The organism is Pseudomonas alkylphenolica, assembly GCF_000746525.1.
Taxonomy (GTDB): Bacteria; Pseudomonadota; Gammaproteobacteria; order Pseudomonadales; family Pseudomonadaceae; genus Aquipseudomonas; species Aquipseudomonas alkylphenolica.
In genome coordinates this window covers 4,075,575-4,189,039 of sequence record NZ_CP009048.1, presented here as the reverse complement: position 1 = coordinate 4,189,039, position 113,465 = coordinate 4,075,575, and the positions used below count along the sequence as shown (strand labels likewise).

The following is a 113,465-nucleotide window of genomic DNA, read 5'->3' as shown; positions in this document are numbered from 1 at the left end:
AACGAAACCGCCCCCATCGAGCTGCTCGACGAGTTGCTGCATGGCATCGCCAAGGGCGAGATCAAGCCGCGGGCGCGGATTCTGTTCCTGTTTGGCAACCCCGAGGCGATCCGCAAGGGCGAGCGTTATCTGGAGCAGGACGTCAATCGCCTGTTCAATGGTCGGCATGAGCTTTCCAGTGGTTCGGAAGCGTTGCGCGCTTGTGAGCTGGAGCGGTTGGCCACCACCTTTTTCAGTGTGCCCGGGCGTACCCGGTTGCACTACGATCTGCACACCGCCATTCGTGGTTCGAAGATCGAACAATTTGCCCTGTACCCGTTCAAGGAAGGTCGCCAGCATTCTCGTCGCGAGCTGGCGCGCCTGCGTGCGGCTGGGATGGAGGCTGTGTTGCTGCAAAGCAAGACCTCGGTCACCTTTACCGCCTACACCTACGAAACGCTCGATGCTGAAGCCTTTACCCTGGAGCTGGGCAAGGCGCGGCCCTTTGGGCAGAACGCGCAGGTCAACCTTGAGCGTCTGGAAACCCGCCTCAAGCAGATCATCGAAGGCAACGAGCCTGAGGAGCCTGAAGCGCTGGATGGCTTGCAGCTGTTTAGCGTAGCCCGCGAGATCATCAAGCACAGCGACAGCTTCCACCTGCATCTGCCGGCGGATATCGAGAACTTCTCGGAGTTGTCCAAGGGCTACCTGCTGGCAGAAGACCTGAGCAGCACGCGCTGGATCGTCGAAGAGGAGGGGGCGCGGATCATTTTCCCCAATCCCAAGGTCAAGAATGGCTTGCGTGCAGGGATTCTGATCGTGCCGACCACGCCCGATCAGTTGGTCTGAATCGGGCTGTGGTGGGAGCGGGCTTGCCCCGCGATGCGATGTGACTGGTAAGCCACAATCGCGGGGCAAGCCCGCTCCTACCAGTATCAACCTACGCGTTTCTGCGCCAGGTCGTTGCGGCGCAGGGCGCGCAACTTCTGCAGCGTATCGGCACAGGTCTTCGCCGCCTCGGCACCCTTGACCAGGAAATGCTCGAAGTAGAAGTTCTGATGCTCATCGCCTGCGTGGAAGTGATGCGGGGTCAGGACCACCGAGAACACCGGCACTTCGGTTTCCAGCTGAACCTGCATCAGGCCGCTGATCACTGACTGCGCAACGAACTCGTGGCGGTACAGGCCGCCATCGACGACCAGGCCAGCGGCAACAATGCCGGCATAGCGGCCGCTGCGGGCCAGCAGCTTGGCGTGCAGGGGGATTTCGAAGGCGCCACCGACTTCAAAGAAATCGATATCGCTTGCCTGATAGCCCAAAATGCCCATTTCCTCGACGAAGGCTTTACGTGCCTGATCGACAATATCCTTGTGCCAGCAGGCCTGGATGAAGGCGATACGCTCGTGGGAAGGGTTTTTGCTATCGATTGCGGTAGGTTGCATTGAAACGGACTCCTGTTTGTATGAGAAACAGGGCATCTGGATCGAAGGGGATTTCGCCACGCAGGTGCGCAACGACAGGCACAGGTGTGCCTATCCCGTTCTCTCTTTATCCGGACTATGACCGTCGGCCCCGGAATCACACCGGGTCTGCTGACCTTGCAAGGCAAGCCTGCAAGCGCTCGCGGGCTATGCGCAGGTTGCGCAATTACCGCCGGTGGGGAATTGCACCCCGCCCTGAGAACGTTGCCACCGAGCGTCGGCGGCGGAGAATTATTAGCACATATGTGAAGCAAACGTATAGGCTGCTAACGATTTTTTTGCGGATGAATGGCATTTCATCCGGGAAACCTTGCCAATTCCACCTCGCATCCCCAGTAATACGAGATCAGCTGAAGGTTGCAGAGCGTCCAATTGACGGTTTCTATAGCATAAACACACTGCATCCGAGCCTAAGGCCCGATATAATGCGGCCCTTTGCCGTCGTTTCGTCAATTTGACGCAAGCATTTGCCGTAAGGCCGCCGTTTCCGTGGAAGAACCTATGAAAAGCGCAGAAATCCGTGAAGCCTTCCTTCGCTTCTTCGAAGAGCAGGGACATACCCGAGTTGCCTCCAGCTCCTTGATTCCGGGCAACGACCCGACCCTGCTGTTCACCAACGCGGGGATGAACCAGTTCAAGGACTGCTTCCTTGGCCAGGAAAAGCGCGCCTACACCCGCGCGACCAGCAGCCAGAAGTGCGTGCGCGCCGGTGGCAAGAACAGCGACCTGGAAAACGTCGGCTACACCGCCCGTCACCACACCTTCTTCGAAATGCTGGGTAACTTCAGCTTCGGTGACTACTTCAAGAAAGACGCCATCACCTACGCCTGGACCTTCCTAACCAAGGTGCTGAACCTGCCGGAAGAAAAACTCTGGGTCACCGTCTATGCCAGCGATGACGAGGCATACGACATCTGGACCCGAGAAATCGGCGTCCCGGCCGAGCGCATGGTGCGTATTGGCGACAACAAAGGCGCGCCGTACGCCTCCGACAACTTCTGGACCATGGGCGATACCGGCCCGTGCGGTCCTTGCACCGAGATTTTCTACGATCACGGCCCGGACATCTGGGGTGGCCCACCCGGCTCGCCGGAAGAAGACGGTGACCGTTACATCGAGATCTGGAACAACGTCTTCATGCAGTTCAACCGCACCGCTGACGGCGTACTGCACCCGCTGCCGGCACCGTCGGTGGATACCGGCATGGGCCTGGAGCGCATCAGTGCGGTCATGCAGCACGTGCACTCGAACTATGAGATCGACCTGTTCCGCAGCCTGCTCGAAGCGTCTGCCGCGGCCATCGGCTGCAAGAACGAAGAGCAATCGTCGCTCAAGGTGGTATCCGACCACATCCGTTCGTGCGGCTTCCTGATTGCCGACGGCGTATTGCCGTCCAACGAAGGTCGTGGCTATGTACTGCGGCGGATCATTCGTCGCGCCTGCCGTCACGGCAACAAGCTGGGCGCCACTGGCAGCTTCTTCTACAAGATCGTTGCAGCGCTGGTCGCCGAGATGGGCGAAGCCTTCCCGGAGCTCACCCAGCAGCAAGCCAACATCGAGCGCGTGCTCAAGGCTGAAGAAGAGCAGTTCGCCAAGACCCTGGAGCAGGGCCTGAAGATCCTCGAGCAGGATCTGGCCGAGCTTAAAGGCAGCGTGGTTCCAGGTGACGTGGTGTTCAAACTCTACGACACCTACGGCTTCCCGATGGACCTGACCGCCGACATCGCTCGCGAGCGCGAACTGACTATCGACGAAGAAGGCTTCGAGCGGGAAATGGAAGCGCAGCGTGAGCGCGCGCGTTCCGCCAGCGCCTTTGGCCTGGACTACAACACCCTGGTCAAGGTTGATGTGGCCACCGAATTCACCGGCTATACCGGCACCGAAGGTGAAGCGAGCATCGTTGCTCTTTATAAGGACGGCAAAGTCGTCGAGCAGCTGGCTGAAGGCGAGCAGGGCGTGGTGATCCTCGATCGCACGCCGTTCTACGCCGAATCCGGTGGCCAGGTGGGTGACACCGGTTACCTGCAAGCCGGCAATGTACGCTTTGACGTGCGTGACACCACCAAGACCGGCGGCGCCTTCCTGCACCACGGCGTGGTCGCCAGCGGCACGCTGGTGGTCGGCTCCAAGGTTCAGGCCAAGGTCGACGCCGATGTGCAGCACGCCACCTCGCTGAACCACTCCGCCACTCACCTGTTGCATGCAGCGCTGCGTCAGGTGCTGGGCGATCACGTACAACAGAAAGGCTCGCTGGTCGACAGCCAGCGCCTGCGTTTCGACTTCAGTCACTTCGAAGCGGTCAAACCGGAGCAGCTCAAAGCACTGGAAGACATCGTCAACCGCGAAGTGCGCAAGAACTCCGAGGTGCAAACCGAAGAGACCGATATCGATACCGCCAAGCAGAAGGGCGCCATGGCGCTGTTCGGCGAGAAATACGGCGACAGCGTGCGTGTACTGAGCATGGGCGGCGACTTCTCCGTCGAGCTGTGCGGTGGTATCCACGCCAAGCGTACCGGTGATATCGGCCTGCTCAAGATCATCAGCGAAGGCGGTGTGGCCTCCGGTGTGCGCCGTATCGAAGCGGTCACTGGCGAGGCGGCACTGGCTTACCTCAATGCTGCCGAAGAGCAGCTCAAGGAAGCCGCGCAACTGGTCAAGGGCAGTCGCGACAACCTGATCGACAAGCTTTCGGCTGTGCTCGAGCGCAACCGCCAGCTGGAAAAACAGCTGGAGCAACTGCAGGCCAAGGCCGCCAGTGCCGCTGGTGACGACCTGTCCAACTCGGCCGTTGAGGTCAAGGGCGTCAAAGTCCTGGCTGCACGCCTGGATGGTCAGGACGGCAAGGCGCTGCTGGCGCTGGTCGATCAGCTGAAGAACAAACTCGGCCGCGCAGTGATCCTGCTCGGCAGTGTCCATGAGGAAAAGGTTGTACTGGTTGCCGGTGTGACCAAAGACCTGACTGGCCAACTCAAAGCCGGTGATTTGATGAAGCAAGCCGCTGCCGCAGTGGGCGGCAAGGGTGGCGGTCGTCCGGACATGGCGCAAGGTGGTGGCGTTGATACCGCCGCGCTGGACAACGCGCTGGCCCTGACCGTGCCATTCGTGGAGCAGGGCGTTTAAGGCGCTGTTCGGCCCGTCGTCTAGTGACGGGCCGTGGCGTCGTTTGAATGTTTATTGGGTGCCCTTCATGGGCTGAGGCGGCTTTGAAATGGCGTTGATCGTACAGAAATTTGGCGGCACTTCGGTCGGCACGGTCGAGCGAATCGAGCAGGTTGCCGAAAAGGTCAAGAAATTCCGCGAGGCCGGCGATGACCTGGTGGTTGTGCTATCGGCGATGAGTGGCGAAACCAATCGCCTGATCGACCTGGCCAAGCAGATCAGTGATCAGCCGGTTCCGCGTGAGCTGGATGTGATCGTGTCCACTGGCGAGCAGGTGACCATCGCCTTGCTGGCCATGGCCTTGATGAAGCGGGGGATTCCTGCGGTGTCGTACACCGGCAACCAGGTGCGCATCCTCACTGACAGCGCGCACAACAAGGCGCGCATCCTGCAGATCGACGACCAGAAGATTCGTGCCGATATCAAGGCCGGTCGCGTGGTCGTGGTCGCAGGCTTCCAGGGTGTGGACGAGCACGGCAACATCACCACGCTCGGTCGCGGTGGCTCCGACACTACCGGTGTTGCCCTGGCGGCTGCGCTCAAGGCGGACGAGTGCCAGATCTACACCGACGTCGATGGTGTCTACACCACCGATCCGCGTGTGGTGTCCCAGGCTCAGCGTCTGGACAAGATCACCTTCGAAGAGATGCTGGAAATGGCCAGCCTCGGTTCCAAGGTCCTGCAGATCCGTGCCGTCGAGTTCGCCGGCAAGTACAACGTTCCGCTGCGCGTGCTGCACAGCTTTCAGGAGGGTCCGGGTACCCTCATTACTATTGATGAAGAGGAATCCATGGAACAGCCGATCATTTCCGGCATCGCCTTCAATCGCGATGAAGCCAAGCTGACCATTCGTGGCGTACCGGATACCCCGGGCGTTGCCTTCAAGATCCTCGGCCCGATCAGCGCCGCAAACATTGAAGTCGACATGATCGTGCAGAACGTTTCGCACGATAACACCACCGACTTCACCTTTACCGTGCACCGCAACGACTACGACAAGGCCCACAAGGTCCTGGGTAAAACCGCCGAGGAGCTCAACGCTCGCGAAGTGGTGGGCGACACCAACATCGCCAAGGTCTCGATCGTTGGCGTTGGCATGCGTTCCCACGCCGGTGTGGCCAGCCGCATGTTCGAAGCCCTGGCTAAAGAGAGCATCAACATCCAGATGATCTCCACTTCCGAGATCAAGGTCTCGGTAGTGATTGAAGAGAAGTATCTGGAACTGGCAGTACGCGCCCTGCATACCGCTTTCGAACTGGACGCCCCTACCCGACAGGGTGAGTAAGGCGTTGCCTCAAGGGCGCGGCTATGCCGCGCCCTTCGCATTTCTGGCGGGTGTGAGAAATCTGTCGTTTTACTCGCGCTAGTCAATACTTAGGCGTAGGTCGGTAGCCGTCACAGGCTGCGGGCTGAAGCCCTTTTTTTTGCAGACTGTTGTCCCTGAACTGAATTTCGTGAGGAGAAAGGTATGTTGATTCTGACTCGTCGGTGCGCCGAGAGCTTGATCATTGGCGACGGCGAAATCACTGTGACCGTGCTCGGCGTCAAAGGAAACCAGGTGCGAATCGGTGTAAACGCCCCTAAAGAAGTGGCCGTCCACCGCGAGGAAATCTACCTGCGGATCAAGAAAGAGAAGGACGAAGAACCAAGCCATTAATTTTTATCGAGTTTTTTTAAAAAAAGAGTTTGCAAACGGGGAAGGCTCTGGTTATTATACGCCCCGTGTTGCGGAGAGGTGGCCGAGTGGCCGAAGGCGCTCCCCTGCTAAGGGAGTATACCTCACAAGGGTATCGGGGGTTCGAATCCCCCCTTCTCCGCCATTATTCATGTAGGACGCTGTAATCTGCCTGAATCGCCTAAGTCGTTGAAATTAAACGAAAAAGTGGTTGGCAAAAAGATTTAGCGGCCTATAATGCGCGGTAACAAATGCACTCATAGCTCAGCTGGATAGAGTACTCGGCTACGAACCGAGCGGTCGGAGGTTCGAATCCTCCTGAGTGCACCATACGACGAAGCAGTTTTCTTCTTGAAAGTTGCTTCAGCTTCAACCAGAGGTGATCTGGTCCATCAAGCGCCAAACCTGCACTCATAGCTCAGCTGGATAGAGTACTCGGCTACGAACCGAGCGGTCGGAGGTTCGAATCCTCCTGAGTGCACCATACAACAGAAAGCCCGCCTAACAAGGCGGGCTTTTTGCTTTTCTGCGTTCTGTATTTTTCTTCCTGACATGTGTTTTTTTATCTTGGTCGCCGTCGCACTGATAGCGGCTGAGATTGTCATAGCGATGTCTCGCAAACGATTGTTCTAGCCACGATTTTTTCAGCCCCCTGACAGCTCAAGCGGTGTATGATTGCGCCCGTCAGCCCCGCCGGGGCTTGTGGAAAACCACCATGGACTTACCCAGTAGTTACTCAATAGCAAGTTTTGCCAATCAAGATCTGACTGATTGATTCTCCCGGCGTGCTCCGCTGCTGGGAGTGGAGTTCGCCTATGACTGAAGTCGAAGTAAAAAAGACGCAAGAGAGCTTGCAGGATCGCCTGGCTCAGGTGGTCGAGCTGCTGCAGCGTCAACGCGTGGTCGAAGACCTGACTCACCGCCAGGAAGGTCATCACCATGACCTGGTAGAAAACCTCGTTCACCGCCAGAACCTCGTCGAGCTGCAGCGCAAGCTCGATGATCTGCATTCCGCTGACGTCGCTTACATTCTCGAAGCCTTGCCCCTGGACGATCGCCTGACCGTCTGGCAGCTGGTCAAGGCCGAGCGCGACGGCGACATCCTTCTGGAAGTATCCGACTCGGTTCGTGAAACCCTGATTGCCGACATGGACGATCATGAGTTGCTCGCTGCCGCCAAGGAGATGGACGCCGACGAACTGGCCGACCTGGCGCCAGAGCTGCCCCGCGACGTTGTCCATGAGCTGATGGAAACCCTCGATGCCCAGCAGCGTGAGCGCGTCCGCTCCGCGTTGAGCTATGACGAGGAGCAGGTCGGTGCGTTGATGGACTTCGAGATGGTCACCATCCGTGAGGACGTCAGCCTGGAAGTGGTGTTGCGTTACCTGCGTCGGCTCAAAGAGCTGCCAGGGCATACCGACAAACTCTTCGTGGTCGATTACGACGGCATCCTCAAGGGTGTGCTGCCGATCAAGCGTCTGCTGGTCAACGACCCCGAAAAGCAGGTGGCCGAAGTCATGGCCGATGACCCGGTGGTGTTCCAGCCGGAAGAAGATGCTTACGACGCCGCGCAGGCGTTCGAGCGTTATGACCTGGTATCGGCGCCGGTGGTGGACAAGAACGGTCGCCTGATCGGTCGTCTGACCATTGACGAGATGGTCGACCTGATTCGTGAGGAAAGCGAGACCGAAGTGCTGAACATGGCCGGTTTGCGCGAAGAGGAAGACATCTTTGCCTCGGTCTGGCGTTCGTTGCGCAACCGTTGGGCGTGGCTGGCGATCAACCTGATTACCGCATTCGTGGCCTCGCGGGTGATCGGCCTGTTCGAGGGCTCGATCGAGAAGCTGGTGGCGCTGGCGGCACTGATGCCGATCGTGGCGGGTATCGGCGGCAACTCCGGCAACCAGACCATCACCATGATCGTGCGTGCCATGGCGCTTGACCAGGTCAGTCCTGGCAACACCACGCGACTGATGCGCAAAGAGCTGGCGGTGGCCTTGATCAACGGCCTGGTGTGGGGCGGAGTGATTGGTGTGGTGGCCTATCTGCTGTATGGCAGCTGGTCGCTGGGTGTGGTGATGACCGCGGCAATGACCCTCAATCTGCTGCTTGCAGCACTGATGGGCGTGTTGATTCCAATGACCCTGGCGCGCCTGGGGCGCGACCCGGCCATGGGTGCCAGCGTGATGGTCACTGCCATGACCGACAGTGGCGGGTTCTTTATCTTCCTTGGTCTTGCGACCATCTTCCTATTGTAAGCGCCACACCGCCGGTGGGAGCGGGCTTGCCCCGCGATGCGGTGTGACTGATAGCCCGCAATCGCGGGGCAAGCCCGTTCCCACCGGAACACAAAAAAGCCAGCATTCGCTGGCTTTTTTTATTGCGGCGGGCAGTGAATCAGGAAGCGTCCGCAGCCATCTCGACGTCGTGAGCAATCAAGGCCACCAGCGCGTTTTGCTGGCGATGGGAAAGTTGGCGGAAGCGTTGCAGCAATTCACGTTCGTGCAGCGACAGCTCCGGGCTGTCCAGGCGCATGCTCAGCTCGTCACCCAGGGCTCCTTCCTGGATCAGGCTCTGCTCCAGGCGGGCGATGATTTCCGAGTTCATGCTGCGATGGTGGTGGCGCGCTACTTCGGCAATGCGCTCACGCATTCCGTCGGGGAGGCGGACGACGAATTTGTCAGCGGTGCGGCTAGAGTAAACAGCCTGTTTCATTGGGCGCATATAATTGACCGGTTTTAGTTCAGGGGGAAGCGGTTCTCGAAATTGGCCGCACGATCTCAGTACGACCATCACGGCGACAAAATGTTCAACCTGAATTGTGAATGAGGTGTGAATCATGCCTCATTGTCGCCGGTTCCTTGGCGTCAATTCTGTGACAAATATTGAACCGGGTGGAGGCGTTTTGCCAGTACCAATTATCAGAAATGAGGACTGGTTTGAAAAGTTTTCATTTTTCATTCAGCGGTCCGTCGCTGTCTGTGTGATCACCTGTTGTTAACAGGCGAAAAAGGCCGTTGAAAGCGTCTAGAATGCGCAGGCTTCCTTACCGATGAGCATAGTGGCTATGCAGCATGACGCAAGCGCCGCGCCCCGTACAGCACTCCCTGGGCGTCTGGTTTATTTGATGGGGCCTTCTGGTTCCGGCAAGGACTCATTGATCGATGCTGCCCGGGAAGCATTGGCGGCTCACCACGTGGCAGTTGCTCGGCGGGTGATCACTCGTTCGGCTGAAGCCAAGGGGGAGGATGCCGTTGGCGTTTCGCCCGAACGTTTTGCACACATGCGTGCCGAGGGCGACTTTGCCCTGTGCTGGCGGGCCAATGGTCTGGACTATGGCATCCCGGTGCAGATCGACCACTGGTTGCAGCAGGGGCGGAACGTGCTGGTCAATGGCTCGCGCGCGCACCTGGCTGAGGCGCGGCAACGCTATCCTGATCTTCTGGCGGTACTGCTGACTGTCGAGCCACAGGTATTGCGTCAGCGCCTGCTCGCCCGTGGTCGGGAAAGTCTGGAGGATATCGAGCGTCGCCTGGCGCGCAGCCAGCAACTGCAGCTGCCTGGTGAGGATGTGTACGTGCTGGATAACTCCGCCCGGCTCGATGACACCGTGGAACGATTGCTCGAGTTGCTGCGTCAACAGGGTCTGCTTGCTGGCCGTTGAGGCTTAGAAGGTCAGCCGTTGTTCAGGTGTGGGGTGCAGCCTGGGCGGCTGGATCGAGGCCGGCACCGTTTCTGTGGCAGTGTCGAATTCTGTCAGCTGTGTAGCCATTGCCGGCGCTGTTCCGGCCGGGGAGGTTGCCACTGCGCCTTGCGGTTGCAGAATCAAGGTCAGCAGTACAACCAATGCCAGGGCGTTGAGCAAAAGCAGTGTGCGGTTCATCAGGCATACTCCACAGCAGTGAAGGGCGGTTGCCGGACACTTTGTTATCGAATTGCACGCTGCATGCCAGTCTTTTTCTGGTTTTTAATTCTTTAAAATCAATTACTTATGTTGATTTTTATGCGACTTCTCCGTGCATTCTGCAATAATGGCTCACTGCCTTGTTGCAAAATGCACGATCCTCATCGCTAGCGGGCTAAAAGCTACAGGCAAAAAGCCCCACGGATGACATGACAAATGCCGGTATGCTGGTTAACATGCACGCCGTCCTCCGTCGTGCAGCGCTCGTTGCCGGCCCAGCGTCTCAGTAGCTCAATTGGATAGAGCATCCCCCTCCTAAGGGGAAGGTTGGCAGTTCGAACCTGCCCTGGGACACCATCTTGCTCAAAACTTCTTCGCATTGCTGCCGGTGTCGGCAGACCGCAATGGATCGGCTCTACAGAAAAATGTATTGCCTTTAATATATGGATATCCGTATATTCGATTATCCATATGTATAGAGGTGCGCCGAATGATCACTCCTCCTGAGGTCTTCAAAAGTCTGGCGGATGAGACCCGTGCCCGCGCCACTCTGCTGATCGCCAATCAGGGCGAGCTGTGTGTCTGCGAGCTGATGTGCGCGCTCGACGACAGTCAGCCGAAGATCAGCCGTCACCTCGCTCAATTGCGCAGCAGCGGTCTACTGCTGGATCGTCGCCAGGGGCAATGGGTCTATTACCGCCTCAACCCAGACCTTCCTGGCTGGGTGCACGAAATCCTACAGGTGACATTCCAGGCCAATAGCGACTGGCTGCAAAGCAACGCGTCTCGTCTACAGAGCATGGATGAGCGTCCTGTCCGCGATGCGGCCTGTTGCTGAATCCCCTACTGAGTGAATTTTCCATGCGAATCTTGTTCATGTGCACGGCCAATAGCTGTCGCAGCATTCTTTCAGAAGCCATGTTCAATCACCTGGCGCCTGAAGGATTCGAGGCGGTGAGTTCTGGCAGCTTTCCCAAGGGAGTGGTGCTCCCGCTCAGTCTGGCCACGCTGCAGCAGGCCGGCATTTCCATTGAGGGTTTGAGCAGCAAAGGCAACGATTTTTTCGAGGAAAGCCCTCCGGATATCGTCATTACCGTCTGTGACAAAGCGGCGGGTGAAACCTGCCCGGTGTACTTCGGCCCGGCGCTGAAGTCCCATTGGGGCCTGGAAGATCCGTCCGATGTGAGGGGTGACGACGCTGTGGTTGCAGCTGCGTTCCGCGCGACGCTGAGCCGCATTGAGCAACGCTGCAAAGCCTTCTTCGACCTTCCCTTTAGCAGTCTCGGCCGCGATCAGCTCAAGCGCGAGCTGGATCGAATTGGCGCTCTCTGAGCAGGAGGATACATGTCAGAGCAACTACCCAACCTGGATCTTTCCCTGTTTGATGGCGCATCGGGCGCGAGTCGTCCAAGCGATCACAAGCCGCGCATTCTGTTGTTGTATGGATCAACCCGTGAGCGCTCATTCAGCCGACTGTTGGTGGAGGAGGCTGCACGACTCCTGGAGCATTTCGGTGCAGAAACCCGCCTGTTCAATCCTTGCGGGCTGCCCCTGCCTGACGATGCCCCCGTGGAGCATCCCAAGGTGCAGGAGCTTCGTGACCTGGTGTTGTGGTCAGAGGGCCAGGTCTGGTGTTCGCCGGAACGGCATGGCGCGATGTCGGCAGTGTTCAAGGCGCAGATTGACTGGATTCCGCTGGCGCTAGGCGCTATCCGCCCCAGCCAGGGCAAGACGCTGGCAGTCATGCAGGTCTGTGGCGGTTCACAGTCGTTCAACGTGGTTAATCAGCTTCGGGTGCTGGGTCGCTGGATGCGGATGTTCACCATCCCCAACCAGTCCTCGGTGCCGAAGGCGTTCATGGAGTTCGACGAAGCAGGCCGGATGAAAGCGTCGGCGTACTACGACCGGGTCGTCGATGTGATGGAGGAGTTAGTGAAATTCACCCTGCTGCTGCGCGACCGGCAGGAATATCTGGTGGATCGCTACTCGGAGCGCAAGGAGAGCGCCGAGCAACTCTCGGCCCGTGTAAACCAGCGCTCGATCTGAGGCTGACGTTAACTTCACTACCATTGACTGGCCCGCCTCACCGGCGGGCCTTACAACTGGCTGGCTAATCGCCTTGCGGTTTTCGCTCAAAGCAGGGGATCTTTTTCCCGCGGATCGTCTGCGGTACTGGTCTGTGTCGAGTCCGTCGGTGTCAGCTGCGCCACCAGATTCGCCGACAATTCAGGCTCCTGAATATGCGCATTGAGCGTGGCCAGCGATTGCAGTTCGGTTTCTTTGTTCAGCAGTTCGGCAATTTTCCGTCCGATTATCTCCCGCTGCTCTGGGGGCAGGGCGTCGAACTCTTCCTCAGTGATGCCCAGGTCGTTGAGCAGTTTGAGTTTGATCTTCTCGGCTGGCGAGAGGGCCATGTAGTCGCGAAACTCTTGGGCGGCGCCGGTAGTCGCAGTGTCAGTTGCAGCGGCACTGGCCTGTTCGCGTCGGGTAATATCCGGGTTTTGCAACTGTACCTTGAGCTTGGCGAAGGCTTCTTCGCGGGCATCGTCGGCGTTCTGCTGTGCAGTGTTGCCGCGATTTTGCTGTTGTGCGGCCGCGCCGCTGGTGGCAACCGGGGCGCGAAACTGGGCCGGCAACTCGGTGGTTGCCTCAGGCGTGCTGCGTAGAGGATTAATTACCTGCTGTTGCCAGCCGACTCCATTGACGATGTTCACCAGATCGATCTCCTTGAATGAATGCAGGAACAGGTTCCATCAAGGGCAAAACCTGTGCCAGCTGGTCAACGTCCCGTTAGGCTCTACTATATTAGGGGTTGTGCAGTAGAGCGGCCGACGCACCCTCGGAGCATGTTTGCCTGGAAGGGGAAATTCCTTGCCGTCGACGGCAAATCAATCCGTGAGACCGTGATAAGGCAAGGCTGGAACGACGACGTCCGGACAAGGGAGAAAGTCCATGAGTCAAGCACCTGAATCGGCAGGATCCGGGGTTCCCTCTGTAGCGTTTGAGCGCGCGCAGCTGCAAACCCTGCTGGATCTGATCAGTGACGGTATCTGGGATTGGAACGCCAATACCGGATACGTCTACCGCAATCCAGGCTGGTACCAGATGCTTGGCTATGCCAGCCACTCGCTAAATAACTCGGTGCTCACCTGGGAGAACGTCATCCATCCAGATGACTACCCGCGGGTGATGGAGCATTTTGAGGCCTATATCACCCAGCGCGCTGAACAGTATCGAGTGCAGTACCGCTGCAAATGTCAGGATGGCAGCTACCTGTGGATTGAAGACAGCGGCCATGTCATTGCGCGCAACCCGGATGGCTCTGTGGCGCGGATGCTTGGCGCCCATCGCAACATCGACGCCAGCAAGCGTTTGTTGCAGCAGCTGGAGCAGCAGAATCATTCACTCGAAGCGCTGGTCGCCGAGCGTACGCGTGAGCTGTCGTGGGTCAATCAGCAGTTGCAGCGTCAACTGGACGAGAATCGCGACCTGGCAGAACGTGATGCCCTGACCCTGATTGCCAACCGTTATCGCCTGGAAAAAGTCCTGCAGCAAGAATGCGAGCGCGCCCGGCGTTTTCGTCAGCCGCTGTCGCTGATCGTTATGGATCTGGACGACTTCAAGCCAATCAATGATCGATATGGTCACGCGCGGGGTGACAGTGCCCTGGTCGACCTGGTGGGGCGAATCAGGAGTTGCCTGCGTGAGTCGCAGCTGCTGGCGCGTTGGGGGGCGATGAGTTTGCTGTGGTACTGGTCGAAGCGTCACTTGACGATGCGCGCAGGCTGGCGATAACCATTCGCCAGGCGCTGGAGCAGGCGCCGCGAATCGGCGAGTGCCAATTGACCATGAGCTACGGCGTGGTACAGCGCCTGGACGGCGAGGATCAGGCGCAACTGCTGGCGCGTGCCGATCAAGCGTTGTATCGGGCAAAGGCGGCTGGCAAAGACCGGGTGGGCGAGTGATAAGCCCACTGCGGTGCACGCAGTAGGGTGAGGTATTCCGGTCTGTGATTACCAGTGTTGTGCCAGCGGCCGCGGCCCGTCGTGGGCGGGGAACAATGGCAGGACCTCTTCGCCAAGCTCTTGAATGATGTCTTGCGCAGGGCGTCGTGCCAGGTGGATGCCCAGCGCTGCGTGATTCACCCCGGCAGCGCGCCACTCACCGAGCAGTTCGATCAGGCCCTTGCGACCGGTTTTGAGCACATAGCCGCCATGCAGTGCGGTACGTGGGCAATTCGGGTTCTCGTCCAGGTCGATCCACTCGTTGGTCACATGGGGGCGAAAGCCCTGGTCCGGGATGTGGTTGCGCCAGGTGCGGATTTTATCTGCCAGTTGTCGCGGGCCGATGATGGTTTGTGTTGATTGCGGATAGGTCAGCCAGCCATCGGCATGTTCTCCCAGCCACTGCATTGATTGGCGCGAGGAACCTGTGACCAGTAATGGAATTTTGCCAGCGGCGGGCTTGGGCAGTAGCTGCGCTCCGTTCAGGTGGCCGAGCGGTGAGGCAATCGAATGCTCTCCCTCTTGCAGTAGCCGACGAAAATAGCTCACCGCTTCGGCAAAGCGTTCCCCACGTTCACTGTGTTCCAGGCCATACGCCGGAAACTCCACAGGACGGTCACCGGAGGCGATGCCCATGACCAGGCGTGCGCCAGACAGTTGATCGATGGTCGCAGCCGCTTTGGCCAGGTCGATCGGATGGCGCAGGGAAAAAATCGCACTGCCGGTGGCCAGGCTGATGCGTTGCGTCCTGGCGGCCAGATAGGCCAGGTAGGTGAAGGGGTCGAAGACTTGCCCCGCATCGCCGAAGAACGGATCGAACAACGGTACGTCTCTGACCCAGACAGCAGCGAACCCGAGTCGGTCGATCTCGCTGACAAGCTCGGCCTGTCCGGCCAGGATGCTCATATCACCTTGATAGAAGCGCAGAGGCAGAAAGATGCCCAGCGTCAGTTGATCAGGCGCGAACATCCGGTTGTAGCCAGGGTGCCTGGCAAAGGCGGGTGCGCTGGCGCCTCGGGTGATTGCGTGGTCGGTGCGTATCACAGTCTCGTTCATGCCGATTCTCTTTTGCGGTAGGTGTCAGGGGCCGGTCGCCGGTTGCGGCAGGCTGATGCCGCGTTGCACCGCGGGGCGCTGGCTGACACGGTCAAACCAGGTGCTCAGGTGGCTGAAAGCGTTGAAATCGAAATCGATGATGCGGGCGATGTGCATCCAGCCGAAGGTGGCAATGTCGGCGATGCTGTACTCCGGGCCGGCCAGCCAGTGGTTGTCTTTCAGGTGGCTGTCCAGCGTGGCGAAGGTGTCTTCGGTGAGGCGTCGAAAGCGTTCGATAACAGCTGTGTTTGGTGTGCTTTCGAATAGTTCGTAGTGCACCCGTTGACCCAGGATCGGTCCCATGCTCGATGTGTGAAACATCAACCACTTGATGGCCGACCAACGCATGAGCGGATTGCCTGGCAGCAGGCGGCCGGTTTTTTCCGCCAGGTACAGCAGGATGGCGGCAGACTCGAACAGCGTGATGCCTGTGTCTTCGTCGACCAGGACGGGAATGCGTCCATGGGGATTGAGCTTGAGGAACTGGGCACGACGGTGCTCGCCGTGCTCGATACGGACATGCCTGAGGGTGTAAGGCAGGCCCAGTTCCTCAAGGGCGATGGTGATCTTGAATCCGTTAGGAGAGCTATCGGTGTAGAGGATCAATTCAGGGCCATTCATCTTTCGCGTCCTGCGTGGCTAAAGCTGCTTTGTAGTTGAGGTCATGGCAACTATCCTAGTGGGGTGCGCTAGCCTTGAAAAACGATGATTTCTCTCTAGCGGATTTAGATTTTCTAAACTGAGGTGGGGCCTGTGGGAGCAGTTTTACCGTTGCTGGCGCTGCGTGCCTTTACCGAGACCGGACGCCTGGGCAGTTTGAAGGCGGCGGCCGAACGGCTGGGGGTCACGCCTGGCGCGGTTAGCCAACAGATACGTTTGCTGGAGGAGCGGGTGGGCGTTGCGCTGTTTGTGCGTGGGCATCATGGGGTGTATCTCACTGAAGCCGGTGCGCGGGTGCACGCCAGTTTGCTGCGCGGTTTTGACCTGATCGAAAAATCCTATTCAACGCTGGAAAGCCTGACCCTGGAAAAAAGCCTCACCATCAGCACGGTCCCTTCATTTGCTGCGGCCTGGTTGGTGCCAAGGATCGGTCGTTTCAGTGCCTTGCATCCACAGATCGAGGTACGGGTCGAGGCCTCGGCGGCGCTGGTGGACTTCAAGCGCGATCGAGTCGACGTGGCCCTGCGCCATGGTCTGGGCGCCTATCCGGGGCTGGAGTCGATCCGGCTGATGGCGCCGGTGTTGTTACCGGTAGCCCGCCCGGCGTTACTGGCCCAGGGACCGCTGATTGATGAGCCGGCCGATTGTCTCAAGTACCCCTTGTTGCAAGATTGCGATCGCGCCGACTGGATGCTCTGGTTGCAGGCCCATGGTGTTCAGGTGGGTGACGAGGGACGGCGCGGGATGAGCTTCGAAGATGACCTGCTGCTGCTACGTGCCGCAGCAGCTGGGCAGGGCATTGCCCTGGTCCAGGATACGCATGCGCAGGAGGATATCGACGCTGGAAAGCTGGTCGTGGCCCTGGATAAGCCCTGGCCCTCGCGATTTGCCTACTACCTGGTCAGTCGTCCCGAGACGGTGCAGCGTCCCGAGGTGCAGGCGTTCATTGATTGGATCAAGGCCGAAGCCGCCAACAGCTTGCCGGTACTTTGAGTCCTGCCAGGGGTGTCGGCCCGGGGCAAAAAAAGACCCGCTGCACTTGCGCACAGCGGGTCAAATCGGCCGCAGCCGCTTCAGTGTGTTACAGGTGCAGGGCGTGACCGAGTGCCCGCAAGGCCGCTTCCTGGACTGCCTCGCCGAGGGTCGGGTGGGCATGAATGGTGCCGGCCACATCTTCCAGGCAGGCGCCCATTTCCAGGGACTGGGCGAACGCCGTCGACAATTCCGAGACGCCGACGCCGACGGCTTGCCAACCGAGGATCAGGTGATTGTCGCGACGCGCGACCACGCGCACGAAACCGCTTTTTGATTCCAGGGTCATGGCCCGGCCGTTGGCGGCGAACGGGAACTGCGCAACGATGCAGTCCAGGCCTTCCTGTTCGACATGCTCCGGGGTCTTGCCGACCACCACCAGTTCCGGGTCGGTGAAGCACACTGCGGCAATGGCAGTGGGTTCGAATCGACGGGTTTTGCCGGCGATGATTTCCGCGACCATCTCGCCCTGGGCCATGGCCCGGTGGGCGAGCATCGGTTCACCGCTGAGGTCGCCGATGGCCCAGACATTGCGCATGCTGGTCTGGCAACGTTCGTCGATAGCGATCGCCGCGCCGTTCATCTTCAGCGCCAGGCTTTCCAGGTTGAAGCCTTGGGTGCGCGGTTTGCGACCCACGGCGACCAGGACCTGATCGGTGTCCAGTTGCAGCAATTCGCCGTCCGGGTTACGCACCTGCAGGCGCTGGCTGCCGGCATCAAAGCCTTCGACGCTGTGCTTGAGGTAAAGCTTGATGCCGAGCTTTTTGATCGACTCGGCTACCGGCGCGGTCAGCTCACTGTCATAGGTCGGCAAAATCCGCTCGCGGGCTTCGACCACGCTGACCTCGACGCCGAGTTTGCGGTAGGCAATACCCAGTTCCAGGCCAATGTAGCCACCGCCGACCACTGTCAGGTGCTTGGGCAGGGCTTTCGGCGCCAGGGCTTCGGTGGAAGAGATGACCGCGCCGCCGAGCGGCAGCATCGGCAATTCGACGCTGCTGGAACCGGTGGCCAGCAGCAAGTGCTCGCACTGGATGCGTTGGCCGTCGACTTCGACGCTCTTGCCGTCGAGGATCTTCGCCCAGCCATGGATCACCTTGACCCCGTGCTTTTTCAGCAGGGCGGCGACACCGCTGGTCAACCGGTCAACGATAGCGTCTTTCCAGGCCACGCTCTGGCCGATGTCCAGACTCGGTGCCGAGACCTTGATGCCCAGGTTCGACTGCTGGCTGTGCTGTCGGGTCTGGTGGAACTGCTCGGCGACATGGATCAGCGCCTTGGAGGGAATGCAGCCGATGTTCAGGCAGGTGCCGCCCAGGGCCTGGCCTTCGACCAGGACGGTGGGAATGCCCAGCTGGCCGGCGCGAATCGCCGCGACATAACCGCCAGGGCCGCCACCGATGATCAGCAGGGTGGTGTTGAGGGTCTGTTGCATGGTCACTCCACAAACAGGCTGGCAGGTTGTTCGAGCAGGCCGCGGATGGCCTGGATGAAGAGTGCCGCGTCCATCCCGTCGACCACCCGGTGATCGAACGAGCTGGACAGGTTCATCATCTTGCGAATGACGATCTGGCCGTTGATCACCATCGGCCGTTCGACCATGCGGTTGACGCCGACGATGGCCACTTCCGGGGTGTTGACCACCGGCGTGGAGACGATGCCGCCCAAGGCGCCGAGGCTGGTCAGGGTGATGGTCGAGCCCGACAGTTCTTCACGGCTGGCCTTATTGCCGCGCGCGGCATTGGCCAGGCGTACGATTTCGCCAGCGTTGCTCCACAGGCTGCCGGCTTCGGCATGGCGCAGCACCGGAACCATCAGGCCGTTGTCGCCCTGGGTGGCGATGCCGACATGCACCGCGCCGTGACGGGTGATGACCTGGGCTTCATCGTCGTAGGTGGCGTTGATCTGCGGGAACTCACGCAAGGCCACGACCATGGCGCGCACCAGGAACGGTAACAGGGTCAGCTTGCCGCGGCTGTCGCCCCACTTCTTGTTCAGGTGCAGGCGCAGTTCTTCCAGGGCGGTGACGTCAATCTCTTCGACGTAGCTGAAGTGCGCGACGCGGCGCTTGGCGTCCTGCATGCGCTGGGCGATTTTGCGGCGCAGGCCGATGACCGGGATCTGCTCGCTGTCGCTGCGCTTGGCGTAACCGCCCGGTGCGCTTTGTGTGCTCAGGGTCGGCTGGGTGAGGAAGGCATCCAGGTCTTCATGCAGGATGCGCCCGGCCGGGCCGCTGCCGTGTACGTAACGCAGTTCGATACCGGCATCCAGAGCGCGCTTGCGCACAGCCGGTGAGGCCAGAGGGCGCTCGTTGGCTTCGCGCGGAACGATCGGGGCGGGCTGGTGTGTGGAAGGGGCTGGTGAAGTGGGTTTGTTGGCCTCTTCGCGGGGCAAGCCCGCTCCCACAGCCGGTGCTGCAGCAGGCACTGGAGGTGCGGGTTCAGCTGGTTTGCTGGCGCTTTCCTGGAGGTTGCCCGCACCTTCGACTTCGATGCGGATCAGCTCGCTGCCCACCGCCATGACTTCACCGGGTTGCCCGCCCAGCGCCAGCACTTTGCCACTGACCGGCGAGGGGATTTCCACGGTGGCTTTGTCGGTCATGACATCGGCCACGACCTGGTCTTCGGTGACGGTGTCGCCGACTTTGACGAACCATTCCACCAGTTCAACTTGTGCGATGCCTTCACCGATATCCGGCATCTTGATGACGTGCGTGCCCATTCAGACCTCCATGACCCGTTTCAATGCCGCGCCCACACGTGAAGGGCCGGGGAAATACGCCCATTCCTGCGCGTGCGGGTAGGGGGTGTCCCAACCGGTGACGCGCTCGATCGGGGCTTCGAGGTGATGGAAGCAGTGCTCCTGAACCAGCGCGATCAGCTCGGCGCCGAATCCGCAGGTGCGGGTGGCTTCGTGGACGACCACGCAGCGGCCGGTCTTTTTCACCGAGGCGACGATGGTTTCCAGGTCCAGCGGCCACAGGCTGCGCAGGTCGATGACTTCGGCATCGACACCGGTTTCCTCGGCGGCCACTTGCGACACGTAAACCGTGGTGCCGTAGGTGAGCACGGTGACGTCATTGCCGGGACGGGTGATGGCAGCCTTGTCCAGCGGCACGGTGTAATAGCCGTCGGGTACAGCGCTGGCCGGGTGTTTCGACCACGGCGTTACCGGACGGTCGTGGTGGCCGTCGAACGGGCCGTTGTACAGGCGTTTGGGCTCGAGGAAGATCACCGGGTCGTCGTTTTCGATCGAGGCAATCAGCAGGCCTTTGGCGTCATACGGGTTGGACGGCATCACCGTGCGCAGGCCGCAGACCTGGGTGAACATCGCCTCGGGGCTCTGGCTGTGGGTCTGGCCGCCGTAGATGCCGCCGCCGCAGGGCATGCGCAAGGTCAGCGGGGCGACGAATTCGCCCGCCGAGCGGTAACGCAGTCGGGCCATCTCGGAGACGATCTGGTCGGAGGCCGGGTAGAAGTAGTCGGCGAACTGAATCTCGACCACCGGACGCAGGCCGTACGCGCCCATGCCGACGGCGGTACCGACGATGCCGCTTTCGGAGATCGGCGCATCGAAGACCCGTGATTTGCCGTACTTGGTCTGCAGGCCTTCGGTGCAGCGGAACACGCCGCCGAAGTAGCCAACGTCCTGGCCATAGACGACCACGTTGTCATCGCGCTCAAGCATGATGTCCATGGCCGAGCGCAGGGCCTGGATCATGGTCATGGTGGTAGTCGCCATGGCGGTTTCCAACTGAATAGTGGTGGTGTGATCGTTCATGTCAGATCCCCAGTTCCTGGCGCTGCCGGCGCAGGTGCTCCGGCATCTCCTTGTAGACATCCTCGAACATGGACGCTGGGCTTGGCATCTGGCCGCCGGCCAGGGTGCCGTACTGCTCGGCTTCTTTCTGTGCCTTGATGATCTCGGCCTCAAGCTCGGCGGTAACCGCCTGGTGCTCTTCCTCGGACCAGTGGCCGATGGCGATCAGGTGCTGCTTGAGGCGGGCGATCGGGTCGCCAAGCGGGAAGTGGCTCCAGTCGTCGGCGGGGCGGTACTTGGACGGATCGTCCGAAGTCGAGTGCGGGCCGGCACGGTAGGTGACCCATTCGATCAGGCTCGGGCCCAGACCACGGCGGGCGCGTTCGGCGGCCCAGCGCGAGGCGGCGTAGACGGCGATGAAGTCGTTGCCGTCGACCCGAAGTGAAGCGATGCCGCAACCGACGCCACGACCGGCGAAGGTGGTCGATTCACCCCCGGCGATCGCCTGGAAGGTGGAAATCGCCCACTGGTTGTTGACCACGTTGAGGATCACCGGCGCGCGGTATACGTGGGCGAAGGTCAGGGCGGTGTGGAAGTCGGATTCGGCGGTGGCGCCGTCACCGATCCAGGCCGAGGCGATCTTGGTATCGCCTTTGATCGCCGAGGCCATGGCCCAGCCGACAGCCTGGACGAACTGGGTCGCGAGGTTGCCGCTGATGGTGAAGAAGCCGGCTTCACGTACCGAGTACATGATCGGCAACTGGCGGCCCTTGAGCGGGTCACGCTCGTTGGACAGCAGCTGGCAGATCATCTCCACCAGCGACACGTCGCGGGCCATGAGAATGCTTTGCTGGCGGTAGGTGGGGAAGCACATGTCCGTGCGGTTCAGGGCCATGGCCTGGCCGCTGCCGATGGCTTCCTCGCCCAGGCTCTGCATATAGAAGGACATTTTCTTCTGGCGCTGGGCGACCACCATGCGGCTGTCGAACAACCGGGTTTTGAGCATGGTGCGCATGCCTTGGCGCAGGACATCGGGACCGATGTCCTCGGCCCATGGGCCCAGGGCATTGCCTTTATCGTCCAGTACGCGGATCAGGCTATAGGCGATATCCGCGGTATCGGCGGCTTCTACATCGACGGGAGGTTTACGGACCTTGCCGGCATCGTTCAGACGCAGGTAGGAAAAATCAGTCTGGCAGCCTGGCCGGCCGGTAGGCTCGGGCACATGCAGACGCAGGGGGGCGTACTCGTTCATGCTTTTTTACGCTCGCTCTGTCTTGTGTTTTTGTTGAGCTTTGAAGCGGTCGCTGCTGAAACCCCGGCTTGTGACCAGGGAGTCAGTCTTGTCCTACATGATATTCGGGCGCCTGAAGAATATTTCTCTCAAGTTCATTGCCTTTGTTCGGGCTTGCGGATAAACATTCTTTATAAAGACAAAAAACAGGTGAAATTTTCTCATGCGCAAACTGGATCGCACCGACATCGGTATTCTCAACAGCCTTCAGGAAAACGCCCGGATCACCAACGCCGAGCTGGCGCGCTCGGTCAACCTGTCGCCGACGCCCTGCTTCAACCGGGTTAAAGCCATGGAGGAGCTGGGCGTGATACGCCAGCAGGTGACCTTGCTGGCCCCGGAAGTACTGGGGCTGGACGTCAATGTGTTCATTCATGTCAGCCTCGAAAAGCAGGTGGAGCAATCCCTGCACCGCTTTGAAGAAGAAATCGCCGAGCGCCCGGAGGTCATGGAGTGCTACCTGATGACCGGGGACCCGGATTACCTGTTGCGGGTGTTGCTGCCGAGCATCCAGGCGCTGGAACGTTTTCTTGATTACCTCACGCGTTTGCCCGGCGTGGCCAACATCCGCTCCAGCTTTGCCTTGAAGCAGGTGCGCTACAAGACGGCCCTGCCGTTGCCGGCCAATGGCATGACCTTGCCGGGCTGACCGGTAGAAGCATCGCGGGGCAAGCCCGCTCCCACCGGGACAGTGAACAACCTGTGGGAGCGGGCTTGCCCCGCGATGAGGCCTGTAGAAAATTTCGATCATGCCCAGTCTGGGTGCTTGAAATTCCGAACGCCTGGTGCCTATGTTGTAGCTATCGCCTTTCACGGCATGCGAAAACAATAAGGATAGTGTCATGACGACCAGTGGCCAGTGTGCGCTCGCGGAGCGATTGAGCGGCATTGATGAGATCGAGTGCGTTACGCCGGACCTCAATGGCGTGCCGCGCGGCAAAGTAATGACTGCCGCGGGATTTCTCGAAGGCCGGCGTTTGCAGATGGCCCGTGGGGTGCTGCTGCAATGCATCATGGGTGGCTATCCGCCAGCGCGCTTCTACGGTAGCGACGATGGCGACCTGGCCCTGGTAGCCGATGCTCAGCAGATCCACCGTCTGCCCTGGAGCGACGAGCCGCGTGCCCTGGCGATTTGTGATGCGGTCGAACTGAGCGGTGCAAGCTCAGGCCTTTCCACGCGTGGTTTGCTCAAGGCGGTGATTGCGCGTTACGCAGCCCGCGGCCTGGCACCGGTGGTGGCGACCGAGCTTGAGTTTTTTGTCTTCGCGCCCAACACCGACCCGCACCAGCCGTTCCTGCCGCCACTGGGCAAGGATGGTCGTCGCGAAGAGGGGCATTCGGCGTTCAGCGTCAGCTCCAACAATGGCCTGCGCCCGTTCTTCAGCGAGGTCTATCGCTGCATGGAAGCCTTGGGCTTGCCGCGCGACACCTTCATGCATGAAATGGGTGTCAGCCAGTTCGAGATCAACCTGCTGCACGGCGATCCTTTGTTGTTGGCCGACCAGACCCTGCTGTTCAAGCATTTGCTCAAAGAGGTTGCGCTCAAGCATGGCCTGACCGTGGTGTGCATGGCCAAACCCCTGGCGCACACGCCGGGCAGTTCCATGCATATTCACCAGAGCCTGGTAGAGATCAACGGCGGCCGCAATGTGTTCAGCGACGCCGACGGCAAGCCGACCGCGACCTTCCGTCATTTCATCGGTGGCTTGCAGGCCTGCATGGCGGATTTCACTGCGCTATTTGCGCCGAACGTCAATTCCTATCAGCGCCTGTGCCACCCTTACGCCTCGCCCAACAATGCCTGCTGGTCAGAAGACAATCGCGCTGCCGGCCTGCGTATTCCGGCCAGTTCGCCGGTGGCGCGGCGGGTCGAGAACCGTTTGCCCGGTGCGGACACTAACCCCTATCTGGCTATCGCCGCCAGCCTTGCCGCCGGTCTGTATGGTATCGAGCAGCAGTTGGAACCTGCGCCGGCGATCCAGGGTGAGTTCGAGGTGCCGGAGCATTTGAGCCTGCCATGTACCTTGCATGCGGCGCTTGAGCGTCTGAAGCACAGTGCGCTTGCGCGGGAGTTGTTCGGTACCGAGTTCATCGAAGGCTACCTCGCCACCAAGACCCTGGAGCTGACCAGTTTCTTCGATGAAATCACCCCGTGGGAGCGTCGCGTGCTGGCGGCTCAGGCCTAGTGTTTTTTTAGTCCCCAGACCTGCAGCACGGTTATTTTCACTTATGCTTTCAAGCAGTTTTTCCACCTGCTCAAGGGGCCGTTCGGGACGCTGATGCGACAGATCTGGAAGTCTTTTCGCGCGCTGTATTTTGCTGCGCTGATGATGTTGATTGGTTCCGGCTTGTTGAGTACTTACCTGGCCTTGCGCCTGGCTGCCGATCATGTCGACAGCCTCTGGGTCGGTGCGCTCATGGCGGCCAACTATTTCGGTCTGGCCCTGGGCGGCAAGATCGGTCACCGCCTGATTGCCCGGGTTGGCCATATCCGGGCCTATGCCACCTGTGCCGGGATCGTCGGTGCGGCGGTGCTCGGGCATGGCCTGGTCAGTTGGTTGCCGGCCTGGGTGGTGCTGCGGGTGATCGTCGGTCTGGGGATGATGTGCCAGTACATGGTCATCGAAAGCTGGCTCAACGAGCAGGCCGATGCCAAACAGCGTGGAGCGGTGTTCAGCGGCTATATGATTGCCTCCTACCTGGGCCTGGTGCTGGGGCAGTTGATACTGGTCGCGCATCCGCAGCTGGGGCCGGAACTGTTGATGCTGGTGGCCATGTGTTTTGCCTTGTGCCTGGTGCCGGTGGCAATGACCCGGCGCATTCACCCGGCACCGTTGCATCCGGCGCCGATGGAGCCGCGCTTCTTTATCAAGCGGGTGCCACAGTCTTTGAGCACGGTGCTGGGATCGGGGCTGATCGTCGGCTCCTTCTATGGCCTGGCACCGTTGTATGCGGCCAAGCAAGGGCTGAGCACCGAGTACATCGGTCTGTTCATGGGCTGCTGCATCTTTGCCGGCCTGCTGGTGCAGTGGCCGTTGGGCTGGCTGTCGGATCGCTATGATCGCGCGGTCTTGATCCGTAGCGTAGCCGTGGGCCTGGCGATTGCCGCGTTGCCCCTGGCGATCATGCCGACGGTGCCGCTGGTTGTCTTGTTCGCTGCCGGCTTTGCCGTGTCGTTGCTGCAGTTCTGTCTGTATCCCCTGGCGGTGGCTTTTTCCAACGACCATGTGGAAAGCGAGCGGCGAGTTTCGCTGACTGCCATGCTGTTGGTGACCTACGGTGTCGGCGCCAGTATCGGGCCGCTGGTGGCGGGGGTGCTGATGAAGGTTTTCGGCACGCAGATGCTGTATGCCTTCTTTGTGTTCTTTGCCCTGGTGCTGGTCTGGCGGATTCGGCCGAAGGCGGTCACCGGTCTGCACCAGGTCGACGATGCGCCGCTCAATCACGTGGCCATGCCGGCGGCGGGTTCGCCCTTGTCAGCCGCACTCGATCCGCGGGTTGATGAGCAGAGCGTGCAGGATCAGATGCAGGCGCCGGTGGCGGCTGAGGATACAGAGGGGGAAGAAGGGGGTGATGCTGGTGAGGTGGCTGAGAAGCCGGCGTCGGTGTGAATGTCATCGCGGGGCAAGCCCGCTCCCACAGGGAGTTTGAATATTCTGTGGGAGCGGGCTTGCCCCGCGATGCTGCGAAACTCAGTAATCGTCTTTATCGAACCGTCGCGCTTCACGCTGCAGCTGATAGACAAAGGTTTCGATCTTGCGCTGCATCTGCCCGTTCAGGTTGTGAAAGCGCACACCCGCGAAGGTGGTGTTGACGCGCTCTTCGAAATGCAGATGACGCAGTTCCACCTCGACCTGGGACAAGCCCAGCGGTGCGCCGGAGGCAAATTTTTCGTAGACCTGGCCCAGTTGCAGGCGCTCCTCGACATTGCCTTCAAAGCGCAGCTTGCAGCCCGTGGCCGAGATGTCCAGCAACTTGCCGCGCAATTCACCATTGCCCTTGAGCTTGTCGCCATCGAGCTTGACGTCGACCAGTTGCGACAGCTTCAGTGCGGCACGGAAGGCATTGCGGCGCTGGTGGTAAGCCACTGCAGTCGGCAGTGCACCGCGGTAGCAGCGATGGCCGTCAACTTCGCTGATGCTCAGCGGGGTATTGCACTCCCAAGCGATACGCACACCATCATGAAAGCCCTCTACCCGGAACGGCTCGCCGTTCTCCAGGTAGCGCTCACCGTCACGCGGGACCATTTCATCAAGCGCCAGGCGATTGCTTTCGCGGTCGACCTCGACCACATAGCTCTGGAAGCGCTGGCTGCGTTCGTGGAAGGTGATGATCAGCGGGTCATGGCTCTCTTGCAGCGACCGCAAGTTGGCGGCGATTTCCAAAGGAGTGGTGAGCACCTTTGGTGGCTGCGGAGCTTCTGCTTCATTGAACACGGGTAATCAATCTCCAGGCAAAAACGACACACGCAAGTAACGGCATTTTGCCAGTATGTTCCGTGCCTTGATACAGGGAATCAAGCCTGGCTAAGCGCTCGCGGCTTGGCAAGGGGCGAGGTCGACCCCCGAGCGTCATACAGCGACGGTGATTCGCCGCCCATGAGGATTCTGATCTGATTGGCTGTGGTGCTTTGCTGGAGCTGGATCGAGCGGCCATTGCGCTCGTTGACGGCCTGGCAGTCGGCAAGCAGTTTGCCCAGTACATCCAGTTGTTGCAGCAGCAACTCGCCCAGCGATGACTGGCTGGCCAGTTGTGCGACACCTTCGCGGTCCTGGCTCAGACCAAGGCTGGCAAGCAGTTCACTGCGCCGCCGACCTTGCTGATCAAGAAGGATTACCAGCGATTGCTTGCGCGCCAGAATGTCTTCCAGCAGCGGCATGTCACGGCCGTGCAGGGCGATCGACTCGGTCTGCAGCAATTCAAGCAATTGTTGCGCTGGAGCAAAATCATCTTCGATCAATTGCAGCAAGGTAGTGTCGTGCATGGCTGGCTCTTTGGTTCAAGCGTCCTGAAGTCAGCGCGCCAGGGGCTAGCGCTGAGCTTCGAAATTAAGCAGTTTGCTGGCGACGCGGTTGCTGTCGACCTGGTAGCTGCCGTCGGCGATCGCCTGCTTCAACTCCGCCACCCGGGCGCTGTTGACAATCGGCTGGTCGCGCAGCTTGTCGCTGACCTTTTGCAACTGCTGGGCCTCGTGGCTGAGGTGTACGGCTTCCCCGCTGGCGCTGCCCTGGGCGACGGAATCGGCCTTGGCTGCGGTGTTGCTGGCAGTGCTTTCCTGGCTGTTGCCGGTACGCACGCCGGCAACCGACGGAGAGTTATTCAAACGACTGAAGTCGATGACCATGATCAGAAAACCTCTGGGTATAGGGACGCTTGCCTTGTTTTCGGCCAACCCGAAAGAAACTTTAGGCGCAATTGCAGTGCAGACTGCGCAGCAGGTTCCGGGCACCCAATGGGACACAGTTTAGGAAAAGCGGTTCCTTATCGCCAGAGTTCTTCGTGGTTCTCCCGTTTACATGGATACTTCGACCTGGCCGGGCCCGGTTACCCTGGCCTTGACCACCCGTTTGGAATTGAGATTGCGCACCCGGATCTGTTCGCTCAGACCGCCTTTGCTCAGGGCTTCGCCTGGCATGCGTACACTGAGCGTGCCGCTGCGGGCGGTGATGACCACCTGATCACCCTTGCGGACCACTTCGGCCTGTTCCAGGTGTTGAGGGGTCAGCACCTGATCCATGACCGTCGGTCGGATAACCTTGAGCCCGATCGCCTGTTCCAGATCGCTCAGAAACCCCTGGTTCAGCGTGCCGACATCGCGCTCGCGCAGGCTGACGTCCTGCTCGCCGACAATGCTTTCGCGTTTGAGCGGGCGCACCACAGTGACAACATTGCGAAACAGACGTACCTGGGCGGGCACGAACACCGTCCAAGGTGAGCTGCCGTTACAGCGCACCCTTACGGTTACGCGGCCCAGCGGCTGTGCCGGGCTTTCCAGATTGGCGTCCAGTTGCCGGTCGCACTGCGGCATGCGCAGGCGCGGGTCGAGGGTGTTGACCTGGATTTCGTAGCGGCCTTGGGTCTGGCTGCTGGCCAGGTAGTCTTCAACAGTGAATTCAAGAAACCCCTGGGTGACGCCGATAAGCTGTTCAGGCAAGGTGAAAGCGTCAGCCAGAAGTCGGGTGCCCGGAATCAGCAGGCACAGCGCAGCAAGAAGGCTGGTCAGGTGGCCGGTCAGGCGTCGGAAAAATGTCGTTTTCGTGTTCATACGATTAAAAAAAGCAAAGCGCGTGCCGAGACTGGGTACGAAGTTCGAAGCGTTTGGTGAAGGAGTCTTGCATGGCTGGTGTAATGGATTCAGTGAACCAGCGCACGCAACTGGTGGGGCAGAATCGCCTGGAGCTGTTGTTGTTTCGTCTCAATGGCGAGCAGCTCTACGGGATCAACGTGTTCAAGGTGCGGGAGGTGCTGCAATGTCCACCCCTGACCGTGATGCCCAAGTCCAACCCGGTAGTGCGCGGTGTCGCGAATATTCGTGGGGCAACCATCCCGATCCTCGATCTGGCGATGGCGACCGGTATGCCCGGTCTGAGTGAAGATGTCAGCAAGAGTTTTGTGATCATCACCGAGTACAACACCAAGACTCAGGGCTTTCTGGTGCACTCGGTGGAGCGCATCGTCAACATGAACTGGGAAGAGATCCATCCGCCACCCAAGGGTACCGGGCGTGATCACTACCTGACGGCGGTGACCCGGGTCGACAACAAGATGGTCGAGATCATCGATGTGGAGAAGATCCTCGCCGAAGTTGCGCCGACGTCCGAGTCGATTTCTGCCGGTGTGGTCGATGCCGAGGTGCAGGACAAGGCAGTGCTGCTGCGGGTACTGACGGTCGACGATTCGTCGGTGGCGCGCAAGCAGGTCAGTCGTTGCCTGCAGACGGTCGGGGTCGAAGTGGTGGCGCTCAATGATGGCCGCCAGGCGCTCGAGTATCTGCGCAAGCTGGTGGATGAGGGCAAGCGTCCGGAAGAAGAATTCCTGATGATGATCTCCGATATCGAGATGCCGGAGATGGACGGTTACACCCTGACGGCCGAGATCCGCAGCGACCCGCGCATGCAAAAATTACACATCATCCTGCATACTTCGCTTTCCGGAGTGTTCAACCAGGCGATGGTCAAGAAGGTCGGGGCCGATGATTTCCTGGCCAAGTTCAAGCCGGACGACCTCGCCCAACGCGTCGTCGATCGCATCAAGGCCACGCACTAACGGCCGGGGGCTGTGCCCCTGGCGGTTCACACGATTTAAGAGGCGGCATCTTTGTCTACGGGTAATTTGGATTTCGAACAGTTCCGGGTCTTCCTGGAAAAAGCCTGTGGCATCCTGCTGGGCGAAAATAAGCAGTACCTGGTCTCCAGCCGTCTCAACAAGCTGATGGAGCAGCAGGGCATCAAGTCCCTGACCGAACTGGTACAGCGTATCCAGAGCCAGCCGCGCAGCGGTTTGCGCGAGCAGGTGGTGGATGCCATGACCACCAACGAAACCCTGTGGTTTCGTGACACCTATCCCTTCGAAGTGCTGAAGAACAAGGTATTGCCTGAGCAGATCAAGGCCAATCCCGGGCAGCGCCTGCGTATCTGGTCGGCCGCCTGTTCCTCGGGGCAGGAGCCGTACTCGATCTCGATGGCAATCGATGAGTTCGAGCGCAGCAACATCGGCCAACTGAAGATGGGTGCGCAGATTGTTGCCACTGACCTGTCCGGCGCCATGCTCAATAACTGCAAGACCGGTGAGTACGACAGCCTGGCGATTGCCCGTGGATTGTCCCAGGAACGCCTGCAGCGCTACTTCGATGTCAAGGCGCCCGGGCGCTGGGCGATCAAGGCGCCGATTCGCAGTCGCGTGGAATTTCGCTCGTTCAACTTGCTCGACAGTTACGCAAGCCTGGGCAAGTTCGACATCGTGTTCTGCCGCAACGTGCTGATCTACTTCTCGGCCCAGGTCAAGAAAGACATCCTGTTGCGTATCCACAGCACGCTGAAGCCGGGTGGTTATCTGTTCCTCGGGGCGTCCGAAGCGCTCAATGGCTTGCCGGATCATTACCAGATGGTTCAGTGCAGCCCGGGGATCATCTACCAGGCCAAGTAACAACCCCCCTGTGGGGCTGTGAAAGCAGCCTCTCCGGTGGGAGCGGGCTTGCCCCGCGATAGCGATTTATCTGATAGGTCAGAATCGCGGGGCAAGCCCGCTCCTACCGGGAGAAATTGCCGCTTTGCTGGCGCCGAGCGGAAATCCTTTGCCGCTTTTCTGGCATTGCCGCCAGCGGCAAATCACTCAAAGCCCCGTATTTACGGGGTTTTGTTTTTTGGCATGGCTCTTGCTCTAGCTCAGTCAACGAAAAACCTTCGAAGGTTTCCCTGACATGAGCATCAGCTTCGACAAAGCGCTCGGCATCCACGAAAAGGCATTGGGCTTTCGCGCCCAGCGCGCCGAGGTGCTGGCCAACAACATCGCCAACGCCGACACGCCGAGCTACAAAGCGCGTGACATGGACTTCGCCTCAGTCCTGGCGGCCCAGGCCGAGAAGACCAGCAAGGGTCATTTTGCGCTGGATCGTACCAATACCCGGCACATCGAGGCTGAAGGCCTGAGCGTGGGTGATGAAACCCTGCAGTACCGCACGCCGATGCAGCCGTCGATCGACCAGAACACCGTCGATGCCCAGCTCGAGCAGTCGAGCTACGCGGAAAACGCCGTAGGTTTTCAGGCCAGCTTCACGCTGCTCAACAGTAAATTCAAAGGGCTGGTATCGGCCCTGCGCGGAGAGTAAGTCATGTCCCTCGCCAGTGTTTTCAACATTGCCGGTAGCGGCATGAGTGCGCAGACCACGCGTCTGAACACCGTCGCTTCGAACATTGCCAACGCCGAGACGGTGTCGTCGAGCATCGATCAGACCTATCGCGCCCGTCACCCGGTGTTTGCCACCACCTTCCAGCAAGCCCAGGGCGGTGTCAGCCAGTCGCTGTTCCAGGATCAGGGCGAGGCCGGTCAAGGTGTTCAGGTGCTCGGTGTGGTGGAGGATCAAAGCAACCTTGAGGCGCGCTACGAGCCGAACCATCCGGCGGCGAACAAAGACGGTTATGTCTACTACCCGAACGTCAACGTGGTCGAGGAGATGGCGGACATGATCTCTGCCAGCCGCTCGTTCCAGACCAACGCCGAGCTGATGAACACGGCCAAGACCATGATGCAGAAGGTCCTGACCCTGGGTCAGTGATAAAGGACGAAGCCAATGGCAAGCGTTAACGACACCACCGCCGGTGTAAACCTGAACGACGTGCTCAAGGCGTCGGTCAAGAAGACCTCCGAGACCAACTCCAGTGGCGTTGCTTCGGCAACCAACAGCAAGACCGGCAACCAGACCCTGGGCAAGGATGCGTTCCTGCAGTTGCTGGTTACCCAGATGCGTAACCAGAACCCGCTCGACCCTCAGGACAACAGCGAGTTCGTCGCCCAGCTGGCGCAGTTCAGTAGCCTGGAAGGCATCACTACCCTCAATGAGTCGGTGACTGCGATCTCTGGCAGCTACAAATCGTCCCAGGCGCTGCAGGCGTCGTCGCTGGTCGGTCGCTCGGTGATCGCCCAGACCGACAAGGCCGTGGTCGACACCACCAAGAGCTTCAATGGCTCGGTGGTAGTGCCGCAGTCGCTGAGCAATGCCACCGTCACCATCACCGACAAGGATGGCAAGGTGGTCAAGACCATCGATCTGGGCGAGCAGAAGGCCGGCAATGCCGCCTTCGTCTGGGATGGCACCAATGACGCGGGGGAGAAGGTCGATCCTGGCACCTACACCTTTGCCGCCAAGACCACCATCGATGGCAAGCAGCATGACATGTACACCATGCTGCCGGCCACGGTCAGCAGCGTCACCATCAGTCAGACCGGCGGCGAGATGATGCTCAATCTTGCCGGCCTGGGCAGCATTGCGCTGTCCAAAGTCCAAACCATCGGTATATAGAGCCGGCTAACGCGGCACAAGGAGTGAAAGATGTCATTCAATATCGGCCTTAGCGGTCTCTATGCAGCCAACAAACAACTGGACGTGACCGGCAACAACATTGCCAACGTTGCTACCACCGGCTTCAAATCCTCGCGTGCAGAATTCGCCGACGTCTACTCGGCCAACAAGCTCGGCGTCGGCAGCCAGAGCGTCGGTAACGGCGTGCGTCTGGCCTCGGTCTCGCAGCAGTTCACCAATGGCGATATCACCAACACCGGCAACGTGCTGGACATGGGTATCCAGGGTCAGGGCTTTTTCGTCCTGAGCGACAACGGCTCGCTCAGCTACACCCGTGCCGGTGCCTTCCAGACCAACAAAGACAACTACGTGACCACCGCTGATGGTCTGCGCCTGCGTGGCTACGGTGTGGACGAGAACGGCAAGATCATCAACGGCGTGCTGACCGACCTGAAGATCGACACCTCGGCACTGGCGCCAAAGTCCACTACCTCGATCGATCAGGGCATCAACCTGAACTCGTCGGACAAGGTCATCCCGAGCACCACCACGTTCGATCCAACCGACGACACCACCTGGAACAAGACCTTCGCCACCAAGATCTATGACAGCCAGGGTAACGAGCACGTCATGGATCAGTACTACGTCAAGACCGACACCAATGAGTGGAAGTCCTACACCCTGATTGATGGTCGTAACCCGCTCGATCCTACCCAGGAGCCGCCGCAGCCACTGGAAGGCACCATCACCTTCAATCCTGACGGTAGTGTCGATACCATGACCGCGGGTGCTGCAGGTTCTGGCTACGAAGTGGTGAACAAGGTGTTCAAGCTGACCGGCTGGATTCCTGCCACCGTTACCGATCCGACTGCCAAGCCGCCGGTGTGGGGTTCCAACGGTTCCGAGGCCAGTGCCGGCGGTATCGCCATCGACATGACCGATACCACCTCCTACAACACCCCGACCACGCGTCTGTCGCAGAGCCAGGACGGTTACGCTACCGGTATTCTGTCGAGCCTGAGCATCGACTCCAGTGGTGTGATGTTCGCCAGCTTCAGCAACCAGCAGTCGCGCGCTATCGGTCAGGTTGCCATCGCTTCCTTCGCCAACGAGCAGGGCCTGCAGCCTATGGGCGGTACGCGCTGGACCGAGACTTACTCCTCGGGGATCCCGGGGATCGATGCGCCGAAGACCGGTACTCTGGGCGCTATCGCCTCCAACTCGCTGGAGGCCTCCAACGTCAACCTGACCACTGAGCTGGTCGAGCTGATCAAGGCGCAGAGCAACTACCAGGCGAACGCCAAGACCATCTCTACCCAGAGCACCATCATGCAGACCATCATTCAGATGACCTGATGCTGCTGTGAAGCGCTAGGTGTGGACGGACCCCTTTCTCGGAAGGGGTCTGTCGTTTCAGAGGTATCGATCATGTTGCAACGATTGGCGTTAGCGGTGTTCGCGGTGTTGCTGATGACTCAGGTCAGGGCTGATGCCGCACCTTGGTACCGTTGGGAAAGCCAGGCGGATGGGCGCCTGGTCTGTGCCCAGTTTTCTCCGGGCGATGGCTGGAAGCGCTTCGCCGGTCCCTTCAACAACGCGGCGTGCCGCGACTACTGAGGCTTGCCGCTAGCGGCAAGCTGGCGCCGTAATTTCGACGGCGCTTCTCCCAGCCGCATGCCTGTACGGCGATCAAGTCCTTGTCTGGCGGGGCTTTTGGCCACTTCTGCAAAGTTGGTTTGAAACTTGCTTCAAGCACTGCAAAGCAGCGGCGAGCGGCAAGTGTTCGCCAGCGCAGGGGAGAAATACTGTGGACAAGATGCTGTACGTGGCCATGACCGGTGCCAGCCAGAACGCGCTGGCGCAGAAGGCGCATGCCAACAACCTGGCGAACATTTCCACTACCGGCTTTCAGCGTGACCTGGAACAGGCGCGCTCGATGCCGGTGTTTGGTGACAGCTTTCCGGCGCGCGCCTATGCCATGACCGAGCGCCCGGCGACGGATTTCTCGCCAGGCTCGATGCTGGAAACCGGGCGTGACCTGGACGTGGCTGTTGGTGGTGACGGCTTTATCGCCGTGCAGGCGCCGGATGGCAGCGAAGCCTATGTGCGTACCGCGAGCATGAACATCGATGCCCTGGGCGTGCTGCGTGCTGGCAACGGCATGCCGATCATGGGTAACGGCGGGCCGATTGCCGTGCCGCCAGAGCAGAAGGTCGAAGTCGGTGAAGACGGCACCATCACCATCCGCGCCATGGGTGAGGGGCCGCGGGTAATGGCTGAAGTCGACCGGATCAAGATGGTCAACCCTGACCTCAAGACCATGACCAAAGGCCTGGACGGTTTGATCCATACCAGCAATGGCCAGCCAGCAGTGGCCGATGCCAACGTCAAGCTGGTGTCGGGTTTCCTTGAAAGCAGCAACGTCAACGCCGTCGAGGAAATGACCTCGGTGCTGGCGTTGTCGCGTCAATTCGAACTGCACATCAAGATGATGACCACGGCCAAGGAAGGCGACGAAGCCATGGCTCGGGTTTTGCAAATCGGCTAATTACACAGACGTAGCGCCGTAAAACAGGCGCGCGAGGAGAACAGCATGCTTCCGGCTCTTTGGGTCAGTAAAACCGGTCTGTCCGCCCAGGACATGAACCTGACCACCATTTCCAACAACCTGGCCAACGTCTCGACCACCGGCTTCAAGCGCGATCGTGCCGAGTTCCAGGACCTGCTGTACCAGACCCGTCGCCAGGCCGGCGCCCAGTCGACCCAGGACAGCGAGCTGCCTTCGGGCCTGCAGCTGGGTACCGGTGTGCGCATTGTCGGCACCCAGAAGAGCTTCACCGCCGGTAGCCTGCAGACCACCGAGAACCCGCTGGACATGGCGGTTGATGGTCGCGGTTTCTTCCAGATCCTGCAGCCCGATGGCACCGTCTCCTACACCCGTGACGGTACCTTCCACCTGAACTCCGACGGCCAGATCGTCACCGCCAGCGGTTTCGCCCTAGAGCCGGCGATTGTCGTGCCGCCTGAGGCGCAGACCTTCACCGTCGGCCGTGACGGCACCGTTTCGATCACCACCGCAGGCAACCCGGCGGCGCAGGTGATCGGCAACATCCAGACCGCCGACTTCATCAACCCGGCCGGCCTACAGGCAACCGGTGGCAACCTGTTCCTGGAAACCGCCGCCAGCGGCGCGCCGCAAGTTGGCACTCCAGGCCTGAACGGTTTCGGTGTGGTCCAGCAGCAGACCCTGGAAAACTCCAACGTCAGCACCGTGGAAGAACTGGTCAACATGATCACCACCCAGCGTGCCTACGAGATGAACTCCAAGGTCATTTCCACCGCCGACCAGATGCTCTCGTTCGTTACCCAGAACCTGTAAGTGAAGTCTTCGAGGTCGCTTTAACGGCGCCTGTTACACCGTGAGGTCAGAGTCATGAGTCGTTTGTTTTGCGTACTTGCCCTGAGTGGGATCAGCGTGCTGGCCGGCTGCGTTGCGCCGCCGCCCAAGCCCAATGATCCGTACTACGCGCCGGTATTGCCGCGTACGCCACTGCCGGCAGCGGCCAACAACGGCTCGATCTACCAGGCCGGTTTCGATCAGAACCTGTACAGCGACCGCAAGGCGTTCCGGGTCGGTGACATCATCACCATCACCCTCAACGAGCGGACCCAGGCGAGCAAGAACGCCAACTCGCAGATCGCCAAGAACAGCAAGGCCGATATCGGCCTGACTTCGTTGTTCGGCTCTTCGATGACCACCAACAACCCGTTCAGCGATGGCGATCTGAGCCTGAGCGCCGGGTACAGCGGTGATCGTGCAACCAAAGGCGACAGTAAAGCAGGGCAGGGCAACAGCCTGACCGGCTCGATCACTGTGACCGTTGCCGATGTGCTGCCCAACGGCATCATTGCCGTGCGTGGCGAGAAGTGGCTGACCCTCAACACCGGCGACGAGCTGGTGCGCATCGCCGGCATGATCCGCGCCGACGACATTGCCACCGACAACACCGTGCCTTCGACCCGGGTTGCCGATGCGCGCATCACCTACTCGGGAACCGGTTCGTTTGCCGACGCCAGCCAGCCGGGCTGGCTCGACCGTTTCTTCCTCAGCCCGCTTTGGCCTTTCTAGGTTCGGATGACCATGTTCAACTTCAAGCAGCTGATTACCGCCGCGCTTCTGATGTCCATCGCGTTCGCCGCACAGGCCGAACGCCTGAAAGACATCGCCAGCATTTCCGGCGTGCGTAGCAACCAGCTGATCGGCTACGGCCTGGTGGTGGGGCTCAATGGCACGGGTGACCAGACCACCCAGACGCCGTTCACCCTGCAGACCTTCAACAACATGCTGTCGCAGTTCGGCATCAAGGTGCCGGCAGGTTCGGGTAACGTGCAGCTGAAAAACGTCGCGGCGGTCTCGGTGCATGCCGACCTGCCGGCGTTCGCCAAGCCGGGGCAGGTAGTGGACATCACCGTGTCTTCGATCGGTAACTCCAAGAGCCTGCGCGGCGGCAGCTTGCTGATGACGCCGCTCAAGGGTATCGACGGTAATGTCTATGCGATCGCGCAGGGTAACCTGGTGGTCGGCGGCTTTGACGCCGAAGGCCGTGACGGCTCGAAGATCACCGTCAACGTACCGTCGGCGGGGCGCATTCCCGGCGGTGCTTCGGTAGAGCGTGCCGTGCCCAGCGGATTCAACCAGGGCAACAGCCTGACCCTGAACCTCAATCGTCCGGACTTCACCACCGCCAAGCGCATCGTCGACAAGGTCAACGAACTGCTCGGCCCGGGTGTGGCCCAGGCCCTGGACGGTGGTTCGGTGCGCGTTACCGCGCCGCTCGATCCGAGCCAGCGTGTCGATTACCTGTCGATCCTCGAGAACCTGGAAATCGATCCGGGCCAGGCGGTGGCCAAGGTCATCATCAACTCGCGTACTGGCACCATCGTTATCGGCCAGAACGTCAAAGTGTCGCCTGCGGCGGTCACCCACGGCAGCCTGACCGTGACCATCACCGAAGACCCGATCGTCAGCCAGCCGGGGCCGTTCTCCAATGGCCAGACCGCTGTGGTGCCGCGCTCGCGGGTCAATGCCGAGCAGGAAGCCAAGCCGATGTTCAAGTTCGGCCCGGGCACCACGCTGGATGAAATCGTCCGTGCGGTGAACCAGGTGGGGGCAGCCCCGAGTGACCTGATGGCAATCCTCGAAGCCCTGAAGCAGGCCGGTGCGCTTCAAGCCGACTTGATCGTGATCTGAGGACTGGCCATGGATATGCCGAAAAACCCGATAGCCAACACGGCTGACAGCGGTGCCTACACCGACCTCAATCGACTCAGTTCGTTGAAGGTCGGCGACCGCGACAGCGACGCCAACCTGCGCAAAGTGGCCCAGGAATTCGAATCGCTGTTTCTCAACGAGATGCTCAAGTCGATGCGTTCGGCCAGCGATGTGCTGGCCAAGGACAATCCGCTCAACACCGAAACCACCAAGCAGTACCAGCAGATGTACGACCAGCAGCTGGCGGTGAGTATGTCCCGCGAAGGCGGCGGTATCGGTCTGCAGGAGGTGCTGATGCGTCAGCTGTCCAAGCAGAAAGCTGCGTCGGCGGCGAGCAACAGCAGTCCGTTCCCGCGCTTCGATATCCAGGCGCGGCCACTGGGCGCGACAGCAGTCGGCGTGCCTGAGCGGCCACAGGAAACTGCGGTCACCCGCAACGATGTGGCGGCGCTCAACTCCCGTCGTCTGGCGTTGCCGGGCAAGCTCACCGATCGCTTGCTGGCGGGCCTGGTGCCAGCGGCCGGCGCTGTACCGGCCACCACCAACACGGCGCCGATTCCCGGGCGTTCGACCCTGGCTGGCGACGCCGTGGTCAAGGGTGACTGGCAACCGGCGCAAGCCTTTGCCGCGCCAGGCAACCTGCGCATTTACGGTCGCGCCATGGCCCAGCCGCCGTTGGCGCCGGCCAAGCGCGCTTTCAGTTCTTCGGATGACTTTGTCGCCACCATGCTGCCGATGGCCGAGCAGGCCGCCAAGCGCATCGGTGTCGATCCGCGTTACCTGGTGGCGCAGGCCGCGCTGGAAACCGGTTGGGGCAAGTCGGTCATGCGCCAGGCTGATGGTCGCAGCAGTCATAACCTGTTTGGCATCAAGGCCACCGGCAACTGGCAGGGTGATCAGGCACGGGCGATCACCAGCGAGTTTCGCGATGGTCAGTTCGTCAAGGAGACGGCGGCGTTCCGTTCCTACGATTCCTATCAGGACAGTTTCCATGACCTGGTGAGCCTGTTGCAGAACAACGCTCGCTATAAAGAAGCGGTCAAGGCTGCCGATAAACCGGAACAGTTTGTACGCGAGCTGCAGCGGGCCGGTTATGCAACCGACCCGGATTACGCGAGCAAGATCTCGCAGATCGCCAGGCAAATGAAATCCTACGAAAGCTACGCAGCGATTGGCACCACTACGCAACTATAAGGTTTGAACCATGGCGAGTTTGATCAACATCGGAATGTCGGGGCTCGGCGCTAGTCAGGCAGGCCTGCACACCACGGGTAACAACATTACCAATGCCGATGTCGCTGGTTATTCGCGCCAGCAGAACGTGCAGCGGGCCAACGGTTCGCAGCAGAATGGCAATGTGTTCATCGGCACCGGTACGACCCTGTCCGATGTGCGCCGGGTGTACAACGCCTACCTGGAAAACCAGTTGCGTACCACCACCTCGCTGAACAGCGATGCGGCGGCTTACCTCAATCAGGTCGCGCCGCTCGACAGCATGCTGTCCGATGCCGACACTGGCATTACCGGCGCCTTGAAGAGCTTCTTCACCGCCATGCAGAGCGCGGCGGCCAAGCCCAACGAAGATGCTTCGCGCCAGTTGCTGCTGACCAGTGCGCAATCGCTGAGCAAGCGCTTCAACACCATCGCCAACCAGCTCAACGAGCAGAACAGCAACATCAACGGCAACCTGTCGTCGATGGCCGAGCAGGTCAACAAACTGTCGGCAACCATTGCCCAGTACAACGACCAGATCTCGCAGATGCAGGGCACCCCGAACGACCTGCTCGACCAGCGCAACGAAGCGGTGCGTCAGTTGTCCGAGCTGGTCGGTACCCAGGTGGTCGAACGTGAAGGCAACCTGGATATCTATCTGGAGAACGGCCAGCCGCTGGTGATGGGCAAAACCATCAACACCCTGCAGACCGTGCCGAGCAAGAACGACCCGACCCGGGTCAGCATCCAGCTCAACCGTGGCACCACGGTGATGGACGTCACTTCCAGCCTCAACGGCGGCGAGATCGGTGGCCTGCTGCGTTATCGCAGTGAAGTGCTCGACCCGTCGCTCAATGAACTGGGGCGCGTGGCGCTGGTCATGGCTGACCAGATCAACCGTCAGCTGGCCCAGGGTATCGACAAGAACGGCGAGTTCGGTGCCGCGCTGTTCAACAACATCAACAGCCCTGAACTGATCAGCCAGCGCAGCATTGCCAAAGCCGGCAACACCGGCAACGGCATGCTCGATGTGGTCATCAAGGACACCGGCAAGCTGAGCACCAGCGACTACCAGGTGACCTTCACCAGCGCTACCGGCTACAGCGTCAAGAAGCTGCCGGAAGGTACCGACATGGGCACCTTCGACATTACCGACGACCCGGCGCCGGTGATTGATGGTTTCACCCTCAAGCTCAATAGCGGCGGCATGAGCGCCGGTGACAGCTTCAAGATCACCCCGACCCGCAATGCCGCGAGCAACCTCGACACCGTCCTCACCGATCCCAAGCGCCTGGCGCTGGCCTCGCCATTGACCGCTACCAGCGGCTCGGGCAACAAGGGTACCGGCATCATCGGTCAGCCCAATCTGACCTCGTCGCTGGACATCTACGATCCTGCCCAGCGCCTGGATCTGCAGAACGGCCTGAAGTATTCGACGCCGGTCAAGCTGGTGTTCGGTGATGACAAAACCACGCCGCAGACCTACAAGCTGCTCGACGCCAAGGGTGACCCGCTGGGCTCCGGCACCATCATTCCAGGCCAGGCCAACAAGCTGCAGTTCTCGGTGCCGATGGTCGACTCCACCGGAGCGCCGATCAACGATGCCAACGGTGTCCAGAAGACCTTCACCTTCGAGATGGAAGTGTCCGGAGCGCCCAAGGAAGGTGACAACTACACCGTATCGCTGACCGGTCCTGGCTCGGACAACAACCGTAACGGCCAGGCGGTGATCGACCTGCAAACCAAGGGTACGGTTGAAGTCGGTGCCAACGGCAAGGGCATCAGTCTCACCGACGCCTACGGCAAACTGGTGGAGAACGTCGGCGGCAAGACTGCCCAGGCACAGATGGACGTGGATTCGACCACGGCCCTGCACACCTCGGCCAAGGCTTCGCGCGATTCGCTGTCGGGCGTCCAGCTCGATGAAGAAGCCGGCAACCTGATCAAGTACCAGCAGTACTACACGGCCTCGTCGCAGATCATCAAAGCGGCGCAGGAAATCTTCTCCACGCTGATCAACGCCCTTTAAGGAGTGGTAGACCGTGCGTATTTCTACTTCCCAGTTCTACCAGACCAGTGCTTCGAACTACTCGAACAACTTCTCCAATCTGGTCAAGACCGGTCAGCAGGCCAGTGACAACATTCGTGTGCGCACGGCTGCCGATGATCCGGTAGGGGCAGCGCGCTTGCTGCAACTGCAGCAGCAGAGCAATCTGCTCGATCAGTACAATGGCAACATCACCAGTGTGCGCAACAGCCTGGCGACCTCCGAGTCGACCCTGACCTCCATCACCAACGTGTTGGCGCGGGTCAAGGAGCTGGCGATCAGTTCCGGTAGCGGTGGTTTCACCGATGCCGATCGCAAGGCCAACGCCCAAGAGTTGAGTCAGCTCGAAGAGCAGCTCTACAGCCTGATGAACAGCCGTGACGAGAACGGCAAGTACATTTTCTCCGGCTCGCGTGGCGACACCCCGCCCTACGTGCGCAACGCTGACGGTACTTACAGCTACCAAGGCGATCAAAGCACCCTGAGCCTGCAGGTCGGCGACATGCTCAGCATGGCCACCAACGACAGCGGTTACAGCGTCTTCGAGCAAGCACTCAATACCAGCCGCAGCCAGACCTCGCTCACCGCGCCAACCCCGGACGATGGTCGTGTGCGCCTTTCCGATGGCCAGCTCACCGGCAGTACGGTGTACAACGACCGTTTCCGCAGCGGCGAACCCTATACCATCACGTTCACCAGCAGCACCCAATTCAAGATCACCGATGCCAATAACAACGATGTCACGCTGGAGGCAACGGGGGGCGGTACCCTCGATCCGAATGCCCCGGCTGGCAGTATCGGTTTCCGTGGTGTCGACATGCGCCTGGACATCAACCTCCAGCCCGGCGACAGCGCCGACCCGGACGCAGCCATCGCTGGCCATACCTTCAACCTGGCTTCCAAGCCTGACTCGATCAGTGGCTCGCGCAGCCCGGGCAACCCGTCGTCATCGCAAATGACCGGCGCCAACATCGTCGATCCTGCTGCTTACCACGATGCCTTTCCGGGTAGTGGCGCGATCATCAAGTTCACCAGCGATACCGCCTATGAAGTCTATGCCCAGCCTATGGGGCCGGATGCCCGCCCCGTTGCCACCGGCAGCTTGACGGGTAGCAAAGCCACCATTGCCGGTGTCGAATTTGACTTCACCGCTGCGCCAAATGAGCCAAAGAGCGGCGATCAGTTTTCGGTCAAGGTCGACACCCACCAGACTCAAAACATCCTCGATACCATCTCGCAGTTCCGCAAGGCGCTGGAGATGCCGGTGGATAACGATCTTGCCTCGAAGCAGAAGTACCAGGCAGCGTTGGACTCGGCGATCGGTAACCTGGAAAGTGGTGCCAACAAGGTTTCCGAAGCCATCAGCTCGATCGGTGCCCGAGGCGCAGCGCTGGATGTGCAGGCAGACACAAACGAAAGTCTGAAAATGGCCAATACCCAGACCCAGGGCTCAATCCGCGATGCAGATCCTGCCGAGGTGCTGATGCGTTTGAACCTGCAGCAGACGATGTTGCAAGCCTCGCAGCTGGCGTTCTCCAAGATCTCTTCGCTGAGCCTGTTCAACCGGCTCTGAACCCTTCCTTCGCGTTAATGGTTCGTGCGCCTGCTTTACCCAGTAGGGTGGGCGCATAGATCTTCTTCAAGGTTTCCCTCGGTGAACGAACAGCCCCTTGTCAGCATCGCCATCCCAGCTTTCAATGCCGAATTTTTCCGCAGCACGTTAGCCAGCGCGATTGCCCAGGACTACCCGAATCTGGAGATCGTTGTTTGCGACGACAGCCCGGGTGCAGAGATCGAGGCGATCTGCGAGGAGTTGCGCAAGGACTCAGCGGTGCCCGTGCACTATGTGCGCAACCCCGAACGTCTGGGCTTTGCCCGTAACCTCCAGGCCTGTCTGATGAACGCGTCCGGGGAACTGATCAAGTTCCTCTGCGACGACGATATCCTGTTCAGCAGTTGCATCAGCCAGCAAGCCAGGGTCATGAGCGACTGGGCGCAGGTCAGCATGGTCACCAGCCTGCGCTTGCTATGTGCCGCCGACGACGTTTTGCTGCCTTCGCGTGCGCTCAACTTCATCTTGTCGACGCAGAGTGCTGTGTTCAATGGCACCGATCTGCTGGAGAGCATTGCCGACAATGCGGTCAACCTGTTTGGCGGGATCAGCCACGCCCTGTTTCGGCGGGCGCAAGTGGCGGACTACCTGGCAACCCTGGTTCAGGAAGGGCAGGGTTTTGTCGCGCGCCTGGACATGGCCTTGTACGCCTGTCTGCTGCGCCGTGGTCAGTTGTGCAGCCTCAATCAGGTACTGAGCCTGGAGCGTGTTTACCCCGGCCGGCTGAGTCACCAGAGCGCCATGACCGAAGCGTTCAAAGTCGAGACCGAGTGGCTGCTGCAGATGCTGGAGGCGCGTACCGGTGAGGCCGCTCCGGCCAACGGTTGGGTGCGTTATCTACCGTTGTCGACCTACAACGGCAGTGCGCAACAGGTCTGGAAGGAGCTTGATCTGCGGCTCAGTTTTTCTGCGCAGATGGCCAATTTCAATCAGCAGGTTGGCAGCAATAGTCTCAGTTTTTCCGAGCTCTACGCTGAATGGCTAGAGTGCCGTACGCTGTCGGCGGGACAACTGCGTCTGCTGCCCAAACGTATCGAGCAGTGGGCAAGCCAGCCACGGATTGTTCCGGTGATTATCTGCGACGACGATGAAGCCGCGTTGCGCGTAACCCTCGACAGCCTGGCAATACAGTCCTATGCCGCCCAGCGCATTGTTGTCCTCGGCCCGGCATCGCTCCTGGGGGAGGTCAATACAGAGGTGCAGTACCTGGTCCGCTCGGGTACCGGTTTTGTCCAGCTCAACCAGTGGCTGGACAATGACCACCAGGCTGACTGGTTCTTTCTTCTGCGTGCTGGCGACCGTCTGCATGCGCACGCCCTGGTGATCATGGCCGAGCGTATGGCGCTGCGTACTGACAGCCTGTGCCTGTACACCGATGAAGGCGCCAATGACAACCTTGCGCCTTCGCAGCCGATTTTCAAACCGGACTTCAACCTCGACCTGATGCGTAGCCTGCCCTATGTCGGCCGCATGTTGGCCTTCAAAGGCAATGCGGTGCGTGCGCTGGGCGGCTTCGATGATGGCTTCGACAGCCTGGCTGCACATGACCTGCTCTGGCGCATGGTCGAGGCCCATGGCCTACAAGTGGTGGAGCACATCGCCGAAGTGCTGGTGCAGAGTCAATGCAGTTTTGCCGATTGGTTGAGCGAGCCGAGCGGTCATGCCCAGGCATCACGTGTGGTGCAGGCGCACTTGCAACGCTTGGGGGTAAGCGCGCAAGTGACCGGCATCGACGGCAGCATGATGAGCCGGGTGACCTACCAGCATGAGTGGGCGGCGAGTGTGTCGATACTGATCTATGCCGGGGCAGACCTGTCGGCGTTGATCCGTTGTGTCGAATCGCTGCTTGAGCATACTGCGTATGGCAACTTTGAAGTGCTGTTGGTCGTTGATGATGACGCGCCCGCCGAGATTCGTGAGTGGTTGGCTGCGATGGCCGGGCTGGGCAGTGAGCAACTGCGCGTTATTGCGGTTGCAGCCCAGGGCCAGGCCGCGAGCCTGAACCAGGCCAGCCTCGAGGCCCGTGGCGATTACCTGCTATTGCTCGATTGCGGTTGTCTGCTGTTCGACAGCCAGTGGCTTCACGAGTTGATGCATCAGGCCCAGCGCCCGGAAGTCGGTCTGGTTGGCCCGAAGTTGCTCGACAGCAAGGGTGAGGTGGTTTCGGCTGGTTTGGCGTTGGGCCTGGGAGGCGCTGCTTGTAGTTCATTCCTCGGCTGCGCGGCGAGTACAGGCGGTTACATGAGCCGACTGAGCCTGGTGCAGAACTGGAGCGCGCTGAGCCTCGACTGCCTATTGGTCCGCAGTGAGCTGTTCAAAGAGCTGCAGGGGCTGGATACCGCCACCTTGCAGAGTGCCTTGTTCGATGCCGATCTGTGTCTGCGGGCGCACGAGCTGGGCTACCTGGTGGTCTGGACACCGTTCTCGAGAGTTGCCAGGCAGCCCATTGCCGACAATGGGTTGACGGTGAACGGCGAAGCGGACCAGGCGGCGTTTCTTCAACGCTGGCTGGCCCGAGTCGCCCTGGACCCTGCCTACAATCGCAATCTCAGCCTGAAGCTGGCGAATTTCAATTTTGAACCGGGTCTGCGCAGCGGTTGGGATCCATTTATCGCACGGGCCATGCCATCGGTGCTGGGGTTGCCGGGCAACACCACGGCAGTAGGGCATTACCGGGTTATCCAGCCCTTCACCGAGCTGGAACTGGGTGGCTGGATTCAAGGTCGGCTCGATTACACCTCTCCAGGCCTGATCGAGCTGGAACGGGAAAAGCCCGATGTGGTGATCCTGCAGTGTCGTTACGGCTGGGGGAGCGTCGAGGACATTGCCCAGTACAAGCGCTTTTCCAACGCGCGACGGATTTATGAGCTCGACGACTACGTCATCGAGCCGCCGAAGAAGAACGACCATGCGCGCAATATGCCGAGCAATATGCGCGAACTGGTCGGTCAGGCCATTGCTTTGTGTGACCGCGTAGTGGTTTCCACCGAGCCGTTGGCCGATGCCTTGTCGAGCATGCACAGCGATATCCGTGTGGTGCCCAATATGCTCGCCGCCGAGCTGTGGACCGGCCTTTTCAGCCAGCGCCAGAGCAGCGCGCGGCCACGGGTGGGCTGGGCCGGTGGTACTAGCCACCGGGGTGACCTGGAACTGTTGCTGGATGTGGTCAAGACGCTGGCGGATGAGGTCGACTGGGTGTTCTTTGGTATGTGCCCGGACGTGTTGCGCCCCTATGTGAAGGAGTTCCATCCGGGCATTTCTTTTGCTCAGTATCCTCGCAAACTGGCCAGCCTCAACCTCGACCTGGCCCTGGCACCGCTCGAACAGAACCTGTTCAACGACTGCAAGAGCAACCTGAGGTTGTTGGAGTACGGCGCCTGCGGCTTCCCGGTGATCTGTACCGACACCAAGGCCTATGCCGGCTATCTGCCCTGCACGCGAGTACGCGAGAACACCACCGAGCAGTGGCTGGAGGCAATTCGCATGCATCTTGGCGACCCGCTGGCGAGTTACCGCCAGGGTGATGCCCTGCGCGAGGCCGTGTTGCGCGACTTTGTGCTCAATGAACACCATCTGCAGCATTGGGCGAACGCCTGGCTGGCTGACTGAACCTTGGCGCCCGGCGCGGCCGGATGCTGAAACGATAACTTGAACAGGTGCACTATGATCGAAATCGCAACTGGGTCGCGCAGTGATGTGACCGTTGTCCTGCTGGGACATGAGCAGGCGGATCACCGTGTCCGTGCGCTGCATTACTATGGCCAGGCCGGCGTCCCTTGCCTGCCACTGGAGTCGCTGCTTGCGGCCACGCCGGCCGAGCTGTGCCGCAAGCGTCTGGCGCAGGCGCTGGCGCAAGTCACCACACCTTTCGTGACCCTGGCCCTGGACGCCGATTTCGTCCTGGCGGCGTCATTGGACAGCGCTGCGGCGTGCCTGCATCAGCAGTCCCAGGCAGTGGCGGTACAAGGCTATGCCCTGGCCTATGCCCCGGGTAACGCGCAAGTGGCTTATCACAAGATTGGCTCGCCGTTTGCGCCACTGGCTGAAGAGGGCGCGGCTGCCCGTCTGAAGCAGTATGCTCTGGCGGGTCAGCAGGCCTGGCGCGCGGTGTTGCGTGTCGAGGCCTTGCAGCAGGCGTTGGCTATCGTGCCGGGGGAGCTGGACTTTGCCGGCTTGCGCGTGGCCTTGTCCTGCGCCTTGCTGGCTCAGGGAGAGATCGCTCACCTTGAACAGACCGATGTGATCTGTGAGTACGTGCCTTGCACACTGACGCCGGTGATTCGCGAAGAGCACCTGAATCAGGTGGTGCGCACGCTGCGCCAATGGGACGCTGCTCATCAGGGGCTGTGCGCCGACGAAGCGGGGGCCGTGCTGCTCAATCGATTCGTCCGCGGTACCTATGACCAAGGCGAGGAACCGCTGCTTTTCACGTCCCCGTGGAACAGTGTTGTCGATGATCCTGAGCGTGCTTTCGAGCCGCGCCAGTATGTTGAGCTGCCGTATTACAACAGTGCCTTGTTCAATCAGCTGACAGCATTGGAGTTTCTCTGCCATGCCTGGCCGACTGGCCAGAAACACCAGCAGGCCCTGGAAGGAATCTGGGTACGCCAGCGCGATCTGATGCAGGAACATCCCAATGATGTCGCAGAGAGCTTGAAACAACGCTATTGGCAAGCGCTGGCATTGGGTCTGTTCAACCTGGACGTCTGCCAGCAACTGATGCCGATGTTGAACGACGATGACGATATCGATCACGCCCGTGAACTGGAGAACTGGCTCCAGCGCCTTGAGCAGGTGCCGGGTATCGACATGCAGGCAAGGCTGCGTGCCACTCCTTCCGGCCAGGTGCTCGATGCCATCGCTGCGGCCACGCCGGATCAGGCGGGACGCCAGCGCGTAATGGCGCATCTGGCCAAGCACCCGGCCCCGCAAATCGCCTTTGTGGTTGTGGACCTTGAGGATGACGATCAGGCACTGCAAGCCACGTTTGACAGCCTGTTGGCCAGTGGCGTGCGCAACTTCAAGCTGGTGGTGCTCAAAGGCGGCAATCCGCCGACGATCACCACGGCGCGCGACACCCTGCACTTCATTCGGGTGACTGAAAGCAACTGGGTGACTCACCTGAACCAGGTCGTACGCCAACTGCCAAGCGAATGGTTGCTGCTGCTGCAGGCCGGTGACGTGTTGCTTGCCGGTGGATTGCAGCGCTTGTCGGTGGAGCTTGGCGAGGCACCTGCATGTCAGGCCATCGCTGCCAACGAAGTCCAGCGTGATACCGAGGGGCGCCTGCTCAGCGTGGTGCGTCCAGGGGGCAATCTGGACCTGCTGCGCAGCCAGCCGGGCTTGATGTCCCGGCATTGGCTGGTGCGTCGCCAGGCCGTGCTCGATCTGGGTGGTTACAGCGAGACTCATCGCCAGGCTCTTGAGCTTGACCTGTTGCTGCGTCTGGTGGAGGAGCAGGGGCAGGGCAGCCTGGCCCATATGGACGATTATCTGGTCATCGGCCAGCAGGCCTCGCCAGCGTTGGTCACAGAGGCGCAGGCGATTCTCAACCGGCACCTGACGCAACTGGGTTATCGCAGCCAGATCAGCAATCAGGGAGCGTCCGGCCTGGTTATCGATTTCCGTCATTCGGCCACGCCGCTGGTCAGCATTCTGTTGGCGTTTGAAGGGGACTCGGCGCAGCTCCAGGCTAGCCTGACCGCAGTGCTGCAGCGTACCCGCTATCCACGCTACGAAGTGCTGGTGGCGTGTGCCAGTGATGTGCTTGAAGCCGAGGTCAGCGCATCCCAGGCCTTTGCCGGGCGCATCCGCTGGCTGGGCGCTGAGCCAGGTGCATCGCGTGGCGAGTTGCTGAATCTGGCGGCCAGTCAGGCCCGTGGTGACTATCTGGTGCTGCTGTCAGAGCGCTGCCAGGTGATCACTCCGGCGTGGATCGAGGCCTTGCTCAATGAGGCGCAGCGTCCGGAGGTCGGTGTCGTCGGCGCATGCCTGCACGCGACTGACGGCACACTGGCCCATGCGGGCTATGAGTTGCTCGCCGATCCACAGGTGTATGCGCCATGGCAAGGGCTGCCGCTTGAGGTGGGTGCCAGGCACAGCTGGTCGCTGTCGGTGCGCAGCTGCCCGGCGGTGTCCGGCGATTGCCTGATGGTGCGCAAGGAGCTGTTCGAGCATTTTGGCGGGCTGCAGGCAGCCGCTGGCGCAGATATCGACCTGTGCCTGGCGGTGGCCGAAACGGGGCTGATGGTGGTCTGGACACCTCGTTCGCAATTGCTCGTCAGTGCCGTGGCAACCCCGGACGCCAGCCTCAGCCAGGCGTTGGCAACCCGGTGGCCGACGGCGTTCAACGCTCGAGTGCAGTTCGGTGGCGGCAATGACGTGGATGCCTCGCGTTCACAGCTGCAATGGCTCGCGCAGTTGGGATAGCTGGCGCGGGAATTGCAAAAGCCGGGTCCAGTACCCGGCTTTTTCATGTCTGGTGGCGATTTATTGACAGGCCAGTGACTCGGTTTTGCGTTGCGCACGTGAGGTTCAGGATGCAAAAGAAAGTAGCTGTGGTGCAGTCGAACTACATCCCCTGGAAGGGATACTTCGATCTGATTCGCAGCGTCGATGCGTTCATCTTGTATGACGATGTCCAGTACACCCGGCGGGACTGGCGCAATCGCAACAAGATCAAGACAGCCCAGGGCGAGCATTGGTTGAGTGTCCCGGTGAAGAACCGTGGGCGATACGAGCAGTTGATCAATGAAGTGCAGGTCAGTGAATCGGACTGGGCAGCCAAACACTGGAAGACCATCGAGATGAGCTACCGGCGAGCGGCTTGCTTTACCCAGATGGAGGCACCGATTCGCGCCCTCTACGAGCAGGCTGCCAGCATCGAGAGTCTTTCTCGCATCAATGAGCTGTTCATCAGCGGCCTGTGCGCGTTGCTCGATATTCACACGCCGCTGTATCGCTCCGAGGACCTGGGGCGCAGCGAGGGTAAGAATGAACGGCTGATCCAGCTATGTCAGGCCCTGGATGCCACCGAGTATCTTTCGGGGCCTGCGGCCAGCTGCTACCTGGACGAAGCGGCCTTTGCCACTGCCGGGCTCGAAGTGTCGTACATGAGTTATGCCGGCTATCCCGAGTACCCACAGTTGTTCGGCGAGTTTCAACATGCCGTCAGTGTCATCGACTTGTTGTTCAACACAGGCAGCGATGCGTCAACTTTTCTGGAGCGACGTTCATGAGCACGGACATCATGCAAGATGTGGCGGATTACTACTCATCGCGAATCCGTGCACATGGTGCCACCCCCGAAGGGGTCGACTGGAACGGCAGCGCATCGCAGCAACTGCGGTTTGCCCAGTTGCTAAAACTGGTGCCAGCCAAAGAACAGCAGGAAGGGTTCAGCCTGATCGATGTCGGATGTGGCTACGGTGCGCTGCTGACGTGGTTGCGTGAGCATGGTCTGGCGGTCGATTACCATGGGTACGACCTGTCGGAGCAGATGATCGCGGCAGCCCGCCAACAGCATCCGGCCAACGACGCGGTGCGCTTCGAGGTGGCCGAAAGTGCCCCATGGCAGGCGGATTACGCGGTGGCCAGTGGCATTTTCAATGTCTGCCAGGATACCCCGCGTGCAACCTGGGAGGCATATATCGCCGACGTGCTGCGCACCATGGATGCCTGCAGTCGCAAGGGCTTCGCCTTCAACTGTCTGACCTCTTATTCAGACCCTCCTTTCATGCGTGATTACCTCTATTACGGTGATCCCTGCTTCTACTTTGATCTGTGCAAAAGAAACTACTCCAGAGAGGTGGCACTCTTGCATGATTATGGTTTGTACGAGTTCACCTTGCTTGTGCGCAAGGCTTCTTGACGACCTGTCCGACCACTTTGTCTCTTGGCGAATACTATGCTCAAAAGCGGTTCCACCTCCGTCACACAGTCCAGCGATAGCCAGCTCGAAGCCCGTGAGCAGCTCTGGCAGGCTTTCCACAACGCGCCTCTGGATGATGCCGAAAAAGAGCGCAATCTCGGCTTGTTCATCCGCTCCGCATCGTTAGCGCGGATGCTGGCGGTTTCCGATCTTTATCGTGAGATTGTCCGGTTGCCTGGTTCGGTACTGGACTTCGGTACGTGGCGTGGGCAGAACGCCGTGCTCTGTGAAAATCTTCGCGCGATCTTTGAACCGTTCAACAAACAGCGCCGGATCGCGGCGTTCGATACCTTTGCCGGCTACAAATCCCATACCGGCGACGGGCAGGTTGCCAACGCGCATTTCCAGGACGGTTGCTATGACACTGGCAATGGCTATGCGGATTACCTGCGTCACCTGCTGACCCTCCATGAAGGCATCAATGCTTTGCCTCAAGTATCAGGCGGGCATCAGGTGGTGGAAGGGGATATCAAGGACACCTTGCCGCAGTTCATCGAGCAGCAACGCAACCTGCTGGTGGCCCTCGCTTTCTTCGACATGAATCTGGAGGGGCCGACCCGATTTGCCCTGGAGCAGATTTTGCCACGCTGCGTGCCTGGCGCATTGCTGGTGTTCTTCCAGTTGCAGCGCGACTTCCTGCCGGGCGAGGGCTATGCCTATGTCGCCGAGATTCTGGGGAAGGTGCGTCACGAGATCAAACGCTCGGAAACCTACCCGTCACTGTGCATCGTCAAACTGCTGTAAGGAGCGCCCCATGTTTCTGATTGTTGGCAATGGAATGGTTGCCCTGGCTATCGCCGCAGGCCTGTCGCGTAGTGTTCCAGGTGAGCGCATCCAGGTGGTTGGACCGGCTACACGTCCTTATAGCGCTTCCATGGCCGCTGCGGCCATGCTCAACTCCTTCGCCGAGCTCGAGCCGGGCGCACTCGATCAACCGCGTGACCGTCTGAAGTTCGAGTTGAGCCAGGCATCAGCCCGTCTGTGGGGGAGCTTTGTCGAAGAGTTCGAGATTCCCGCCGAGTACTATCGCCTGGGTACCGTGCTGGTGAATAACAACGCCTCCAACAGCTTCGAGGATGCCGCGTTCGATGCGATCGCCGGATACCTTGACGAATTCGCCGAGCCGTACGAACGTGTCGACCCGCACCTTGAACCCGCCTATGTGCCAGGGGCGAACTATCGCACGCGTCAGGCGCTGTTCCTGCCGCGCGAAGGCGTGCTCAATCCGGATGGTGTGATCCATGCGCTGCAGGCAACGCTGGAAAGACGCGGTGTGCGTTTTGTCGACGGCGTGGTGAAATCGCTGGACAAGGTCAATGGTCGTACCCGTGGCGTGACCCTGGAAGACGGGCGCGTGCTGAGCGGGGAGCGTGTCGTGCTGGCCAATGGCAGTATGGCGACGCGATTGTGGGACGAGGAAGGCTGCATTCGGGTGGTCAATGGTGTCGGCGCGACCGTGGTGTTGAAGAACCCCGGCATCAAGGGGCGCTACGTACTGCGTACTCCCAACCGTGGCGGCGCCTGTGGCATCTACCATGCGCCCTATCAGGACGACCAGTTCGTCGTCGGGGCCACCAACCTGGTGACCACCGCCGACGAACACTTCCCGCGGGCAGAGTCGGTGGCGGCGCTGATCAACGGTGCGATCAATCAGGTCAACCACCTGCACCGCACCAGTGGGTTCATCCGCTACAACTTCGGCTACCGCCCGCTGAGCCTTGATGGCTACCCGGTCATCGGCCAGCTTAACGACAACACCTTCATTGCCTCCGGCACCCGCAGGGATGGCTACCATTTTGCGCCATGGTTGGCTGACAACCTGGCTGCATTGCTGCTGGACAAGTCTGTTTCGGCGCAGGCCAAAGACTATTTCCACTTCACCCGACCGCAGCGCAGTGCATGGCTAGATCAGTCGGTGGAGGCATGCTGTCGCAAGTATGCAGCGGTCAAATGCTCGGCGTTGTCGCAGCATGGCTTTGATGCCGGTCATACCGATGCTGACCAGGCGGTGGAGCATTACTACTACCAGCGTGCACGTGCCTTCTTCGACAAGCATGGGCTCGAGCAGGCCGTTCAGGTGGATTTCCTGGACGCGCTGTTGGGTGGTTACCTTTCCCTCTCGGACTTTGCCTGAAGCCAGAACGCCGGAGTCACGAATGTGAGCAAGCAGATCATTCCTTTCAATAAGCCTTTTGTCGTTGGCAAAGAGCTGTTCTATATCGCGCAGGCGGTGATGAATGGCGGTATCGCTGGCGATGGGCAATTCACGCGCTTATGCCAGGAATGGCTGGAGGTCAACCTGGGATGCCCCAAGGCACTGTTGACGCATTCGTGCACGGCGGCCCTGGAGATGGCGGCGATCCTGGCGGATATCGGGCCGGGCGATGAAGTCATCATGCCGTCTTTCACCTTCGTATCCACGGCAAACGCCTTTGTCCTGCGCGGCGCAGTCCCGGTCTTTGTGGATGTACGCAAGGATACGCTGAACCTGGACGAGCGCCTGGTGGAGGCGGCAATCACCGAGAAGACCAAGGCGATCGTCGCGGTGCATTACGCGGGCCAGCCTTGTGACATGGATGCCCTGCTACGCCTGTGCGACAAGCACGGGCTGATCCTCATCGAGGACGCCGCCCAGGCGATCCTTGCCCGGGAGAAAACCCGTGCACTGGGGACTTTGGGCCATCTGGGTTGCCTGAGTTTTCACGAAACGAAAAACGTGATCAGCGGTGAGGGTGGGGCTCTGCTCATCAACGACCCCAGGTTAATCGAGCGGGCTGAAATCATCTGGCAGAAAGGCACCAACCGCAAAGCTTTTTCCCGCGGAGAAGTGAGCAAGTACACCTGGGTCGACGTGGGTTCCTCGTTCCTGCCCAGCGAGCTGACGGCTGCTTTCCTGTATGCCCAGCTGGAGCAGGGGGAAAGTATCAATACTCATCGCCGCTCATTGTACGAGTCCTATTACCATCAGCTTGCGTCCCTTGAAGCGGACGGCTATTTCACCTTGCCCCGTGCCCAGGGCGGCAAGCCGGCCAATGCGCATATCTTCTATCTGCTGATGCGCAGTAACAAAGAGCGCGGTGAACTGATTGAGTTTCTCCGCGAACGGGGCATTTATGCCGTGTTCCATTACGTCCCCCTGCATGACTCCCCTGCCGGATTGCGCTACTCGCGCAGTGTCGGTGACTTGCCCGTCACGCAGGAGGTTTCTGCATGCCTGGTGCGCCTGCCGCTTTTTTCCGACATGAGTAGCCGCCAGGTCGCTCAGGTGTGCGCAGCCATCTTCCAATTCTTCGCAGGTGCTCGGGAGGCGTGACTGCCTTAGGCGCGGCGATTGTTCAGCTGATTTCTGGAGTTTCACCCCATGTCGAATTCCGTGCAGGTTGGCGCGGGCCTGGAGCAGGCCATGAAGCGTCTCCGATTGATGTATGCCCGGCCGGAGCACCCGTACTACATCATGGCGCCGGATTACCGGGAGACCTCATCGGGGATCGCCTCGCTCCATTACCTCTGCCATCTGCTCAACCTGAATGGACGAGAGGCCTACATCTGCGGCGGCAAGGTGGTGAACCCGGAGCTGAAGACGCCGTTGCTTGACGACGAGGCCAGGCAGCGTCACGAACTTGCAGGTCGGGTGCCGATTGCGGTCTATCCAGAAGTTGCCGCGGGCAATCCGTTCAACTGTTCGGTCGTGGCGCGTTTCCTGCTGAACTTCGAGGGGTTCATCTCTGGCCGGGGCATGGAGGCTGCGCCCAGCGATCTGCTGTTCTACTCGGGCAAATTGATTGCCGAAGATCATGGCCACCCGGACGGTGATTTGCTGTGCCTGCCGACAATCGACGTTGACCTGTTCTGTGCCGGGCAGCCGGACAGTCAGCGTGAAGGCCGTTACCTCTACCAGAATCGCTTTCCTCTCGACACCATTGACTACTCGATACTGCCGGCGGATGTTCGTCTGCTGAGCATGGCCAAAGCCCTGACACTGCCAGAGCTGGCGCAACTGCTCCGACGGGCAGAGGTGATGTACACCCATGAGTGGTCGATGACTTGCGTAATTGCAGTGCTCTGCGGATGCCCGGTCATCTTCATCCCCGGGCACGGCATCGATCAGGCGTTTCTCGATGCCAGCTTCGTCGGCAGTGCTGGTTTTGCCATGCTGGATCGTGAGGATGCGCTGATCCATGCGCGGGCCGGCCTGGATGGCGCGTTGCAACGCTATGTCGAGCGGACGGCGCCGTTCTGGAGCCAGCTGGAAGTTTTCATCACCAAGACCCAGGCATCCGCCCGTCGTGAGGCTGTGGGCAATCAGCTGGGCGTGCGGGACTGGCTGCGGCAACGTTATCCACAGCCGCAGCAGATGCGGTTGATCGAAGACCGGCTGGCGGATGCAACTGATGCGCGCTTTGTTGTGCTGGTGGTCGACCACGGTGACTCCGTGGCGCTGGCGCTCACCCTGGACAGCCTGGATCGTGGCCTGTACCCGGGTGTGCAGGTTTGCGTGTTGGGTCAGGAGAATCCAGGACTGCGCGCCGTCCAATGGGTGCAGTGCGATCCAGCAGGGCCGGTCCTTGCGATCGATGCCTGTCTGCGTGGGCACACCGGCGACTGGTTCATGTTGGTGAACGCCGGCAGCGAATTCACCGCCAGCGGCTTGTTGCTGACGGCACTGGAGTTGACCCGGGTTCCCATGGACTGCCTGGCTGTCTATGCGGATGAAGCCCTGTGCCAAGCGCAGGGAGTGGTCGATACCGCATTGCGCCCCGACCTTAATCTGGACATGTTGCTGGCCTTCCCAGGCTACCTGTCGCGGCATTGGTTGTACCGATGCGATGCCTGGCGCCAGCTTGGTGGCTTCAATCAGGCGGGTGGCCGGGCGTTCGAACTTGATTTCCAACTGCGCTTGATCAGCGAGCGGGGGCTGGGGTGCGTCGGTCACGTTAGCGAGCCGTTGTTGATCGGCAATGCCCTGCAGTTGCAGGCATGTGCCGACGAGTGCGCGGTCATCGAAGCGCATTTGCAAGGCCGTGGATATACCGCTGCTAAAGCGCTGCCGTTGGCGGCAGCGCCGGGTCGTTACCGTATCGACTATGCACACCAGCAGCAGGCTTCGGTCAGCATCGTCATCTTCCTCGAAGGACAGCTGCTGCACTTCCAGCGCTGCCTGGAGAGCTTGATGGCGCAGACAACCTTTGCCGACTATGAGGTGTTGCTGATTGAGCCGGGCAGTAATGATCCCGTGTTGCTGAATTGGCTTGCGATGGTCGGGCGGATGGGGGAAGGGCGCTTCAACATCCTGCGCTTCGAGCCCGGTTACACGCGTGCGGCCATGTGCAACGCGGCAGTGGAGGAGGCCCGGGGTGAATACCTGCTGTGGCTGGATGCCGGCAGCGCCGTGCTCGATGGCGAATGGCTGCAGGCGTTGCTCAACCATGCGCAGCGCCCGGAAGTGGGTGCCGTTGGTTGCAAGCTGGTGACCCGCGACAGTGCTGTTCGCCAGGCGGCCCTGGTATTGGGGCTGGGTGGCGGGGTTGGGCGCGCCTTCGAAGGCCGCTCCGCGCAGGACTCCGGTTACATGGGGCGTCTTGGGCTGGAACAGGATTGTTCGGCTGTCGGTGGCGAATGCCTCATGGTGCGCCGCTCGCTATTCATTGAATCCGGTGGCTTCGACATTGATCCCCTGTTTTCTCGCTGGGTGGCTGTGGACCTGTGCCTCAGGCTGCTTCAGGCCGGTTACCTGAATGTCTGGACGCCCCACGCCCGGCTTTTGCTGGACGCTTCGGAGGACGAGCCGGCCAGCGCCGATCAGGAGGATGCACTGTATGCGCGCTGGTTGCCGCAGCTGGCACGTGACCCCGCGTACAACGTCAACTTCTCGCTGAGTGCGGGCGAGGAGTTTGCCGTCCAGGGAGGCGATATGAGCTGGCGGCCATTGCGGGGGATGGTACCGACCGTGCTTGCCTGCGCGGCCGATCAGGACGGCGCGGTAAGTTCGCGCCTGCTGGGGCCTATGGAGGCCTTGCGCGACGCAGGGCGTATCGAAGGTGCGGTGATCGCCGGGGTGCTGTCGCCGATGGAGATAGAGCGCTACAACCCTTCAAGCATCGTGCTGCAGCGTCCACTGGATGATTCGGGGTTGTTGGCGTTGCGTCGCCTGCGTGCTTTTTCGCAGGCATTCAAGGTCTATGATCTGGATCGTTATCTGCAGGGCATCGGCGATGGTCAGGTGCGTTCTGCCGAGGATCTGGAGCAGCGTATCCGGTCCGGGGTGATGCAGGCTGACAGGGTGTTGGTTGCCACGGCAGCGCTGGCTGAGCTGGTGCGGGACCAGCACGATGATGTACGGCTGCTCGAGAACGTCCTGCCCCCCTCGTGGGGGCGTTTGCAGGGGGCTCGGCGCGCGGGGGAGAAACCGCGTGTGGGATGGTTGGGCTGCCATGATGCGTACTTGCTCGCCGAGGTTGTGCCGATGCTGGCGGGTGAAGTCGACTGGGTGGTTCTGGGCGATTGCCCTGCCGCCTTGCGGCCGTACCTGAGAGAGCATCACGCAGCTGTGGAGCCGCATTGCCTGGGTGTCGATTTGGCGGCCCTGAATCTGGACATTGCCCTGGTACCCATGGCTGAAACCCTGGTCAATGCGTGCTCCGGCGATATGCGCGTGCTTCAGCACGCGGCTTGCGGTCAGGCGGTCATCTGTAGTCGGGTTGCAGGCTTTGCCGGCGGCGATGCCTTGCCGTTGTCGCGGGTGAACAATCAGGCCGCCGACTGGGTCCGGGCGATCCGCCTGCACCTGGAGGACCTTGGTGCTTCTGCGGCCCTGGGCGATTCCCTGCAGGCAATCGTGCGTAGTGAATGGTTGCTGGAAGGGCAAAGGCTGGAGGGCTGGCGCCGCGCCTGGCTGGCTGATTGATCGCCAGTGCATTTTCACCGCGCAAGCTCTGCGGCTCAGCGACAATCGGTCGTTTCTCCATGACTTGATTGATCGAACCCGGCAGGTGGTACAGGTATCCTCGATAGGTGTAGCAGACCTTCATTGAGGTGTCCTGTATCGTTTCAGGGGTAATCCCCTGATCAACCTTGAATACGCAAGATATGCGCCCAAGCCCAGTGGTGCGTCGGCCGGTACATTGAATGATGGCCTCTGGCCGGTTGGCCGGGGTGATTTTTGGGTCCGCAGACATGCGGTGCAAGATTGCGTGACTTGGCAGTCGAAACGTGCATCTCTAATCTGTTGAGTCAGCGGGCAGCCACGTCGACGCGCCGTGCAAGGCATAGGCCTTGGTCGCAAAGCCCGTGAATTTTCGCCTTTTCCATTGGGAAGCCACAATGATTGGCATCAAAAGCATCGCCAGTTACGTACCTGTAGAGGGTGTCGACAACTACGCCCAGGGTGCGAAGTTCGGCAAGGACCAGGATTTCATCTTCGGCAAGATCGGTTCCACCTTCCTGCCGCGCAAGGAAGCTGACCAGGAAACCTCCGACCTGGGCGTCGAGGCCGCCCGGATGTTGTTCGCTGCCAACCCGGCGCTTGATCCGGCGGCTATCGATGTGGTGATCGTCGTCACCCAGAACGGTGATGCCGAAGGCCTGCCGCATACCGCCGCGATCGTCCAGCACAAGCTGGGCCTGCCGACCACGGTTGCCGCCTTTGATATCTCGCTGGGTTGCTCCGGCTATGTCTATGGCATTTATGCCATGAAAGGTTTTATGGAAGCTGCAGGTCTGAAGAACGGCCTGCTGATCACTGCTGATCCGTATTCGAAGATCGTCGACCCTGAAGATCGCAACACGACCATGCTGTTCGGCGATGCCGCAACGGCGACGTGGATGGGGGAGGGCGCCGCCTGGCAGCTCGGCAAGTCACTGTTCGGTAGCGATGGCGGCGGCGCCGAGCACCTGCGCACCACCGATGGCAAGTTCTTCATGAACGGGCGCCAGGTGTATAACTTCGCCTTGGTCAAGGTCCCGGCTCATCTGCAGCAGTTGCTCGAAGCCAGCCAGCTTCAAGCCGAGGATATCGACCTGTATTGCCTGCATCAGGGCAGCGCGGCGATTGTCGATGCCGTGTCCGCGCGCTTCAAGGAAGGCGAGCACAGGGATAAGTTCGTCAAGGACATGAGTGAGACCGGTAACACCGTGTCGTCCAGCATCCCGTTGCTGCTGGAAAAACATGTGCTTGGCTCGCAGCACAAGCGCGTCGCCTTGAGTGGCTTTGGTGTGGGGCTGTCATGGGGCTCTGCGATCATCGAACGACGCGACTGACCGTCGTATGCAATAAAAAACGCCGCCGTTTCCCGGGCGGCGTTTTTATTTGTGGCGCATCTGCGCAAGGCTCCTGCAGTAAAGGGGGTGAGGTCAGAAGCCCCCGATTTCATTGGGGTGGCAGGATGCCAGTAATTTTTTTTGAAAATCCGCTAAAGCAACCCGCCCTGACGACGATAACTACTACGAAGGTTCTCTGTGCCACCCTCGGCGAATTGCCAAGGCCGGAAGCCGTAGTACCCAATCCAACGAGGAATTCGTCATGGCTTTGACCGTTAACACCAACACCACCTCTCTGGGCGTTCAGAAAAACCTGAACCGTGCTTCCGATGCACTGAGCACCTCGATGACCCGCCTGTCTTCCGGCCTGAAAATCAACAGCGCTAAAGACGACGCCGCTGGCCTGCAGATCGCTACCCGTATGACCTCGCAGATCCGTGGTCAGACCATGGCGATCAAAAACGCCAACGACGGTGTTTCCATCGCCCAGACCGCTGAAGGCGCGATGCAAGAGCAGAGCAACATCCTGCAGCGTATGCGTGAACTGGCCGTTCAGTCGCGAAACGACTCGAACAGCCCAACTGACCGTGACGCACTGGACAAAGAGTTCCAGGCGATGCTGCTGGAAATCGACCGTATTGCCGACAGCACCCAGCTCAACGGCAAAAACCTGCTGGACGGCACCGCTGGCGTCATGACCTTCCAGGTTGGTTCCAACACCGGTACGCAAAACCAGATCACCATCTCCCTGAGCGGTGCGATGAAGACCACCGGTGGTACCAACCCGGCTCTGACTGCACTGGCTGGTAAGAACATCAAGGGTGCCACCAGCGCTGCCGCCGAAGCTGCTTTCAGCAGCGCCATGACCGCTATCGACAGCGCTCTGGATGCGATCAACGATAACCGTGCCGCCCTGGGTGCCGCGCAAAACCGTCTGACCAGCACCATCAACAACCTGCAAAACATCAACGAAAACGCCGAAGCGGCCCGTGGCCGCGTACAGGACACCGACTTCGCTGCTGAAACTGCCCAGCTGACCAAGCAGCAGACTCTGCAACAAGCCTCGACTTCGATTCTGTCCCAGGCTAACCAGCTGCCATCGGCTGTACTGAAGCTGCTGGGCTAATCTGCTTAACGGCTGTGAGCGGGGGAGCGCACGTGTGGTGCTTCCCCGCTTTTTGCATTAAGAGGTTGTAGACATGGATATGAGCGTCAAGCTGAACTTGTCTTATCCGGCTGCACGCCCGGCCGAACAGGCCACCGACAAGGCGGCGACCCAGGTGGTCCAGGCAGCTAATGAAGCCCAGGCACCTGCCGGGGACAAAAAGTCTGAAACTGAACAAGTGAAAACCGCGGTCAAGGATATCGAGAAGTTTCTCGCCTCGAACCGCCGCAATCTCGAATTTTCCACGGATGAAGAGTCCGGCAGAATTGTCGTTAAAGTGATCGCCAGCGAAACCGGTGAACTGGTCCGCCAGATTCCATCGGAAGAAGTGCTGCGCATCGCCCACAGCTTGAGCGATGTGAGCAGTCTGCTGTTCGACGCCAAGGTCTGATACCTTAAAGATTCAAATGTTCGCTAGAGTTGTTCGCTAGGGAGCAGTGCAACGGAGAGGGAGTTACTCATGGCAAGCCCAATTACAGCGAGCATCGGCACCGGTTCAGGAATGGACATTGGTGCAATCGTCAAAGTACTGGTTGATTCTGATACTGCGGCGAAGTCGAGTCAGATCAAGCGCCAGACGGCCAATAACTCGGCGATGATCTCTGGCGTTGCCTCGCTCAAGAGTGCGCTGTCGACGTATCAGGCGGCGTTGAAGAAGCTCAATGACAAAGACGCGCCAGCCTTTCTCGCCTTTGCTGCAACCAGCAGCAATGACAAGGCTGTAACGGCGATAGCCGATAACTCGGCGGTGGCCGGCACCTACCAGGTCGAAGTTCTCAAGCTTGCCACCTCTTCGCGAGTAGCCAGTAAGACGTTCGCAGGCTCCGACGCGCCGATTTCCCCGGGCACCCTTGAGATTACTCAGAACGGCAAGGTCTACAAGGTCGAAGTAGGCGCCAATGCGACCCTGCAGACGGTGCGCGACAGCATCAACAGCACGTTGAGCAAAGATGGTATCTCCGCCAACATCATCAATGATGGTGGCAAGTCGCGTCTGGTGTTTGGTTCGACAACTACCGGGGAACTGTCGGATATTTCAGTCGGCGGTATTCCCGAGCTGGCCATCAACAACACTGTTGTAATGGCGGGTGATGCGGCTGGTCGTATCGGTGAGCTGGCAGGCAATGCCGAGGTCATGATCGACGGCATGACGATTACCAGCAAATCCAACAAGCTGGATAAAACTGTCAGTGGTTTGACCCTGGAGCTGAAAGCTCAGGGTGAGAAGTCGACGGTGACAGTCGGCCTCAACAGCGACGGTTTGAAGAAAGATGTACAGTCCTTCGTCGATGCCTACAACGCTTTGGTCCAGACGGTTAACGGTCTGACTGCTGTGAGCAAGGATGCAGAGGGCAATACGGTTCTGGGGTCGCTGACCGGTGATCCAACCTCGCGTTCGTTGTTGGCCGCGATACGCTCCGAGCTGGCAGTTGCGCAAACCGGTGGTGGCCTGACCTCGCTGAGTCAGCTGGGTATCAACACCGCCAAGGATGGTACCCTCGAATTCAACGATACCAAGTTCAAGGCAGCGTTGAACGACAAGAAGCTCGGTGGTGAAGTACAGAAGCTGTTCACCCAGGAAGATGGCGTGATCGCGCGGATGAACAAGGCCATTGAGCCGTTCCTGCAGTCGGGTGGCTCGCTCGACAAGCGTAACGATGCGCTCAACCGTTCGCAGCGTTATCTGGCTTCACAGCAGGAGGCGCTGGATTTTCGAATCGAAAGTCTGACCAACTCGCTAACCAAGAAGTACATCGCGATGGACGTCGCGGTCGGCAAGCTCAAGTCTCAGGCCGCTGGTATTACTTCGCTTTTCGAGGCCATGAACGCTCAAGCCAAGAAGTGATATTGATCGCCAAAAGCCCGGCAGCATCCTTTGGATGCGCCGGGCTTTTTCTTTTCCCCTAAAGTTTTTTGACGCCCAGGCGATATAAGCGGTATACGAAACCTTTTAGTTGTGACGAGGTAGAACATGAATCCGATGTTGGCCCTTCGGCAATACCAGAAAGTCAACGGCGTGGCCCAGACCTCGGTGGCCAGCCCGCATCGACTGGTGCAAATGCTGATGCAGGGTGGTCTTGACCGCATTGCCCAGGCCAAAGGCGCCATGGCGCGTAATGACATCGCCCAGCGCGGCATTCTGATCGGCAAGGCAATTGGTATTGTCGGCGGTCTGCGTGAAGGTCTGGATCTGGAAAATCATGGCGACTCGCTGGCGGAGCTCGATAGCTTGTATTCCTACATGAGCAAGCGCCTGATCGAAGCCAACGTGCAGAACGACCCGGAAATCCTCAATGAGGTAGCCCGTTTGCTGATTACCCTCAAGGAAGGTTGGGATGGAATCGGCGATCAACCTGCCGAACTCTAGGAGGCTGTGATGAGTGTCGTGCTCGAACGTATCGAACAAACCCGCGAAGCATTGCTGGGTGCCCTGGCCAGTCGCGACTGGGAGGCGATCAGCGAGCTCGACGTCAACTGCCGGTTGTGTGTCGATGATGTGCTGGCCGAAGCATCGGTCAACGAAGATGTATTGCGTAGCAGTCTTGAAGAGTTGCTCAGGGTGTACCGGCAACTAATTGAGGTTGCAAGTGACGAGCGTCAAACAATAGTCGATGAGATGACGCAGATCCGGCAAGCCAAAAACGCGGCAAAGGTATACCATTTGTTCAGCTGAAGCTGGGCAAAACCAGAAACAGGGCGCCATAAATTTGACTCTGTGCGGTTTTTTGACTTAACTAGTGGCTGTTTTCAAATTTCAGACGTCCGAACACTGACCGTTCAGTCGGAATGATGTCGAGCTTGCCCACAATAGGGCGCCGAGATGACTAGGGAAGTTGCTATTGCATGTGGCGTGAAACCAAAATTCTGCTGATCGATGACGATAGCGCCCGCCGCCGCGACCTGGCGGTGGTTTTGAATTTTCTTGGCGAAGAAAATCTATCCTGCTCAAGCCAAGACTGGCAGCAGGTGGTTGAGTCGTTGTCATCCAGTCGTGAAGTACTCTGTGTCCTGATCGGGACCGTGAACGCTCCGGCAAGTCTGATGGGCTTGCTTAAGACAGTGGCTGCGTGGGATGAGTTCCTTCCGGTTCTGTTAATTGGTGAAATTTCTTCTGCCGAGTTGCCGGAAGAGCTGCGCCGCCGTGTTCTTTCCAGCCTTGAAATGCCGCCGAGCTATAGCAAACTGCTCGATTCGCTGCACCGTGCCCAGGTCTATCGCGAGATGTACGACCAGGCCCGTGAGCGCGGTCGCCAGCGCGAGCCGAACCTGTTTCGCAGCCTGGTGGGCACCAGCCGCGCCATCCAGCACGTGCGCCAGATGATGCAGCAAGTGGCCGATACCGATGCCAGCGTGCTGATCCTTGGCGAGTCGGGCACCGGCAAGGAAGTGGTTGCACGTAACCTGCACTACCATTCCAAGCGCCGCGAAGCGCCATTCGTGCCGGTCAATTGCGGAGCGATCCCGGCCGAACTGCTGGAAAGCGAGTTGTTCGGTCACGAGAAGGGCGCCTTTACCGGTGCCATCACCAGTCGTGCCGGGCGCTTCGAGCTGGCCAATGGCGGTACCCTGTTCCTTGACGAGATCGGCGACATGCCGCTGCCGATGCAGGTCAAGCTGCTGCGCGTGCTGCAGGAGCGGACTTTCGAGCGGGTTGGCAGCAACAAGACCCAGGGTATCGATGTGCGCATCATCGCCGCGACCCACAAGAACCTGGAGAGCATGATCGAAGCGGGCACCTTCCGCGAAGACCTGTATTACCGCCTCAATGTGTTCCCCATCGAGATGGCCCCGCTGCGTGAGCGTGTCGAGGACATCCCGTTGCTGATGAACGAGCTGATCTCGCGCATGGAGCACGAAAAGCGTGGCTCGATCCGCTTCAACTCGGCGGCGATCATGTCCCTGTGCCGGCATGGCTGGCCGGGCAACGTCCGCGAGCTGGCCAACCTGGTCGAGCGTATGGCGATCATGCACCCCTACGGTGTAATCGGCGTGACGGAGCTGCCAAAGAAATTCCGCTACGTCGATGACGAAGACGAGCATCTGGTCGACAGCTTGCGTTCGGACCTTGAAGAGCGTGTGGCAATCAACGGTGGCTCGCCGAGCTTCGCTACCCACGCCATGCTGCCGCCCGAAGGCCTGGACCTTAAAGACTACCTGGGCGGGCTGGAGCAGGGGCTGATCCAGCAGGCGCTGGATGACGCCAATGGCATCGTTGCGCGCGCCGCCGAGCGTCTGCGCATCCGGCGTACGACCCTGGTGGAAAAAATGCGCAAGTACGGCATGAGCCGCCGTGATGGGGAAGAACAGGCGGAGGATTGACGCCTGTCTTGCCAGGGTGGAGAGCAAGGACGCTCCGCCGTGCACAATATCCCTACCATTCAAAGGGCTGTAGCGCCCGTCTCATCGGCCTTTGCTGCTCTGTCTGGCGGCTCGCGGCACAAAGCCTCAGGTTATCCGGCACGGCTATTGCTATAACGCAGGCAACATACCGTTTTATGACGGTCAGCCACGCGAGAGAGCATGATGCCCCAGGCCGCCCCCATCTCCAGTGTCCCCAAATCGAAGGGGCAGAACGCTGCCGAGCAGGAAAGTCGTCTTGGCCTGGAACAGGCCTTCGCCTTGTTCGACCAGGTCTCCAGTCAGCTGAATCAATCCTATAACCTGCTCGAAGCCCGGGTTACCGAGCTCAAAGGTGAGCTGGCGGTAGTCAGTGCCCAGCGCATGGCCGAGCTCGCTGAGAAGGAGCGCCTGGCCAACCGTCTGCAGAATCTGCTTGATCTGTTGCCGGGCGGGGTCATTGTCATTGATGGCCAGGGCCTTGTGCGTGAAGCCAATCCTGCCGCCTGTGATTTGCTTGGCGAGCCGCTGGTGGGCGAGTTGTGGCGCCAGGTGATCGCCCGCAGTTTCGCCCCGCGTGAAGATGACGGCCACGAAGTGTCGCTGCGTGATGGGCGACGCCTGTCGATTGCCACCCGTTCGCTGGATGCTGAGCCAGGCCAGCTGGTGCTGCTCAACGACCTGACCGAAACCCGTCACCTGCAGGGTGAGCTGGCCCGCCATGAGCGCTTGTCGTCGCTGGGGCGGATGGTCGCCTCGCTGGCGCATCAGATCCGCACACCGTTGTCGGCGGCCTTGCTGTATGCCAGTCACCTGGCCGAGCAGAGCCTGCCGCTAGAGACTCAGCAGCGCTTTGCCGGGAGTCTCAAAGAGCGTCTGCATGAGCTCGAGCATCAGGTGCGCGACATGCTGGTGTTCGCGCGCGGCGAACTGCCGCTGACGGACCGGGTGACCCCAAAGGCGCTGTTCCAGGCCTTGCAGCAGGCCGCCCAGGCCCACGTCCAGGGGCATGCGGTGCGCTGGCAGTGCGACAGTCACCTGGGTGAGTTGCTGTGCAATCGCGACACCTTGGTCGGCGCCTTGCTCAACCTGATTGAAAACGCCCTGCAGGCCAGCAGCGAGCCGGTGCGCCTGAAGGTGCACCTGTATCGCCGTGGCCAGCTGCTGCGCCTGTGTGTCAGCGATGCCGGTGCAGGAATCGACAGTGCTTTGCTGGCGCGTCTGGGCGAGCCGTTCCTCACCACCAAGGCCACCGGTACCGGCCTTGGCCTGGCAGTGGTAAAGGCAGTGGCGCGGGCGCATCAGGGTACTTTGCAGTTACGTTCGCGGCCGGGTCGTGGCACCTGTGCGCTGGTTACGCTGCCGCTGATTGATGCGCTGAAAATGGAGAATGAGCAATGAAGGCAATCAAGGTGCTGCTGGTCGAGGATGATCGGGCACTGCGTCAGGCCTTGGGCGATACCCTGGAACTGGGTGGTTTTGCTTATCGTGCCGTCGGCTCGGCCGAAGAGGCGCTGGAGGCTGTGGCTGAAGAGGCGTTCAGCCTGGTGGTCAGCGACGTCAATATGCCGGGCATGGATGGGCATCAGTTGCTGGCCCGCTTGCGTGCGAACCAGCCGCAATTGCCGGTGTTGTTGATGACGGCTCATGCGGCTGTCGAGCGTGCGGTCGAAGCCATGCGTCAAGGCGCGGTGGACTATCTGGTCAAGCCGTTTGAGCCGCGGGCGTTGCTTGAGTTGGTGGCGCGCCATGCCCTTGGCGTGGTCGCCGGTGTAGCTGATGAGGGCCCGGTTGCTTGTGAGCCGGCCAGTGCGCAATTGCTGGAGCTGGCCACGCGGGTGGCGCGCAGCGATTCCACGGTGTTGATCTCCGGCGAGTCGGGTACCGGCAAGGAAGTGCTGGCGCGGTTCATTCATCAGCAATCAACCCGGGCCAGTCAGCCGTTCGTGGCGATCAACTGCGCGGCGATTCCAGACAACATGCTCGAAGCGACCCTGTTCGGTCACGAGAAGGGCTCTTTCACCGGCGCCATCGCCGCCCAGGCGGGCAAGTTCGAACAGGCCGACGGCGGCACCCTGCTGCTCGATGAAATCTCGGAAATGCCTTTGGGGCTGCAAGCCAAGCTGCTGCGCGTGTTGCAGGAGCGGGAAGTGGAGCGGGTCGGCGGGCGCAAGCCGATTGCTCTGGATATCCGTGTCGTAGCGACCACCAACCGTGATCTGGCGGGCGAGGTGGCGGCTGGGCGTTTCCGTGAAGACCTGTTCTATCGTCTGTCGGTATTCCCCCTGGCGTGGCGACCGCTGCGCGAGCGTAGCGCCGATATTCTGCCGCTGGCCGAGCGCCTGCTGGCGCGTCACGTCAATAAAATGAAGCATGCTCCGGTGCGCCTGTCGCCTGAGGCCAAAGCTTGCCTGCAGAGGTATGCCTGGCCGGGTAACGTGCGCGAGCTGGATAACGCCATTCAACGGGCGTTGATCCTGCAGCAGGGCGGGGTGATCGAAGCGGTGGACTTTTGTCTGGCCGGTGCCATGCCGATGTTTACCGCCGCCCCGCTGAGCGTAACGCCAGCGCAGCCGGCGGTTGAGGCGCCGGGTGGTCTGGGTGATGACATGCGCCGTCACGAGTTCCAGATGATCATCGATACCCTGCGATCCGAGCGCGGACGGCGCAAGGAAGCGGCTGAGCGCCTGGGCATCAGTCCGCGGACCCTGCGCTACAAGCTGGCGCAGATGCGTGATGCCGGGATGGACGTCGAGGCCAGTCTGTACGCCAGTTGAAGGGTAGGAATATTCGTTTTTTTGTTCGGCTTTTACGCATAGCTGGCACTTTTGTGCGGATTCCACGCCATCCGGCCACCCAGTCCGCTCTCATCTGGCCAGGCATTCCAGGGCCATCTGGCCACCTGTTCCACGGCCATCCGGCCGGGCAGTCGGAGCGCAGCGACGCAGGGGTGGCATTGTTAGTCCGGGTTGGCTGGCGTCGTCAATTTCTGCGTCCGTTTGCGCATTGATTCACCCTTCAGATTGATCCGGTAAGCGTTGTGCACCAGGCGGTCGAGGATAGCGTCGGCCAGGGTCGGATCGCCGATCAGTTCGTGCCAGTTGTCCACCGGCATCTGGCTGGTAACGATGGTCGAGCGCTGGCCGTAGCGGTCGTCCAGTAGCTCCAGCATGTCGCGCCGCTGTTCGGCGGTGAACGGGGCCAAGCCCCAGTCATCGAGGATCAGCAGGTCGGTCTTGGCGTAGCTGCTCATCAGCTTGGCGAAGCGCCCGTCGCCATGGGCCAGACCCAGTTCTTCCAGCAAACGCGGCAAGCGCAGGTAACGCACGCTGTAGCCTTCTCGGCAGGCCTGGTGGGCCAGGGCGCAGGCCAGCCAGGTTTTACCGACACCGGTGGGGCCGCCGATGATCAGGTTGAGGCCGTCGCGTAGCCACTGGCCGCCGCTCAGTTGCAGGATCAGCGCCTTATCCAGCCCGCGCGGGCTGCGGTAGTCGATGTCTTCGAGGCAGGCGTTGTGCTTGAGCCGGGCCTGGCGCAGGCGGCTGCTCAGGCGCTTGTCGTCGCGTTCAGTCAGCTCGCGGTCGACCAGCAGGCCGAGGCGTTCCTCGAAGCTCAGGCTGTCGATGTCCGGGGTTTTCAGTTGTTCGTTCAGCGCCTTGAGCATGCCGTGCAGGCGCAGGGTTTGCAGCTTGTCCAGGGTCGGATGGGGCAGCATGGTGGGATTCCTTGTGTTCAGTGGTAGTAGCCGGGGCCGCGCAGGTTGGCGTGGTCGTCCGGCAGCAGGGGCAGGTGCTGCTGGGCCAGCGGCAGGTTCTCCAGCCCCTGGCGCAGGATCGATTCGAGGCTCTTGTAGCTGCACGTGCCGAGGCTGATGGCGCGACGGCAGGCCAACTCCAGGCGCACTTCGCCGTGGGTTTTGCCCAGGCGCAGGATGCCCAGGCAGGCCCGGTAGCCCTGCTGCGGATGGATGCGCCGTTCGAGGATGTGCCGGATCACGCCGGCGGTGTTCGGCCCGGTCTGCTCGGCCCAGCGGATCAGCCGTTGTGGCGTCCACTCGGCATGCTCGCGATGGCTCTTGGGCATGTGCTCGGCCTGCGTGCTGTGCCGGCCCTTGTGCATTGAGCGCAGGTGGCTGGCCACTCGCTGGTTGGCGTGGAAACACTCGACGGTGCGCGCCGTCAGGCGCACCTCCAGCTGCTTCTTCACCAGTTGATACGGCACCGAGTAGTAATGCCCATCGACCTCGACGTGGTAGTCGATGTGCACCCGCGCTTTCTTCCACTCGGCGTAGACGTAGGGTTGCTCCGGCAGGGGGCGCAGCGCCGGACGATCCAGGCTGTCGAAGGCCGTCTGGCGCGAGCCCGGCAGCTTCTTGAACGGGCGTTGGTTGAGCCGCTCCAGCAACACGGAGATGGCGCTGTTGAGTTCGTCCAAGGAGAAGAACTGACGGTTGCGCAGGGCCGCGAGGATCCAACGCTCGACCACCTGCACGCCGACTTCGGCCTTGGCCTTGTCGCGCGGTTTGCGTGCCCGCGCCGGCACCACCGCCACTCCGTAGTGCTCGGCAAGGTCGCGGTAGCTGGGGTTGATGTCCGGCTCGTAACGATGGGCCTTGCTCACCGCGCTGCGCAGGTTGTCCGGCACCACGATCTCCGGCACGCCGCCGAGGAAGGCGAAGCAACGGGTATGCGAGCCTAGCCAGTCCGGCAGCTGCTGCGACCAGGTGGCTTCGGCGAAGGTGTAGCTGGACGCGCCGAGCACCGCGACGAACACCTGCGCCTGGCGGATCTCGCCGCTGTGGCGGTCGATAACCGGCACCGTCTGGCCGGCATAGTCGACGAACAGCTTCTCGCCGACGCGGTGCTCCTGACGCATCACCACGTCCAGCTTGCCCTGCCAGGCCCGGTAGTGCTCACAGAACCAGCTGTACTGAAAGCCCTGCGGCTGGCTCAGGCGGTACTCCTGCCAGAGCAGCGCCAGGGTCACCCCGGGGCGGCGCAGTTCGGCATGCACCCATGCCCAATCGGGTAAAGGCCGCTTCTCGCTGGCAACCGCCGGGGCCGGCGGGAACAGTTGCTGCTCCAACTCGGCATCGGACAACGAACAGGGCCAACTGAGACCACTGGCGGCAAAACGATTGAGGTAGTCGCCGACGGTGACACGACCGACCTGCACGCTGACCGCAATCTGGCGAGCTGATAGTCCGACCTCGAACTTGAGACGTAGTACTTCGCGAATCTTACGCATGGATAAACGCTCCACGACGACCTCTCTGCTTCGAAAAAGAGGTCGATGGTAGTGAAGAAATCCTGCGTAGCTGCCTGCCCGGTTGAGTGGCCGGATGGCCGTGGAATCAGTGGCCGGATGCGCGTGGAATGGGTGGCCGGATCAGCGTGGAATCGGTGGTCAGATGCTCATGGAATGGGTGGCCAGATGACCGTGGAATCCGCACACTTTTGTTGCTAAGTCCTGCGTATCCGCTGCGTGAGTGTCAAAAAAATGCGGGCCGTCGGAGAGAGAAGTTCATGAGCCAAGGTGTTGAGTTTAATCGATTGATGTTGGACATGCGGGCCATGCAAATGGACGCTATGTCGATGCCGAAAGCGGTAGCTGCGCCTGAGCTCGGTTCAAGCAATTTTGCCGACATGCTGGGGCAGGCCATCAATAAGGTCAGCGACACCCAGCAGGCTTCCACGCAACTGGCCAACGCCTTCGAGATCGGCAAGAGCGGGGTCGACCTGACCGACGTGATGATTGCTTCGCAGAAAGCCTCGGTATCCTTTCAAGCCTTGACCCAGGTGCGTAACAAGCTGGTCCAGGCCTATCAAGACATCATGCAGATGCCGGTATAAGGGCGAGATTGAGTCATGGCCGAAGCAGTCGTCGATAACGTGCCCGCCAAAGGCAGCGCATCAGCGCCCAAGCCGCCGTTGTTCGGCATGTCGTTCCTGGAAAACATCTCGCAGATGCCCATGCTGCGGCAGGTTGGCCTGCTGGTCGGTCTGGCCGCGAGTGTGGCCATCGGCTTTGCCGTGGTGCTCTGGTCGCAGCAGCCCGACTACCGTCCGCTGTACGGCAGCCTGGCGGGCATGGACACCAAGCAGGTCATGGAAACCCTGGCCGCTGCCGATATTCCCTACAACGTCGAACCCAATTCAGGCGCCTTGCTGGTCAAGGCCGACGACCTCTCCCGTGCCCGCCTGAAACTGGCCGCCGCCGGTGTGGCGCCGAGCGACGGTAATGTCGGCTTCGAGATTCTCGACAAGGAACAGGGGCTGGGCACCAGTCAGTTCATGGAGGCCACCCGTTATCGCCGTGGTCTTGAAGGTGAACTGGCGCGAACCGTCTCCAGCCTCAACAACGTCAAGGCCGCACGCGTGCACCTGGCGATTCCGAAGAGCTCGGTGTTCGTCCGTGACGAGCGTCGGCCGAGTGCCTCGGTACTGGTCGAACTGTATCCGGGCCGCGCCCTGGAAGCCGGCCAGGTGATGGCGATTGTCAACCTGGTGGCAACCAGTGTGCCGGAGCTGGACAAGTCCCAGGTCACCGTGGTGGATCAGAAGGGCAACCTGCTCTCCGACCAGATCAACAACTCCGAACTGACCATGGCCGGCAAGCAGTTCGACTACAGTCGGCGCATGGAAGGCATGCTTACCCAGCGTGTGCATAACATCCTGCAGCCAGTGCTGGGCAATGATCGCTACAAGGCCGAAGTGTCGGCCGATGTCGATTTCAGTGCCGTCGAATCCACCTCCGAGCAGTTCAACCCGGATCAGCCGGCGCTGCGCAGCGAGCAGTCGGTCAATGAACAACGTTCCAGCAGCATGGGTCCACAAGGTGTGCCGGGTGCGCTGAGCAACCAGCCGCCTGGCCCGGCATCCGCACCGCAAACCACCGGTGGCGCACAAACCGCCGCGGCGGCCATCCAGCCTGGTCAACCGCTGCTCGATGCCAATGGTCAGCAGATCATGGATCCGGCTACCGGCCAGCCGATGCTTGCACCTTATCCTGCGGACAAACGCCTGCAGTCGACGAAGAACTTCGAACTGGATCGCTCCATCAGCCATACCCGTCAGCAACAGGGCCGCCTGAATCGCCTGTCGGTGGCGGTGGTGGTCGATGATCAGGTCAAGATCGACCCGGCCACCGGTGACAGCACCCGTGCCCCCTGGGGTGCCGAAGATCTGGCGCGCTTCACCCGCCTGGTGCAGGACGCGGTGGGCTTCGACGCCAGCCGTGGCGACAGCGTCAGCGTGATCAACGTACCGTTCGCCGCTGACCGTGGCGAGGTGATTGCCGAGATTCCGTTCTACTCGCAGCCGTGGTTCTGGGACATCATCAAGCAGGTCATGGGTGTACTGTTCATCCTCGTGCTGGTGTTCGGTGTGCTGCGTCCGGTCCTCAACAACATCACCGGCAATGGCAAGCAAAACGCCGGTGCCGATGGCGACATGGAACTGGGCGTGCTCGGTCTGGATGGCGATCTGGCCAACGACCGCGTGAGCCTGGGTGGTCCGCAAAGCATTCTGCTGCCGAGCCCGAGCGAGGGCTACGACGCGCAGCTCAACGCAATCAAGAGCCTGGTGGCCGAAGATCCGGGTCGTGTGGCCCAGGTCGTGAAAGAGTGGATCAACGCCGATGAGTGATAACCGAGCCCTTACCGCGAAACTGACCCGGGTCGACAAGGCTGCGATCCTGCTCTTGTCCCTGGGTGAAACCGACGCTGCCCAGGTATTGCGCCACATGGGGCCCAAGGAAGTGCAGCGGGTCGGTGTGGCCATGGCGCAGATGGGCAACGTCCATCGCGAGCAGGTCGAACAGGTGATGAGCGAGTTCGTCGAGATCGTCGGCGACCAGACCAGCCTGGGTGTCGGCTCCGACGGCTACATCCGCAAGATGCTCACCCAGGCCCTGGGTGAAGACAAGGCCAACGGCCTGATCGACCGCATCCTGCTCGGTGGCAACACCAGCGGCCTGGACAGCCTCAAGTGGATGGAGCCGCGTGCCGTGGCTGACGTCATCCGCTATGAACACCCGCAGATCCAGGCCATCGTGGTGGCTTACCTGGATCCTGACCAGGCCGGTGAAGTGCTGGGCAACTTCGACCACAAGGTGCGCCTGGATATCATCCTGCGCGTTTCCTCGCTCAACACCGTGCAGCCGGCGGCGCTCAAGGAACTCAACCAGATCCTCGAGAAACAGTTCTCCGGCAACTCCAACGCCGCGCGTACCACCCTGGGTGGTATCAAGCGTGCTGCTGACATCATGAACTTCCTCGACAGCTCCGTGGAAGGCCAGCTGATGGACGCGATCCGCGACATCGATGGCGATCTCTCCGAGCAGATCGAAGACTTGATGTTCGTCTTCAACAACCTCGCCGATGTCGACGACCGCGGTATCCAGGCGCTGCTGCGCGAGGTCTCCTCCGACGTGCTGGTGGTGTCCCTCAAGGGTGCCGACGAGAAGGTCAAGGACAAGATCTTCAAGAACATGTCCAAGCGTGCCTCGGAACTGCTGCGCGACGACCTTGAGGCCAAAGGGCCGGTACGGGTCAGCGATGTCGAGACGGCGCAAAAGGAAATCCTCACCATCGCCCGCCGTATGGCCGAAGCCGGAGAGATCGTGCTCGGTGGCAAGGGCGGCGAAGAGATGATCTAAAGTCCATCGCGGGGCAAGCCCGCTCCCACAGAGCTTCCCTGTGGGAGCGGGCTTGCCCCGCGATTTTTTGAGTGCGTGCAATCATGTCAACCAACGAGCACCTGAGTGAGCTGATTCGCGCCGCTGAAGTCGAGGCCTTCAATCGCTGGGCGCTGCCCAGCTTTGACCCCGAGCCCGAGCCTGAACCGGAGCCCGAACCTGAAGTGGTTCAGGAAGAAGTCGAGGAAGTGCCGCTGGAGGAAGTCCAGCCACTGACCCTCGAAGAGCTCGAAAGCATTCGTCAGGAAGCCTACAACGAAGGCTTTGCCACCGGTGAGCGTGAAGGCTTCCACAGCACCCAGCTCAAGGTCCGTCAGGAAGCTGAAGTCGCGTTGGCGGCCAAACTGGCCAGCCTCGAACAGCTGATGGGCAACCTGCTGGAGCCGATTGCCGAGCAGGACAGCCAGATCGAGAAAGCCCTGGTCAACCTGGTCGCGCACATGGCCCGTGAAGTCATCGGCCGCCAGCTGCGCAGTGACTCCAGCCAGATCGCTCAGGTTTTGCGCGAAGCTCTGAAGCTGCTGCCCATGGGCGCTGACAACATCCGTATTCATATCAACCCGCAGGACTTCGAGCAGGCCAAGGCCTTGCGCGAGCGTCACGAAGAGCGCTGGAAACTGCTCGAAGACGAGGCGCTGCTGCCGGGTGGCTGCCGAATCGAAACCGACCATAGCCGCATCGATGCGACCATGGAAACCCGTATCGACAAGGCCTTGGCGCAACTGTTCGATCAGTTGCATGACCAGGGCCTGCATCCTGCAGCGCCTGATCTGACGGTCGATCTGGACGACACCCATGCGCCTTGAACGCACCAGTTTCGGCAAGCGCCTGGGCACCTATGCCGACACCGTAAAGCTGCCTGCCCAGCCCGTCGTCGAGGGCCGCCTGCTGCGCATGGTCGGCTTGACCCTGGAGGCCGAAGGCCTGCGTGCTGCGATTGGCAGCCGCTGCGTGGTGATCAACGACGACAGCTACCACCCGGTGCGGGTCGAGGCGGAAGTCATGGGCTTCGCCGGCAGCAAAGTGTTCCTTATGCCGGTCGGCAGTGTCGCCGGGATCGCGCCTGGAGCACGGGTCGTGCCCTTGGCTGACAACGGCCGCCTGCCGATGGGCATGAGCATGCTCGGTAGGGTCCTCGACGGTGCTGGCCGGGCGCTGGATGGCAAGGGCGGGATGAAGGCCGAAGACTGGGTGCCGATGGATGGCCCGACCATCAACCCGCTCAATCGCGACCCGATCAGTGTGCCGCTGGATGTCGGTATCCGCAGCATCAACGGCTTGTTGACCGTAGGTCGTGGCCAGCGCCTGGGCCTGTTCGCCGGTACCGGCGTGGGTAAGAGTGTGCTGCTGGGGATGATGACCCGCTTCACCGAGGCCGACATCATCGTGGTCGGCCTGATCGGCGAGCGGGGCCGTGAGGTCAAGGAGTTCATTGAGCATATTCTCGGCACCGAGGGCCTCAAGCGCTCGGTAGTCGTGGCATCGCCAGCTGACGATGCGCCGTTGATGCGCCTGCGTGCCGCCATGTATTGCACGCGGATTGCCGAATACTTTCGCGACAAGGGCAAGAACGTCCTGTTGTTGATGGATTCGCTGACCCGTTTCGCCCAGGCCCAGCGGGAAATCGCCCTGGCCATCGGCGAACCGCCAGCGACCAAGGGTTATCCGCCCTCGGTGTTTGCCAAGCTGCCCAAGCTGGTGGAGCGAGCCGGTAATGGCGAAGCAGGCGGGGGTTCGATTACTGCGTTCTATACCGTGCTGTCTGAGGGTGACGACCAGCAGGACCCGATCGCCGACTCGGCGCGCGGTGTGCTCGATGGGCATATCGTGCTGTCGCGGCGCCTGGCTGAAGAAGGGCATTACCCGGCCATCGATATCGAGGCCTCGATCAGTCGGGTCATGCCTCAGGTGGTCAGTCCTGAGCAGATGCGCGAGGCGCAACAGTTCAAGCAGCTGTGGTCGCGCCTGTCGCAGAGCCGTGACCTGATCAGCGTTGGCGCTTACGTGGCCGGTGGTGATGCCGAAACTGACCTGGCCATCGCGCTGCAACCAAAACTGGTGCATTTCCTGCGTCAGGGCCTGAACGACAATGTGGGTATGCAGCAGAGTCGTGAACACCTCGGTAGCGTGTTCGCCCAGCCTAAATCCGACGCAGGCTGATAGGCCATGGCCCAGCCCAGTCGTGCCGCGCGTCTGACCCCTGTGGTGGAGATGGCCGAAAATGCCGAGCGTCAGGCTGCTCAGCGCCTGGGGCAGTTCCAGCAACAGGTGAATCTGGCGCAGGCCAAGCTCGCCGAGCTCGACCGCTTTCGTGAAGACTACCAGCTGCAATGGATCGACCGCGGCGGGCAGGGTGTGTCCGGTAGCTGGCTGGTCAACTATCAGCGCTTTCTCGGGCAACTGGAGAGCGCCATGACCCAGCAGCGCCAGAGTCTGGCCTGGCACCAGAACAACCTCAACAACGCCCGTGGCACCTGGCAGCAGGCCTATGCCCGGGTCGAAGGGCTGCGCAAGCTGGTCCAGCGTTATATCGACGAAGCACGGATGATCGAAGACAAGCGCGAGCAAAAACTGCTCGATGAATTGTCCCAGCGCCTGCCGCGGCATGATCGCTATTGACGCAGGCTTTGACCGGGAAGGGTTGCCGCCGGGCTGTCGGACTGCTAAACCTTCCTGATGTCTGTAATCGTCGTAATGGAAGGAATCGCCAACATGGCAGTTAATGCTGAGATTTCCCAGGATGGGAAAAAGCTGACGATCCAGGTCAAGGGCCGCTTTGACTTTGGCAAACATCAGGAATTTCGTGCGGCCTATGAGCGCAATCACCCGGAGTCGGTGGTGGTCGATCTCAAGGAGGCCACCTACCTCGACAGCTCGGCGCTCGGCATGCTGCTGATGCTGCGCGATCACGTCGGCGGTGAAGAGTCGGACATCCGGGTGGTCAACACCAGCTCGGATGTGCGCAAGATCCTCGCCATCTCCAACTTCGACAAACTGTTCGACATCAGTTGATCCGGGCCATGCCTGAATCACCCTTGACCGTGCTGATCGCCGAAGATGGCGCGGCGGATCGTCTGCTGCTGGCGCGAATCGTCAGCAAGCAGGGTCACGCCGTGCTCACCGCTGAAAACGGCGAGCAGGCGGTGGCATTGTTCGCTGAACAGCGTCCGCAACTGGTGCTGCTCGATGCACTGATGCCGGTAATGGACGGTTTCGAGGCGGCGCGGCAGATCAAGCTGCTGGCCGGTGAGGCGCTGGTGCCAATCATCTTCCTGACCTCGCTCAGTGAAGACGAAGCGCTGGTGCGCTGCCTGGAGGCGGGCGGTGACGATTTTCTGGCAAAACCTTACAGCCCGGTGATCCTGGCCGCCAAGATCAAGGCCATGGATCGCCTGCGCCGCCTGCAGGCCACAGTGCTTGAGCAGCGTGACCAGATCGCCCGGCATCACCATCATCTGCTCAATGAACAGCGGGTGGCCAAGGCGGTGTTCGACAAAGTCGCCCACGCCGGTTGCCTGAATGCCCCTAATATCCGCTATCTGCAGTCACCTTATGCACTGTTCAATGGTGATCTGCTGCTGGCGGCGTTTACCCCGTCCGGTGACATGCATGTGCTGCTCGGCGACTTCACCGGGCATGGTTTGCCCGCTGCCGTCGGTGCGATGCCGCTGGCTGAGGTTTTCTACGGCATGACGGCCAAGGGTTATGGTCTGGCCGAAACCCTGCGCGAGATGAATGCCAAGCTCAAACGCATCCTGCCGGTGGATATGTTTTGCTGCGCGCTGCTGCTCAACCTGAGTTTCCAGCGGCGCATGGTCGAGGTGTGGAACGGCGGCATGCCCGATGGTTACCTGCTGTCTGCTGACGGCGGGGCGCCGTTGCCGTTGGTGTCCCGGCACTTGCCGCTGGGTGTGCTGGCGCCGGAGCGCTTCGATGATTCAACCCAGGTCCTGCCCCTGGCTCCGGGCGAACGCTTGTTGTTGCTGTCCGACGGCGTGGTCGATACCAGTGACGAGTACGACCGGCTGTTCGGGGTCGAGCGGCTGCTGCAGGTGCTTGGTGATAATCGCCAGCCGGATCTTTTGTTTGAAGAGATAAATCAGGCGCTGGAGGCGTTTCGCGGCTGCTCGCGTGATGATGTGAGCCTGCTGGAGATTACGGTCGTCGAGCCGGATGCATTGGCGCCACCACCGGTGATCTATTCTGACAGCGGGCAATCCACACCGCTGGACTGGTCACTGCAGTTCGAGTTTCGCGCCGAGACGCTCAAGCGTTTCAATCCGTTACCGTATCTGTTGCAGCTGCTCCAGGAGATACATGGCTTGCGGGCCCAAAGCGGGGCGTTGCACAGCGTGCTGAGCGAACTGTATTCCAATGCCCTGGAGCATGGGGTCTTGGGGCTTGATTCAGGGCTCAAGCGCGATGCCCAGGGTTTCGGCGAATACTACCGCCAGCGCAATGAGCGTTTGCAGGCGCTGAGCAGCGGCTATATTCGAATAGGCTTGCGCGTTGAACCACAAGGCTTGGGCGGGCGTCTATGCATTGAGGTCGAAGATAGCGGCAAGGGCTTCAATGTCGGTACAGTGCTCGCTCGTCCGCTGGTGGAGCAGGGCTTGTATGGCCGCGGACTGAACCTGATACGCCGGCTGAGCCGACGTGCCGAGTGGGCTGACGAAGGGCGCCGCGTATGCGTGGAGTTCGCCTGGGAGGCTCTGGCATAATCCAACTTGATCAAGGAGTGAGCAAGTGTCCAATATCCATATCGATCACGAGGTGTTAAGTAGCCTGCAGGAGGTCATGGAAGATGACTATCTGAAGTTGCTCGATACCTTTCTTGAAGATTCCGAAAAGCGCCTCAGCCAGTTGCACGAGGCGACCACTGCTGAAGAGCTCGGCCATGCCGCGCACAGCTTCAAAGGCAGTAGCAGCAACATGGGCGCTAAAGCCCTGGCCGAGTTGTGCCGGCAGCTGGAGGAGCGCGTCAAGCAACCACCGCTGAATGATATCGAGGTTCTGATCAATCAGATCGACCGCGAGTATGAGGCTGTTCGTGCCTTGTACAGCGAAGAGCGTCAGCGTGTATTGATTGGTTGAGGCCGCTTCGTTGAACTTGGCGCGACTCTTGCTAAATCTACGCTAATCAACCTTCCAGACCCTCTGTCGCGGAGAATCCCACATGCCGGTCGCTTCCAATCCATTGCTGCAGGTCAGTGCTGCGACAAAGGCTTCGCGCGCTGCCGCCAGCCAGTCGGACAAACCGCTGCAGACGGCGAACGACAAGGCCTCAGGCTTTTCCAGCGTGTATGCGCAGCAGTCCAGGGAAAAGCCTGCTACGGCCGCCGACGCCCTGAGTCGCGACAAGAACGTCCCGGCCGGGAAAGACGTTGCCGCTGGCAAAGGCGCTGCCGCTGAGCAGCCGAAGCTTGCCGACAGCGGCAAGGCTTTGCCTGAGGATCAGGACAGCACGCTTGCCGTTGACGGCGAAAGCGCAGATCCGACGTTGCTCGATCCCAATCTGGTGGCCGGTCAAGTGACCGATGCGCAGCCCGGTGCCCAACTGATTCAGGCCCAGGCCGAGGCGGTGGCGCCGGTGGTCCAGGCGGCGCAGCTACAAGCCCAGGCTGCACCGGCAGCTACCCTCCCTGCAGCACCTGAGTTCGATCCGGAGGCCGATCCGCTAGCCGACCTGCCCGCCTTGCGCATGGCACTTGAGCAGAGCGCGCAGGCGCAGGGGACCACCTCGGCGCATGCCGCCACTAAACCGGCGACCGCTCAGCCTGAAGCAGCTGCAGCCCAGCCTGCCGTCAATACCCTGGCGGCATTGCTCGATAAGCCGGGCGCTGATGCCGAGCAGGGCGAGGCAGGGGAGAAGGCATTTTCCGGGTTGCTGGATGATGGGCTCAAGGACCTCAAAAGTGCTTCCAGCGACACGCGGGTGGATAACTTTGCCGAGCGTCTGAGCGCCTTGACGCAGGCGGCCACGCCAAAAACTGCCAATGCCGTGCCAGTGGCTCCGGCTCCTTTGCATCAGCCGCTGGCCATGAATCAGGGGGGCTGGACCGAGGGCTTGGTCAACCGGGTGATGTACCTGTCCAGCCAGAGTCTGAAGTCCGCCGACATCCAGCTGGAGCCGGCAGAGCTGGGGCGCCTGGACATCCGCGTCAACCTCGCGCCTGAGCAGCAGGCGCAGATCACCTTCACCAGTGGCCATGCCGGCGTTCGCGAAGCGCTGGAAAACCAGGTGCACCGCCTCAGGGAAATGTTCGCCCAGCAAGGGCTCGGACAGCCGGATGTGAATGTCGCCGACCAATCGCGTGGCCAGCAGCAACAGCAGGGCAGCCCTGACTCGCCGCGTTTGAGCGGTGTGGCGGCGCGGCGCAATGCGCTGGGCGAAGAAGGTGAGGTTGCTGCAAGCACTGCCCCTGTCGAGCAGCAGAGCGTGATCGGCTCCAGCGCAGTCGACTACTACGCCTGATCGACCACTCTCTGTAGGAGCGGATTCATCCGCGATGGGTCGCATCGCGGCCCCATGCACAGGGACTGCTCTGCAGTCCTTCGCGGATGAATCCGCTCCTACAGCAGTTTTTGCCGGATCTGGCATAACACTTGCTCAACCCACGCCATGTGACTGAATTCTCCGATGAATGACGGAATATTGGCATGGCGAAGAGCGACGCAGAGAAAGACCCCGCCGCTAAAGGCAAACTCAAGCTGATCCTGCTGCTGGTGCTGGCATTGCTGCTGGCCATCGGTCTGTCGGTAGGCGCTACCTGGTTCGTCCTGCACAAGTCCGAGGACAAGCCGGCGGCAGATCCGGCGCAGGCCGGCAACCTCAAGCCGGCGGCGATCTACGAGCCCCTGGCGCCAGCCTTCGTGGTCAACTTCAACCAGAACGGTCGTCAGCGCTACATGCAGGTGAGCATCACTCTGCAGGGGCGCGACCAGGCCGCGCTGGACGCCTTGAAGGTGCATATGCCGGTGATTCGCAACAACCTGGTGATGCTGTTTTCCGGGCAGGGTTTCGACGCTCTGGCAAACCCCGTAGGCCAGGAGATGTTGCGGCAGAAGGCGACCGCCAGCATTCAGGAAGTCGCCCAGAAGGAAGTCGGCAAGCCGGTCATCGACCAGTTGCTGTTCACCAATTTCGTATTGCAGTAGGAGCCACCGATGGCCGTGCAGGACCTGCTGTCCCAGGATGAAATCGATGCCTTGCTGCATGGCGTTGACGATGGTCTGGTACAAACCGAGAGCCACGCCGAACCTGGCAGCGTCAAAAGCTATGACCTGACCAGCCAGGATCGCATCGTTCGCGGACGCATGCCGACCCTGGAAATGATCAACGAACGTTTCGCCCGTTACACCCGTATCAGCATGTTCAACCTGTTGCGTCGCTCTGCCGACGTCGCGGTTGGCGGTGTGCAGGTGATGAAGTTCGGTGAGTACGTGCATTCGCTGTATGTGCCGACCAGCCTGAACCTGGTGAAGATCAAGCCGCTGCGCGGTACTTCGCTGTTCATTCTCGACGCCAAGCTGGTGTTCAAGCTGGTGGACAACTTCTTTGGTGGTGACGGTCGTCACGCCAAGATCGAGGGGCGAGAGTTCACTCCGACCGAGCTGCGCGTGGTGCGCATGGTCCTTGACCAGGCGTTCGTCGATCTCAAGGAAGCCTGGCAGGCGATCATGCCGGTCAACTTCGAGTACATAAACTCCGAGGTCAACCCGGCGATGGCCAACATTGTCGGGCCGAGCGAGGCAGTGGTGGTCTCGACCTTCCACATCGAACTCGATGGCGGTGGCGGCGACCTGCACGTGACCATGCCGTATTCGATGATCGAGCCGGTACGCGAAATGCTCGACGCCGGCTTCCAGTCCGACCTGGATGACCAGGACGAGCGCTGGATCAAAGCCCTGCGCGAAGACGTACTGGATGTCAGCGTGCCGCTTAGCGCCACGGTCGCCCGTCGTCAGTTGAAGCTGCGCGACATCCTGCACATGCAGCCCGGTGATGTGATTCCGGTCGAGCTGCCTGATGAGCTGATCCTGCGGGCCAACGGCGTGCCGTCGTTCAAGGCCAAGCTGGGTTCGCACAAAGGCACCCTGGCCCTGCAGATTATCGATCCGATCGAGCGCCGCTGAGCGGCGCCGGTTGTTCCAACTCCGAATTGATTGCCCGTCGAGGACAAAATGGTTAACGAAAACGACATCACCTCTCCGGAAGAGCAGGCTCTGGCCGATGAGTGGGCGGCTGCCCTGGAAGAAACCGGCGACGCCGGCCAGGCCGATATTGATGCTTTGCTGGCGGCAGACGTTGGTGGCGGCGGTTCGTCCTCCAATCGCCTGCCAATGGAAGAGTTCGGCAGCTCTCCTCGCAGTAACGAGCAGGTGACCCTCGATGGCCCGAACCTGGACGTGATCCTGGACATTCCAGTGAGCATCTCCATGGAAGTCGGCAGTACCGAGATCAACATCCGCAACCTGCTGCAGCTCAACCAGGGCTCGGTGATCGAGCTGGATCGTCTGGCTGGTGAACCGCTTGACGTGCTGGTCAACGGCACGCTGATTGCCCATGGTGAGGTGGTAGTGGTCAACGAAAAGTTCGGCATTCGCCTGACTGACGTGATCAGTCCGAGCGAACGTATCAAGAAGCTGCGCTGAGTGAGCCGCTTCCTGTCGCGCGGCCTGGCATTGGCTGGCGCCCTGTACATGGATGTGGCGCTGGCCACTGTGCAGCCGGCTGCCGCTGTGGTGGCGCCGGGCAGCGGCACCAGCGCTACCGGGCAGCTGACCCAGCTGGTGCTGGGGTTGCTGTTGGTGCTGGGGCTGATTTTTCTGCTCGCCTGGCTATTGCGCCGGGTGCAGAACGCCGCGCCTGGCTCGGGCCAGGTCATCGAAATTCTCGGTAGTCGTACCTTGGGCCCCAGGGATCGCCTGTTGCTGATACAGGTCGGCAAGGAGCAGATCCTGATCGGTCATACGCCTGGCAGCATCGAGGCGTTGCACGTTTTGGCCGAACCGGTCGAGGTGCCTGCCGGTGCGCGTCAGGCAACACCAGAATTCGCCCAGCGCCTGATGGAGCTGATGGGCAAGGATCAGAAGGGTAGGTCGTAATGGGCGCATTGCGCATGATGTTGACGCTGCTGTTGCTGTTGGCAGCGCCACTGGCCCTGGCCGCCGATCCGTTGTCGATCCCGGCCATCACCCTGTCCAATGGTGCGGACGGGCAGCAGGAGTACTCGGTCAGCCTGCAGATCCTGCTGATCATGACGGCGCTGAGTTTCATTCCGGCGTTCGTCATTCTGATGACCAGCTTCACCCGCATCATCATTGTCTTCTCCATCCTGCGCCAGGCCCTGGGCCTGCAGCAGACGCCGTCGAACCAGATCCTCACCGGTATGGCGCTGTTCCTGACCATGTTCATCATGGCGCCGGTGTTCGACCGGGTGAACAAGGATGCCCTGCAGCCCTACCTGAACGAACAGATGGTGGCCCAGGAGGCGATTGCCAAGGCGCAGGTGCCGCTCAAGGACTTCATGCTCGCCCAGACTCGCCAGAGTGACCTGGACCTGTTCATGCGCCTGTCCAAGCGCACCGACATTGCCAGCCCCGATCAGGCGCCGCTGACCATCCTGGTGCCGGCGTTCGTCACCTCGGAGCTGAAAACCGCCTTTCAGATCGGTTTCATGATCTTCATTCCGTTCCTGATCATCGACCTGGTGGTGGCCAGTGTGCTGATGGCCATGGGTATGATGATGCTCTCGCCGCTGATCATCTCGTTGCCGTTCAAGATCATGCTGTTCGTACTGGTCGATGGCTGGGCCCTGATCATGGGTACCCTGGCCGGCAGTTTCGGCGGCGTCTGACGCCGCAAGGAGAAGTAGACCATGACCCCTGAAGTGGCCGTCGATCTGTTTCGTGATGCGCTGTGGCTGACCACTCTGATGGTTGCCGTGCTGGTGGTGCCGAGCCTGCTGGTGGGTTTGATCGTGGCGATGTTCCAGGCGGCCACGCAGATCAACGAACAGACCTTGAGCTTTCTGCCGCGTCTGCTGGTGATGCTGGTGACGCTGATCGTGGCCGGGCCGTGGCTGGTGCAGAAGTTCATGGAATACATCCTGTCGTTGTACGGCAGCATTCCGCAGCTGATCGGCTGACGCGTCCATGCTCGAACTGACCGATGCGCAGATAAGCACGTGGGTGGCCAGTTTCATCCTGCCGCTGTTTCGCGTGACCGCCGTGCTGATGACCATGCCGGTGTTCGGTACCACCCTGCTGCCGGCGCGCGTTCGCCTGTACTTTGCCCTGGCAATTACCGTGGTGATCGTGCCCGGTTTACCGCCGATGCCTGAGGTCCATGCGCTTGACCTCAGTGCGTTGCTGCTGATTGCCGAGCAGGTCATCATCGGTGCGCTGTTCGGCATGTCGTTACAACTGTTTTTCCAGGTCTTCGTGGTTGCCGGGCAGATTGTCGCAATCCAGATGGGTATGGCGTTCGCCTCCATGGTCGACCCGGCCAACGGCGTCAACGTTGCGGTGATCGGCCAGTTCCTGACCATGCTGGTGACCTTGTTGTTTCTGGCTATCAACGGTCACCTGGTGGTGTTCGAGGTGCTCACCGAGAGTTTCACCACCTTGCCGGTGGGCAGTGGTTTGCTGGTCAATCATTTCTGGGATCTGGCCGGGCGCCTGAGCTGGGTGCTGGGCGCTGCGCTGTTGCTGGTGCTGCCGGCCATCACCGCGTTGCTGGTGGTCAACATCGCTTTTGGTGTGATGACGCGTGCGGCGCCGCAGTTGAACATCTTCTCCATCGGTTTTCCGCTGACTCTGGTGCTGGGGCTCGGGATCTTCTGGATTACCCTGGCTGACATTCTTCCGCATTACCACGCACTGGCCTCCGAGGCCTTGCAATGGATGCGTGAGCTGGCGAGGGCGCGCTGAGCATGGCAGAGAGCGAGAGCGGTCAGGACAAAACAGAAGACCCCACCGACAAACGCAAGAAGGACGCGCGGAAAAAGGGCGAGATCGCGCGCTCCAAAGAACTCAATACAGTGGCGGTGACCCTGGCTGGTGCCGGCGCATTGCTGGCGTTTGGTGGTGGTATGGCTGAGGCCTTGATGGAGTTGATGCGCAGCAACTTCATTTTGTCTCGCGAAGTGATCACTGATGAGCGCTTCATGGGGATTTTCCTCATGGCCGCCGGTAAGTCCGCCTTGGTCACCGTCCAGCCGGTGTTGCTGGTCTTGCTGGTGGCATCGATCATCGGCCCGGTGGCCTTGGGCGGCTTTCTGTTTTCGGGCAGTCTGTTGCAACCCAAGTTCAGTCGAATGAACCCGCTGGCCGGGATCAAGCGGATGTTTTCGGTCAACGCTTTGTCCGAGTTGCTCAAGGCGCTGGCCAAGTTCTTCATGATTCTGATCGTTGCGCTGGTGGTGTTGTCGGCGGACCGTGACGATCTGCTGGCGATCGCCAACGAGCCCTTGGATCAGGCGGTTATCCACTGCGTTCAGGTGGTGGGCTGGAGTGCGCTGTGGATGGCTGCCGGTTTGCTGTTGATCGCAGCGGCGGACGTGCCGCTCCAGCTCTGGCAGACGCACAAAAAGATGCTGATGACCAAGCAAGAGGTGCGTGACGAGTACAAGGACAGCGAAGGCAAGCCGGAGGTCAAACAGCGTATTCGCCAGCTCCAGCGCGAAGCGTCGCAGCGGCGGATGATGGCGGCGATCCCCGAAGCGGACGTCATCATTACCAACCCGACCCACTATGCCGTGGCGCTCAAGTACGACCCGGAGAAGGGCGCTGCGCCTTTGCTGCTGGCCAAGGGTGCCGACTTCATTGCCTTGAAGATTCGTGAAATTGCCAATGAGCACAAGATCCAGGTGCTTGAGTCCCCGGCGTTGGCGCGTTCGATTTATTACTCAACGGAGCTTGAGGAAGAGATTCCTGCCGGGCTGTACCTGGCCGTGGCCCAGGTGCTGGCCTATGTCTTCCAGATCCGCCAATACCGGGCAGGCAAGGGCAAGCCGCCGGAGCCGCTCAAGGACCTGCCGATTCCGCCGGACCTACAGCACGATTAAGGCTCGGTGGGAGCGGGCTTGCCCCGCGATGCGATATGGCTGACAGATCGCAATCGCGGGGCAAGCCCGCTCCCACAGTAAGCCCGCCTCCACACAAAAACGCCGCATTCCTCAAAGTTGGAAAGCTTCTTGCAAAGGCAGCGCAGCGCGCGTCAGAAACGCGTCAAAGTTTTGCTTGAGCTAGACGAGGAATACCGGTGGATCGCTCTCAGTTAATCAGCAATGCCCGTAACAACCTGGCCGGGTTAGGCCGGGGGAATCTGGGTGTGCCGCTGTTGCTGCTGGTGATGCTGGCAATGATGATGTTGCCGATCCCGCCGTTTTTGCTCGACGTGTTCTTCACCTTCAACATCGCGCTGTCGATCGTGGTCCTGCTGGTCTGCGTCTACGCCCTGCGCCCCCTCGATTTCGCTGCGTTTCCAACCATCCTGCTGGTGGCAACCTTGCTGCGCCTGGCGCTGAACGTGGCCTCTACGCGGGTGGTCATGCTTCATGGTCAAGATGGTCATGCTGCCGCCGGTAAAGTGATCCAGGCCTTCGGTGAGGTGGTGATCGGCGGCAACTACGTGGTCGGTATCGTGGTGTTCGCGATCCTGATGATCATCAACTTCGTGGTGGTGACCAAGGGTGCCGGGCGTATTTCCGAGGTGAGCGCACGTTTCACCCTCGATGCAATGCCGGGCAAGCAGATGGCCATCGACGCCGACCTCAACGCCGGTCTGATCGATCAGGCCCAGGCCAAGGCGCGACGCTCTGAAGTGGCTCAGGAGGCCGAGTTCTACGGTTCGATGGACGGTGCCAGCAAGTTCGTTCGCGGTGACGCCATCGCCGGTCTGCTGATCCTCTTCATCAACCTGATCGGCGGCATGCTGGTCGGTATGTTCCAGCACGGCATGACCTTCGGCGATGCCGGTAGAGTCTATGCCTTGCTGACCATCGGTGACGGTTTGGTGGCGCAATTGCCATCACTGCTGTTGTCCACCGCTGCAGCCATCATGGTGACCCGTGCCTCCGGTTCCGAAGACATGGGTAACCAGATCAACCGGCAGATGTTCACTTCGCCCAAGGCGCTGGGGGTATCGGCGGGGATCATGATCGTCATGGGCCTGGTGCCGGGCATGCCGCACTTCGCCTTCCTGAGCCTGGGCCTGGTGGCCGCTGGCGGTGCCTATTGGCTGTGGCGCAAGCAGAACCTGGCCAAGGTCAAAGCCCAGGAGGAAGTTCAGCGCCAGCAGGACCTGTTGCCCTCGCCGCAGCGCGCTATGGAAACCAAGGAGCTGGGCTGGGACGATGTCACGCCGATCGACATGATCGGCCTGGAGGTCGGCTATCGGCTGATTCCCCTGGTCGACCGCAATCAGGGTGGACAACTGCTGGCGCGGATCAAGGGAGTGCGCAAGAAGCTCTCCCAGGACCTGGGTTTTCTCATGCCCACGGTGCATATCCGCGACAACCTCGACCTGGCGCCCAGCGCCTATCGCCTGACCCTGATGGGGGTGATCCTGGCCGAGGCCGAGATCTATCCCGATCGCGAGCTGGCCATCAACCCCGGACAGGTCTTTGGCACCCTCAACGGTATTGCCGCCCGCGACCCGGCGTTCGGGCTGGAAGCGGTGTGGATCGATGTCAATCAGCGCAGTCAGGCGCAATCGCTGGGTTACACCGTGGTGGATGCCAGTACCGTGGTTGCGACCCACCTGAACCAGATTCTGCACAAGCACTGCCACGAACTGATTGGCCACGAGGAAGTCCAACAACTGCTGCAGGTGTTGGCCAAGGCCTCGCCCAAGCTTGCCGAAGAGTTGGTGCCGGGTGTCATTTCGTTGTCGGGGCTGCTCAAGGTCCTGCAGGCGTTGCTCGCCGAGCAGGTGCCGGTGCGTGATATCCGCAGCATTGCCGAGGCGATCGCCAACAATGCGGTCAAGAGTCAAGATACCGCCGCGCTGGTGGCGGTGGTGCGCGTCGGATTGTGTCGCGCTATCGTGCAAAGCATTGTCGGCGTTGAGTCCGAGCTGCCTGTGATCACCCTTGAGCCAAGGTTGGAACAGATTTTGCTCAATAGTCTGCAAAGGGCCGGGCAAGGTCAGGAAGACGGTGTTCTTCTTGAACCGAGCATGGCCGAAAAGCTTCAGCGTTCGTTGATCGAGGCTGCCCAGCGTCAAGAGATGCAAGGGCAACCGGCGATCCTGCTGGTCGCAGGACCGGTACGGGCGATGCTGTCGCGCTTCGGCCGCCTGGCTGTACCGAATTTGCATGTTTTGGCGTATCAGGAAATACCTGACAACAAGCAAGTTACCATCGTTGCCACAGTAGGCCCCAACGGCTGAGGTAGTGGGTTATGCAAGTTAAGCGTTTTTTCGCCGCCGATATGCGTCAGGCCATGAAGCTGGTTCGAGATGAGCTGGGGGCTGATGCCGCCATCATCGGCAACCGACGGATTGCTGGCGGTGTCGAGCTGACGGCTGCGCTGGACTACAAGCTGTCCGCCCTGGCGCCACGGGTTCCGAATGTCGAGCTCGAAGATGAACTGCGCAAGACCCAGTCGCGCATTGTCACCGCCCAGGCCGAGCTCAGTAGCCGCAGCGAAAGCGAAGACGGCAACCGCCAGCTGTTTGCAGGCTTGCCGCTGACCGCCTCCGAGCCGCTAGTCGAGACGCCTGTGGAAACGCCGGCCGCACCGGTTGCTGCAGCTGCCGCGCCGGTTGACCCGCGCTTGTTCGATGCCATGCGCTCCGAGCTCAGCGGCCTGCGCGAGTTGCTCGAAGTGCAGCTCGGTTCGCTGGCCTGGAGTCAGCTGCAGGGTAACCAGCCGCAGCAGGCCAACCTCTGGCGCCGTCTGCAGCGTATCGGTCTGTCCGGCCCGCTGGCGCATGAGCTGCTGGCGCAGATCGCCGGCATCGAAGAGCCTCGTCATGCCTGGCGCATGCTGCTCGCCCATCTGGCGCGGCGTATCGATGTGCCGGAAGTCGAGCCGATCGAAGAGGGCGGGGTGATCGCCATGGTCGGGCCGGCGGGCATGGGCAAGACCACCACCCTGGCCAAGCTGGCAGCGCGTTATGTGCTCAAGTATGGCGCGCAGAATCTGGCGCTGGTGAGCATGGACAGTTTTCGCATCGGCGCCCAGGAGCAGCTCAAGACCCTGGGGCGCATCCTCAATGTCTCGGTGACCCACGTCGATCCCGGCCAGTCTCTGGCCCAGGCGCTGGAGCCGTTGTTGCGCAAGCGCGTGGTGCTGATCGATACCGCTGGCCTGCAAGCCAGTGATCCGGCCCTGCGCATGCAGCTGGAAACCCTGGCAGGACGTGGTATTGCGTCTAAAAATTATCTGGTGCTGGCGACGACCAGCCAGAAGCAGGTGCTCACTGCCGCCTATCACAGCTACAAGCGCTGCGGGCTGGCAGGGTGCATCCTGACCAAGCTTGATGAAACGGCCTGCCTCGGCGAAGTCCTGAGCCTGGCCATCAGTCACGAATTGCCAGTGGCCTATCTTACTGATGGGCCGCGCATTCCTGACGATCTGCACCTACCGCGTCGGCACCAGCTGGTCAGCCGCGCGGTGAGTGTGCAGATGCAGGACGAGCCCAGCGAAGAGGCAATGGCCGATATGTTCGCTGATCTCTACCACAGCCCCGGCAAGCGTGTTGGCTGAGGTGATTGTGAAGACGTTGCAAAGTATCTGCATTGATGGACTGCCAGGCATTTTTCAGGTGTTGAAAGCGCAGCCGGTCATGTGGCCTCGGTCTAAGCAAGACAAGGTAATGAACAAACATGGGTAGCATGCATCCCGTACAGGTGATCGCCGTGACTGGCGGCAAAGGTGGCGTCGGCAAGACCAATGTGTCGGTGAACCTGTCATTGGCGCTGGCAGAGCTTGGCCGTCGGGTCATGCTGCTGGATGCCGACCTGGGCCTGGCCAATGTCGACGTATTGCTCGGCCTGACGCCCAAGCGCACCCTGGCCGACGTGATCGAGGGCCGCTGCGAGCTGCGCGACGTGCTGCTGCAGGGGCCGGGTGGCGTGCGCATTGTGCCCGCCGCTTCCGGCACGCAGAGCATGGTGCACCTGGCGCCTGCCCAGCATGCAGGTCTGATTCAGGCCTTCAGCGAGATCGGCGACAACCTCGATGTGCTGGTGATCGATACCGCTGCTGGTATTGGTGACTCGGTAGTCAGTTTTGTCCGCGCAGCCCAGGAAGTGCTGCTGGTGGTGTGCGACGAGCCGACCTCGATCACCGATGCCTACGCGCTGATCAAGCTGCTCAACCGCGATTACGGCATGAACCGCTTCCGGGTCCTGGCCAACATGGCGCAAAGCCCGCAGGAAGGGCGCAACCTGTTCGCCAAGTTGACCAAGGTCACTGATCGCTTCCTCGACGTCGCCCTACAATACGTCGGCGCGGTGCCTTACGACGAATGTGTGCGCAAGGCAGTGCAAAAGCAGCGAGCGGTCTATGAAGCCTTTCCGCGTTCCAAGTGCGCGCTGGCATTCAAGGCCATTGCCCAGAAGGTCGACACCTGGCCGCTGCCTGCCAACCCGCGTGGTCACCTGGAGTTTTTTGTCGAGCGCCTGGTGCAGCCGACGAGTGCGGGACCTGTGCTATGAACGCAAGCGGATACCGGATGTACAGCAACGCGTCTCGCGATGGTCAGTACGAGTTGATCGAGCGCTACGCGCCGTTGGTCAAGCGTATTGCCTATCACTTGCTGGCGCGTTTGCCGGCCAGTGTCCAGGTCGAGGATCTGATCCAGGCCGGCATGATCGGCCTGCTCGAAGTCAGCAACAAGTATGACGCGAGCAAGGGTGCCAGTTTCGAGACCTACGCCGGTATCCGTATCCGTGGGGCAATGCTTGACGAAGTACGTAAAGGGGACTGGGCACCGCGCTCGGTCCACCGTAATACCCGCATGGTCAGTGACGCGATTCGTGCAATTGAAGCAAAAACCGGCCGTGACGCTAAAGATCACGAGGTTGCTGCCGAACTTCAATTGAGTCTCGATGATTACTACGGGATTTTGAATGACACCCTGGGCAGCCGCCTGTTCAGTTTCGACGACCTGTTACAGGACGGCGAACATGAAGGCCTGCACGAGGACGGCGCCAGTGCCCAGCTCGAGCCTTCGCGCGATCTGGAAGACGAGCGTTTTCAGGCAGCCCTGGCAGATGCCATTGCCAACCTGCCTGAACGCGAGCGTCTGGTCCTGGCGCTGTACTACGACGAAGAGCTGAACCTCAAGGAAATCGGTGAGGTCCTGGGTGTCAGCGAGTCGCGCGTCAGCCAGTTGCACAGCCAGTGCGCGGCGCGTTTGCGTGGTCGCCTGGGGGAATGGCGGGCGCGTTGAACGCAGGTTCAATGCAGTCGCGAAATGTAGTGCCCGAATTGATTGAATGCGCGTTCAGCGCTGAGCGCGTTAAAGACTGCTTGGAGGTCTAATTGAACAAAGACATGAAAATCCTCATCGTCGACGACTTTTCGACGATGCGGCGGATCATCAAGAACCTGCTGCGTGACCTGGGCTTCACCAATACCCAGGAAGCCGATGACGGCAACACGGCGCTGCCGATGCTCGAAAGCGGTCATTTCGATTTTCTCGTGACCGACTGGAACATGCCGGGCATGTCCGGTATCGACCTGCTGCGCAAAGTGCGTGCCGACGAGCGCCTCAAGCACCTGCCGGTGCTGATGGTGACTGCTGAAGCCAAGCGCGAGCAGATCATCGAAGCGGCCCAGGCCGGCGTCAACGGCTATGTGGTCAAGCCGTTCACTGCCCAGGTGCTGAAAGAAAAGATCGAGAAGATCTTCGAGCGCGTCAACAGCTAAGACACGCCACGGGGGCGCTATGGAGCAAACACATTCATCGTTGGACGGCTTCGAGTCGACACTGAAGAAGCATGCCCACGAACTGGTCGACAGTCTCGAGCGGGGCAAATTCGGCGACGCGGTGCAACTGATCCATCAGCTGAACCAGACCCGTGACCGTGGCCTGTACCAGGAAGTCGGCAAGCTTACGCGTGAGCTGCACAGTGCGATCGTCAGTTTCCAGATCGATCCGCAAATGCCGCAGGCCGAGGAAGTCTCGCAGATCACCGATGCGACCGAGCGCCTGTCCTATGTGGTCAAGCTGACCGAGGGCGCGGCGAACCGGACCATGGATCTGGTCGAGGAGAGCACTCCGGTCCTCCACGAGCTGAGTGACGAAGCCCGCGATCTGCGCGCCGACTGGCAGCGCTTCTTGCGCCGCGAAGTGGCTGCGCCGGAGTTTCGCGAGCTGATGCACCGCGTCGACCGCTTCCTGGAGCGTAGTGAGGAAGGCAGCCGCAAGGTCGCCGGCCACCTCAACGACATTCTCCTGGCTCAGGACTATCAGGACCTGACCGGTCAGGTGATCAAACGTGTCACGGCACTGGTCACCGAAGTAGAAAGCAATCTGCTCAAGCTCGTGCTGATGGCCAGTCAAGTCGACCGCTTTGCCGGTATCGAACATGACCACCAGCAGCTGCGCGCTGAAAAAGATCAAGAAAAACATCCGACTCGGGGTGAAGGTCCACAGATTCATGCCGATAAACGTGAAGACGTTGTGTCCGGTCAGGACGATGTCGACGATCTGCTGTCCAGTCTGGGTTTTTAGGGAGCACGTTTAATGAGCTTCGGCGCCGATGAAGAAATCCTTCAGGATTTTCTGGTAGAAGCCGGCGAGATTCTTGAGCAACTGTCCGAGCAACTGGTCGAGCTGGAAAGCCGTCCGGATGATGCCGATCTGCTCAATGCGATCTTTCGCGGTTTTCACACTGTAAAAGGGGGCGCCGGCTTCCTCCAGCTCAACGAGCTGGTGGAGTGCTGCCACATCGCCGAAAACGTCTTCGACATCCTGCGCAAGGGTGAGCGACGTGTCGATGCCGAACTGATGGACGTGGTCCTGGAAGCCCTGGACACGGTCAACAGCATGTTCGGTCAGGTGCGCGAGCGCAGCGATATCACGCCGGCCACGCCTGAGCTGCTGGCAGCCTTGTCGCGCCTGGCTGAACCCGCCGCTGACGAGCCGGTCGCCGCACCTGAGCCGGTGCTGGAACAGGCGCCAGAAGCGCCCGCCGAAGCGGACATTACCGATACCGAATTCGAACAGCTGCTTGACTCGCTCAATGCGGTCAAGGCTGAGGCCGAAGCCCAGGTGCAGGCACCGGCTGCGGCCAGCGATGAAATCACCGATGCCGAGTTCGAGTCGCTGCTCGACCAGTTGCACGGCAAGGGCCAGTTTGCTCCTGACAGTGTCAGCGCACCTGCGCCGGTGGCGCAATCCACCCAGAGCACCAGCGACGAAATCACCGATGATGAGTTCGAGGCGTTGCTTGACCAGCTGCATGGCAAAGGCAGCTTCGCCGCCGATGCCTTGCCGGGTGCAGTAGCGCCCGCTCCAGAGCCGGCCGCTGCGGCGTCGGGCGATCATATTTCCGAGCATGAATTCGAAGCCTTGCTCGATGAGCTGCACGGCAAGGGCAAGTTCGCCGCGGACAGCGTTGCAACGGCCGCTGCGCCAGCTGCTGCGGTTGCCGCCAAGCCTGCTGCAGCGCCAGCTCCAGCTGTTGCCAAGCCTGCCGCCGCCCCCGCTGCCGCCGCACCGGCCAAAGCCGCAGCGCCAGCCCCGGCGCGCCAAGCCGCGCCAGCGGGCGACAAGGCCGCCAGCGAAACGGAAACCACCGTGCGGGTCGATACCGCGCGCCTGGACGAGATCATGAACATGGTCGGCGAACTGGTGCTGGTGCGTAACCGCCTGGTACGCCTGGGCCTGAACAGCGGCGATGAAGCCATGTCCAAGGCGGTGTCGAACCTCGACGTGGTGACCGCCGACCTGCAGACCGCGGTGATGAAAACCCGCATGCAGCCGATCAAGAAGGTCTTCGGGCGTTTCCCGCGCCTGGTTCGCGACCTGGCCCGGCAGTTGAAGAAAGAGATCAACCTGGAGCTGGTCGGTGAAGAAACCGATCTCGACAAGAACCTCGTCGAAGCCTTGGCCGACCCGTTGGTGCACTTGGTGCGCAACGCCGTCGACCATGGCATCGAAACCCCGGAAGAGCGCGAAGCGGCGGGTAAATCCCGCGGCGGCAAAGTGGTGCTGTCGGCCGAGCAGGAAGGCGATCACATCCTGCTGTCGATCTCCGATGACGGCAAGGGCATGGACGCCAACGTCCTGCGCGCGATTGCGGTCAAGCGCGGGGTGATGGACAAGGATGCTGCCGACCGCCTGAGCGAAACCGAGTGCTACAACCTGATCTTCGCCCCGGGTTTCTCGACCAAGACCGAGATCTCCGATGTCTCCGGACGCGGCGTGGGCATGGACGTGGTGAAAACCAAGATCTCCCAGCTCAACGGCTCGATCAATATCTACTCGACCAAGGGCCTGGGTTCGAAGATCGTCATCAAGGTGCCGCTGACCCTGGCGATCATGCCGACCCTGATGGTCATGCTGGGCAATCAGGCGTTCGCCTTCCCGCTGGTCAACGTCAACGAGATCTTCCACCTGGATCTGTCGCGCACCAACGTGGTCGACGGCCAGGAGGTGGTCATCGTTCGCGACAAAGCCTTGCCGCTGTTCTACCTCAAGCGCTGGCTGGTCAGTTCCGCCGCTCATGAAGAGCAACGCGAAGGGCACGTGGTGATCCTTTCGGTCGGCACCCAGCGGATCGGCTTCGTCGTCGATCAGTTGGTCGGCCAGGAAGAAGTGGTCATCAAACCGCTGGGCAAGATGCTCCAGGGCACGCCGGGCATGTCGGGCGCCACCATTACCGGTGACGGGCGCATCGCGCTGATCCTCGACGTTCCGAGCATGCTCAAGCGTTACGCCGCCCGGCGTATTTGATTCTGGTGGCGCGGCCCGCACGCCGCGCCCCCTAATGGAGTGTTTATGGCAGTCAAGGTCCTGGTGGTGGATGATTCCGGTTTCTTCCGCCGCCGAGTCTCGGAAATTCTTTCAGCGGACCCGACTATCCAGGTCGTCGGTACCGCGACCAACGGCAAGGAAGCGATCGACCAGGCACTGTCGCTCAAGCCCGATGTCATCACCATGGACTACGAAATGCCCATGATGGATGGCATCACCGCTGTACGTCACATCATGCAGCGCTGTCCGACCCCGGTGTTGATGTTCTCCTCGCTGACCCACGAAGGCGCGCGGGTGACCCTCGATGCCCTGGATGCCGGTGCTGTCGATTACCTGCCGAAAAACTTCGAAGACATCTCGCGCAACCCGGAGAAGGTCAAGCAGTTGCTGTGTGAAAAGGTCCATACCATTTCCCGCAGTAACCGCCGATCAATCAGCTATGCCGCGCCAGTGCCGCAACCGGCCAGCCATACCCAGCCGAGCGTCAGCAGCCTGGGCAGCAGCCCGGCACCACGGGCTGCGGCACCGGTACGGGCGGCGGCTTCTGCTGCCTCGCCTGCACCCAAGCGCAAGCCTTACAAACTGGTGGCCATCGGTACCTCCACCGGCGGCCCGGTGGCGCTGCAGCGGGTATTGACCCAGCTGCCAGCCAATTTTCCGGCACCGATCGTGCTGATCCAGCATATGCCCGCTGCTTTCACCAAGGCATTTGCCGAGCGCCTCGACAAACTGTGCAAGATCAGCGTCAAGGAAGCCGAAGACGGCGACATGCTGCGTCCCGGCCTGGCCTTGCTGGCCCCGGGGGGCAAGCAGATGATGATCGACGGCCGCGGTGCGGTGAAGATCCTGCCGGGTGACGAGCGCCTGAACTACAAGCCGTGTGTGGATATCACCTTCGGCTCGGCGGCCAAATCCTACGGCGACAAGGTGCTGTCGGTGGTGCTCACCGGCATGGGCGCCGATGGCCGCGAAGGTGCGCGCCTGCTCAAGCAGGGCGGCAGCACGGTCTGGGCCCAGGATGAAGCCAGCTGCGTGATCTACGGCATGCCCATGGCCATCGTCAAAGCCAACCTGGCCGACGCGGTGTATAGCCTGGACGAGATCGGCAAGCACTTGGTCGAGGCGTGCGTCTGATGGATGTCTTGAGCCTTATCGGGATCATCCTGGCGTTTGTCGCGATTGTCGGCGGCAATTACCTCGAGGGTGGTCACCTCTCGGCGCTGATCAACGGCCCTGCGGCCTTGATCGTGCTCGGCGGCACCTTGGCTGCGGCGCTGCTGCAGTCACCCATGAGCGCCTTCAAGCGGGCGCTGCAGATCGTGCGCTGGATTCTTTTTCCGCCGCGTATCGACCTGGCTGGCGGTATCGACCGGGTGGTCAACTGGAGCATGACCGCACGCAAGGAAGGCCTGCTGGGCCTGGAAGGCGTGGCCGATGCCGAGCCCGATCCTTACGCGCGTAAGGGCTTGCAGCTGCTGGTCGACGGTGCCGAGCCTGAAGCCATCCGCAGCATCCTCGAAGTGGATTTCTACACCCAGGAAAGCCGCGACATCCAGGCTGCCAAGGTGTTCGAGTGCATGGGCGGCTATGCGCCGACCATCGGTATCATCGGTGCGGTCATGGGCCTGATTCATGTCATGGGCAACCTGGCCGACCCTTCGCAACTGGGTAACGGTATTGCCGTCGCCTTTGTCGCCACCATCTACGGTGTGGCGAGTGCCAACCTGATCCTGCTGCCGATTGCCAACAAGCTCAAGGCGCTGGCCATGCGTCAGTCGCGCTACCGGGAAATGCTCCTGGAAGGCCTGCTGTCGATTGCCGAGGGCGAGAACCCGCGCTCGATCGAGCTGAAGCTTCAGGGCTTCATGGAGTAACACATGGCACGCCGTCGACAACCTGAGGAACACGAAAACCACGAACGCTGGCTGGTGTCCTACGCGGACTTCATCACCTTGCTGTTCGCCTTTTTCGTGGTCATGTACTCGATTTCCTCGATCAACGAGGGCAAGTACAAGATCCTCTCCCAGGCGCTGATCGGGGTGTTCAACGACCCTGAGAAGAGCATGCGCCCGATCCCCATCGGCGATGAGCGGCCGCTGACCGTAAAACCGGCCGAGCCGCTGATCAAGGACAGTGACCAGGTCGATGCCGGCCTGGCGCAAACCAGCAGCGATCCGCTGAAAACCATCACCGATGACGTGCGCGATGCCTTTGGCGACTTGATCAAGTCCGACCAGATGACCGTGCGCGGTAACGAACTGTGGGTCGAGATCGAGCTCAACTCCTCGCTGCTGTTCGGCAGTGGCGATGCGATGCCCAGCGATGTTGCGTTCAACATCATCGAAAAGGTGGCGAAGATCCTCAAGCCGTTCGCCAACCCGGTGCATGTCGAAGGTTTCACCGATGACCTGCCGATCCGCACCGCGCAGTACCCGACCAACTGGGAGCTGTCCTCGGCACGTGCCGCCAGTATTGTCCGCCTGCTGGCGATGGAAGGGGTCAACCCGGCGCGCATGGCGTCGGTCGGCTATGGCGAGTTCCAGCCGATTGCCACTAACGACAGTGCCGAGGGGCGCGCGCGCAACCGTCGGGTAGTACTGGTGATTTCACGCAACCTCGAAGTGCGCCGCAGCCTGACCGGTACCGGCAGCGCCAACGCCACGCCAGATGCGGCAATGAAGCGGGCTGGCACACAAACTGCACCGCCAGCGCTATCACCGACGGTGGGGGGCAATCGCGTCAATCCTCCGTCACCGACCCTATAACCGTTCCCGGCAGGGCAGGTTGCCGTACCGGGAGGAAGCAACGAATGAGAGTCTGGGCAGTAGCCAATCAAAAAGGTGGTGTCGGCAAGACCACCACGTCCATCGCCCTGGCCGGCTTGCTGGCCGAGGCGGGCAAGCGCGTGGTCGTGGTCGACCTCGACCCCCACGGGTCGATGACCAGCTACTTCGGACACAACCCGGACGTGCTGGAGCACAGCTGCTACGACCTGTTCCTGCACAAGGGTACGGTTCCCGAAGGCTTGCCCGGGCAATTGCTGCTGCCGACCAGTGACGAAAAAATATCCCTGCTGCCGTCCAGTACCGCGTTGGCGGTGCTCGAGCGCCAGTCGCCGGGGCAAAGTGGCCTGGGCCTGGTGATCGCCAAGTCTCTGGCGCAGCTGTGGCAGGATTTCGACTACGCCATCATCGACAGCCCGCCCTTGCTTGGCGTGCTGATGGTCAACGCGCTGGCGGCCAGCCAGCAACTGGTGATCCCGGTGCAAACCGAGTACCTGGCGGTCAAGGGCCTGGAGCGCATGGTCAGTACCCTGGCGATGGTCAACCGGTCGCGCAAGCAGGCCTTGCCCTACCACATCGTGCCAACCCTGTTCGACCGCCGCACCCAGGCCTCCATGGGCACCTTGCGGGTGTTGCGTGACGCTTACCCGGAGAACATCTGGCAAGGCTACATCCCGGTCGATACCCGCCTGCGTGATGCCAGCCGTGCCGGGCTAACGCCGTCGCAGTTCGATGGCAAGAGCCGCGGGGTGGTGGCCTACCGGGCGCTGCTCAAGCACCTGCTGACGCACAACATCGCTCAGCAGGTGGCCTGATGAATCACCCGCAAAAGCTTGCTACCGGCCCGCAACTGGCGCTGCAGTCGTACCTTGACGGCTTGCTCCACGAAGCCACCGAGGTACTTGATCGGGTCGAGCCGCTGGTTGAGATCGATGAGTTCCAGGCGGCGGTGCTTGAGGAGCAGGCACGCGATGCCCAGGTTGCGCGTCTGCACAAGCCGGTGGTAGCTCAGGCAGCGCCTTTGCCTTTCGCCGAACCTGCGCCTGTGGTGCTCCCGGCGGTCATGCCGGTTGTAGCGCCTGAGCCTGAGTTCAAACCCGAATCCGAACCGGTCAGTGTCGAAGTCGCCGCCGACCAGCCTGCACCGGTCGAGCCGCTGGTGGAAGTCCACCTGCCTCCAGCGCCCAACCAGCCGGTACCGCCGGCCACCGTTGACGGGCGTCCGGCCTGGGCTGCCGAGCCGTTCGAATGCCTGTTGTTCGACGTCGCCGGGTTGACCCTGGCAGTGCCACTGGTGTGTCTGGGTTCGATCTATTCGCTGGCGGGTCACGAGCTGACGCCGCTGTTCGGCCAGCCAGACTGGTTCCTGGGCCTTCTGCCGAGCCAGAGCGGCAACCTCAAGGTGCTGGACACTGCGCGTTGGGTCATGCCCGACCGCTACCGCGAGGACTTTCGCCAGGGCCTGCAATACGTGATTTCGGTTCAGGGCTATGAGTGGGGCCTGGCGGTGCATCAGGTCAGCCGTTCGCTGCGCCTGGACCCCAACGAGATCAAATGGCGCAGCCAGCGTGGTCAACGCCCGTGGCTGGCCGGTACCGTTATCGAACACATGTGCGCGTTGCTCGACGTTGCCGAACTGGCCGAGTTGATCGCCAGCGGCGCAGTCAAGCAACTGCACGCCAAGCATAACTAATCGATCGCGCCTGCGATCGCACTGAGCACTCCGCCAAAGGCGGATTTTGAGGGATAGGGGAATGAAAAAGTCGTCTGCACAAGGTTCCGAAGATCCGATCCTGCAGTGGGTAACCTTCAAGCTGGACAACGAGTCCTACGGCATCAATGTGATGCAGGTGCAGGAAGTCCTGCGCTACACCGAGATCGCCCCGGTCCCGGGTGCGCCGAGCTACGTGCTGGGCATCATCAACCTGCGTGGCAACGTGGTCACCGTGATCGATACCCGTCAGCGCTTCGGCCTGATGTCGAGTGAAATCACCGACAACAGCCGCATCGTCATCATCGAGGCCGACAAGCAAGTGGTCGGTATCCTGGTCGACAGCGTTGCCGAAGTGGTTTACCTGCGCCAGTCGGAAATCGAGACCGCACCGAATGTCGGTAACGAAGAATCGGCCAAGTTCATCCAGGGCGTGTGCAACAAGAACAACGAACTGCTGATCCTGGTCGAGCTGGATAAGATGATGACCGAGGAAGAGTGGTCCGAGCTGGAGAACATCTGAGTTGATCTTTGAGGTTGCAGTCATATTTCTGGCGTTGCTCTGGGCGCTGAGCCTGTGGTTTTTCCTCAACTACAGCAAGCGCCAGCGCGAGCTGGCCGCCCAGCAGGCCCAGGGTGATGCGCTGCGTGATCAACGCATCAAAGACCTGGCCAAACGACTGGACGACTACCAGAACGGCAGCGTGCGCATGGGCGAAGCCCTGCACGAATTGCGCGCGACGGTGGCGCCCTTGCCGGACAAGCTCCTGCAGCTGGAGCAGCGCGACCCCAACAGCCTGTCGTTCGCCCAGGCGGCGCGGCTGGTGGGCATGGGGGCCAGCGTTGACGAACTCACCCAGTCCTGCGGCCTGACCCAGGCTGAGGCGGAGCTGATGAGCAAGGTGCACCGCAGCGAGTGAGAGAAGAAAAGGCGACCATCAGGTCGCCTTTTTCGTGGTTCAGGTATGCGCCCACGAATGCTGGCCGCCAACCTTGGCGAAACGGCCAAGGGGCAGCAACTCGCGCTCGACCGCACTCCAGGCTTGCAGGTCGACGTACAGCCAGCTTTTGGTTCGCGGTATGGCATAAAGGTTTCTGAGTTGCCGTAATCGGTACAGGTCCGGTAGCAGGCGGTCGACCACGGCGGTCAGCATGCCCGGGCCGGTAAGCCGGTTCAGTCGGCTGGCATAATTGTAGAAACCTGCCGGGTCGCCGTCTTTGTCCGGCCTGGATTGGTAAAAGTCCGGTTCGGCCTGATAGCGCCCGTGCATTTCCTCGGAAATCGCGATCAGCGTCGGGTTACCAGGGTGGCTGCCGATCATGCTGGTGTTGTACTGCTGGTCCATGCTCAGTTTTTCATTGGACATGGCCGGGTGCAGCAGCAGGCCATCCTCGCTGGCAGCAAGTTCCACCTCATCGACACCCTGCGCCCCGCACGGCGTCAACCAACCGATACAGCCGGAGCGGTTGCTGCCCGGCGCGAGCAACTCGTCGTCGACGTCGATGTACAAACCGCCCTCATGATGCAGCATCGGATAGCGCAACACGTCCGAGGCCGAGGCGTAGTTGGTGGCTACGCCGCCATTGCCGTCCAGGGCAGCCTGGTACTGGTCGAAGTACTTGCTTTGCTCGAATGCCCTGAAAAACGCCTGCTCCTCTAGCGGCAGGACGGTCAACCCAGGCGCCTTCACCCGCAGCTGACGCAGGTTTTGCTCGTACACCGATGGGTTGCTGCGGGACAGGAACAAACGGTACTGGTACTGACTGTTCTTCAACTTGTTCGCGTTTTTGCCGAGGTTTTCCACCAGTTCGGCACTGATGGCCTTGTCACCGACCCAGAGGGCGGTAATCGTTTTGGGAATCGGGCGGACGCCTCGCGTGGGGACGGGCAGTTCGACCGGCAGTGGGAGGTCGATGCCCAAGGCGCGCAGGGTGGACGAGCGCATCTGGTCGGTGACCGCCCGGGCATAGGGATCGGTGGGCACAAGGGCGTCGGTGCCTGCCTGGGCTTGATAGTAGGTAGGGTCTACGTTGTTCAGGCTATCGGTTTTGAGAAACAGGTCAAACTCCATGTCGTAGGCCAGATCGAGCTCCTCCACGTAGTCTGGATGGGGCAGAAAATAACCGGCCAGATGATCTGGCTGGCCAGTGTATCGCGGGTAGCGGCGCACTGAGCTGGTGACGGCGGCATTGCCATTATCCAGTGGGGCAATACGCTCGGGGCGGTGAAAGTAGGGGGCAACCTCCAGTTCAGGCAGGCGTGGCGGGTCGACCGGGCTGAGCGGGTAGCCCAGCTGGTCGTTGACCCGGCTAGGCAAGACGAAGCCGTCGCTCTTGACCCGGAACAATGCACTCCCTTTGGCCAGGCCCTCTACAACCAGAGGCGTGGCATTGAACAGGCCATAGGCAATGTTGCCGACTCCGTCAGCCTTATCCTGCAGGGTTTTGCCATTGATCGCCTGGTCCAGGCCCAGGCCCAGTTGCGCGATTCCGCCGACTGCGAGCAGCGGCGCCAGCCCGGGTACCACGAAGGCCAGTGGGGTCAGCAGGTTGAGTGCCGAGGTCAGGTATCCGCGCCATCTGGCCTTGGTCACTTCGCTGTTGCTGGTGATGATGAAATCGGCGTCGGCGTAGCCGCGTTGCTGCTGACGTTCTGCCAGGGCCTGGAACACATCAGCGGTGAGCCGCGGGTTGTATTTTTTCGGTCGATAGTTGACGTAGTCGCGCGGCGACCAGCGACCGTCGGTGGTAAAGCCGGGGCGATTCGAGGACAACCGGTGCACTGCGGGGTATTCCCCCAATCCTGCGAGGGCGGTATCCAGGCCGCTGAAGTCGAGACCATCGGGCGCATCGGCGAGGTTGAAGTGTTGCTTCAGCGCCTGGCGTTTGAGCGGGTCCTGGCATTGGCGGCCGACCCAGTCCTTGAGCTGGACTGCGCTGGCGAACTCCAGCAGCGGTGAGCTGTTTCCAGGCATATAGAGCAAGGTCAGGTCACTGTCGGCGTCGTTGATGTACAACAGGTCTGTGGCGGCATAGCCATAGATACTCAGGGTACTCAGGCGCAATCTGGAGCTGCGCGGCATCAGGCCGGCTGCTTGCCAGGCCAGTTTCCTTGCCGCATCGCTTAGGCTGCCTTCGCCGACCTGCTTGTTGCAGGCCGCGACAAAGCCGAGCTTGGCGGACATGCGGTGGCCTTCCAGGTGGTCGCGCCAGTAGCTGTCGAGCAGGGATTTGTAGCGGCTGTGGAAGTCCAGCTGTTCGATGAAGCGCTGGAAGCCTTCGGCCGGGATCTGCAGGTGCGTTGAATGGTCATAGCGGGCAGGCTCGGTGCGGCGAAACAGCCCGTTGAAGACCTGAAAGGACGTGCCGTACTGGATCAGCTCAGGCGCAGGCAGGCGCTCGACGATCTTGACCGGTCCATCGGGGAAGGTCCCGGCCCAGGGCGCCGAAAACAAGTCGCCAAACAAATCGTTATTGGACTCGCCTTGCCAGTTGGACAGCACGGCCTGGGTCAGGCTCATGCGGCTGATAACCACGGCCTGATAGCCATAGGAACCATCGGGGTGGTAATGCAGGGTCACCACATCGACCTGGTCGGGGTCGAGGGTCAGATTGTGTGTCGCTGCCCAGCCTCGGATGGCCCGGGTGGCTTCGCGGTCAGGGCGCGGAAAGTTGGCCAGATGCTTGCGTACGTATTGCACGCCGGCAGTGTTGATACAGGTTGTGGGCATGTCGGTCACCGTGATGCGAATGGAACCGACAGGCTTGCCCGGCGTGCCGTACTCAGGGTGGTAGATAATGCTGTGACGGGGTGATGTCGCGCTCTGGCGCGGGCGTGTCGGTGAAGCCCTCGGGTGCCTTGCCACGCAGCTGCCAGGCAAAGGCAATGATTTCGGCGATGGTCAGGTACAGCGCCTCAGGAATCCGCTCACCCAGCTCCATGCGCGCGAGCAGGCGCACCAGTTCGGCATTCTCGTAGATCGGTACTTCGTGTTCGCGGGCAATGGCCAGAATGGCCTCGGCCAGCTCGTCGTCACCTTTGGCACTCAGGACCGGGGCCTGTTGACCGTCGTAGCTCAAGGCAATGGCCTGGCGAGGGTTCTTATCGATCATGCGGTTTCACCTACCCTGTGGGAGCGGGCTTGCCCCGCGATAAGAGGGGACTGACTGGACGCAATCGCGGGGCAAGTCGAGTCGTCGCACCGCCGCTCCCACCGACTTCATGCTGTTTCGTCTACCCAGCGTTGCTCCAGTCGGGTACGCGGCCCTTGCGGCGGCGTACCGTGATGGCAATGCAGCTCAGTCACGTTAAGACCGCGTGCCAGCAGGCGTTCGCGCAAGTTACCCAGCTGACCCTCGATCAATTGCGCGGTACTCGGCAGCTCAGCCCACAGCTGGCTGGACAGGGCGCCCTGGCTGATCTGCGCCTGAACCTGTAGCGGCCCCAGTGGGTGCAGGTCGAAGGACAGTTCGACACGCCAGAGCATTTCCAGCGGGTCGCGGCGTTCGCGCTCAGGGTCGGCTTGCTGCTCCGGGGTTTCTTCGCGTTGCAGTTTGACTTGCAGGGGCAGGAAATCCTGGCCGCTACGCAGGGGGATTTCCAATTGCCAGGTGGTCTGCAGGTTGCCATCGGCGGTGGTACCGGTTTGTTCCAGACTGGCCAGTTGATGGCTTTGCAGGCGGGAAATGGCCGCGGCGGCCAGGCGTAGAAGGTGTTCCAGATCGCCTTCGCCGTCCTGGCTCTGCAGCAGCCGCGAGGGCAGGGGAAAGCCGCCGGGCTGCGGGCGCGGGCTGACCTGGCCAAGCATGCCGAGGGCGTTGCGGACCATGCCGGGCATCACCTGGGCCAGGGTGCTGGCGGCGGCGCTCGGGTTGAACTGAGCGTTACCAGGCAACCCCGGCAACAGCTGGGCTACCAGGCGCACCACCTGGGCCTTGAGGTCGGGGGCGAGGTTGGCGGGCATGCCGGCAATCAGCTTGGCCTCCAGGAACACACCGCTGTTGCTCAAGGCCTGGGCAACACCCTTGGGGTCGCTGAGCTGGCGCACATCCGGCAGGCTGGCCAGCAGCTTGTCCACCGTGGCGCGCAATTCACCGGACGAGCTGTTGTCGTCGCGCACCTGCTGCAGGGCACTGAGTAAGCCTTGCAGCGACGCCTGGCGACTCTGCTGGGTGCTCAAGTGCTGGGTGATAGCCAGCTGCTCCTGGCGCCCGCTCAACGGCACGAACGTCAATGATTGATCGCCCTGCACCCGGGCACTGAGCAGGCTGCCCAGCGGCAGTGGGCGAGGGCTGTCGATGGTCAGGGTGGCGCCTGCCTGAGGGCCGCTGAGCAGGCTCACCAGCGAACGGAACTGGGCGAGCTGGCCGAGCACCTGAGGCAGCGCCTGGCTGGTCAGGACCTTGCCTTGCAGCAAGGTGCCGACGGGCATTTCCCGGGTATCGATGCGGGTCAGGCTGGCAACGTTGCTGGCGATCGCCTGTTGCACGCTGATGGTCAGGTTCGAGCTGCTGCTCTGGCTCACCGCCAGCTGGCTGCCTTGCGCCAGTGGCTGGTTGCTGCTGGCCTGGACGTTGGTCTGCTTGCCGTTGTCCTGGGTCAGTTTGAGCAGCATCTGGAAGTCCTGGCCAACCTGACGCAGCGCCAGCACTTCGGCCTTGGCGGTTTCACCGGGGGCCAGCAAGGCTTGTTGCGGTTGCAGCAGGCGCAACAGTTCGCCGGTCATCGCCGAACGCAACTGGGGGGCGGCCGGAATCTGCGCGCCAAGGTTGTTAATTTCGCCTGTCATCAGCTGGCAACCTGTTGAAATAGCCCTCTTTGCAGTAGGACATCACATGTATAATGCCGCCCGATCTTTCGCGATCAGAGCGGCCGGGCTGTATCTGCACTGCCAGTATAACGGCAGCGCCGGGGCCGACTTGAGACAGGCATCCCAAGCATAAGGCGAAACTGTGACCCCTCATCTCGAAGCCGTGGGCCTGGCCTGCGAGCGCGACTGGCGAATGCTGTTCGAAAACCTCGAATTGCACCTGGCTGCAGGCGACATGCTGCAGATCAGCGGCCCCAATGGCAGCGGCAAAACCAGCTTGTTGCGCCTGTTGGCCGGGCTCATGAGTCCGACTGCCGGGCAGATTCGCCTCGACGGTAAACCCCTGGTTGAACAGCGCCACGAGCTGGCGAAAATCCTCCTGTGGATCGGCCATGCCGCCGGTATCAAAGACCTACTCAGCGCCGAAGAGAACCTCGCCTGGCTCTGTGCCCTGCATCGCCCGGCCGAACCTGAAGCGATCTGGAAAGCCCTTGAGGCGGTCGGCCTGCGCGGTTTCGAGGATGTTCCCTGTCATACCCTGTCGGCTGGCCAGCAGCGCCGGGTGGCGCTGGCCCGCCTGTATCTGGACAGTCCGCCGTTGTGGATCCTCGACGAACCCTTCACCGCCCTCGACAAACAGGGCGTGGCGCAGCTTGAGGCGCACCTGGCAGCGCACTGCGAGCAGGGCGGTATGGTCGTGCTGACCACCCACCACACGCTGGAGCGCAAACCGTCCGGTTACCGTGAACTGAATCTGGGGCAGTGGGCCGCATGAGTGTCTTTGTCCTGTTGTTGCGTCGTGAAGCACGTCTGTTGTGTCGCCGTCCGGCGGAGCTGGCCAACCCGCTGGTGTTCTTCGCCATCGTCATCGCACTGTTCCCGTTGGCGGTCGGTCCCGAGACTCAATTGTTGCAAACCTTGTCTCCGGGACTGGTCTGGGTAGCGGCCCTTTTATCGGTTTTGCTCTCGCTGGACGGGCTTTTCCGCAGTGATTTCGAGGATGGATCGCTGGAGCAGTGGGTCCTTTCGTCGCACCCCCTGCCTCTTCTGGTACTGGCAAAAGTACTGGCACACTGGGCCTTTTCCGGCCTGGCACTGGTATTGTTGGCACCCTTGCTGGCACTGATGCTAGGTTTGCCTTCGGCCTGCCTGCCGGTGCTGCTGGCATCGTTGTTGCTCGGTACTCCGGTACTGAGCCTGCTGGGCGCTGTGGGTGCAGCCCTGACAGTCGGTCTGAAACGTGGCGGCCTGCTGCTGGCGCTACTGATTCTGCCGTTATATATCCCGGTATTGATCCTGGGCAGTGGCGCCTTGCAGGCGGCATTGCAAGCTATGCCGGCGACCGGTTATCTGCTTTGGCTTGGTAGCCTGACCGCCCTGGCAGTAACTCTGGCACCCTTTGCAATAGCGGCTGGCCTGAAGATCAGCGTCGGCGAATAATGAGGTCTGGGCCCTGCCCAGCAAAGACCCTGGATGTACCGTGATGAAAAGCAGCGTTATCAGCTGGACGTGGTTTCATAAACTGGGTTCGCCCAAGTGGTTCTATGCCATCAGCGGGCGCATGCTGCCGTGGCTGACGGTGGCCGCGATCCTGTTGATCGGCATCGGCGTGATCTGGGGCCTGGCCTTCGCTCCCCAGGATTATCAACAGGGCAACAGTTTTCGCATCATCTACATTCACGTACCGGCCGCCATGCTGGCGCAGTCCTGCTACGTGATGCTGGCCGTGGCCGGGGTGGTCGGGCTGGTGTGGAAGATGAAGATTGCCGACGTCGCCTTGCAGTGTGCAGCGCCGATCGGCGCCTGGATGACCGCCGTGGCGCTGGTCACCGGTGCCATCTGGGGCAAGCCGACCTGGGGCAGCTGGTGGGTCTGGGACGCACGCCTGACCTCGATGCTGATCCTGCTGTTCCTGTACTTCGGTCTCATCGCCCTGGGCCACGCCATCACCAACCGTGAGAGCGCGGCCAAGGCCTGCGCGGTGCTGGCGATTGTCGGGGTGATCAACATCCCGATCATCAAGTACTCGGTGGAGTGGTGGAACACCCTGCACCAGGGGGCCACCTTCACCCTTACCGAAAAGCCCGCCATGCCGGCGGAGATGTGGCTGCCACTGCTGCTGACGGTGCTGGGGTTCTATTGCTTCTTCGGTGCCGTGCTGTTGCTGCGCATGCGCCTTGAAGTGCTCAAGCGCGAAGCGCGCACCAGTTGGGTCAGGGAGGAGGTATTGAGCAGCCTGGGTCGGGAGATGGCACGATGAGTTTTGCCTCTTTCAGTGATTTTCTCGCCATGGGCCATCACGGCCTGTACGTCTGGTCGGCCTACGGCATCTGCCTGCTGGTGCTGGCCGTCAACGTTGCCTTGCCGCTGCTGGCCCGGCGCCGTTACCTGCAAGAAGAGGCGCGTCGTCTGCGCCGGGAGAACAACCAGTGAATCCGCAACGCAAGAAGCGCCTGTTCATCATCCTCGGCCTGCTGGCCGGGGTTGGCATCGCCGTGGGCCTGGCCTTGAGCGCCCTGCAGCAGAACATCAACCTGTTCTACACCCCGACCCAGATCGCCAACGGCGAAGCCCCGCTCGATACCCGCATTCGCGCCGGCGGCATGGTTGAGAAGGGCTCGTTGCAACGTTCGGGCGACTCGCTCGACGTACGCTTTGTGGTCACCGACTTCAACAAGTCGGTGCCGATCACCTATCGCGGCATCCTTCCCGACCTGTTCCGTGAAGGCCAAGGCATCGTTGCCCTGGGCAAGCTCAATGCCGAGGGCGTGGTAGTGGCCGATGAAGTACTGGCCAAGCACGACGAGAAGTACATGCCGCCAGAGGTGACCAAAGCCCTCAAGGAAAGCGGTCAGGTTGCCACCGATGCGGGAGCCAAGCCATGAACGCCGCGCTGATCATTCCCGAACTCGGCCAGCTGGCCATGATCCTGGCGATCTGCTTTGCCGCCGTCCAGGCCACGGTGCCGTTGCTCGGTGCCTGGCGCGGCGACAGCCTGTGGATGAGCCTGGCACGGCCTGCAGCCTGGGGGCAGTTTGCCTTCCTGGCGTTTGCTTTTGCCTGCCTGACCCATGCGTTCATGACCGACAACTTCTCGGTCGCCTATGTCGCCAACAACTCCAACAGCGCCTTGCCCTGGTACTTCAAGTTCAGCGCCGTATGGGGCGCCCACGAGGGCTCTTTGCTGCTCTGGGCGATGATCCTCGGCGGCTGGACCTTCGCGGTATCGGTGTTTTCCCGACAACTGCCACAGGTGATGCTGGCCCGCGTGCTGGCGGTGATGGGCATGATCAGCGTCGGCTTCCTGTCGTTCCTGATCGTCACCTCCAACCCGTTCCAGCGCCTGCTGCCGCAGGTGCCGACTGACGGCGCCGACCTCAACCCGCTGCTGCAGGACATCGGCCTGATCGTTCACCCGCCGATGCTGTACATGGGCTATGTGGGCTTCTCGGTGGCCTTTGCCTTCGCTATCGCTGCCTTGCTCGGTGGTCGCCTGGACGCCGCCTGGGCGCGCTGGTCGCGGCCTTGGACCCTGGTTGCCTGGGCCTTTCTGGGTATCGGTATCACCCTCGGCTCGTGGTGGGCTTACTACGAACTGGGCTGGGGCGGCTGGTGGTTCTGGGACCCGGTGGAAAACGCCTCGTTCATGCCCTGGCTGGTAGGCACCGCATTGATTCACTCGCTGGCGGTTACTGAAAAGCGCGGTGTGTTCAAAAGCTGGACCGTGCTGCTGGCGATCGCCGCGTTCTCGCTGAGCCTGCTCGGTACCTTCCTGGTTCGTTCCGGGGTGCTGACCTCGGTGCACGCCTTCGCTTCCGATCCGGAGCGCGGCGTGTTCATCCTGATTTTCCTGCTGTTTGTCGTCGGTGGCTCGCTGACCCTGTTCGCCCTGCGCGCACCGGTGGTCAAGAGCCAGGTCGGTTTTGCCCTGTGGTCGCGTGAAACGCTGCTGCTGGCCAACAACATCGTGCTGGTAGTCGCCGCCTCGATGATCCTCCTCGGCACTTTGTACCCACTGATCCTCGATGCCCTGACCGGTGCCAAACTGTCGGTCGGCCCGCCGTACTTTGACGCGCTGTTCATCCCGCTGATGGCCTTGCTCATGGCGGTGATGGCCATCGGTGTGCTGGTGCGCTGGAAAGACACGCCAAGCAAATGGCTGCTGGGCATGCTGACCCCGGTGCTGATCGCCAGTGCCGTGCTGGCGCCGATCGGCGGTCTGCTGGTCGACGACTTCGACTGGCAAGTGCTGACCACTTTCGCGCTGGCTGCGTGGATTGTCCTCGCTGGCGTGCGCGATATTTTCGACAAGACCCGCCACAAGGGGCTGTTCAAAGGCCTGCGCGGTCTCAATCGCAGCTACTGGGGCATGCATGTCGCCCACCTGGGGCTGGCGGTCTGTGCCTTGGGCGTGGTGCTGTCGAGCAACAACAGTGCCGAGCGCGACCTGCGCCTGGCGCCGGGCGAGTCGGTTGAGCTGGCCGGTTACCAGTTCATCTTCGAAGGCGCCAAGCACTTCGAAGGGCCGAACTTCACCTCCGACAAAGGCACCGTGCGGGTCGTCGAAGACGGCCGCGAAATCAGCGTGCTGCATCCGGAAAAACGCCTGTACACCGTGCAGCAGTCGATGATGACCGAGGCCGGCATCGACGCCGGTTTCACCCGCGACCTCTACGTCGCCCTCGGCGAGCCGCTGGACAACGGCGCCTGGGCTGTGCGTGTACACGTCAAACCCTTCGTGCGCTGGATCTGGCTGGGCGGTCTGCTGACCGGCCTGGGCGGCCTGCTGGCGGCCATGGATGGACGTTATCGAGTCAAGGTCAAAGCCCGGGTGCGTGAAGTACTGGGCATGTCTGGAGCAACTGCATGAAGCGTTGGATCATGGTGTTGCCGCTGGCGGTGTTTCTGCTGGTGGCGGTGTTTCTCTACCGCGGTCTGTTCCTCGACCCCACCGAGTTGCCGTCGGCGATGATCGGCAAGCCGTTTCCGGCCTTTGCTCTGAAAACGGTGCAGGATGGCAAACCTTTGACCCAGGCCGACCTGATCGGCAAGCCGGCGCTGGTCAATGTCTGGGCCACCTGGTGCCCGTCGTGCAAGGTCGAGCACCCGTACCTGAACAAACTGGCCGAGCAGGGCGTGGTCATCCATGGGGTCAATTACAAGGATGACAATGCGGCCGCGATCAAGTGGCTGGCCGAGTTCCACAATCCTTATCAGCTCAATATCAGCGACGACCAAGGCAGCCTGGGCCTGAACCTGGGTGTCTATGGCGCGCCGGAAACCTTCCTGGTCGACGCCAAGGGCATCATCCGTTACAAGCACGTCGGTGTGGTTGATGCTACGGTCTGGCGCGAACAGCTGGCGCCGCTGTATCAGGGCCTGGTCGATGAGGCCAAACCATGAAGCGCTGGCTAGCAGCCGCTGTGCTCGGCCTGAGCCTGGCCGGGGTGACCCAGGCGGCGATCGATACCTATCAGTTCGCCGATGACGCCGAACGCGAGCGTTACCACGACCTGACCAAAGAACTGCGCTGCCCGAAGTGCCAGAATCAGGACATTGCCGATTCCAACGCGCCGATCGCCGCCGACCTGCGTCGGGAGATCTTCCGTATGCTCGGCGAAGGCAAGAGCAACCAGCAGATCATCGACTTCATGGTCGATCGTTACGGTGATTTCGTGCGCTACAAGCCTGAGCTGACCGCCCGCACCTGGTTGCTGTGGTTCGGCCCGGGTGTGTTGCTGGTGGGCGGCTTTGGCCTGCTCGCGCTGATCGTGCGCAAGCGTCGGGCGCAGAGCGCTGGTGGCCCTGTCGACCTTTCCCCCGAGGAGCGTGAGCGCCTCGCCAAATTGCTGGACAAAGAACAGACCCATGACTGATTTCTGGCTTGCTGCAGGCCTGCTGTTGCTGGTGGCCCTGAGCTTTTTGCTGATCCCGGTGTTGCGCGGCCGTCGTGCGCAACTGGAAGAAGACTGCACTGCGCTTAACGTCGCCCTGTACCAGGAGCGCGTTGCCGAGCTGACTGCCCAACAGGCGGCCGGTGTGCTTGATCAGGCGCAACTGGCCAAGGGCCGGGATGAGGCCGCCCGCGAGCTGTTGGCCGACACCGAAAACGCCGAACCCCAGCGCCTGGGCCGTCTGGGCAAGCCGCTGCCGTTGCTGGCCGCCGTATTGGTGCCGCTGATGGGGCTGGGCCTGTACCTGCATTTCGGTGCCAGCGAGCAGGTCGAACTGACCCAGCAGTTCGCCAAGGCGCCGCAGTCGATGGAAGAGATGACCACGCGTCTTGAGCGTGCCGTCGAAGCGCAACCTGATTCAGCCGAAGGTCTGTACTTCCTCGGTCGCGCCTATATGGCCCAGGAGCGGCCAGCCGATGCCGCCAAGGTCTTCGAACGTGCCGCCGGCCTGGCCGATCGTCAGCCTGAGCTGCTCGGACAATGGGCCCAGGCGCTGTACTTCGCCAACGACAAGCAGTGGACTGCGCAGCTGCAGTCGCTGACCGACGAGGCGCTCAAGGCCGACCCTAACGAGGTCACCAGCTTGGGACTGCTCGGTATCGCAGCCTTCGAGAGCGAGCATTACCAGCAAGCCATTGATTACTGGAATCGCCTGTTGGTGCAATTGCCTGAAGGCGATGCCTCGCGGGCTGCGTTGCAGGGCGGTATTGAACGCGCCCAGGAAAAACTCAAGGCGGGCGAAGGCAAAGTCGCCTCTGCACCGGCAGTGGCTGCAACTGGCGCACGGCTGAAAGTACGGGTCGAGCTGGCGCCAGCGCTCAAAGACAAGGTCAAGCCTGACGACACGGTGTTCATCTTCGCCCGCGCCAGCTCCGGCCCGCCCATGCCGCTGGCGGCCAAGCGCGTGACCGTGGCGCAGTTGCCGATTGAAGTGGAGCTCAGCGACAGCGATGCGATGATGCCGAGCATGAAACTGTCGAGCTTTCCCGAAGTCCAACTGGTTGCGCGCGTCTCGCGTGCTGGCAAGCCGACCCAGGGCGAGTGGATCGGTCACAGCAGCCCGCTGGCCAGCAGCACCACTGCCGCGCAGCACCTGACCATCGACAGCCCGGACCAGTAAGAGAATCACTATGAACAGCATCGCACGCCTTGCCCTTCTTTCCCTGGCCGTAGGCCTGAGCGCGTGTACTGTTCATCAGCCCTCGGAACCGACGGTGCCACCGATCGAAAGCCTGCCGCCGGGGCCGAGCACCAAACCGGCGCCGCGCCCGAGCACGGTACCGAGCAAACCGGCGGTGGTCACTCCGGCGCCCAAACCCATGCCGCGCACCTCCGCCAGCTTCGCACCGCCACCCGGTGGTGCCAGCCACTGGGATCCGCGCCTGGGTGTGTATGTGCTCGAAGGCAAGACCAACACCTTCTACCGCCAGCGTACCTACTACCGCTGGAACAATGGCTGGAGCTGGTCGACCAACCTCAACGGCCCCTGGCAGGAAACCGACAGCAGTGGTGTGCCAGGCGGTCTGGGCCGGGCTTTCGCGCAATAGCCCAAGCTGCGCATAATGCTCCCTCGCATTGAGCCGGAGGGTGGCATGAGCAAGACAGTCCTGGTACTGGTGGAAACCGTTGACGATTACCTGCCGTTACTGGAACAGGCGGGTTATCGCCTGATCCGCGCGCAGACGCCACAACGGCGCGCCGAGGCCATCGCCCACCACGCCAATGAAATCGACGCCGTGCTGACCCGTGGCCCATTGGGCCTGACCGCCGATGAAATCGCGACCTTGCCGAATTTGAAAATCATCTGTGTGATCGGCGCCGGTTACGAACAGGTGGACCTGGCGGCAGCGGCGGTGCGTGGCATCACCGTCACCAATGGCGCCGGGGCCAATGCCAATGCGGTGGCTGACCATGCCATGGCGCTGCTGCTGGCGGTGGTCCGTGACATTCCGCGTGCCGATGCCTCGACCCGTCGTGGCGAATGGAACCGGGTCATCAGCCCGTCGGTCAGTGGCAAGCGCCTGGGTATCCTCGGTCTCGGCGCTGTCGGCCTGGCTATCGCCAAACGCGCGGCGCAGGGCTTCGACATGCAGGTCAACTATCACAACCGCAATCCACGCCAGGATGTGCCCTACCACTATTGCGAGAGCCCGCTGGCGCTGGCTCAGGCCTCGGACTTTCTGATTGTCGCGACGCCCGGTGGCGCCACTACCCGTCAATTGATCGACACCCCGGTGCTTGAAGCGCTGGGCGCGGAGGGCTTTCTGGTCAACATCGCCCGGGCCAGTGTGGTCAGTACTGCAGACATGGTCCAGGCGCTGCGCACGGGGGTCATTGCCGGGGCGGCGCTGGATGTGTTCGATGACGAGCCGGCGGTGCCGGAGGCCCTCAAGGCCCTGGGCAATGTGGTCTTGACCCCGCATGTAGCAGGACAGTCGCCGGATGCGGCTCACGACACGGTACAGCTGGTGCTGAAAAATCTGCAGGCATTCTTTGCCGGTGAACCGGTACTGACACCCGTGACGGCTTAGCCGGCGAAGGGGGCGTCCAGTCAGCTGCTAGACTGAGTCCCTCCATCCCAGCAAGGAGCCTTGATCATGTCCCTGATCAAACACGGCAGCTGCCTGTGCGGTGCCGTCAAATTCAGTGTCAGCCTGGAAAAAGCCAGTGTCGACGCCTGCCATTGCAGCATGTGCCGCAAATGGGGTAGTGGACCGCTGTTTTCGGTGATCTGTTCGGAACCGGTGACATTTACTGCCGGGACGCCAGTGTTCTATGACTCTTCCGAGTGGGCGCAGCGCTGTTTTTGCGGCAAGTGCGGTACGCATCTGCTGTACCGCTTGAAGAGTGGCAAGTTCGAGTCGGTATCGGTGGGGGTACTGGAAGGCGATACCGACTGGGTCTTCGACCTGCAGGTGTACATCGACGAGAAGCCAGTGTACTACTGCTTTGCCAACGATACGAAAACCATGACCCGGGCCGAAGTCGAAGCGCTGTTCAATTGAGCGCCAGCAACCAGTCTGCAAACACCTGCGCCGCTGGCGAGCAGGGGGCCTGTTTGTCGTGCACCAGATAGTCGGCTTGCCCGGTGTGTACGACAAACGCCGATACCTGGCGGATCGAACCCTGGTCGATGCGCTCGCGGGCCATGAATTCCCAGCCAAGCCCCACCCCCATGCCTTGCAACACCGCTTCGAACACCAGATTGACCTGGTTGAAGGTCACCGCATCGGCGGGCGCCCGGTAGCGCAGCCCTTGGTGGCTGAACCAGTCCTGCCAGTCCAGGCAGTTCCAGGCCGAGGCATCCAGTTGAATCAGCGGCAAGGTTTGCAGCGCCTGCAGCGAGTCGATCGCCGGCAGGGCGCGCTTGACGCTGGCGATCGGGTAGATGGTTTCGTCGAACAGCTTGTCGGCCTTGAGTGAACTCCAGTGGCCATGGCCATAGAGAATGCCGAAATCGTAGTGGGCGATATCGCTTTCACTGATCTCGTTACTGGCGTGGATGTTCACGGTCAGTTCGGGATGCTGTTCGTTAAAGCGCAGCAGACGCGGGAACAGCCAGTACTGAGCAACGGCATGAGTGCAGATGACGCTGACATTGCGACTGCTATGGCCGGCTTTCAGGCGCAGCACGTTGGCCAGCAGGCTCTCCAGCATCGGTTCGACAATTGCGT

General features: G+C 60.9%; 108 protein-coding genes, 4 tRNA genes, 1 pseudogene and 1 riboswitch (2 of these 114 cut by a window edge). Of the genes and pseudogenes, 93 read left to right on the top strand and 20 right to left on the bottom strand.

The features are described from left to right. Positions 1–828: the 3' portion of a succinylglutamate desuccinylase gene (gene astE, locus PSAKL28_RS19185; protein ID WP_038613460.1), read on the top strand. It extends 180 nt beyond the left edge of the window; the window shows 828 of its 1,008 coding nt (coding positions 181–1,008); its start codon lies beyond the left edge, outside the window; the stop codon is at positions 826–828. Between the two features lie 86 nt (positions 829–914). Here the strand turns inward: astE and PSAKL28_RS19180 are convergent, their stop codons facing one another. Beyond that, complete coding sequence (locus PSAKL28_RS19180) at positions 915–1,421, bottom strand: 6,7-dimethyl-8-ribityllumazine synthase (RefSeq protein WP_038613458.1); 507 nt, start codon at positions 1,419–1,421, stop codon at positions 915–917. A gap of 93 nt (positions 1,422–1,514) precedes the next feature. Then, positions 1,515–1,667, bottom strand: a riboswitch (FMN riboswitch). 294 nt (positions 1,668–1,961) lie between these two features. Here PSAKL28_RS19180 and alaS point away from each other — a divergent pair. The 7 genes from alaS (at position 1,962) to mgtE (ending at position 8,552) form a co-directional block, all read left to right on the top strand. Next, positions 1,962–4,580, top strand: a complete 2,619-nt coding sequence (gene alaS / locus PSAKL28_RS19175) for an alanine--tRNA ligase (protein WP_038613456.1) — start codon at positions 1,962–1,964, stop codon at positions 4,578–4,580. Positions 4,581–4,668: 88 nt separating this feature from the next. Further along, positions 4,669–5,904 (top strand): aspartate kinase, encoded by a 1,236-nt coding sequence (locus tag PSAKL28_RS19170; protein WP_038613454.1) that lies wholly within the window; start codon positions 4,669–4,671, stop codon positions 5,902–5,904. Positions 5,905–6,087: 183 nt separating this feature from the next. Further along, positions 6,088–6,276 carry a carbon storage regulator CsrA gene (csrA, locus tag PSAKL28_RS19165; RefSeq protein ID WP_002554426.1) on the top strand — a complete coding sequence of 63 codons (189 nt, stop codon included), beginning with the start codon at positions 6,088–6,090 and terminating at the stop codon, positions 6,274–6,276. Positions 6,277–6,348: 72 nt separating this feature from the next. Then, positions 6,349–6,439: transfer RNA gene (locus PSAKL28_RS19160), tRNA-Ser, on the top strand. 108 nt (positions 6,440–6,547) lie between these two features. After that, positions 6,548–6,624, top strand: a tRNA-Arg gene (locus PSAKL28_RS19155). A gap of 77 nt (positions 6,625–6,701) precedes the next feature. Continuing rightward, positions 6,702–6,778 (top strand) — tRNA-Arg (locus PSAKL28_RS19150). Positions 6,779–7,109: 331 nt separating this feature from the next. After that, positions 7,110–8,552: a magnesium transporter gene (gene mgtE / locus PSAKL28_RS19145; protein ID WP_038613452.1), complete on the top strand. Its 1,443-nt coding sequence runs from the start codon at positions 7,110–7,112 to the stop codon at positions 8,550–8,552. 139 nt (positions 8,553–8,691) lie between these two features. On the opposite strand, the gene PSAKL28_RS19140 is transcribed toward mgtE, so the two are convergent. Then, the gene (locus PSAKL28_RS19140; RefSeq protein WP_038616878.1) at positions 8,692–9,018 is read right to left on the bottom strand and encodes an Arc family DNA-binding protein; all 327 of its coding nucleotides are present in this window, start codon (positions 9,016–9,018) and stop codon (positions 8,692–8,694) included. Positions 9,019–9,361: 343 nt separating this feature from the next. Here PSAKL28_RS19140 and phnN point away from each other — a divergent pair, with 343 nt between their 5' ends. After that, positions 9,362–9,958: a phosphonate metabolism protein/1,5-bisphosphokinase (PRPP-forming) PhnN gene (gene phnN / locus PSAKL28_RS19135; protein WP_051939479.1), complete on the top strand. Its 597-nt coding sequence runs from the start codon at positions 9,362–9,364 to the stop codon at positions 9,956–9,958. Between the two features lie 3 nt (positions 9,959–9,961). Here the strand turns inward: phnN and PSAKL28_RS19130 are convergent, their stop codons facing one another. Then, positions 9,962–10,177, bottom strand: coding sequence for a hypothetical protein (locus PSAKL28_RS19130; RefSeq protein ID WP_038613448.1), 216 nt, complete (start codon positions 10,175–10,177; stop codon positions 9,962–9,964). A gap of 301 nt (positions 10,178–10,478) precedes the next feature. Between PSAKL28_RS19130 and PSAKL28_RS19125 the strand changes: the two genes are divergently transcribed. The 4 genes from PSAKL28_RS19125 (at position 10,479) to arsH (ending at position 12,244) form a co-directional block, all read left to right on the top strand. After that, a tRNA-Arg gene (locus PSAKL28_RS19125) sits at positions 10,479–10,555 on the top strand. 133 nt (positions 10,556–10,688) lie between these two features. Next, positions 10,689–11,036, top strand: a complete 348-nt coding sequence (locus PSAKL28_RS19120) for a metalloregulator ArsR/SmtB family transcription factor (RefSeq protein ID WP_038613446.1) — start codon at positions 10,689–10,691, stop codon at positions 11,034–11,036. Between the two features lie 23 nt (positions 11,037–11,059). Then, positions 11,060–11,530, top strand: a complete 471-nt coding sequence (locus tag PSAKL28_RS19115; protein ID WP_038613444.1) for an arsenate reductase ArsC — start codon at positions 11,060–11,062, stop codon at positions 11,528–11,530. A 12-nt stretch (positions 11,531–11,542) separates the two neighbouring features. Next, positions 11,543–12,244: an arsenical resistance protein ArsH gene (gene arsH, locus PSAKL28_RS19110; RefSeq protein ID WP_038613443.1), complete on the top strand. Its 702-nt coding sequence runs from the start codon at positions 11,543–11,545 to the stop codon at positions 12,242–12,244. 86 nt (positions 12,245–12,330) lie between these two features. Here the strand turns inward: arsH and PSAKL28_RS19105 are convergent, their stop codons facing one another. Beyond that, positions 12,331–12,912: a hypothetical protein gene (locus tag PSAKL28_RS19105; protein ID WP_051939477.1), complete on the bottom strand. Its 582-nt coding sequence runs from the start codon at positions 12,910–12,912 to the stop codon at positions 12,331–12,333. Positions 12,913–13,150: 238 nt separating this feature from the next. Between PSAKL28_RS19105 and PSAKL28_RS19100 the strand changes: the two are divergent. Then, a pseudogene (locus tag PSAKL28_RS19100) lies at positions 13,151–14,163 on the top strand (diguanylate cyclase domain-containing protein). 48 nt (positions 14,164–14,211) lie between these two features. Here the strand turns inward: PSAKL28_RS19100 and PSAKL28_RS19095 are convergent. Both PSAKL28_RS19095 and PSAKL28_RS19090 read right to left on the bottom strand, forming a co-directional pair. Next, positions 14,212–15,258: an LLM class oxidoreductase gene (locus PSAKL28_RS19095; RefSeq protein ID WP_038613442.1), complete on the bottom strand. Its 1,047-nt coding sequence runs from the start codon at positions 15,256–15,258 to the stop codon at positions 14,212–14,214. Between the two features lie 24 nt (positions 15,259–15,282). Further along, entirely contained in the window at positions 15,283–15,918 is a 636-nt protein-coding gene (locus PSAKL28_RS19090; protein ID WP_038613441.1) for a glutathione S-transferase family protein, read from the bottom strand. Positions 15,919–16,050: 132 nt separating this feature from the next. Between PSAKL28_RS19090 and PSAKL28_RS19085 the strand changes: the two genes are divergently transcribed. Further along, complete coding sequence (locus PSAKL28_RS19085; RefSeq protein WP_038613440.1) at positions 16,051–16,950, top strand: LysR substrate-binding domain-containing protein; 900 nt, start codon at positions 16,051–16,053, stop codon at positions 16,948–16,950. Positions 16,951–17,038: 88 nt separating this feature from the next. On the opposite strand, the gene lpdA is transcribed toward PSAKL28_RS19085, so the two are convergent. Genes lpdA through PSAKL28_RS19065 form a run of 4 tightly spaced genes read right to left on the bottom strand, consistent with a single transcriptional unit; the run spans position 17,039 to position 22,003 of the window. Further along, positions 17,039–18,424 (bottom strand): dihydrolipoyl dehydrogenase, encoded by a 1,386-nt coding sequence (gene lpdA / locus PSAKL28_RS19080; RefSeq protein ID WP_038613439.1) that lies wholly within the window; start codon positions 18,422–18,424, stop codon positions 17,039–17,041. Between the two features lie 2 nt (positions 18,425–18,426). Continuing rightward, positions 18,427–19,710 carry a dihydrolipoamide acetyltransferase family protein gene (locus PSAKL28_RS19075; protein WP_038613437.1) on the bottom strand — a complete coding sequence of 428 codons (1,284 nt, stop codon included), beginning with the start codon at positions 19,708–19,710 and terminating at the stop codon, positions 18,427–18,429. After that, positions 19,711–20,769, bottom strand: coding sequence for an alpha-ketoacid dehydrogenase subunit beta (locus tag PSAKL28_RS19070; protein ID WP_038613435.1), 1,059 nt, complete (start codon positions 20,767–20,769; stop codon positions 19,711–19,713). It abuts the gene before it with no gap. 1 nt (position 20,770) lies between these two features. Beyond that, positions 20,771–22,003, bottom strand: coding sequence for a 3-methyl-2-oxobutanoate dehydrogenase (2-methylpropanoyl-transferring) subunit alpha (locus PSAKL28_RS19065; RefSeq protein ID WP_038613433.1), 1,233 nt, complete (start codon positions 22,001–22,003; stop codon positions 20,771–20,773). Between the two features lie 202 nt (positions 22,004–22,205). On the opposite strand from PSAKL28_RS19065, the gene bkdR reads away from it, so the two are divergent. The 3 genes from bkdR (at position 22,206) to PSAKL28_RS19050 (ending at position 25,653) form a co-directional block, all read left to right on the top strand. After that, on the top strand, positions 22,206–22,691 hold the full coding sequence (bkdR, locus tag PSAKL28_RS19060; RefSeq protein WP_038613431.1) for a Bkd operon transcriptional regulator BkdR: 486 nt from the start codon (positions 22,206–22,208) through the stop codon (positions 22,689–22,691). 295 nt (positions 22,692–22,986) lie between these two features. Continuing rightward, complete coding sequence (locus PSAKL28_RS19055; protein WP_167335149.1) at positions 22,987–24,228, top strand: glutamine synthetase family protein; 1,242 nt, start codon at positions 22,987–22,989, stop codon at positions 24,226–24,228. A gap of 93 nt (positions 24,229–24,321) precedes the next feature. After that, the gene (locus PSAKL28_RS19050; RefSeq protein ID WP_038613427.1) at positions 24,322–25,653 is read left to right on the top strand and encodes an MFS transporter; all 1,332 of its coding nucleotides are present in this window, start codon (positions 24,322–24,324) and stop codon (positions 25,651–25,653) included. Positions 25,654–25,734: 81 nt separating this feature from the next. Here PSAKL28_RS19050 and PSAKL28_RS19045 read toward each other — a convergent pair whose 3' ends face one another. From PSAKL28_RS19045 to flgA, 4 genes are all read right to left on the bottom strand, one after another. Continuing rightward, on the bottom strand, positions 25,735–26,478 hold the full coding sequence (locus PSAKL28_RS19045) for a flagellar brake protein (RefSeq protein ID WP_038613425.1): 744 nt from the start codon (positions 26,476–26,478) through the stop codon (positions 25,735–25,737). Positions 26,479–26,558: 80 nt separating this feature from the next. Beyond that, positions 26,559–27,026: a flagella synthesis protein FlgN gene (locus tag PSAKL28_RS19040; protein WP_038613423.1), complete on the bottom strand. Its 468-nt coding sequence runs from the start codon at positions 27,024–27,026 to the stop codon at positions 26,559–26,561. Between the two features lie 45 nt (positions 27,027–27,071). Beyond that, positions 27,072–27,386, bottom strand: coding sequence for a flagellar biosynthesis anti-sigma factor FlgM (flgM, locus tag PSAKL28_RS19035; protein WP_038613421.1), 315 nt, complete (start codon positions 27,384–27,386; stop codon positions 27,072–27,074). 168 nt (positions 27,387–27,554) lie between these two features. Further along, complete coding sequence (gene flgA / locus PSAKL28_RS19030; protein ID WP_038613419.1) at positions 27,555–28,307, bottom strand: flagellar basal body P-ring formation chaperone FlgA; 753 nt, start codon at positions 28,305–28,307, stop codon at positions 27,555–27,557. Between the two features lie 71 nt (positions 28,308–28,378). Between flgA and PSAKL28_RS19025 the strand changes: the two genes are divergently transcribed. From PSAKL28_RS19025 to PSAKL28_RS18875, 31 genes are all read left to right on the top strand, one after another. Further along, positions 28,379–29,308, top strand: coding sequence for a chemotaxis protein CheV (locus PSAKL28_RS19025; RefSeq protein WP_038613417.1), 930 nt, complete (start codon positions 28,379–28,381; stop codon positions 29,306–29,308). Positions 29,309–29,359: 51 nt separating this feature from the next. Then, a complete protein-coding gene (gene cheR, locus PSAKL28_RS19020; protein ID WP_038613415.1) occupies positions 29,360–30,187 on the top strand; it encodes a protein-glutamate O-methyltransferase CheR in 828 nt (275 codons plus the stop codon). 274 nt (positions 30,188–30,461) lie between these two features. Beyond that, a complete protein-coding gene (gene flgB / locus PSAKL28_RS19015; RefSeq protein WP_038613413.1) occupies positions 30,462–30,869 on the top strand; it encodes a flagellar basal body rod protein FlgB in 408 nt (135 codons plus the stop codon). Positions 30,870–30,872: 3 nt separating this feature from the next. Next, positions 30,873–31,316, top strand: coding sequence for a flagellar basal body rod protein FlgC (gene flgC / locus PSAKL28_RS19010; protein ID WP_028945514.1), 444 nt, complete (start codon positions 30,873–30,875; stop codon positions 31,314–31,316). A 15-nt stretch (positions 31,317–31,331) separates the two neighbouring features. After that, the gene (gene flgD, locus PSAKL28_RS19005; RefSeq protein WP_038613411.1) at positions 31,332–32,060 is read left to right on the top strand and encodes a flagellar hook assembly protein FlgD; all 729 of its coding nucleotides are present in this window, start codon (positions 31,332–31,334) and stop codon (positions 32,058–32,060) included. Positions 32,061–32,090: 30 nt separating this feature from the next. Further along, complete coding sequence (flgE, locus tag PSAKL28_RS19000) at positions 32,091–33,416, top strand: flagellar hook protein FlgE (protein WP_038613409.1); 1,326 nt, start codon at positions 32,091–32,093, stop codon at positions 33,414–33,416. Positions 33,417–33,488: 72 nt separating this feature from the next. Then, entirely contained in the window at positions 33,489–33,677 is a 189-nt protein-coding gene (locus PSAKL28_RS18995) for a hypothetical protein (protein WP_096335684.1), read from the top strand. 190 nt (positions 33,678–33,867) lie between these two features. Continuing rightward, positions 33,868–34,608, top strand: a complete 741-nt coding sequence (locus PSAKL28_RS18990; RefSeq protein WP_038613407.1) for a flagellar basal body rod protein FlgF — start codon at positions 33,868–33,870, stop codon at positions 34,606–34,608. Between the two features lie 45 nt (positions 34,609–34,653). Continuing rightward, complete coding sequence (gene flgG / locus PSAKL28_RS18985) at positions 34,654–35,439, top strand: flagellar basal-body rod protein FlgG (RefSeq protein ID WP_038613405.1); 786 nt, start codon at positions 34,654–34,656, stop codon at positions 35,437–35,439. 54 nt (positions 35,440–35,493) lie between these two features. Beyond that, positions 35,494–36,189: a flagellar basal body L-ring protein FlgH gene (gene flgH / locus PSAKL28_RS18980; protein WP_038613403.1), complete on the top strand. Its 696-nt coding sequence runs from the start codon at positions 35,494–35,496 to the stop codon at positions 36,187–36,189. Between the two features lie 12 nt (positions 36,190–36,201). Continuing rightward, positions 36,202–37,311 carry a flagellar basal body P-ring protein FlgI gene (locus PSAKL28_RS18975; RefSeq protein WP_038613401.1) on the top strand — a complete coding sequence of 370 codons (1,110 nt, stop codon included), beginning with the start codon at positions 36,202–36,204 and terminating at the stop codon, positions 37,309–37,311. A gap of 9 nt (positions 37,312–37,320) precedes the next feature. Beyond that, positions 37,321–38,526, top strand: a complete 1,206-nt coding sequence (flgJ, locus tag PSAKL28_RS18970; RefSeq protein WP_038613399.1) for a flagellar assembly peptidoglycan hydrolase FlgJ — start codon at positions 37,321–37,323, stop codon at positions 38,524–38,526. A gap of 10 nt (positions 38,527–38,536) precedes the next feature. After that, on the top strand, positions 38,537–40,573 hold the full coding sequence (flgK, locus tag PSAKL28_RS18965) for a flagellar hook-associated protein FlgK (RefSeq protein WP_038613397.1): 2,037 nt from the start codon (positions 38,537–38,539) through the stop codon (positions 40,571–40,573). Positions 40,574–40,586: 13 nt separating this feature from the next. Further along, on the top strand, positions 40,587–42,164 hold the full coding sequence (locus tag PSAKL28_RS18960) for a flagellar hook-associated protein 3 (RefSeq protein WP_038613395.1): 1,578 nt from the start codon (positions 40,587–40,589) through the stop codon (positions 42,162–42,164). An 81-nt stretch (positions 42,165–42,245) separates the two neighbouring features. Then, positions 42,246–45,812 carry a glycosyltransferase gene (locus PSAKL28_RS18955; protein WP_038613393.1) on the top strand — a complete coding sequence of 1,189 codons (3,567 nt, stop codon included), beginning with the start codon at positions 42,246–42,248 and terminating at the stop codon, positions 45,810–45,812. Between the two features lie 54 nt (positions 45,813–45,866). Next, positions 45,867–48,632 (top strand): glycosyltransferase family 2 protein, encoded by a 2,766-nt coding sequence (locus tag PSAKL28_RS18950; protein WP_038613391.1) that lies wholly within the window; start codon positions 45,867–45,869, stop codon positions 48,630–48,632. Between the two features lie 110 nt (positions 48,633–48,742). Beyond that, positions 48,743–49,441, top strand: a complete 699-nt coding sequence (locus PSAKL28_RS18945) for a WbqC family protein (RefSeq protein WP_038613389.1) — start codon at positions 48,743–48,745, stop codon at positions 49,439–49,441. Then, positions 49,438–50,073 carry a class I SAM-dependent methyltransferase gene (locus tag PSAKL28_RS18940; RefSeq protein WP_038613387.1) on the top strand — a complete coding sequence of 212 codons (636 nt, stop codon included), beginning with the start codon at positions 49,438–49,440 and terminating at the stop codon, positions 50,071–50,073. Before PSAKL28_RS18945 ends, PSAKL28_RS18940 begins: the two co-directional genes overlap by 4 nt. Before the next feature lie 36 nt (positions 50,074–50,109). Beyond that, entirely contained in the window at positions 50,110–50,877 is a 768-nt protein-coding gene (locus tag PSAKL28_RS18935) for a class I SAM-dependent methyltransferase (protein ID WP_038613385.1), read from the top strand. 10 nt (positions 50,878–50,887) lie between these two features. After that, positions 50,888–52,267, top strand: coding sequence for an NAD(P)/FAD-dependent oxidoreductase (locus PSAKL28_RS18930; protein WP_038613383.1), 1,380 nt, complete (start codon positions 50,888–50,890; stop codon positions 52,265–52,267). Positions 52,268–52,291: 24 nt separating this feature from the next. Next, positions 52,292–53,446, top strand: a complete 1,155-nt coding sequence (gene rffA, locus PSAKL28_RS18925) for a dTDP-4-amino-4,6-dideoxygalactose transaminase (protein WP_038613382.1) — start codon at positions 52,292–52,294, stop codon at positions 53,444–53,446. A gap of 48 nt (positions 53,447–53,494) precedes the next feature. Next, positions 53,495–57,037 carry a glycosyltransferase gene (locus PSAKL28_RS18920; protein WP_038613380.1) on the top strand — a complete coding sequence of 1,181 codons (3,543 nt, stop codon included), beginning with the start codon at positions 53,495–53,497 and terminating at the stop codon, positions 57,035–57,037. A gap of 416 nt (positions 57,038–57,453) precedes the next feature. Then, complete coding sequence (locus tag PSAKL28_RS18915; protein WP_038613378.1) at positions 57,454–58,389, top strand: ketoacyl-ACP synthase III; 936 nt, start codon at positions 57,454–57,456, stop codon at positions 58,387–58,389. A 262-nt stretch (positions 58,390–58,651) separates the two neighbouring features. Further along, the gene (locus PSAKL28_RS18910; RefSeq protein WP_038613377.1) at positions 58,652–59,515 is read left to right on the top strand and encodes a flagellin domain-containing protein; all 864 of its coding nucleotides are present in this window, start codon (positions 58,652–58,654) and stop codon (positions 59,513–59,515) included. 73 nt (positions 59,516–59,588) lie between these two features. After that, positions 59,589–59,945, top strand: coding sequence for a flagellar protein FlaG (locus PSAKL28_RS18905; protein WP_038613376.1), 357 nt, complete (start codon positions 59,589–59,591; stop codon positions 59,943–59,945). A 69-nt stretch (positions 59,946–60,014) separates the two neighbouring features. Beyond that, on the top strand, positions 60,015–61,400 hold the full coding sequence (gene fliD, locus PSAKL28_RS18900; protein WP_038613375.1) for a flagellar filament capping protein FliD: 1,386 nt from the start codon (positions 60,015–60,017) through the stop codon (positions 61,398–61,400). Positions 61,401–61,526: 126 nt separating this feature from the next. After that, positions 61,527–61,922 (top strand): flagellar export chaperone FliS, encoded by a 396-nt coding sequence (gene fliS, locus PSAKL28_RS18895; RefSeq protein ID WP_038613374.1) that lies wholly within the window; start codon positions 61,527–61,529, stop codon positions 61,920–61,922. 9 nt (positions 61,923–61,931) lie between these two features. After that, positions 61,932–62,228, top strand: a complete 297-nt coding sequence (gene fliT, locus PSAKL28_RS18890; protein WP_038613373.1) for a flagellar protein FliT — start codon at positions 61,932–61,934, stop codon at positions 62,226–62,228. A gap of 170 nt (positions 62,229–62,398) precedes the next feature. Beyond that, complete coding sequence (fleQ, locus tag PSAKL28_RS18885; RefSeq protein ID WP_038613372.1) at positions 62,399–63,874, top strand: transcriptional regulator FleQ; 1,476 nt, start codon at positions 62,399–62,401, stop codon at positions 63,872–63,874. 204 nt (positions 63,875–64,078) lie between these two features. Continuing rightward, positions 64,079–65,293 (top strand): sensor histidine kinase, encoded by a 1,215-nt coding sequence (locus tag PSAKL28_RS18880; RefSeq protein ID WP_038613371.1) that lies wholly within the window; start codon positions 64,079–64,081, stop codon positions 65,291–65,293. Then, positions 65,290–66,669 carry a sigma-54-dependent transcriptional regulator gene (locus PSAKL28_RS18875; RefSeq protein WP_038613370.1) on the top strand — a complete coding sequence of 460 codons (1,380 nt, stop codon included), beginning with the start codon at positions 65,290–65,292 and terminating at the stop codon, positions 66,667–66,669. Before PSAKL28_RS18880 ends, PSAKL28_RS18875 begins: the two co-directional genes overlap by 4 nt. A 182-nt stretch (positions 66,670–66,851) precedes the next feature. Here PSAKL28_RS18875 and istB read toward each other — a convergent pair whose 3' ends face one another. After that, complete coding sequence (istB, locus tag PSAKL28_RS18870; protein ID WP_003290589.1) at positions 66,852–67,607, bottom strand: IS21-like element ISPpu7 family helper ATPase IstB; 756 nt, start codon at positions 67,605–67,607, stop codon at positions 66,852–66,854. Between the two features lie 17 nt (positions 67,608–67,624). Then, positions 67,625–69,139, bottom strand: coding sequence for an IS21-like element IS1491 family transposase (gene istA / locus PSAKL28_RS18865; protein WP_019364253.1), 1,515 nt, complete (start codon positions 69,137–69,139; stop codon positions 67,625–67,627). A 278-nt stretch (positions 69,140–69,417) separates the two neighbouring features. Here istA and fliE point away from each other — a divergent pair, with 278 nt between their 5' ends. From fliE to PSAKL28_RS18705, 32 genes are all read left to right on the top strand, one after another. Continuing rightward, positions 69,418–69,744 carry a flagellar hook-basal body complex protein FliE gene (gene fliE, locus PSAKL28_RS18860; RefSeq protein ID WP_038613369.1) on the top strand — a complete coding sequence of 109 codons (327 nt, stop codon included), beginning with the start codon at positions 69,418–69,420 and terminating at the stop codon, positions 69,742–69,744. 15 nt (positions 69,745–69,759) lie between these two features. Then, on the top strand, positions 69,760–71,538 hold the full coding sequence (fliF, locus tag PSAKL28_RS18855) for a flagellar basal-body MS-ring/collar protein FliF (protein WP_038613368.1): 1,779 nt from the start codon (positions 69,760–69,762) through the stop codon (positions 71,536–71,538). Next, positions 71,531–72,550 (top strand): flagellar motor switch protein FliG, encoded by a 1,020-nt coding sequence (gene fliG, locus PSAKL28_RS18850; protein WP_038613367.1) that lies wholly within the window; start codon positions 71,531–71,533, stop codon positions 72,548–72,550. The genes fliF and fliG overlap by 8 nt, the downstream gene beginning before the upstream one ends. An 83-nt stretch (positions 72,551–72,633) precedes the next feature. Next, the gene (gene fliH / locus PSAKL28_RS18845; protein ID WP_038613365.1) at positions 72,634–73,395 is read left to right on the top strand and encodes a flagellar assembly protein FliH; all 762 of its coding nucleotides are present in this window, start codon (positions 72,634–72,636) and stop codon (positions 73,393–73,395) included. Continuing rightward, positions 73,385–74,749 carry a flagellar protein export ATPase FliI gene (gene fliI, locus PSAKL28_RS18840; protein ID WP_038613363.1) on the top strand — a complete coding sequence of 455 codons (1,365 nt, stop codon included), beginning with the start codon at positions 73,385–73,387 and terminating at the stop codon, positions 74,747–74,749. Before fliH ends, fliI begins: the two co-directional genes overlap by 11 nt. Positions 74,750–74,755: 6 nt before the next feature. Then, complete coding sequence (gene fliJ / locus PSAKL28_RS18835; RefSeq protein ID WP_038613361.1) at positions 74,756–75,208, top strand: flagellar export protein FliJ; 453 nt, start codon at positions 74,756–74,758, stop codon at positions 75,206–75,208. A gap of 93 nt (positions 75,209–75,301) precedes the next feature. Continuing rightward, entirely contained in the window at positions 75,302–75,601 is a 300-nt protein-coding gene (locus PSAKL28_RS18830; protein ID WP_038613359.1) for an STAS domain-containing protein, read from the top strand. Between the two features lie 8 nt (positions 75,602–75,609). Continuing rightward, a complete protein-coding gene (locus PSAKL28_RS18825; protein WP_038613357.1) occupies positions 75,610–77,310 on the top strand; it encodes an ATP-binding SpoIIE family protein phosphatase in 1,701 nt (566 codons plus the stop codon). A gap of 25 nt (positions 77,311–77,335) precedes the next feature. Next, a complete protein-coding gene (locus PSAKL28_RS18820) occupies positions 77,336–77,683 on the top strand; it encodes an Hpt domain-containing protein (protein WP_038613355.1) in 348 nt (115 codons plus the stop codon). 82 nt (positions 77,684–77,765) lie between these two features. Then, positions 77,766–79,064, top strand: coding sequence for a flagellar hook-length control protein FliK (locus tag PSAKL28_RS18815; protein WP_038613353.1), 1,299 nt, complete (start codon positions 77,766–77,768; stop codon positions 79,062–79,064). Positions 79,065–79,249: 185 nt separating this feature from the next. Further along, a complete protein-coding gene (gene fliL, locus PSAKL28_RS18810; protein ID WP_038613351.1) occupies positions 79,250–79,747 on the top strand; it encodes a flagellar basal body-associated protein FliL in 498 nt (165 codons plus the stop codon). A 9-nt stretch (positions 79,748–79,756) separates the two neighbouring features. After that, positions 79,757–80,725, top strand: a complete 969-nt coding sequence (gene fliM / locus PSAKL28_RS18805; protein ID WP_038613349.1) for a flagellar motor switch protein FliM — start codon at positions 79,757–79,759, stop codon at positions 80,723–80,725. A 48-nt stretch (positions 80,726–80,773) separates the two neighbouring features. Next, the gene (gene fliN, locus PSAKL28_RS18800) at positions 80,774–81,244 is read left to right on the top strand and encodes a flagellar motor switch protein FliN (RefSeq protein ID WP_038613347.1); all 471 of its coding nucleotides are present in this window, start codon (positions 80,774–80,776) and stop codon (positions 81,242–81,244) included. A 48-nt stretch (positions 81,245–81,292) separates the two neighbouring features. Next, entirely contained in the window at positions 81,293–81,697 is a 405-nt protein-coding gene (fliO, locus tag PSAKL28_RS18795) for a flagellar biosynthetic protein FliO (RefSeq protein WP_051939645.1), read from the top strand. Then, on the top strand, positions 81,697–82,449 hold the full coding sequence (gene fliP / locus PSAKL28_RS18790; protein WP_038613345.1) for a flagellar type III secretion system pore protein FliP: 753 nt from the start codon (positions 81,697–81,699) through the stop codon (positions 82,447–82,449). Before fliO ends, fliP begins: the two co-directional genes overlap by 1 nt. Before the next feature lie 21 nt (positions 82,450–82,470). Continuing rightward, the gene (gene fliQ, locus PSAKL28_RS18785; protein ID WP_038613343.1) at positions 82,471–82,740 is read left to right on the top strand and encodes a flagellar biosynthesis protein FliQ; all 270 of its coding nucleotides are present in this window, start codon (positions 82,471–82,473) and stop codon (positions 82,738–82,740) included. 7 nt (positions 82,741–82,747) lie between these two features. Next, positions 82,748–83,524 (top strand): flagellar biosynthetic protein FliR, encoded by a 777-nt coding sequence (gene fliR / locus PSAKL28_RS18780; protein WP_038613341.1) that lies wholly within the window; start codon positions 82,748–82,750, stop codon positions 83,522–83,524. Positions 83,525–83,526: 2 nt separating this feature from the next. Continuing rightward, entirely contained in the window at positions 83,527–84,660 is a 1,134-nt protein-coding gene (flhB, locus tag PSAKL28_RS18775) for a flagellar biosynthesis protein FlhB (RefSeq protein WP_038613339.1), read from the top strand. A 197-nt stretch (positions 84,661–84,857) separates the two neighbouring features. Next, on the top strand, positions 84,858–86,987 hold the full coding sequence (gene flhA / locus PSAKL28_RS18770) for a flagellar biosynthesis protein FlhA (protein ID WP_038613337.1): 2,130 nt from the start codon (positions 84,858–84,860) through the stop codon (positions 86,985–86,987). 11 nt (positions 86,988–86,998) lie between these two features. Further along, positions 86,999–88,309: a flagellar biosynthesis GTPase FlhF gene (gene flhF, locus PSAKL28_RS18765; RefSeq protein ID WP_038613335.1), complete on the top strand. Its 1,311-nt coding sequence runs from the start codon at positions 86,999–87,001 to the stop codon at positions 88,307–88,309. Positions 88,310–88,428: 119 nt separating this feature from the next. After that, positions 88,429–89,262, top strand: a complete 834-nt coding sequence (fleN, locus tag PSAKL28_RS18760) for a flagellar synthesis regulator FleN (RefSeq protein WP_038613333.1) — start codon at positions 88,429–88,431, stop codon at positions 89,260–89,262. Next, the gene (gene fliA, locus PSAKL28_RS18755) at positions 89,259–89,999 is read left to right on the top strand and encodes an RNA polymerase sigma factor FliA (RefSeq protein WP_038613331.1); all 741 of its coding nucleotides are present in this window, start codon (positions 89,259–89,261) and stop codon (positions 89,997–89,999) included. Before fleN ends, fliA begins: the two co-directional genes overlap by 4 nt. Before the next feature lie 104 nt (positions 90,000–90,103). Beyond that, positions 90,104–90,478 carry a chemotaxis response regulator CheY gene (locus tag PSAKL28_RS18750; protein WP_036990294.1) on the top strand — a complete coding sequence of 125 codons (375 nt, stop codon included), beginning with the start codon at positions 90,104–90,106 and terminating at the stop codon, positions 90,476–90,478. Positions 90,479–90,497: 19 nt separating this feature from the next. After that, positions 90,498–91,286, top strand: coding sequence for a protein phosphatase CheZ (locus PSAKL28_RS18745; RefSeq protein WP_038613329.1), 789 nt, complete (start codon positions 90,498–90,500; stop codon positions 91,284–91,286). 12 nt (positions 91,287–91,298) lie between these two features. Continuing rightward, positions 91,299–93,512, top strand: a complete 2,214-nt coding sequence (locus PSAKL28_RS18740; RefSeq protein ID WP_038613327.1) for a chemotaxis protein CheA — start codon at positions 91,299–91,301, stop codon at positions 93,510–93,512. A gap of 45 nt (positions 93,513–93,557) precedes the next feature. Beyond that, on the top strand, positions 93,558–94,667 hold the full coding sequence (locus tag PSAKL28_RS18735) for a protein-glutamate methylesterase/protein-glutamine glutaminase (RefSeq protein ID WP_038613325.1): 1,110 nt from the start codon (positions 93,558–93,560) through the stop codon (positions 94,665–94,667). Then, the gene (locus PSAKL28_RS18730; protein WP_038613323.1) at positions 94,667–95,407 is read left to right on the top strand and encodes a flagellar motor protein; all 741 of its coding nucleotides are present in this window, start codon (positions 94,667–94,669) and stop codon (positions 95,405–95,407) included. Before PSAKL28_RS18735 ends, PSAKL28_RS18730 begins: the two co-directional genes overlap by 1 nt. A gap of 3 nt (positions 95,408–95,410) precedes the next feature. After that, positions 95,411–96,298 (top strand): flagellar motor protein MotD, encoded by an 888-nt coding sequence (motD, locus tag PSAKL28_RS18725; RefSeq protein WP_038613321.1) that lies wholly within the window; start codon positions 95,411–95,413, stop codon positions 96,296–96,298. Positions 96,299–96,342: 44 nt separating this feature from the next. Continuing rightward, complete coding sequence (locus PSAKL28_RS18720) at positions 96,343–97,131, top strand: ParA family protein (protein ID WP_038613320.1); 789 nt, start codon at positions 96,343–96,345, stop codon at positions 97,129–97,131. Beyond that, a complete protein-coding gene (locus tag PSAKL28_RS18715; RefSeq protein ID WP_038613319.1) occupies positions 97,131–98,009 on the top strand; it encodes a chemotaxis protein CheW in 879 nt (292 codons plus the stop codon). Before PSAKL28_RS18720 ends, PSAKL28_RS18715 begins: the two co-directional genes overlap by 1 nt. A 61-nt stretch (positions 98,010–98,070) precedes the next feature. After that, positions 98,071–98,550, top strand: coding sequence for a chemotaxis protein CheW (locus tag PSAKL28_RS18710; RefSeq protein ID WP_028945467.1), 480 nt, complete (start codon positions 98,071–98,073; stop codon positions 98,548–98,550). Position 98,551: 1 nt separating this feature from the next. Then, on the top strand, positions 98,552–98,947 hold the full coding sequence (locus PSAKL28_RS18705) for a DUF2802 domain-containing protein (RefSeq protein ID WP_038613318.1): 396 nt from the start codon (positions 98,552–98,554) through the stop codon (positions 98,945–98,947). A gap of 39 nt (positions 98,948–98,986) precedes the next feature. Here PSAKL28_RS18705 and PSAKL28_RS18700 read toward each other — a convergent pair whose 3' ends face one another. From PSAKL28_RS18700 to fliK, 3 genes are all read right to left on the bottom strand, one after another. Further along, entirely contained in the window at positions 98,987–101,758 is a 2,772-nt protein-coding gene (locus PSAKL28_RS18700; protein WP_038613317.1) for a dermonecrotic toxin domain-containing protein, read from the bottom strand. A gap of 52 nt (positions 101,759–101,810) precedes the next feature. Further along, a complete protein-coding gene (locus tag PSAKL28_RS18695) occupies positions 101,811–102,140 on the bottom strand; it encodes an EscU/YscU/HrcU family type III secretion system export apparatus switch protein (RefSeq protein ID WP_038613316.1) in 330 nt (109 codons plus the stop codon). Positions 102,141–102,247: 107 nt separating this feature from the next. Further along, positions 102,248–103,816, bottom strand: coding sequence for a flagellar hook-length control protein FliK (gene fliK / locus PSAKL28_RS18690; protein ID WP_038613315.1), 1,569 nt, complete (start codon positions 103,814–103,816; stop codon positions 102,248–102,250). A 163-nt stretch (positions 103,817–103,979) separates the two neighbouring features. Between fliK and ccmA the strand changes: the two genes are divergently transcribed. The 12 genes from ccmA (at position 103,980) to PSAKL28_RS18630 (ending at position 112,796) form a co-directional block, all read left to right on the top strand. Further along, positions 103,980–104,612: a cytochrome c biogenesis heme-transporting ATPase CcmA gene (gene ccmA / locus PSAKL28_RS18685; RefSeq protein ID WP_038613313.1), complete on the top strand. Its 633-nt coding sequence runs from the start codon at positions 103,980–103,982 to the stop codon at positions 104,610–104,612. After that, on the top strand, positions 104,609–105,277 hold the full coding sequence (gene ccmB, locus PSAKL28_RS18680) for a heme exporter protein CcmB (RefSeq protein ID WP_038616869.1): 669 nt from the start codon (positions 104,609–104,611) through the stop codon (positions 105,275–105,277). The genes ccmA and ccmB overlap by 4 nt, the downstream gene beginning before the upstream one ends. Positions 105,278–105,320: 43 nt before the next feature. Continuing rightward, positions 105,321–106,097, top strand: coding sequence for a heme ABC transporter permease (locus PSAKL28_RS18675; protein ID WP_038613311.1), 777 nt, complete (start codon positions 105,321–105,323; stop codon positions 106,095–106,097). Further along, a complete protein-coding gene (gene ccmD, locus PSAKL28_RS18670) occupies positions 106,094–106,270 on the top strand; it encodes a heme exporter protein CcmD (protein WP_038613310.1) in 177 nt (58 codons plus the stop codon). Before PSAKL28_RS18675 ends, ccmD begins: the two co-directional genes overlap by 4 nt. Further along, on the top strand, positions 106,267–106,722 hold the full coding sequence (gene ccmE / locus PSAKL28_RS18665; RefSeq protein ID WP_038613308.1) for a cytochrome c maturation protein CcmE: 456 nt from the start codon (positions 106,267–106,269) through the stop codon (positions 106,720–106,722). Before ccmD ends, ccmE begins: the two co-directional genes overlap by 4 nt. A gap of 11 nt (positions 106,723–106,733) precedes the next feature. Next, positions 106,734–108,707 carry a heme lyase CcmF/NrfE family subunit gene (locus PSAKL28_RS18660; protein WP_174446966.1) on the top strand — a complete coding sequence of 658 codons (1,974 nt, stop codon included), beginning with the start codon at positions 106,734–106,736 and terminating at the stop codon, positions 108,705–108,707. Next, a complete protein-coding gene (locus tag PSAKL28_RS18655) occupies positions 108,704–109,240 on the top strand; it encodes a DsbE family thiol:disulfide interchange protein (protein ID WP_038613304.1) in 537 nt (178 codons plus the stop codon). The genes PSAKL28_RS18660 and PSAKL28_RS18655 overlap by 4 nt, the downstream gene beginning before the upstream one ends. Further along, positions 109,237–109,713: a cytochrome c-type biogenesis protein gene (locus tag PSAKL28_RS18650; protein WP_038613302.1), complete on the top strand. Its 477-nt coding sequence runs from the start codon at positions 109,237–109,239 to the stop codon at positions 109,711–109,713. The genes PSAKL28_RS18655 and PSAKL28_RS18650 overlap by 4 nt, the downstream gene beginning before the upstream one ends. Further along, on the top strand, positions 109,706–110,911 hold the full coding sequence (gene ccmI / locus PSAKL28_RS18645; RefSeq protein WP_038613300.1) for a c-type cytochrome biogenesis protein CcmI: 1,206 nt from the start codon (positions 109,706–109,708) through the stop codon (positions 110,909–110,911). Before PSAKL28_RS18650 ends, ccmI begins: the two co-directional genes overlap by 8 nt. A gap of 10 nt (positions 110,912–110,921) precedes the next feature. Continuing rightward, a complete protein-coding gene (locus tag PSAKL28_RS18640; RefSeq protein WP_038613298.1) occupies positions 110,922–111,338 on the top strand; it encodes a superantigen-like protein SSL4 in 417 nt (138 codons plus the stop codon). 45 nt (positions 111,339–111,383) lie between these two features. Beyond that, positions 111,384–112,322: a 2-hydroxyacid dehydrogenase gene (locus PSAKL28_RS18635; protein ID WP_038613296.1), complete on the top strand. Its 939-nt coding sequence runs from the start codon at positions 111,384–111,386 to the stop codon at positions 112,320–112,322. Positions 112,323–112,388: 66 nt separating this feature from the next. Beyond that, positions 112,389–112,796 (top strand): GFA family protein, encoded by a 408-nt coding sequence (locus tag PSAKL28_RS18630; RefSeq protein WP_038613294.1) that lies wholly within the window; start codon positions 112,389–112,391, stop codon positions 112,794–112,796. Here the strand turns inward: PSAKL28_RS18630 and PSAKL28_RS18625 are convergent. Then, positions 112,789–113,465, bottom strand: the 3' portion of a protein-coding gene (locus PSAKL28_RS18625; RefSeq protein WP_038613292.1) for a LysR substrate-binding domain-containing protein. The gene runs 217 nt beyond the window's last position; 677 of the gene's 894 nt are visible here — the last part of the coding sequence; the start codon falls outside the window, past its right edge — the gene reads right to left on this strand; its stop codon occupies positions 112,789–112,791. The genes PSAKL28_RS18630 and PSAKL28_RS18625 overlap by 8 nt on opposite strands.

Excerpts from the sequence above, each read along its gene's own strand:
- PSAKL28_RS19025 (WP_038613417.1), top strand. The coding sequence starts at position 28,379 with ATGGCTGGTGTAATGGATTCAGTGAACCAGCGCACGCAACTGGTGGGG.
- PSAKL28_RS18930 (WP_038613383.1), top strand. The coding sequence starts at position 50,888 with ATGTTTCTGATTGTTGGCAATGGAATGGTTGCCCTGGCTATCGCCGCA.
- fliP (WP_038613345.1), top strand. The coding sequence starts at position 81,697 with ATGGGCGCATTGCGCATGATGTTGACGCTGCTGTTGCTGTTGGCAGCG.
- PSAKL28_RS18745 (WP_038613329.1), top strand. The coding sequence starts at position 90,498 with ATGGAGCAAACACATTCATCGTTGGACGGCTTCGAGTCGACACTGAAG.
- PSAKL28_RS18710 (WP_028945467.1), top strand. The coding sequence starts at position 98,071 with ATGAAAAAGTCGTCTGCACAAGGTTCCGAAGATCCGATCCTGCAGTGG.
- PSAKL28_RS18950 (WP_038613391.1), top strand. The coding sequence starts at position 45,867 with ATGATCGAAATCGCAACTGGGTCGCGCAGTGATGTGACCGTTGTCCTG.
- PSAKL28_RS18940 (WP_038613387.1), top strand. The coding sequence starts at position 49,438 with ATGAGCACGGACATCATGCAAGATGTGGCGGATTACTACTCATCGCGA.
- PSAKL28_RS18655 (WP_038613304.1), top strand. The coding sequence starts at position 108,704 with ATGAAGCGTTGGATCATGGTGTTGCCGCTGGCGGTGTTTCTGCTGGTG.
- PSAKL28_RS18945 (WP_038613389.1), top strand. The coding sequence starts at position 48,743 with ATGCAAAAGAAAGTAGCTGTGGTGCAGTCGAACTACATCCCCTGGAAG.
- flgH (WP_038613403.1), top strand. The coding sequence starts at position 35,494 with ATGAGTCGTTTGTTTTGCGTACTTGCCCTGAGTGGGATCAGCGTGCTG.
- PSAKL28_RS18735 (WP_038613325.1), top strand. The coding sequence starts at position 93,558 with ATGGCAGTCAAGGTCCTGGTGGTGGATGATTCCGGTTTCTTCCGCCGC.
- PSAKL28_RS18640 (WP_038613298.1), top strand. The coding sequence starts at position 110,922 with ATGAACAGCATCGCACGCCTTGCCCTTCTTTCCCTGGCCGTAGGCCTG.
- PSAKL28_RS18740 (WP_038613327.1), top strand. The coding sequence starts at position 91,299 with ATGAGCTTCGGCGCCGATGAAGAAATCCTTCAGGATTTTCTGGTAGAA.
- PSAKL28_RS18720 (WP_038613320.1), top strand. The coding sequence starts at position 96,343 with ATGAGAGTCTGGGCAGTAGCCAATCAAAAAGGTGGTGTCGGCAAGACC.
- PSAKL28_RS19055 (WP_167335149.1), top strand. The coding sequence starts at position 22,987 with ATGACTGCCGCGGGATTTCTCGAAGGCCGGCGTTTGCAGATGGCCCGT.
- mgtE (WP_038613452.1), top strand. The coding sequence starts at position 7,110 with ATGACTGAAGTCGAAGTAAAAAAGACGCAAGAGAGCTTGCAGGATCGC.
- ccmD (WP_038613310.1), top strand. The coding sequence starts at position 106,094 with ATGAGTTTTGCCTCTTTCAGTGATTTTCTCGCCATGGGCCATCACGGC.
- fliK (WP_038613315.1), bottom strand. The coding sequence starts at position 103,816 with ATGACAGGCGAAATTAACAACCTTGGCGCGCAGATTCCGGCCGCCCCC.
- istB (WP_003290589.1), bottom strand. The coding sequence starts at position 67,607 with ATGCTGCCCCATCCGACCCTGGACAAGCTGCAAACCCTGCGCCTGCAC.
- fliM (WP_038613349.1), top strand. The coding sequence starts at position 79,757 with ATGGCCGTGCAGGACCTGCTGTCCCAGGATGAAATCGATGCCTTGCTG.
- fliT (WP_038613373.1), top strand. The coding sequence starts at position 61,932 with ATGAGTGTCGTGCTCGAACGTATCGAACAAACCCGCGAAGCATTGCTG.
- PSAKL28_RS18995 (WP_096335684.1), top strand. The coding sequence starts at position 33,489 with ATGTTGCAACGATTGGCGTTAGCGGTGTTCGCGGTGTTGCTGATGACT.
- fliF (WP_038613368.1), top strand. The coding sequence starts at position 69,760 with ATGGCCGAAGCAGTCGTCGATAACGTGCCCGCCAAAGGCAGCGCATCA.
- fliH (WP_038613365.1), top strand. The coding sequence starts at position 72,634 with ATGTCAACCAACGAGCACCTGAGTGAGCTGATTCGCGCCGCTGAAGTC.
- fliR (WP_038613341.1), top strand. The coding sequence starts at position 82,748 with ATGCTCGAACTGACCGATGCGCAGATAAGCACGTGGGTGGCCAGTTTC.
- PSAKL28_RS18915 (WP_038613378.1), top strand. The coding sequence starts at position 57,454 with ATGATTGGCATCAAAAGCATCGCCAGTTACGTACCTGTAGAGGGTGTC.
- fleQ (WP_038613372.1), top strand. The coding sequence starts at position 62,399 with ATGTGGCGTGAAACCAAAATTCTGCTGATCGATGACGATAGCGCCCGC.
- flhB (WP_038613339.1), top strand. The coding sequence starts at position 83,527 with ATGGCAGAGAGCGAGAGCGGTCAGGACAAAACAGAAGACCCCACCGAC.
- PSAKL28_RS18630 (WP_038613294.1), top strand. The coding sequence starts at position 112,389 with ATGTCCCTGATCAAACACGGCAGCTGCCTGTGCGGTGCCGTCAAATTC.
- arsH (WP_038613443.1), top strand. The coding sequence starts at position 11,543 with ATGTCAGAGCAACTACCCAACCTGGATCTTTCCCTGTTTGATGGCGCA.
- PSAKL28_RS18815 (WP_038613353.1), top strand. The coding sequence starts at position 77,766 with ATGCCGGTCGCTTCCAATCCATTGCTGCAGGTCAGTGCTGCGACAAAG.
- fliL (WP_038613351.1), top strand. The coding sequence starts at position 79,250 with ATGGCGAAGAGCGACGCAGAGAAAGACCCCGCCGCTAAAGGCAAACTC.
- PSAKL28_RS19120 (WP_038613446.1), top strand. The coding sequence starts at position 10,689 with ATGATCACTCCTCCTGAGGTCTTCAAAAGTCTGGCGGATGAGACCCGT.
- PSAKL28_RS18730 (WP_038613323.1), top strand. The coding sequence starts at position 94,667 with ATGGATGTCTTGAGCCTTATCGGGATCATCCTGGCGTTTGTCGCGATT.
- PSAKL28_RS18935 (WP_038613385.1), top strand. The coding sequence starts at position 50,110 with ATGCTCAAAAGCGGTTCCACCTCCGTCACACAGTCCAGCGATAGCCAG.
- ccmB (WP_038616869.1), top strand. The coding sequence starts at position 104,609 with ATGAGTGTCTTTGTCCTGTTGTTGCGTCGTGAAGCACGTCTGTTGTGT.
- PSAKL28_RS19040 (WP_038613423.1), bottom strand. The coding sequence starts at position 27,026 with ATGCACGACACTACCTTGCTGCAATTGATCGAAGATGATTTTGCTCCA.
- PSAKL28_RS19095 (WP_038613442.1), bottom strand. The coding sequence starts at position 15,258 with ATGAACGAGACTGTGATACGCACCGACCACGCAATCACCCGAGGCGCC.
- fliJ (WP_038613361.1), top strand. The coding sequence starts at position 74,756 with ATGGCCCAGCCCAGTCGTGCCGCGCGTCTGACCCCTGTGGTGGAGATG.
- fliA (WP_038613331.1), top strand. The coding sequence starts at position 89,259 with ATGAACGCAAGCGGATACCGGATGTACAGCAACGCGTCTCGCGATGGT.
- ccmI (WP_038613300.1), top strand. The coding sequence starts at position 109,706 with ATGACTGATTTCTGGCTTGCTGCAGGCCTGCTGTTGCTGGTGGCCCTG.
- istA (WP_019364253.1), bottom strand. The coding sequence starts at position 69,139 with ATGCGTAAGATTCGCGAAGTACTACGTCTCAAGTTCGAGGTCGGACTA.
- flgK (WP_038613397.1), top strand. The coding sequence starts at position 38,537 with ATGGCGAGTTTGATCAACATCGGAATGTCGGGGCTCGGCGCTAGTCAG.
- PSAKL28_RS19070 (WP_038613435.1), bottom strand. The coding sequence starts at position 20,769 with ATGAACGATCACACCACCACTATTCAGTTGGAAACCGCCATGGCGACT.
- fliI (WP_038613363.1), top strand. The coding sequence starts at position 73,385 with ATGCGCCTTGAACGCACCAGTTTCGGCAAGCGCCTGGGCACCTATGCC.
- lpdA (WP_038613439.1), bottom strand. The coding sequence starts at position 18,424 with ATGCAACAGACCCTCAACACCACCCTGCTGATCATCGGTGGCGGCCCT.
- alaS (WP_038613456.1), top strand. The coding sequence starts at position 1,962 with ATGAAAAGCGCAGAAATCCGTGAAGCCTTCCTTCGCTTCTTCGAAGAG.
- PSAKL28_RS18700 (WP_038613317.1), bottom strand. The coding sequence starts at position 101,758 with ATGCCCACAACCTGTATCAACACTGCCGGCGTGCAATACGTACGCAAG.
- PSAKL28_RS19050 (WP_038613427.1), top strand. The coding sequence starts at position 24,322 with ATGCGACAGATCTGGAAGTCTTTTCGCGCGCTGTATTTTGCTGCGCTG.
- PSAKL28_RS18880 (WP_038613371.1), top strand. The coding sequence starts at position 64,079 with ATGCCCCAGGCCGCCCCCATCTCCAGTGTCCCCAAATCGAAGGGGCAG.
- PSAKL28_RS19180 (WP_038613458.1), bottom strand. The coding sequence starts at position 1,421 with ATGCAACCTACCGCAATCGATAGCAAAAACCCTTCCCACGAGCGTATC.
- PSAKL28_RS19090 (WP_038613441.1), bottom strand. The coding sequence starts at position 15,918 with ATGAATGGCCCTGAATTGATCCTCTACACCGATAGCTCTCCTAACGGA.
- csrA (WP_002554426.1), top strand. The coding sequence starts at position 6,088 with ATGTTGATTCTGACTCGTCGGTGCGCCGAGAGCTTGATCATTGGCGAC.
- PSAKL28_RS19130 (WP_038613448.1), bottom strand. The coding sequence starts at position 10,177 with ATGAACCGCACACTGCTTTTGCTCAACGCCCTGGCATTGGTTGTACTG.
- fliD (WP_038613375.1), top strand. The coding sequence starts at position 60,015 with ATGGCAAGCCCAATTACAGCGAGCATCGGCACCGGTTCAGGAATGGAC.
- PSAKL28_RS18920 (WP_038613380.1), top strand. The coding sequence starts at position 53,495 with ATGTCGAATTCCGTGCAGGTTGGCGCGGGCCTGGAGCAGGCCATGAAG.
- PSAKL28_RS18650 (WP_038613302.1), top strand. The coding sequence starts at position 109,237 with ATGAAGCGCTGGCTAGCAGCCGCTGTGCTCGGCCTGAGCCTGGCCGGG.
- PSAKL28_RS18905 (WP_038613376.1), top strand. The coding sequence starts at position 59,589 with ATGGATATGAGCGTCAAGCTGAACTTGTCTTATCCGGCTGCACGCCCG.
- fliS (WP_038613374.1), top strand. The coding sequence starts at position 61,527 with ATGAATCCGATGTTGGCCCTTCGGCAATACCAGAAAGTCAACGGCGTG.
- PSAKL28_RS18875 (WP_038613370.1), top strand. The coding sequence starts at position 65,290 with ATGAAGGCAATCAAGGTGCTGCTGGTCGAGGATGATCGGGCACTGCGT.
- flgG (WP_038613405.1), top strand. The coding sequence starts at position 34,654 with ATGCTTCCGGCTCTTTGGGTCAGTAAAACCGGTCTGTCCGCCCAGGAC.
- fliN (WP_038613347.1), top strand. The coding sequence starts at position 80,774 with ATGGTTAACGAAAACGACATCACCTCTCCGGAAGAGCAGGCTCTGGCC.
- PSAKL28_RS19075 (WP_038613437.1), bottom strand. The coding sequence starts at position 19,710 with ATGGGCACGCACGTCATCAAGATGCCGGATATCGGTGAAGGCATCGCA.
- PSAKL28_RS18635 (WP_038613296.1), top strand. The coding sequence starts at position 111,384 with ATGAGCAAGACAGTCCTGGTACTGGTGGAAACCGTTGACGATTACCTG.
- PSAKL28_RS18830 (WP_038613359.1), top strand. The coding sequence starts at position 75,302 with ATGGCAGTTAATGCTGAGATTTCCCAGGATGGGAAAAAGCTGACGATC.
- PSAKL28_RS18675 (WP_038613311.1), top strand. The coding sequence starts at position 105,321 with ATGAAAAGCAGCGTTATCAGCTGGACGTGGTTTCATAAACTGGGTTCG.
- flgD (WP_038613411.1), top strand. The coding sequence starts at position 31,332 with ATGGCAAGCGTTAACGACACCACCGCCGGTGTAAACCTGAACGACGTG.
- fliE (WP_038613369.1), top strand. The coding sequence starts at position 69,418 with ATGAGCCAAGGTGTTGAGTTTAATCGATTGATGTTGGACATGCGGGCC.
- motD (WP_038613321.1), top strand. The coding sequence starts at position 95,411 with ATGGCACGCCGTCGACAACCTGAGGAACACGAAAACCACGAACGCTGG.
- PSAKL28_RS18715 (WP_038613319.1), top strand. The coding sequence starts at position 97,131 with ATGAATCACCCGCAAAAGCTTGCTACCGGCCCGCAACTGGCGCTGCAG.
- PSAKL28_RS18825 (WP_038613357.1), top strand. The coding sequence starts at position 75,610 with ATGCCTGAATCACCCTTGACCGTGCTGATCGCCGAAGATGGCGCGGCG.
- flgC (WP_028945514.1), top strand. The coding sequence starts at position 30,873 with ATGTCCCTCGCCAGTGTTTTCAACATTGCCGGTAGCGGCATGAGTGCG.
- PSAKL28_RS18695 (WP_038613316.1), bottom strand. The coding sequence starts at position 102,140 with ATGATCGATAAGAACCCTCGCCAGGCCATTGCCTTGAGCTACGACGGT.
- flgJ (WP_038613399.1), top strand. The coding sequence starts at position 37,321 with ATGGATATGCCGAAAAACCCGATAGCCAACACGGCTGACAGCGGTGCC.
- PSAKL28_RS19140 (WP_038616878.1), bottom strand. The coding sequence starts at position 9,018 with ATGCGCCCAATGAAACAGGCTGTTTACTCTAGCCGCACCGCTGACAAA.
- PSAKL28_RS19170 (WP_038613454.1), top strand. The coding sequence starts at position 4,669 with ATGGCGTTGATCGTACAGAAATTTGGCGGCACTTCGGTCGGCACGGTC.
- fleN (WP_038613333.1), top strand. The coding sequence starts at position 88,429 with ATGGGTAGCATGCATCCCGTACAGGTGATCGCCGTGACTGGCGGCAAA.
- PSAKL28_RS18910 (WP_038613377.1), top strand. The coding sequence starts at position 58,652 with ATGGCTTTGACCGTTAACACCAACACCACCTCTCTGGGCGTTCAGAAA.
- phnN (WP_051939479.1), top strand. The coding sequence starts at position 9,362 with ATGCAGCATGACGCAAGCGCCGCGCCCCGTACAGCACTCCCTGGGCGT.
- fliQ (WP_038613343.1), top strand. The coding sequence starts at position 82,471 with ATGACCCCTGAAGTGGCCGTCGATCTGTTTCGTGATGCGCTGTGGCTG.
- bkdR (WP_038613431.1), top strand. The coding sequence starts at position 22,206 with ATGCGCAAACTGGATCGCACCGACATCGGTATTCTCAACAGCCTTCAG.
- PSAKL28_RS18975 (WP_038613401.1), top strand. The coding sequence starts at position 36,202 with ATGTTCAACTTCAAGCAGCTGATTACCGCCGCGCTTCTGATGTCCATC.
- PSAKL28_RS19115 (WP_038613444.1), top strand. The coding sequence starts at position 11,060 with ATGCGAATCTTGTTCATGTGCACGGCCAATAGCTGTCGCAGCATTCTT.
- flgA (WP_038613419.1), bottom strand. The coding sequence starts at position 28,307 with ATGAACACGAAAACGACATTTTTCCGACGCCTGACCGGCCACCTGACC.
- flhF (WP_038613335.1), top strand. The coding sequence starts at position 86,999 with ATGCAAGTTAAGCGTTTTTTCGCCGCCGATATGCGTCAGGCCATGAAG.
- fliG (WP_038613367.1), top strand. The coding sequence starts at position 71,531 with ATGAGTGATAACCGAGCCCTTACCGCGAAACTGACCCGGGTCGACAAG.
- flgM (WP_038613421.1), bottom strand. The coding sequence starts at position 27,386 with ATGGTCATCGACTTCAGTCGTTTGAATAACTCTCCGTCGGTTGCCGGC.
- PSAKL28_RS19065 (WP_038613433.1), bottom strand. The coding sequence starts at position 22,003 with ATGAACGAGTACGCCCCCCTGCGTCTGCATGTGCCCGAGCCTACCGGC.
- flgB (WP_038613413.1), top strand. The coding sequence starts at position 30,462 with ATGAGCATCAGCTTCGACAAAGCGCTCGGCATCCACGAAAAGGCATTG.
- PSAKL28_RS18750 (WP_036990294.1), top strand. The coding sequence starts at position 90,104 with ATGAAAATCCTCATCGTCGACGACTTTTCGACGATGCGGCGGATCATC.
- flgE (WP_038613409.1), top strand. The coding sequence starts at position 32,091 with ATGTCATTCAATATCGGCCTTAGCGGTCTCTATGCAGCCAACAAACAA.
- fliO (WP_051939645.1), top strand. The coding sequence starts at position 81,293 with ATGGATGTGGCGCTGGCCACTGTGCAGCCGGCTGCCGCTGTGGTGGCG.